A 113,657-nucleotide genomic window follows, 5' to 3' on the forward strand; every position below is an offset into this window, starting at 1 on the left:
GAGATGATCACCTGATCGCCACGGGCCAGCGCGTCCTGTACCGCCACCTCGCGTCGGCGGCGCACATCTGGATGCACGATTGCATTCAGCGCGTCGCGCGCGGCGGGGTCGGCAAACACCTGCTCGCGCAGCGCGGCACGGTCCAGCGTTCCATTGGGCTGGAGCACCGCGGGGCCGAAATGCGCCACCACGGCGGCAAGCCCGGGAGATCCCGGTGCCACGGCCTCGCGTGCGAGCAGGTCGGCATCGATGATCGTGGCGCCGTGGCTGGCGAACAGGGCCGCCACCGTGGACTTCCCGCTGGCGATGTTTCCCGTCAGCGCGAGATGGAGTGCGTGGGCCATGCCCCAAAGTATGCCGCGACACTCCCGGGCGCTGCTCCGACTGGCGGGCGCCAAACGCCGAAAGCCCCCGGCGCTTGCCGGAGGCTTTCGGTGAGTCAGTTGCAATCAGGCCGCAGCCGAATCGGCGAGGTCGTCGTCGAGGTCGGACACTTGACGGCGCTTCTCTCGATTCACGAGCAGTTCCTGAATTACCCAGCTTGCGCCGCCCCGTAACCGAATCTGGTGCGGCGTGCAGCCCAGGTACCGCTGGCAGGTGTTCCGGAAGGCCGATCCGGAGGGGAAATCGAGTGCGCTGGCCACGCCATCTGCACTGCGAGATCCGTCTTCCAGCATGCTGGCCGCGACAATGAGGCGGCCCCACGTGAGCAACTGGTGCGGCGGCGGCAACTGCGCTCCTTCCAGGCGCTTCGACAGCAACCGGCGGGAGACGGCAATCAATCGCGCCAGACTGTCCGGGGTGAGCCGCTCATGCGCCCGCGTTACGGATAGCATCACTGCATCACGTACCACGCTGCGGAGGCCGGCGAGGTGCGGCTTGAGCAAGCTGGACACGCTGCGGGCCTCGGCCTGATCGAGCAGCGTCGCGAGCATCTGCGGCGTATCGGTCTCATCCGCCACGATCAGGACGTCAATCCCGCAGCGCCCGGCGTCGAACATATCCTTGGCACGTTCCCGGGTAACATCCACATACGCCACCAGCGCCGCACGAGGGACACGAATGCGCAGCTGACGAACTCGCTCGAAGTCGGCGCGGCCGTCCACATACAGGTCGAAGACGACCACATTGATTGGCCCGCGCTCACACGCCCGTGTAAGGGAGGTCCAGTCTTCGCAGGGCACAAACCGATATCGATCCCGCGCGGCGCTCTTGAGCCGTGCGAGTCGTGGTTCATGCGCGAGCAACGTCGCGATTACGCCCATGCGACGATTCCGTCCAGGGAAAGTGAAAAAGGGAACTGCGATATCACACACAAGACGCTGAACCGGCAGAAAGCGTCACACGGCGCGTCGTTTCTCCGGTCCCCAGCGGCATTTTTCGCGCGAACGCCACGGTTGCCCCCTGACAAGGGCACCCCGGACCATCACATTTCAGCTGTCACCGCCAACCCCCCCGGTCATTGCCCGCATCTGCTTCCAAACGCTTCGCTGACCTGCTGGCCATGCACGACGCACTGGGCGATGCCCTGCTCGTCCTGGACGCTGGTGGACGGGTCTCGCAGGCCAATGTGCGCGGCGCGTCGCTCTTGGCGGCGTTGGGCGCCGCGCTGGGCGAGGTCTTGCCAGAGGCCGCGGGCGTGTCGCCCACACTGCAGGCGTGGTTGCGGACCGGCTTGCGTGGGGAGCCCACGCGTCCGGTGCGGGTCGATGGCGCGGGCGAAGACGACGGGCCGGTGCATATCTGGGAATGCACGGTTGTGTCACCCCCTGGCCTGCCCGGCGCGACCCTGGTGCGCGGGCACGAGGTCACCGCCCTGGTTACGCGGGTCGAGGACAGTGAGCTCGCGCTGCAGAACTACCGGTTGCTCACCGCCCAGATGCGGGAGATGCTGTTCCTGGTGCGTGTGGAAGGGCCGGGGCGGTTTATTTGCGAAACCGTGAATCAGGCTTACCTCCTGGTGACGGGGCTGCGTGAGGAAGATGTGGTGGGGCGGCGCCCCGATGAGGTGCTGGCCCCTGCCGAGGCGGCGTTTGCCATCGCACGGTACGAGCAGGCCATCCGGTCGCAGGAGCCCATTACCTACCGTGAGGAGGTGTTACTCCCCTCGGGGCCCCTCATTGTGGAGACCCGGCTCTCCGTTCGTCGGGACAGCGACGGACGCCCCACGCATCTGGTGGGGTTGGCGCGCAATGTGACCGACGTGGAGCAGGCAGCGTTGGCGCTTGCCGCCTCGGAAGCCCGCTTGCGCGGCGTGCTCGACGCGGGCTTTGATGCGTTCGTGATCGCCCGCGCCGAGCGCGGCCCCGATGGACGGATCACGGATTTCGTCATCATCGATGTGAACGCACAGGCCTGTGAAATGATTGCCCGCCGACGCGAGCAAATCATTGGCCGTTCACTGCTGGATGTGTTCCCGCGCAGCCGCGAGTGGGGGTTGTGGGAACAGTGCTGCATGGTGGTCATCACGCATCAGCCGTTGGAGACCACGCAGTTCGCGCCCACGGATGACGAGCCCGCGCGTTGGTTGCAGCGCCAGCTCGTGCCGGTGGACACCAACGCCGTGGCCATCAGTTCACGGGATATCACGCAGCGCCAGCTCGAACGGCTGGCGCTGGAATCCAGTGAATCCCGTCACCGGCAGTTGTTTGAGACCAACGGAGCCATCCAATTGCTCGTCGAGTTCGATACGGCGCGCATTGTGGACGTGAATCCGGCGGCGGAGGCCTTTTATGGATGGCCACGGGCCACCATGCGGGAGATGTATCTCACCGACCTCGAAAGCATTGCCATCGATCACTGGCGTGAGCTCACGAGCGGTATTGCCACTGGAACCGGGTTGCAGCTGCAGCGCGATCACCGCATTGCCAGCGGTGAGCTGCGCCAGGTGGAGGCGTTTATTGGCGTCGCGGAAATCTCCGAGCGACGCCTGCTTCACATCATCATTCAGGATATTTCCGATCGCGTGCGCGCCGAGCGCGAGTTGCGCGAGTCCGAGGCACGCTTTCGAGCCGTGATTGCGGGGATGCGCGAAGGCGTGGTGCTGCACGATGCTACCGGCACGATCCGGGTGCACAACCCGAGTGCGGAACGCATTCTGGGACTGACCGGGGATCAGGTGGCTGGTCTTGTTCCTGTTGCAGATGACTGGCAGGCCGTGCGGGAAGATGGGTCTCTCTGGCCGCTGGAAGAACGGCCGGCGATCACGGCGTTGCGTACTGGCAAAGGGCAGCCGCGCCAACTGATGGGGATCCTGCGTGGCGATGCCGAGCCGGTGTGGTTGAGCGTCACCGCCGACCCGCTCATCCGGGCTGGCGAGTCACGCCCGTATGCCTCGGTGGCCGTGTTCACGGATGTCACGGAGACGCGGGCGTCGGAGGAGCGGTTACGGCAGGCCCAGAAGCTTGAGGCGGTGGCGCAGCTGGCCGGTGGCATTGGCCACGACTACAACAATCTGCTCACTGTCATACGCGGGGCCACCGGGTTCCTGCGCGAAGGGGTTGGCCCCACGTCGCCGCATCTCGAGGATATTTCGGCCATCGAGCGGGCCACTGAGCGCGCCGAGGACCTCACACGGCAGCTGCTGGCCGTGGGACGTCGCCAAATGCTGCGCACGGAATCGGTGGAGCTGAATCAGCTGTTGAACGTGCAGCTGCCCATCATTCGCGACGAAGTCCCGTTCTCCGTGATGGTGAAGCTTGAGCTTTCACCAACGCCGGTTGCTGCCACCATCGATCGCTCACGGTTGCTGGATGCCCTGCGGGCACTAGTGGACAATGCCCGCACGGCGATGCCCGCCGGTGGCATGTTGGTGTTGCGATCAGCCGAGGTGATGCGGACGCACCCGCACGAGCCGAGGGATACCCGCCCTCGATTTTTTGCGATGTTGGAAGTGCGGGACACCGGCGCGGGGATGAGTGATGACATCCGGGCTCGCCTATTCGAGCCGTTCTTCTCCACGCAGCCCTTCGGCACCAGTCGCGGGATGGGACTCGCATCGGTGCACGGCATGGTGCATCAAAGCCGCGGGTTTCTGGAATGTGAATCGGCCCCTGGTGAAGGAACCACGTTGCGGCTCTTCTTCCCGCTGGCCGGTGCGCCCAAGACGCCGGCGTTTTCGATGCCAGCCGTGGTGCAGGACGTTCGGGCCGGCGGCGTGCTGCTGGTGGATGATGATCCAATGTTGCGGGACCTTGGCAAGCGCATGCTCGATCGGCTCTCGGAGACCGTGTACGTCGTGGAGTCGGGGGCGGAGGCGCTGGCGTTTCTGGCGAGTCGCGCGTCGGATGTGTCAGTGATCGTTACCGATCTCACCATGCCGGAAATGTCGGGGCTCGAACTGATTGAGCAGTTGGCGCTCCACTATCCGGCATTGCCAGTCGTCGCGGTGAGCGGGTTTGCCGTGAATCCGGGCGCGCGCACGGAGCTGGATGCGCGACATGTGCCCTTCGTGGCGAAGCCGTTCACGATGCAGGATTTACAACAGGCGATGGAGTTGGCCCGGGGGGCACGACGGGGCTGAGGGCCGTACGGCCACCAGCCCCGCTCACCCCGTGTGCACGTCCCAGGCGTGGCGCATCGTCAGAGCAGGCTCTGTTGCGCCTCATCACGACGCGGGACCTGATGACAGGCCCGACAGCGCGCTTCATAGGAATCGGCCGCTCCCACCATGATGGTGGGAGATTCATAAGGCGCCGGCTTCCCTTCAATTAGGCGTTGCGTGCGGCTGGCGGGTGACCCGCACAGCACACAGATGGCGTGCAGCTTGTCCACGACTTCGGCCATCGCCATCAGTTGCGGCATGGGGCCGAAGGGTTCGCCGCGGAAATCGGTGTCGATGCCCGCCATGATGACGCGACGGCCACGATCGGCCAGACTCGCCACCACGTTCACAATCCCGACGTCGAGAAACTGGACTTCGTCCACGGCGATCACCTGCGCCATGGGATCGAGGCGCAGCAGAATCTGCGATGACGAATCAACCGGGGTTGCCTCGAAGGTGCGTCGGTCGTGGCTCGAGACCGCCCAGAGGCCAGCGTAGCGATCGTCGAGATGCGACTTGAACACTTGCACGCGTTTGCGGGCAATCGTGGCGCGCCGGACTCGACGCAGCAGCTCTTCCGTCTTGCCGCTGAACATCGAGCCGGCGATGACCTCCATCCATCCACCGGATGCCTGAAAGCCGCCACTCATGGGTTACGCCTCGTCGTTCCGCTCGGGGGCGGGACCGGCCGGGCGTTCACGCTTGGCGTGCTTCATGCGCTCGGCACGCTCCGACCACTCCGCACGATTTTCCGTGCGTTCGCCAATGGGACGATCGCCGAACGCGCGACGTTCATCGGAGGCGCGCGGCGGACGGTCGTTGCCAAACTCACGACGCGGTCCACGCTCGCCGCCAGACGATGGACGGGCGGGCCGATCGCCACGGTCAAAGCTGCGGGCCGGACGATCGCCGCGATCGAAGCTGCGAGCCGGACGTTCACTGCGGTCGCCACCGAAGTCCCGGCGCGGGCCACGGTCACCACCGTCCCGGCGCGGACCACGGTCACCGCCCCCCGGGCGCGGACCGCGGTCACCGCCTTCGCGGCGCGGACCGCGATCGCCGAAGTCGCGGCGGGGGCCACGATCACCACCGCCGAACTCCCGGCGCGGCCCGCGGTCGCCAAAGCCACCACGCTCCGGACGGTCACTGCGCTCGTCAATGCGCGCGCTCAGACGCCGGCCACGCAATGTTGCGTTGGCCAACGCTTCAACCACCTTGTGCGCGTCGGCGGCATCCAGCTCGACCGTCGAGTGCGACTCGAACATTTCGACAGCGCCGATCTTCTCACCCGGGATACCCCCTTCGTTGGCAATCGCGCCAACAATGTCACCGACACGCACATTGTCGCGCTTGCCGGCGGCGAGGAACACGCGCTGCTTGCCCGCCGGCGCATCCGCGGCGGCATCCTTGGGCGTTTCGCGAATAGTGGACTTGGCGCCCGCCGTGGCGGCCTTGGCGCGGTTGGCCATGGCTTCGCGCTTGGCCCCTTCGTACAGGCGCAGGGCGGCGCAGGCGATTTCGAGCGAGTCGTTCGTTTCCAACAGCGGAGCGAGCAACGCCAACTCACTGGCGGATGCCGCTCCGTTGGCGAGCGTGGTGCGCAGCGCCGTGCGCAGCAGTTGCACCCGATCTTCCGCCGACGCCTTCTTGGGCGCGGGCGTCCAGGCTTCCGCCAGGTTGGCGGACATGCGACGGAACGCAGGCAGCTCATCGGGGAGGAGCAGCGCCACCGCGTCCACCGGGCGCATGGCGAGGGCATCGACCAGTGCGTCGTAGGTGGCCGGGGCCTCCCAGAGTACCGCCATGGCGACGTGCTGTGCGGTAGGCTGCCGAGTGACTTGCACACTCAGGCCATCCACCGGAATGCCGAGGCGGGCCAACGCGGCGGTGGCTTCTTCAATGCCAGCATCGGTTGCGGCGATGAGCACCAGCGACGGCGGATCGGTTTCGTCGAGCACCAGACGCAGGGCGTCAGTGCGTCCGGCGGGTGAGGTAAGCACGAAGCGCGGCGTCACGGCCAACGGCGCGTCGCCCAGCAACAGGGCAGGCATGCGGCGGGCGCGACGGAGCTGGGCCTCAAGGAAGGCCTCCGTTTCCGGCGTTTCGCTATCGAGGGTGGCCACGCGGCTGACTTCAGCCGGGGCATCGCCCAACAGCGCCTGCAGGGTATCCCCGCCGTTGGCGGCCAGCATTTCGTCGAGGCCGACAATGACGACCGTCTGCAACTGCTCGAGGTTGAGCGCGGCGCTGCGACGCAGCGCCAGCAGATCGGCCGGTGTGCCCGTGGCAATGGAGACGGGCGCCGCACCAAGGATTCGGCGCGCCCGCACGGCGCCAGTGACCGGCACGACGCGGATGGATGGATCGGCGAGCAGACGGCGGGCCTGGTCGGCCGCGGCCATGGCCTGCTCGATGGTGGGGGTGATCACGAGGCACGCCGGTGCTCCCGTCTGGCCGCCCTCGCGGCTCCGTTCGACACCGGGGCGCATGGCCGCGGTCATCGTGCGCAAATCGGCGGGGCCTTGCAGCACCACATGCTGGCTCCGCGTCGCCCCTGGCGACGTCTCTTCCCGTTCCTGCTCGCTCACACCCACCCCATCAGTTGTTAGTCAGCCCGGCGGTCCAACCACCGGTATATGCGCCCCCATGGCGCTGCCCGTCCGTCATGGCGCGTGCTCCCGGAGCACGCTTAATTGCCTCGCAGCTATCCTGACGATCCGTCCCGGTTCCCCGACCTACAGGCCAAACCGGTCTGACAAAGCTAGTCGATTCCGGCCCCAATACCACTCCGAGCCACTGCTCGTCATGCCGCTGTCCTTCCAGCCGTCCCCGAACATTACCCGACTCAAGGAATCCGCCACGTTGGCCGTGGCGGCCAAAGCCCGCGCCTTGAAGGCGCAGGGGATTCCCGTGATCGATCTCGGGGCAGGGGAGCCGGATTTTGATACGCCGCCCTTTATCCGGCAGGCGGCCGCCAAGGCCATGGAGGCAGGGGCCACGCGGTACACCAATACCGAAGGCATTCTGCCGCTGCGCGAGGCCATTGCCGCCGACGCCAATCGCATCCAGGTGCAGGGCGCACCGGTCACGGCGTCGGAAGTGGTGGTCTCCAACGGATCCAAGCAGTCGCTCTACAACGCCTGTGTCTGCTGCTTTGGCCCCGGCGATGATGTGCTGATCCCGATTCCGTCGTGGACCAGCTACTTCGAAATGGTGGAACTGTCGCGCGCCAATGCCGTTCCCGTGCTGGGTGATCCAGCCAACTCCCTCAAAGTGACCGCCGCGATGCTCGCGGCGGCCGGGACGCCGCGCACGAAGGGGGTGATGATCAATTCGCCCAGCAACCCCACGGGGGCGGTGTATTCGCGCACTGAGTTGGCGGACATTCTGGCGCTGGCTGCGGAACGGGGATGGTGGGTGATTGCCGACGAGATCTATCTGCGCATCGACTACCATGGCGACGCCGTCTCGGCGCTCGAAGTGGCGACGTCGCGCGACAATCTCATCGTGATCAATGGCGTGGCCAAAGCGTACGCCATGACCGGCTGGCGCATTGGGTGGAGCATTGCGCCCGTCGCTGTGTCCAAGGCTATGACCAACTTCCAGGGGCACACGACATCCAATGCCGCCGCGGTGTCGCAGCATGCCGCACTCGCGGCGCTGGCGGAGCGCGAACAGGCCGATGCGGCCGTGTCGGAGATGGTGGCCGCGTTCCGTCGCCGGCGTGATGCCGTGGTGCAGGCGTTGTCCGCTTTTCCGACGGTGCAGTACGTACAGCCGGCTGGTGCGTTCTACATCTACGTCAATGTGGACGGCTTTCGCGGCGCCGCTGATCCCGGCGCGGCCTTTGCCGCGGCAGTGCTTGAGGAGTATCAGGTGGCCATTGTTCCGGGCAGTGCATTCGGCACGCCCAACTGGATTCGCGCCAGCTACGCCACAACCGATGCCATTGCCGTGGAAGGCGTCACGCGCATTGCCACGTGCCTGACGGCAGCAGCCAAGGAGACGACACGATGATCACGACGATTGTGCTGGTGCAGGCGGATCCCAAGAGTATCCCCGAGTGTGCGACGGCGCTGGCGGGGATTGACGGTGTTGCCGAGGTGTACTCGGTGTCAGGGGCGTGGGATCTGGTCGCCATTGTCCGCGTGCCGGATCTGGAAAAGATCGCCACCGTGGTGACCCAGGAATTCGCCAAGGTGCCCGGCATTCAGCGCACCCAGACCCTCACGGCGTTCCGGACGTACAGCAAGGGCGATCTCGAACAGGCGTGGGATATTGGCGTGGAGTAGGGCGTCTCGCCCGTACCCCGGGCGGTCGCTGCGGCCCGCGTTGACGCGGCCTAGCCCACGCAGCGCGTGCGTTCGTAGGTGAACGCGGCAATCCACGTGTCACCTTCGTAGCGGTAGCTGTACGTCACGAGTTCGGCCCGCGGGATTTTTTCTCCCAGTCCGAAGAACAGCTCGGCCCGTCCATCGCCGTCGCCATCCAATGCGCCAAGAAACCGTTTGCGTGGCGCAATGCGACTGGAACTCACGTCGGCAATGATGAGGGATGGCTTGTAGCCGTAAATGCCCTTGTCGAGCACCACAATGAGCTGACGGGGCCGTTCCGCGAGTCGCGTGGCCCCCTCCGGAAGCTCTTCCGGATCTTCGTACGTAACCACGATGGTGGGACTGCGGGTGGCGCCCGTGCCGACGACCGCCACATCGCGGCGATAGCGCGACATTTTTGACAGCGGTACGCCAGAAGACGGTGCCACCAGGGTCGTGACCACGTTCATCACATCCTGCAATTCCCCCTCACCAATACCGTTGGGTACCGTGCGCAGTGGCGTCCGGCCGCTGGTGAGCAGGTGTACGCCGTCGGGAATGCTCATGGCGGCTCCCGGCAGGAGCAGATTGCATCCGGGCAGTGAGTCGAGCGGGGTCCCTTCCCACATGCCCCGACTGCTACGGATCGGCGACAGCGCTTCGCTCCCCCGATAGGGCACAAACGCGCTTCCCGCTTGCATAGACTGCACATCCAGAGCACGCCATCCCCGACCGGTCAGCGTCAGAGCGCGCAAGCCGTTGGCGCCCACCGTGGCAAAGGGAACGGCGCGCGCGCCATCGGCAGTGCGTACGGCGCGAAACAGGACCATGGGCTGTCGCGCCAACACCGTGCTGTCGTTTTGCCAGGCGTTGTCGACCGGGGGCGGATTCAGGGCGCTCTTGATGCGGTCGCACCCGGTCAGTGAGAACAGGGCGGCCAGCAGCGTGCCGGAGGCGAGGCGGATTCGTGGAGGACAGATCACACAGGCAGTTTCGTTCAGCCGGACCCGGAAGTCCACCGGTCAGCCATTCGCGGGGGCAGCTGAGTTGTGCCCGGCCCGCTGCCGCGCTAGCCTGTCCACGTGACCTCCGTTGTACCAGTTGCCCACCCGACGCCCCCTGAGGCGTCCGTCCATTCGGCGACGCTCACCGCCACCCTGCGGGCGCTGCGTCCGCTGCTGGCGGATCTGAATACCGCCCCGTTCGCCGATGGCGCCCCACTGGAGCGGCTGGTGATGCGGGCCGACACGCCGGTGGTGTCGTCGTGTCTCCCGCTCGAACCGGCGGGCGCAAAGGCGGTCGCCCCACGCGCCACCCCGCTGGTCGCGGCGTTTCTTGACGGCATTCAGCGCAGCCGCGTGGTGGCTTATGCAGATGGCACGCCGCTCATTTTCGCGACCGTGGCAGCGGCGGTCCGGCAACGCACCAACGGCCACCTGGAGTCATGGGCGCTACCCCAGGTCCGTCGTCTCCTGTTGGCCTCCCGGGAAGCATTGGGGACGGCCCGGTGGGAACAGCTGGTGGCGGCCGGTGTGGCGGTGGTGGATGTGGCGGACCACGGAGCTCCCGATGGCGAGCAGCACGAGGGGCTCTGGCACCCGCATGCATTGCGGGCCCGCGCGTTGGAGTTGGTGGCGCTGGAACGCGAACACCTCGAGCGACAGTTGGCGGCACAGTGGTGTGCCGAGGAAACGCGCTGGTTGTGGATTGACGGCGGCATCGCCGGCAACCTTGCACTGAGCGCCTCCAGCCCGGCCTTTGGTGTGGTCAAGTCACACAACACGCTCTACGGCGATGCCGCCGCGATTCGTCAGGTGCTGGCCCTTCGCGAAGGCGAACGCTCACCCGCGTTTCTGGTGGGATATCGTCCTCGGCAGGCGGTCGCCAGCTGGTATCTCCGCCTACGCGCTGCCGCGCACGGCGATCCGTTGTTCGGACTGGTGCGGGTGGAAGTCGCGCCGCCTGCCGAGGTCGCACACGGTAACGGTGGGCACGCGCAGCAGGCGGCGTTTACCGCGCTCTGCGATGAACTGTCGTCTGCCATTGTGTTGGAACGTCATCCGGTGTCGCTGCCCGATGCGCGCTGGGATACACTCGCCTACGGCGTGCACGCCGTGGAAACTTACCTGCAAGCCCTGGTCGGTCCGTGACGCACTCTCTGGTGCCCTCTCCCGTTGCGCCGTCGCGGTTGCCGCTTGGCCGTGTGGTGGCCACGGAACGCAAGCCGAACACACCGCACGAGTTTCACTTCTGGACCGCCATTGATGCCCCGATCGGGATTGGCACCATTGTGCGCGTCGAAGGCACGACACCGGTGGAGTCCACGATCCCGCAGGTGTACGGTGTCGTGATGGAAGGGTTCAGCTATTCCGACCTGCAATCCCCGCTGCATGACGTACTGGGCTACGACGGACAGCCCGCCGGCGGCGTGGTGGTGCCCACAGACCGCACCGAAATCCGCCTGTACACGGCACAGGTGCTGCGGCACCTGCCGGAAGAGCCGTTGCAGCCGGTCCCGCTCGGTCGCGTGTATCTGGCCGAGGATCACGATGTCGCGATGGCCCTCCGAATGGACGGCTACATCGCGGGGAGTGCCGCGACCGGCATTCCCGTGGGGGTCTATCGGGCCGGCGGGATGAAATCGCCCATTTTTCTTGACGCGGATTTTCTCGTCGGGCCCGAAGCCGCCCATCTGAATATTTCCGGCGTGTCCGGTCTCGCGACCAAAACGAGCGCGATCGAGTGGTTGCTGCAGTCGACCTTCGCGCACTTTCCGTCCCATCGCGGAACGGTCGCCGCGGTGTGTTTCAACGTGAAAGGTCCGGATCTGTGTTTCTTGGACCAGCCCGGGACGTTGGAAGAGAGCGACCGCGATATGTACGAACTGCTGGGGGTGCCTCCCACGCCTTTCCAGCAGGTGCGCTACTTCGCGCCGTACACAGCGCGTGGTTATGCGCTCAATACCTTGCGTTCCAATGAGGCACTTGCCGACACGGTGACGCCACTCACGTGGGGCCTCTCGGAAGTCCTGCAGTTTGCCGAGGTGCTGCTGAACAAGGATGATGTGGACGCCAAGGCCGACGCGCTCATCGACTTTATTCGTGAACGGGTGGTGGGCAAGGAGTTCGACGAGGCGGGTTTCTCACGCACCCATCGGGTACATTCCTTCGCCGATCTCGATGCGTGGTTCCGTGAAGTCCTGCGCAAGTTGGAAGACTCCAACGGTGATACCTGGCGTACCCATCACGCGGCCACCATCCGCAAGGTCCGCAACCGTCTGTCCAATCTCTCCACGCGCTGTGCCGGATTGGTCACTGACGACGGATTGGCCTCGGATCTCCCTTTCGGGAGCTTCGAGGACCGCGTGGTGTACGTGGTGGATGTGGCCAACGTGGAAGAAGACGCGCAGAATCTGGTGTTCGCCCGGGTTGTCTCGAAGCTGCGCGAGCATCTCGAACGGCGCGATCTGGGCGTGGACCATGTGATCGTCTTCGTGGACGAACTCAACAAGTATGCACCGCACGACGGTCCCGAGACATATGTGCGGAAGATGCTGCTCGATATCGCCGAACGTGGTCGCTACCTGGGGTTGGTGCTCTTTGGTGCGGAGCAATTCCGCTCGCAGGTCCATCGGCGGGTGGTGGGCAATGCGGGGACGACCCTGTACGGTCGCATGGATGCCGACGAACTGGCCACTCCGGGGTACCAGGTGCTCAGCCCTGCGGTGAAGGCCCGTCTGGCCACGCTAGATAAGGGTCAACTCATGGTGCGTCATCCGCACTTCACGCAACCCGTCTTCATCCGATTCCCGAGGCCGGCGGTGATGACCGGTCGCGAAGGGGTGGAGCGCTTTCCGCAGGCGCCCGAGCCAACGGCGGCCCAGGCCGTGACGCGGGATCTTCGGCGCCTCGACCCGAGTATCGAACTCGGTTGGGTGCAGCAAACCATTCTGCTGTACGATGAACCTGTTGTCCTCGCCGCCCGGAATGCCGTGATGCGTACCCGTCCCGATGCTGTCAAAAGTGCCTTTGTCCGCGAACTCCAGCGCCGGGCCGTCCCCACGGCCCGCGACGCTGAGGCTGTCGTGCATCGGCCGCGGGCCATCCGCCCATTCTCTGCCGACGAATACGGCGGGTGAGCGTCGTGGTGCGTTGGTGTTGGCGGCGACTTGTGGGCGCCCTGGGAGTGGTGGTACTGACGCCACTGCTGTTGCCGGCCGTGGCGCACGCGCAGCGCGGACGGCCGCGCGGCGGGGGCACCGAGGCCGTACGCCTCCTGGTCCGTCCCCGGGTTGGCGACACGCTGTACCTGCAGGTTGAGCAGACCGTGGAAGTGAGTGGCCGGAAGGTGGACGGGGCGCAGTCCAGCGTGCCGCCGGTTCTGCAGGGCAAGCGAGGTGCATCGCCTGCCCCCGAGTACGGTCCCCGGGTCAACCGGGCCAATACCCGGGTCACCAGGGTCCAGCTGTTTGCCCATTCGCTGGTCGAAGCGAGCGATCTGTCGGCCACCACCCTGTTGGCCACGACCGATTCCATCCGCATGTGGGCGGGTAATGCCGGCGATCCTGTGCGCCCCATGGTCGTTCCGGTGGAGGAGGACACGCGGTACGTGCGCGTGAAGGTCACGCCGGATGGGGCCATGCGCGTCAGTGATCCACCCACCGCACTGCCTCTGGGGGCTACGCTGGCTTCGGTCCCCGGCTTGCTCCCCGATGGCCCCATCTCGGTAGGGAGTGAGTGGATGCGCGAAATGGTCCTGCCATCGCTGCCACTGGGGGCGTATCGGGCCGACGGCGTGGTGCAGGCGCGCCTCCGGCTTGATTCGCTCACAGGGGGAGGGCGTCAGGCGTGGATTTCGGTGTCCGGTGTGCTGCGTCGGGATGGGGCGGCCCGGGAACTCCCAACCGGCACGAGAGTGATTACCGCCGGCACCATGCGCGGCACCATGGTGGTGGACCGGACACGGGCATGGATTACCGATGCCCGGACGGTCATGGACGTGCAATCGGAAGTGGCCCCCGGGCCTGCCGGTGCCGGGACGCCCATGTTGCTCGATATCCGCATTGTCCAACGCGTCCGGGTGCGTTGACGACCACCGCCGAACGGCGCCCCGGGGCGCCCGGTTAAGTTGTGGGATGCGTATCGTCCATCTCGCCGACCTGCACCTTGGCTTCCGCCAATACCAGCGGCTGACGCCCGGCGGCATCAACCAGCGTGAAGCCGATGTGGCGGCCACCGTGCAGCGGGCCACCACGCACATCGTGGCGATCGCGCCGGAGCTCATCGTCATTGGCGGCGACATTTTTCACACCGTCCGTCCGTCCAATCCGGCCATTCTGCACGCATTCCGCGTGCTGATGCAGTTACGCGACCAATTGCCCGACACCCCCATCGTGATGGTGGCCGGCAATCATGATGCGCCCCGGACCGCGGAGACCGGCTGCATTCTGCGCCTCTTCCGCGAAATCGGCGTGCATGTGGCCGATGCACAGGCGGAGCTGTTCACCTTTCCGGCCCGATCGCTGGCGGTTCTGGCCGTTCCCGATGTCCCGGGCATTGATCGGCCACCGCTACTGCCGCCGGACGGCTACACGCATCGTGTTCTGCTCTTGCACGGCGAAGTCGCGGGACTGTTGCCGGCCCATGCGGCGTCGGCCGATCGCGCGGCCATTGAAATTCAGCCCGAAGAGTTGCACGCCGACCAGTGGAGTTACGTGGCGTTGGGGCACTATCACGTGTATCGCGAAGTGGCCACTCGCGCCTATTACAGTGGTTCTCTGGACTACACCAGCAGCAATCCGTGGGGAGAGCTGCGCGAAGAGAAAGCGCAGGGGATCCCGGGCAAAGGCTTCATTGAGCACGATCTGGTCAGCGGTGCGCATCGGTTCCATCCGGTAGCCCCCTCGCGGCCGCTGCTTGACCTTGAGCCCATCGATGCCAGCGGCATGAGTGCTCAAGACCTCGATGGTGCCATTCGGGCCCGCGTGAATACCGCACCGGGGGGCATCGATGATCGGGTCGTCCGTGTCACGGTGCGCAATGTGGCACGCCATATCGTGCGCGAGCTCGACCACGCGGCGCTGCGCGAGTATCGCAAGCGCGCGATGCATTTTCATCTGGATACACGCCGTCCGGATCCGTTGCCGCGGCGCAAGGGAGACGGCGGGGGGGCAGGGAAGCGCGCGACACTCTCCGATATTGTGGCGGAGCAACTGCGCGAACGCGCGCTGCCCCCAGGCGTGGATCGCGAGCAGTTCGTGACGGTAGGGCTGCGCTATCTCAAGCAAGCGGAAGACGCCGCCATGGCCGCGCTGCCGGTGGTGGACGGCTGATATGCGACTTCTGTCTTTGCGACTGCAGAATTTTCGGCAACACGCCGACACGCACATCACGTTCGAACGCGGACTGACCGGCATTATTGGCCCCAATGGGTCGGGCAAGTCCACGTTGCTGGAAGCCATTGCGTGGGCGCTGTACGGCAACCCTGCCGCCCGGGGGACGCGCGACAGCATCCGGTTTTCGCGCGCGGCGCCACGTTCTCCGGTGCGTGTGGAGCTGGCGTTTGAATTGGCGGGGCATCGCTATCGCGTGATTCGTGGGCTCACCAATGCCGAGGTGTATCTCGACGCCGGGGAGACCCCCATTGCCAACACGATTACCGGGGCAACGGAGCTGCTGCAGCGTCGGCTGGGGATGACGCGGGCCGAGTTTTTTCACACGTACTTCACGGGTCAGAAAGAGCTGGACATCATGGCGGCCCTTGGCGCCGCCGAACGCGCGCGCTTTTTGTCGCGGGTGCTGGGGTACGATCGCATCAGTGGGGCCCAGGAGTTGGCGCGAGAACGTCGCCGGGCCATTCTGGCGGAGACCAATGGTCTCAAGCAGGGGATGCCGGATCCGGATGCCATCTGGCGCGCGGTCTCCGATGCCGAAGCCCGCGTGGCAGTGGCCCGTACCCGAGCGGCCGAAGCCGACGTGGCGCACCAGAGCGCTGCAGACAAGCTGACTGCACTGGTCCCGCGCTGGCAGGATGCGCAAGCGCAGCGCGACGCCCGGCAGCAGCTGGTGTCGGAGTTGCGCGTCGCCGAAAGCGAGGCGATGAGTTTTGCGCGCGATGTGGAGCGACTGGATCGTGAGCTGGAGGCCATGGCCCAGGCGCACGAGGAGTTGCTGCCGCTGCGTGCGCAGATGACTGCGCTGCTCCCGGTGCGCGAGGCGTTGGTGGGGCAGGAGCAGCTGGCGGCGGCGGATGCCCGTCGGCAGGCCATGATGGAGCGCGTTGCGGCGTACGCTGAAGAAGACGCCAAGCTGTCCGAGCGTGCGGCTCGTCTGGAGAGTGCGCCGGCGCTCGAAGTTGACACCACCGCACAACTGCTGACACTGCGCAATGCTCTTGCCGAGGCCGAGCGGACCCTCAGTCAGGAGCGCGATTTGTGGTCGCGTGACCGGCAGGCGGCCGAGACGCGTCTCGAGACATTGCGGACGCAGTACGCCGAACTCACACGGCAGCGCGAAACGCTCGAAGGACTGGGCGAACAGAGCCCCTGTCCCACCTGCGGGCGGCCGCTGGGCACCAATTTTCACACGGTGCTGGATCAGCTCACGGAGCAGATCGAAACCTTACGGGTGGACGGCAACTACTATCGTCAGCGCACCGAGCAATTGACCGCGCTGCCGGCGGCTATTGAAGCGCTGGAGGAATCGCGGCGTACGGCGCAGGGGGAAGTGGCCGCTGCCGAGCGGCGGTTGCAGCGGATCCAGGATGCCATTGCCGAAGCGGCGCGCCTTTCCGAACAGCGGGCGCAGGTGACGCTGCGGTTGCAGGAGGCCACTGCGCAGCTGGCGCTGCTCCCTTCCGGATATGATGCCGCGCAGCACGCCGCCTTGCGTGCCGACGCAGCACGGTTGCAGGAACTGGAGAACCGGGTGGCGCGGGTGAGTGGTCTCGTGGACCGGGAAGTGGCCGCGCGCTCAGAGCGCACCCGTGTGCTGGTCGCCCGCGACAGTGCACGAGCCCGGATGATGTCACTCGAGACACAGCAGGCGGCGTTGGGGATGGACGATGGGACGTACGCCAGTGTACGGGACGCCTACGACACGGCGGCGGCCGAAGGTCGCCGGGCGGAACTGGAGGCGCTGGCCGCGTCCGGCGAAGCGGAGCGCGCTCGCGCCGCGCTCGACGTGGCGGAACAGGGGCGCCGCGACCTGGCGCGGTTGCAGGGGACGTTGGATACGCTGGATACGGAGAAACGCCTGCATGATGAACTGGATCGCGCGCTCACGGATCTTCGCACCGATCTGAATTTTCAGCTCCGCCCGGAATTGGCCGACATCGCCAGTCGCTTTCTGGATGACCTTACCGACGGCCGGTATACCCATCTCGAATTCGATGAGGAGTACCGACTGCTGGTTCTGGAAGATGGTTTGCCGAAACCCGTGATCTCCGGTGGCGAAGAAGACCTGTGCAACCTGGTGCTCCGTCTCGCGATTTCGCAGATGATTGCCGAGCGGGCGGGGCAGGCATTCTCGCTGCTGATCCTGGACGAAGTGTTCGGGTCGCTGGACGAAACGCGGCGGGCCAACGTGGTGGAGTTGTTGCGCAAGCTCAATGATCGATTTGAGCAGGTCATTGTCATCACGCATATCGAACAGGTGCGTGAGGGGCTGGACCGGGTATTGCTGGTGCACTTTGATGAGACCCGGGGATGCAGTGTCGTCACCGGCGGCGTACGTTTGCCCGTCGAAGATGCGCTGGGAGGAGACGCGCAGGCTGCGCTCCCGTTGTTGGACGATGAGAGCGAGGATCCGCTCTCCCTTGCCGAGGCGTAAGTGATGACCGTAACCTCCCGCCCGTATCGCAGCGCCCGTCCCGTGGAAGGCCCGTTCGTGGCCGCAACGAGCGACATCCCGCAGCTCAATGAGGTGTTCACCGAGGCGTTTACGGAGCGCTACCGCAAGGACGGCATGACCGGGGTGCGGGTGCCGCCGCTCAATCCATCCATTTGGCAGTACGCCATTGAAGATGCCGGTGACGGTGCCCTCTGCTGGCGTGATGAGCGTGGGCGGGTGGTGGCGTTCAACATGGCGCACCATTCCGGTACGGAAGGATGGATGGGGCCGCTGTGTGTCCGGCCTGATCAGCAGGGCGTGGGGCTGGGGAAGATCATTGTGCAGAGCGGCATGCGTTGGTTGCGCCAGCAGCAGGCCCGCGTGATTGGGCTGGAGACGATGCCCCGCACCATGGACAACATCGGGTTCTACTCCAACCTGGGCTTCGTGCCCGGGCACCTCACGGTCACGCTGACGCTGGAGGCTGCCGCCGGCGACCACCGTCCGCGGCTTCTGTCCCAACTGTCGGCGTCAGACAAGAACCTGACCATGCAGGCGTGCCTGGCGCTTACGGCGCGGGTCATGCCGGGCTACGACTTCACCCGGGAGATCGAAATTACGGATCGGCTTGGGCTCGGCGACACGCTGCTCCTGGGGACACCGGAGGCACCGACGGGTTTTGCGGTGTGCCACACGGCGCCGCTGGTGGAGGGGCGTAATCGCGATGAGCTCCGGGTGCTGAAGCTGGTGTTGGCCCGCCGCGCGGAGCTCCCGCTCATGATGGGCGCGCTCACGGAACTGGCCCGCCGGTCCGGAACGCGTCGGCTGGCGGTCAGGCTGCAAGGGGACTATCCGGAGGCGTATCGCACGCTCGTCGCGCTGGGCGCTCGCGTGCGGTGGACCGACCTGCGCATGAGCGCGCATGGCTGGAACGAAGTCCCACCCAGCGACGGAATGGTACTGTCGAACTGGGAGATCTGACCCGCGGTTACTTGCTGGCCGGGCCGCTGGGGGTATCCCGAACGACCATGCGCCAAATGATCAGAAATACTCCTGCGGTGAGCAGCAGGTGTACCCAGCCCGGGGCTTCCGTGGCTACAGTGAGCCCGCCCCAGACCACGAGCATCACGATTCCAGCGAGTAGAGTGAGGTCCATGACACAATCTACTCGATTTTGCGATTGCGCGTTCCGTGACGCCACCCTACACTACGCGTCGTTATCGTAGTTGCGGGGCGGAGAGGATTTACTTCTTGAGCCGATAAGTCCTCAGAGAGGATTCAATAAACGGGTGAACGTCATGCCCCAGTGCGGGGAAGGCGACAGCGCGGTGAGAGTCTCATTTTTTTCTTTGGGCTTCAAGATCACCCTCTTCGTTCCCGTTCCTTCGCAAAAGCCCCGCCCTTGTGGCGGGGCTTTTGTGCGTCGTGGCCTCGGAGTGGCGGGGGGGCTCCCGTCAAGGCGTTTCACCGGTCCCAGAGCCGCCGTGGCGGTGGCCAACGGAACCATTTGACCGGCCGGCGCCTTGACTAAGCATGCCAATCGTCACCGTGACGCGCCGCCTGCGCTTCAACGCGGCGCACCGCGTTCATAATCCGGCCTTGTCCGACACCGAAAACACCCGGCTCTTCGGCAAGTGCAATAATCCCAACTGGCACGGCCACAACTACGAGCTGGAAGTGTCAGTGCGTGGGCCCGTGGATGACCGGACGGGGTACGTCATTGATCTGGGGCAGCTGCGCGACGTCGTGGAACGCGAGGTGATCGACCAGACCGACCACCGCAACTTCAACATCGACGTCCCATATATGCAGGGGATCAACCCCACGACGGAGAATGTGGTGGTGGCCATGTGGCGGGTGCTCGCACCGGCAATTGCCCCGGCGCAACTGATCCGCCTGCGGCTCTGGGAAACCGAAAACAATTATGTCGACTACGATGGGGAGTAAGAACGTGATCCGACCGGTGAGCACCGTAGCATCTGGCCGTGCGGCTGTCAGTGTGGTGGCCCCCGACGACTTTGCCGTGGATGGCAACCTCGTGGAATACGAAACCATGGTCCGCCGGCAGCTCGAGCTGATGGGCGAGGATCCTGAGCGCGACGGCCTGCTGAAGACGCCGAGTCGCGTGGCCAAGGCCATGATGTGGCTGACCCGTGGCTACGACCAGACGGCGGCGGAAGTCATTGGTGATGCGCTGTTCGAGGAGAATCACGAGAACATGGTCATGGTGCGCGACATCGAGATGTATTCGATGTGTGAGCATCACATGTTGCCCTTCTTCGGCAAGGTGCACATTGCGTACATCCCGAATGGCAAGATCGTCGGGTTGTCGAAGCTGCCGCGGGTGGTCGAGGTGTTTGCCCGTCGCCTGCAGGTGCAGGAACGGTTGGGCGAGCAGATCGCCAATGCCCTCGAAGAAACGTTGCAGCCCAAGGGGGTTGGCGTGGTCATCGAGGCCGTGCACTTGTGCATGATGATGCGCGGTGTGGAGAAGCAGAGTTCGCGCACGATCACGTCCAGCATGCGCGGCTTGTTTCGCGACGATTCCAAGACGCGCAGTGAGTTCCTCCGTCTGGCGCATTCTCCCACGTCATACTGATCCCAGCCGCCTGCGGCGCCGGAGCGCTCATGGTGCTGACTGGCCGTTCGGCCCTTGTTACCGGCGCCTCGCGCGGCATTGGCCGTGCCGTCGCCAGCGCCCTCGCCCTGGCGGGGGCGCGAGTGTTTCTGCTGGCACGATCGGCGACGGACTTGCGCGCGCTGGCGGCGCAGTTGGGGGCGCTGGCCAGCGCGCACCCCTGCGATGTGACTGATGCGGCGCACGTGGACGCCGTAATGGCGCAGCTGTTCGAGCAAACCGGTGGCTCGCTCGATATTCTGGTGAACAACGCCGGGACGTTTCCGTTGGCATCCATTGCGGATACCCCGCCAGCACTCTTCGAGCAGACGCTGGCCGCCAATCTGGCGGCGCCGTTCCGGCTGCTCCACGCCGTCTTGCCGGCCATGAGAGCGCATGGTCGTGGACATGTGGTGACCATGGGATCGGCGGCGGACCGTCGCATCTTTGGCGGCAACGGCGCGTATTCCGCCAGCAAGTTCGGCGCGCGTGCGCTGCATGAGGTGCTGCGGGAAGAATGCGCGGGGAGCGGCATCCGCACCACGCTGGTGTCCCCTGCTGCGACCGATACCCCCATCTGGGATCCGGTTGACCCGGACAACACGCCCGGGTTCCCGCCGCGGGCCAGCATGCTGCACCCCGACGATGTGGCTGATGCGGTCATCTGGGCGGTCACACGACCCCCGCACGTCAACGTGGACGAACTCCGCATCAGTCGCGCCTGACCGCCGGCGCGGGCCCGCCGCGGTGCTGGCAAAACGGCCCGCGGCGCTATCTTTGGGCATGCTTCGCGATCTGCTCGACGCACTCCGCTGCCCCATGCCGCACGAAGAATCGTGGCTCGTCGCCATGGTGTATGAGGCCGAGGGGCCACTGCTGCGTCGCGCTGATCTCTCCTGTCCGGTGTGCGCCGCCGAATACATCATCCGTGATGGCATTGCGCGCTTTGCTGAGCCTCTCGCGGGGCGCGACGACCGCGCCCCCGACCCGATGCGACTCGCGGCACTGCTCGGCGTTACCGACGGCCATCTCCCCGTGCTGCTGAGTGGCCGCTATACGCTCGCGGGTGACGCACTGGGCGCCCTGATTCCCGTGCCGCAGGTCTGGGTGAATGCGCAGGCTGTCGCCCGCCCTGGCGCACCGGGCCTCTCAGAAATGCTCGTACGCGACCGCGTCCCGTTGGGAGTGGCGACGCTCGCCGCCGCCGCCGTGGACGCCACCCATGCGACCCCCGCCATGCTGGCCAGTGTGATTCGCGCCGTGCAGCAGGGAGGGCACGTCATCGCGCCAGCCGAGACGCCACTCCCCGATGGGCTCAAGGAACTGGCGCGCGATGGAGAGGAATGGGTCGCGGAAGTGACGGCGCGCGCCAGCGGACTCATTGAGCTCCGCCGACGCGCGCCAGATGCCGTCGGTTAAGGCATCTTCCGCAACGGGTCAGTCGGCTCCGACATACAGCTCATCGATCTGCGCCTTGTAGGTCTTGTCGATCACCCGGCGCTTCACCTTCAGCGTGGGCGTCAGCTCGCCGCGCTCAATGCTGAAGTCCTGCTCGATGAGTTTGACCTTCTTGGGCATCTCGTAGCTGGCCAGCCCCTTGAGCTGTTCCTTTACTTCTTTTTCCATCTTCGCCTGAATCGTCGGCATCGCCATCAGTTCTGCCCGCGACGTCCAGACGATCTGACTGCGCGCCGCCCACTTCTCGAGCTGATCCCAGTCCGGCACGATGAGCACAATCGGAAACTTCCGCTTGTCACCGATCATGACGGCCTGAGAGACATATTTGTTTGTCTTCAGCATGTTCTCGATGGGCTGCGGCGCAATGTTCTTGCCGCCCGCCGTGACGATGATGTCCTTCTTGCGATCGGTGATGCGCAGGTAGCCATCTTCCAGGACACCGATATCCCCCGTGAAGAACCAGCCATCCTCGCTGATGGCTTCACGAGTCGCCTGCTCGTTGTTGTAGTAGCCGCGCATCACGTGGGGACCACGCGTCAGGATCTCCCCGTCCTTCGCAATCTTGACTTCCACGCCTGCGATGGGCTTGCCAACGGAGCCAAGGCGGTAATGCAGGAGATTGTTGGCGGAAATCACCGGTGAGGTCTCGGTGAGTCCGTATCCTTCCAGGATGACCAACCCCGCCGAATAGAAGAACTTGGCAATCTCGGGCGAGAGTGGGGCGCCACCTGAAATGAAATAGCGGATGTTGCCGCCCGTCCGTTCACGAAGCTTGGAGAACACCAGCTTGTTGGCCAATCCGTACTGCAGGCCAAGGAGCCCACCCGGTTCACGACCTGCCAGTTTCTCGCTGGCCCAGCGATCACCAACCGCTTTGGCCCAGAAGAAAATCTGTTTCTTGAGGCCGCCACTCGAGACCGCGTTCTCCAGCACGCGCGCGTAAATCTTTTCGTAGAGGCGCGGCACCGACATCATGAGCGACGGTTTGACTTCGCTCATGTTCACCGGGACGGTGTCGATGCTTTCGGCATACGCAATGCGCACGCCGTTGGCAAACAGGAAGTAGTCTCCCGCCCGCTCGAAAATGTGGCTCAGTGGCAGGAAGCTGAGTGCGGTATCGGTGGTGCTCACCGGCATCGTTTCCTTCGTGGCCACCACGTTGGAATAGATGTTGTCCTGCGTAAGCATCACGCCTTTCGGATTCCCCGTGGTGCCCGACGTGTAGATCAGCGTGATCAGTTGATCGGGGGACACCGCGAGTGCGGTCTCCTTGAACGTCGTCGCCCGTTCAGCATTGTCGTCGGCCGCGCCAAGCGCTTCGACGTCGGCGAGCGTCAGGTCACACCCGTCGTCCTTCGTGGCGCCGAAACCGATGACCCACTGAAGGCCCGGAGCCTGCGCGCGTATCGACGCGATCTTTCGTGCCTGATCCGCCGTGGAGACGAAGGCGGCTCGTGCTCCGCTGTCGTTCAGGATGTACGGGATCTGTTCCGCTGGCAGCGTGGGGTAGATCGGGACATCTGTGACGAGACTGCATAAACAGGCGTAGTCGGCAATGAGCCACTCGGGCCGGTTCTCCGACAGAATGGCCACGCGATCCTGTGGCACGATGCCCAGTTTAGCGAGGCCGAGCGCCGTGCGTCGTACACGTTCCAGAATGGTGCGATGACTGGTTGGCTCCCAGACGCCCTGCACCTTGTACAACAAGGCATCGGCGCGGTCGTAGCGCTCCACGGCGTCGAAAAAGAGCTTGTTGATCGTTCCCGGGGCGGGGCGCGGTCCACCCATTGCCGAGGTCAGTGGCGATGGGATTCCTGCCAACGTGTTGTTCAGGGAGGGAACGGCAGAGGCCGTACGGGAAGTCATCGCCATCTCCAACGAGGCTGATTTGGGGCTCCGGCGCGTCGGAGGACGCGGGCCGGACGGTGCCCCGGGTAGGCTCCGGAAAATTGGCGCCGTGACCGGACAGACGGGAGTCCGTCGCGTGACGGACTTCCGGCGGGCTTACTGGGAGGCCGGTCGGATGACGATCCCCACCAGCCGAACCGGGGATCCTGCCACGGGCCGTCCCTTGTAGCTGAGGGTCGCTCGCACCACCACGGAGTCGGTGACTCGCGCCGATCCCTGGGCGACCGGAAAGAGGGCTGCCCGCACCCGAACCCGCCGGGCAGCCTGACCGGAGGCACTGGTGGTATCAAGCGTGGATGCCCGGAACTGGTCGTCCACCAGATAGGCGGCAGCGGTCGTGTCATTGGTGGGATTGGCCGGCCGGATGACTTCGAAGCGCACCAGCCATCCCTGCACATCCACCGGAGTCGCACCGCTGCGATTGCGCACCCGGAGGGGCAGTTCCGGTGTCGTATTCGACTGTGCCCGGGCCCGGCCGGTATCGGGGAGCGTCACGATCAGGTCGGCCGGCGCCGGACCGGCAAAGGCGGTGTCGGGCCGTACCGTGGCGATCAGGGTGCGAATGACCTGCAATGAGGAGCCGATTCTGGCGGCTATCCGCCCCTCAGGCGCCGTCTTGGCGGCCACAACGACACCGGTGGTGGAGTCCACCAGGAATGCCGAATCCCGCCGGAAATCGGCGTAGAGATACGTGGGCGTGGCATCGGTGATGATTGCGCCGGCCGAATTGCGCACGATGGCCCGGATCGGGGTGGCAATCCCGGCTTCATTGCGCAGCGTGTCTCCCACCACCACGGAGGGGAAGGCAAATGGCGGGAGTTCGATGGCCGCCGGCACATCGGGGGCGGTGCCAACTTCGGCGCATGCAACAATCAGGGCGACCGCCGAGGCGACGCCCAGCAGAGTCCGGAAACGGTTCACGCGAAGCGTTCGGCGAGCAGCGTCGCGATGTTCACGTACGCCTGGCTGGCCGGATCGGCAGGGTTGCGCAGCACCACAGGCTGGCCAGCCGCAAATGCGTCGGCGGTCGCCGGTGTACGCGGCACAGGAACGTCAAAGACGAGATGCTGCGGGAGATGCTCACGGACATAGTGTACAACCCGCTCGGTGGCCGGGTTCCCCGCTTCGTACATCGTGAGGAGAATGCCCTCCAACGTGAGCTCTTCGTTCTCCGCCACCACATCCTGAATGGCGCGCAGAATTTGCGGCGTGGTTTGCAGCGCCAACGGCTCGCACTGCAGCGGCACCACGACGTGCTGACTGGCGGCCAACACCCGACGGGTAATGGCCCCGAGCCCCGGCGGCGTATCGACCACCACCACATGGCACCGTTCACGGGCCATGGCGAGCAGGTCCGCTAGGACGGTGGTTTCTCCCACGTGTTTCTGGAAGGCCGTATGGTCGGCAGCGTCGCTCACACTGCCAGCCAGAATGACGCGCAGCCATGGGAGCGCGGTGGGCAGGATGACCTCGCGCAACGCATGCTCGCCGCGCAGGTAGTCATCGAAGCCAATGGTGGGATGCCCTCGGCGGAGCCCCACACCGTAGCGCACCGCGCCCTGGGGATCCGCATCCACCAGCAGCGTTTTCAGGCCGCGACGCGCAAAGGCGACCGCGAGATTTACCGCCGTGGTGGTCTTGCCAACGCCACCCTTCTGACTGACGATCGACAGCACTCGCCCCACGTCAGCCCTCGGCCGGTTCATCGGCCGCCCCGTCGTTCGCGTCGTCCTGGTACTCCGGAGCCGCCTCCTGTCCGCTGAGTGCAGCGAGGGTGCGTTCCGCATGAGCCCGGAATTTGGCCGACGCGGGATCGTCGGCGCGCGTGGTGCGAAGAAATCCTTCCAGATGCAGACCGGCGTGCGCCGTGTCTCCTCGCTTGAGGAGCAGGAAGGCGAGACCGTAATGCGCCCCCGCCAGATCGGGATCGATCTGCAGGGCGCGGCGATACGTGCGAATGGCCTCTTCGGGTTGGCTCGTCTTGGAGAACGCGATGGCAATGTTCTGCAGCACGTGAGGATCGTCGGGGCGCTCGCGCAAGGCGAGGCGATACGACGTCAACGCGTTCGCGTAATCACCGCGTGATTCGAGATCGAGCGCTTCCCTGAGAAAATCGGGTTGCTTCGAATCCCGTCCGGACGAGCCGCCCACGAGGCGGCGCCACCAAGTCATGCGCTCGCAGTGAATCGTGAGAGAAAGGACTGCTGCGATCGGTTCGCAAGCGTCAGAGCCAACCTCGCAAACCTATCGGTGGAGCGTGTCCGCTACAAGACGCTCGGTGTGAAGTCAGGGGGTCCCTGAAGGGAATTCCCGAATGGCGCCGCGGAGCTCCACGGGCTACACTGCGGGAGACCCTAGAGGAGCCGTGGAATGTCTGTGCCGCAACCGTATACCCCTGATCCATCCAAAGGGGTGCTGATCGTGGATTGGCCGCTCTTCGGTGAACTTTCCCGTGCGCTGGCCGTGCGTGTGGGGCGCGAATGGATGCCCGACCTCATCGTCGGGATCGCCACGGCCGGGGTCGTTCCTGGCGCCGCCGTGGCAGCCATCCTCGACCTGCCATTCCACTCCATCCTCATTTCGCGCCGGTACCATGCCGAACAGGTGCGGGAGACTCCGGCCGTTTTCGGGGCCGCTCCGGCCGATGTGCGTGGAAAACGCGTGCTGCTGGTGGATGTCACCTGCGATTCCGGCGCTACCATGCGACTCGCCGTCGGCTCGGTGGTGAACGCCGGTGCCCGGGAAGTCCGGACGGCCGTGAACGTCAAGACCGGGAGCTACCCGGTGGACTACCACGCAATGGCGACCCAGTCCATGATCGTGCTGCCGTGGGACCGTGAAGTGTTCGTGGACGGCGAGTTGGAGCCGAACGCGAAGTATGTGGGGCTGGTGCCGGAACGAGTCGATTAGGACTCGCGTGGGGCGGCCAGCTTACGCGCTCGCTGCCGCCCGGTCGTACGGAATCCCGCGTTCCATGGCTTCCCAGACGTAGCCCATCACGTCCACTGAGCCCAGCAGAAAACGGGAACGCCCGGGGCCGGCCGTGCCGGTGTCTACTTCCAGCACGCTGATGGGCGCGCTGGCGAGCCGGCCAAAAAACCCGGCAAAGAGGCCGGTGCTTACCAGGCATCCGCCCGCATTGTCCGACGCTTCGCCCCATTCCGATACGTCCAGGGCCATTACGGCATCGCTGAGGGCGTGGAGTTCCACGCGGCCCCACCCGATGCCGTGAAAAAACGCTTCCAGCAACCAGGGAAAACGCTCGTCCGACAGTTTGTCCGGGTGCGACTCCCCCTGCTCGGACAGCCAGGTGGCGAAATGGCCATACAACGCCGTCCCGGCAGCGTAGCCGGCGTCGCGAATGGCGTCCACGGGGAGGACGGTGGCGCCGCCGTGTGCGGCCAGGGCGGACTGGCGCAGCCCGGCGAAGAATTCGACCGGGAGCGCGACCGTGCGGGGCTGGGTGCTGGTGGCGAGGCTCATGCTTCCGTGACGCTCGCCTTCTGCGAGCGTCACGTCAAGGCGTCCGGGGTGTGACGCTCTATGCTGGCAACGTATGGAATGGATCGGCTCGCTTAGCTGTTGCTGGCCCGGGCCATCAGCTCGGCCTCGTCAATTACCTCGATTCCCAGTTCGCGAGCCTTCTCCAGCTTGCTCCCCGCCTCCTCCCCGGCTACCACGAACGTCGTCTTTCTGGACACGCTGCTGGTGATCCGCCCGCCGGCCTTTTCGATCAGCGCCGTCGCTTCGCCCCGACTGAGGGTCGGCAACGTGCCGGTCAGCACCACCGTGGCCCCGGTAAACGGGCCATCGGCCTGCACCGCGTTGGGCTCGTCGAGGCGCAGGCCGTGGGCCTGCAACTTGGCAAGCAGCGCGCGCGCCGTGGGATCGGCAAAGTAGCTGGCCACACTCGCGGCAATGATATCGCCGATGCCACGCACCTCACCCAACTGCTCGGGAGTGGCCGCCATCATCGCCTCCAGTGAGCCGAAGTGGCGCGACAGCAACTGCGCCGCCTGCGCCCCCACGTGCCGGATGCCAAGTCCGAACAACAGGCGGGACAGCGGCTGCTGTTTTGAGGCCGCAATCGCGGCCACCAGATTTTCGGCGCTCTTTTCGCCAAAGCGCTCGAGCGACACGAGCTGCGCCACCGTGACGTCGAAGAGATCCGCAAAGTCGTGCACGAACCCGGCGGCGAGCAGCTGCTGAATACGGGCATAGGACAAGCCGTCAATGTCCAAGGCGTCCTTGCTGGCAAAATGCACCAGCGCTTCGAGCTGACGCCCGGCACAGGCCACGTTGGTGCAGTAGCTGGCGACATCGTCGCCGTACCGCACCACGGGCGCTCCACATTTGGGGCACTCGGCGGGAATGCGCCACGGCACCTCCGTTCCGTCGCGCCGCTCGGGGACCGGACCAAGCACATACGGAATGACGTCACCAGCCCGGACCACCTGCACGTAATCGCCTTCGCGCAAATCCTTGGCCGCAATCTGATCGGCGTTATGCAGCGATGCATACGTCACCGTCGCGCCACCAACGTCTACCGGCTCCAGGACGGCGAATGGCGTGAGCACGCCCGTGCGTCCAACGTTCACATCAATCTGGCGCAACCGGGTCACCGCCATGTCCGGCGCAAACTTGCGCGCTACGGCCCAGCGGGGCGTCCGATCATTGCGAATGCCCAGCTCATCCTGTACCGCCAGCGCGTTCACCTTCACCACACCACCATCAATCGCGAAGCCCAGCACGGCGCGTGTCTCGTGTTCCACCGTGTGCGCCCAGCGGCTCACCTCGTCCATCGTCAGGCAACGCTGACGGTGCGGCGCCACCGGAATACCCCAGGCCACGAGCGTCTCCAGCAGATCCCACTGCGTTGCGGCCGGCACGCTGCCGTCCGGCAACACGGCGGCGTAGCCAAAGAACCGGAGCGGGCGCTGGGCCGTGATGGACGGGTCAAGCTGGCGCATGGAGCCGGCCGCGGCATTGCGCGGGTTGACATATACCGGTTCACCGGCCGCCACACGTGCCTCATTCATCTGCTCGAAGCCCGCGAAGGGCAGGTACACCTCGCCACGAATTTCCATGAGTGGAGGGTGACCGGTGCCGCGCAGCCGCAACGGGATGCCACGAATGGTGCGAATGTTGAGTGTGACATCTTCGCCTTCCGTACCATCGCCCCGCGTGGCGGCGGTGGTGAGCACGCCCTCTCGATATGTCAGGGCAATGGCCGCGCCGTCGATCTTGAGCTCCACGGTATAGCCACTGCGGTGAATGGCATCCCCAACCACCCGCTCGATCGACTGTTCGAAGGCCAGCAACTCGGCGTGGTCGAAGGCATTGTCGAGGGACAACATGCGCACCAAATGCCGATGCGTCCGAAACGCGGATTGCACCGGGGCTCCCACGCGTTGGGTTGGTGAATCTTCTGTGCGTTCACTGGGGTACTGATCTTCGATGGCCTGCAATTCACGGAACAGGCGGTCGTACTCCTGGTCCGCCATGGCAGGCTGGTCGAGGACGTAGTACTCGTATTGCGCGCGGGCGAGCTGATCCCTGAGCTCGGCGGCGCGCTGGGTCGTGGCAAAAGGGACGGCAGGCATGTCGGGAATTTACCTCTGGTGCGCGGAGCATCCGAGTCCGACTGTTCGTCTGTCCGGCCTCACTTCAAGACGCGCCTTTGGCGCGGGAGGATAACATGTACGATCGCACGGATGATCACGACGGGGAACAGGGGCAGCCGGGCACACGTCGGCTGGATGGGCGGGCGCTGGGCATTGGCCTGTTGATTGGGGCGGCCATTGGCGCTGGTGCGGCGCTGCTGATGGCGCCGGCAGCAGGCGAGACCACCCGCCGGCAGCTTCGCCGCGGGGCCCGCCGCCTGTACGAGCGGAGTAGCGAGGCGGTGTCAGACCTGCGGGAGGACACCGATCGCATGGCCCGTCGGCTTGCTCGACGTGGGCTCAAGCGCAGTCGCGAACTGGCGCGCGAAGCCCGTAGCAACGTCGGATTGTAAGCACGTCATCTGATGTCGGCAGCAGCAGGCGGCGCACATGCACGCGGTGCCTCCGCGAGTCAGCGCATCCGGCGAAGTTCGTCGCCTGCCTGCTGCCGATAGCGCGGGTCATTGGCGTCCATGTTGGCGCAATTCAGCGCCGCCCGGTAAGCGGCGCGGGCATCATCGGCGCGTCCAAGGTCGCGATAGATGCGCGCCATGTCGAGGCGGTGCACGAGACGGTCAGGCTCGACTTGCACGGCGAGCTCCATGTATCGCACCGCTTCCGGCCAGCTGGCCGTGTTGAAGATCTGACCGCCCAGAAACGTTTTGGCCACGGCGCGCGTGAATCCGTTGAGGCGCATGATCTCGGCGTTCCACACCCCCATGACATGCAAGGCGCCGGCGTGCCGTGGCGCCACGCGGAGCGCCTGTAAGGCGTGCTCGCGGACTTCAATGCCGTACTTCACGCGATCGCGCGGACCCAGCGACAGCGCCGTCCGCCCGAGCGCGCGCGCGAGGTGAAAGTGCCCTTCGGCATCGCCAGGATTGAGGGCGACCGACCGACGCGCATACGCCGTCGCTTTGGCAAACACCGTCGCGCGAGCGTTCGCGTTTGGCTCGAATTCCCCGTCGTCTACCGCAACCATGGCGGCCCGCCACAGTTCGTCGTAGCTCGTGGGCTCCGAAACGCGGGCTTCTGCCGTTGCCGGGCGCACCGACTGGGCCCCTGCGGAGCAGATGGGCAGGAGCGCGACCGTCAGCCACGCGACAACGGCGGCGGCGAGACACCTCCCCCCAGCTGCTGGTTGTGAGCGGCGTGAGCGGAACCGTGCAGCCGGCGACAGGGAGGTGTAGGTTGGCATCACGTATGGAAGCACGGACTCTGATCGAACGGAAGCGCGATGGCGGGCGAATTCAGCCGGCCGAATGGCGTGCGCTCATGATACAGTACGCGGCGGGCGATGTGCCCGACTATCAAATGGCGGCGCTCGCCATGGCCATCTTTTTTGTCGGCCTCGATCGCGAAGAGCTTGGCGCGCTCACCAATGCCATGCTCGACAGCGGGGCCTCGCTCGATCTGGACCATCTCAAGATGGGGCGGGTGGACAAACACTCCACCGGTGGTGTTGGCGACAAGGTCTCGCTGGTGCTGGCCCCCCTCGTGGCCGCCTGCGGGGTTGCCGTCCCCATGATGTCCGGGCGCGGCCTGGGGCACACCGGTGGCACGCTCGACAAGCTTGAGGCCATCCCGGGGTTCCGCACCGATCTCTCGCTGGCCGTGGCCACCCGGCAGATTGAACAGCTGGGATGCGCCTTGATCGGACAGACGCGCGAAATTGCCCCGGCCGATCGGAAACTGTATGCCCTACGGGACGCCACGGCCACCGTGGAGAGCATTCCGCTCATCGCCGCCAGCATCATGTCCAAAAAACTGGCCGAAGGACTCACCGGGCTGGTGCTCGACGTAAAGCGCGGGTCGGGGGCCTTCCTGCCGGAGCTTGACCGTGGGCTGGAACTGGCGCAGACCATGATCGCCCTCGGCGCTGACCACGGCTGCCCGGTGGTTGCCCTCCTCACCGCCATGGACCGTCCGTTGGGGCGGGCCTGCGGGAACGCCATTGAGGTGGAAGAGTCAATTGCAGCACTGCGCGGCGAAGGACCGGCTGATCTGATGTCGGTGACCTATGCCCTGGGGGCTGAAATGCTGGTCCTGGGCGGCGCTGCCAGTGACCGCAACGAGGCGAGGCGTCGCATGGAGGTGGCCATTTCCAGCGGACGGGCGGCCCGGAAGTTTCAGGAGATCATTGAGGCGCAGGGGGGAAATCCGGCCGTCGTGGATGATCCGGGGCTGTTGCCGCAAGCCGCCGAGTGCGAACTGTTCGTGGCCCCCCGCGATGGGGTCGTGGCCCAGGTGGAGCCGCGGGCCATTGGCCGGGGCATCACGGCCCTGGGCGGCGGGCGCACCAAGGTGGAAGACACCGTTGACCCGGCGGTGGGCTTCGTCATTACCGCGCGACCCGGTGATGTGGTTCGGGCCGGCGAGCCGTTGGCGACGATCTTTGCCCGCAATGAAGCGGGGGTGGCGGCGGGGGTGGCGTCGCTCAAGGAGGCCATTCGTATCGCCGACGAGGCGGACCCGCCCCTGCCGCTCATTTCGCACCGAGTCACCGAAGCCGGCGTGCAGCTCTGGGACGAGGACTGAGACGTAAGACCGGCGAGGTGAGACGGCGAGGTCCGAGCGTTGCGAGTTGAGACGGTGCGATGGATATCGAAGGTGAGAGGGTCGAGATAACCACGACGTTGAGAGGTGCGGGTGCTGGCGTCCGCACGGAACTGCGGAGGGGCTCCCGTCCCGGGGCAGGCACCGAATAGACGCTCGTGGTTTCCACAGGAACCGGCGCCCCCCACTCCCTGTTCGTCACCGGAACGCCTAGTTTTGGCTCGTCGGCGGTCCTCCCGACCGCTTTCCGTTCACCGGTGCCTCGGCGCCCCTGTCCGTCACGCCATGCTTTCTCCGTCCACCAACCGCCTCCTCAGCCTTGTCGCCGCCGGCGCGGCTCTGCCGCTGCTCGGCCTCTACGGCCTGCTGATGTACATCTCCACGCCCAGCCCCACGGGCGGCATGGAGCCGACGATGACGACGGTGTGCTATGTGGCGTTGACGTTCCTCTTCGGGGGCCTCATTACCGTGGCGCTCAACTTCTCCAGCCAGCTCAGTCGGCAGGCGAAGGGACAGATCACCACGCCGTAATCGCCACGTAGGTGTACGCGCACCCGGCTGTCGGCTTTTGCTGACAGCCGGGTTTTTGTTTGTGTGCCATTGAGTGCGCTCCGGCGGCGGCCAATCGCAACGGCCCGGCAAACGTGATGTCCGCGCACCAGGTAGGGTAGAACGTTCACGCGCGTGTCGCACATCACGGATGACGTTATGGCGTACGTTCTCCTGACCATTTCGTGGTGACCATTCTGTTGGAGTTGCGATCATGCCTGCCCTGCTAACACTTCCTTCAGGCGTTCGGATGCCCCGGCGAGTATTGACGCTCGCGGGCATTGCGGTGCTCGCCACGGCCTGTGCCGGCGATTCCCCAACGCAGTCCGTCACGCCAACGCCAACCACTCCCGTCACCACGCCCACCACCAACACCGACGCCATCACGGTGGCCTCGGCCAACGCGCCACAGGCGGCGATGGTCGGTGTGCCGTTCCGTTATGACGCCAGCAAGGGTGGCGCTGTCTTTACCGATCCACGCAAAACCGGGTTGACCTACACCGTCACATTTGCCGGTGCCAGCAACGGACTGTCCGCCACCGGGTGCGAAATCGGAGGCACTCCGGTCGCACCAGGTCTGCAGTCGGTCACCGTGACGGCGCGGGACACTACAGGCCGCACCGCGTCACAACAGTTCACCGTGGTGGTGTTCAGCGCGGATCTCACCGCCCCAACGCTGCCGGTATCGTCCTTTGCCTATAGCGATGCGCGCGTTCCACTCCCGCGCCACTTCACCCAGAACGCTGCCGGTGGTGGTGGCAGTCCGGTGGGTGCCGACAATACGCCCGCGACCAATGCGATCACCGATGCCGGAGCCACGTTGGGGCGCGTGCTGTTCTACGATCGTCGCCTGTCACTGAACGACGGGGTGTCTTGCGCCTCGTGTCATCAGCAGGCATTTGCGTTCAGTGATACGGCGGTGTTGAGCACCGGCTTTCAGGGAGGACGTACGGGACGGCACAGTATGGGGTTGGCCAACGCCCGCTTCTATAACGGTGGCCGCTTCTTCTGGGATGAGCGCGCCGCGTCACTGGAAGCTCAGGTGCTGCAGCCCATTCAGGATGTCACCGAGATGGGGCTCACGCTCGAACAGCTGCAGACCAAACTGTCGCTCACCGCGTACTATCCGGCGCTGTTCGAAGCGGCCTTTGGATCGCGCGAAATCACCACGGACCGCGTCGCCCGGGCGCTGTCCCAGTACGTGCGCGCACTCACCAGTACCGACTCCAAGTTCGATCGCGCGTTTGGCGCCAACGGGGTGCCCAATTTCGAAGGCACATTCACGGCGCAGGAACTGCTGGGACAGCAGTTGTACAGCGGACGCGCCGGGTGCGCACGCTGCCACGGGACCAATGCGCATATCAGCGACGGCGTGCACAATACGGGGCTTGATGCGTCGATCACCGACGCCGGGGCTGGGAACGGCCGCTTCAAGGCCCCGTCGCTACGCAACGTGGAGGTCCGAGCGCCCTACATGCACGACGGACGCTTCCGTACGCTGGAGCAGGTGGTGGATTTCTACGACCGTGGGGTGCAGAACAATCCCGGGCTTGATCCCCGCTTGCGTACACCGGGCGGACAGCCGCTGCGGTTGAACCTTTCGCTGCAGGAGCGTGATGCGCTGGTGGCGTTCATGAAAACGTTCACCGATCGCACGTTTCTCTCGGATCCACGGCTGGCGTCGCCGTTCCGCTGAGCCCCCTCAAACGCAAAAGGCCCCGCCGTTTCGCGGGGCCTTTTGTCGTTTGGTGGTACGTCAGATATCGAGATTGCTCACGAATCGGGCGTTGGTCTCGATGAACAGGCGGCGGGGCTCTACTTCGTCGCCCATCAGCGTCTGGAACGTCTGGTCAGCGAGCACGGCGTCTTCCATGGTGACGCGCAGCATGGTGCGTGTTTCCGGATCCATGGTCGTCTTCCAGAGCTGCTCGGGGTTCATTTCACCCAACCCCTTGTAGCGCTGGATCATGATGTTGCCACGCCCTTCCGGTCCACCAAGGCGTTCCGCATAGCCGTCGCGCTCCTTTTCGGAGTATGCGTAGAACTCTTCCTTGCCCTTGGCCACCCGGTACAGCGGCGGCTGCGCGATGTACATGTACCCCGCGTCAATCAGCTCCGGCATCTGCCGGTAGAAGAACGTGAGCAGCAGGGTCCGGATGTGCGCGCCGTCGACGTCGGCGTCCGTCATGATGATGATCTTGTGGTACCGCGTCTTGGCGAGATCGAACTCTTCCTTGATGCCGGTGCCGATCGCCGTGATGATGGTGCGGATTTCTTCGTTGTTCAGCACCTTGTCGAAGCGCGCCTTTTCCACGTTGATGATCTTGCCGCGCAGCGGCAGGATGGCCTGGAAGTCACGCTTGCGCCCCTGCTTGGCCGAACCGCCGGCCGAGTCACCCTCAACAAGGTAGATCTCGCAGAGCGCCGGGTCGGAGAGGGAGCAGTCGGCCAGCTTGCCGGGGAGTGCCGCCACGTCGAGCGCCGACTTCTTGCGCGTCAGGTCGCGCGCCTTGCGCGCCGCTTCGCGTGCCCGCGCCGCCGACATGGCCTTGTCGATGATGGCGTTGGCCGTCTTGGGGTGCTCATCGAGGTACTGCGTGAGCAGTTCGTTCATGACACTGCGCACGGCCCCTTCGGCTTCGGAGTTGCCGAGCTTCGTCTTGGTTTGCCCTTCGAACTGCGGCTCCAGCACCTTGACCGACAGCACCGCCGTAAGCCCTTCGCGCACGTCGTCACCGGACAGTCGCGTCTCTTTGTCCTTCTTGTTGAGATTCGACTTGTCCTGGATGTACTTGTTGATGACGGACGTGAGCGCGCTCTTGAAGCCGGTGAGGTGCGTACCGCCTTCGTGCGTGTTGATGTTGTTCACGAAGGAGAACACGTTTTCGGCGTAGCTGTCGTTGTACTGCAGCGCCATCTCGATACCGATGTCTTCACGCGTGGTGTCGATGTACACGACATCGGGGTGCAACGGCTTCTTGTTGCCAATGAGATACGTGACAAACTCGCGCAGACCACCGCGGGCAAAGAAGATCTCTTCGCGCGGCTGGCCATCCTTGAGCTCATCTTCGCGCTCGTCGCGCAGCGTGATCTGGATGCCCTTGTTCAGGAACGCCAGTTCGCGCAGACGGCTCGCCAGCGTGGTCCAGTCGTAACGCAGCGTTTCCTGGAAGATTTCGCCGTCCGGCTTGAACCACACGCGGGTACCCGTTTCCTTGGCCCCCACCTGGCGCATCACCTTGAGCTTCGTCTGCGTAATGCCGCGTTCGAAGTCCATGTAATGCTCCTTGCCGTCGCGCTTGATCCACACCTTGAGCTGGGTGGACAGCGCGTTCACCACCGACACGCCAACGCCGTGCAGACCGCCGGACACTTTGTACGTGTCCTTGTCGAACTTGCCGCCGGCGTGCAGCACCGTCATGGCCAGTTCAACACCCGGCATCTTCTCCACCGGGTGCATGTCGACCGGAATGCCGCGACCATTGTCTTCCACGCTGATGGAATCATCGGGATGAATGGTCACGACCACGCGGTCGGCAAAACCGGCCAGCGCTTCGTCGATGGAGTTGTCTACGACTTCGTACACCAGGTGGTGCAGGCCGCGCGCCGACGTGGACCCGATATACATACCGGGGCGCTTGCGGACTGCTTCGAGTCCCTTGAGTACGGTGATTTGTCCTGCGCCGTACTCGTTGTCGGACTCTGCGCTGCTGTTCGCCATTGTTGATGGAGCTGCCGAAGGGTGGGACGGCCAGTTCAGGACCAATCGCTGGCCTGGAAACACAACCCATAAATGTACCCAATCGGGTGTCCACAAGCAACCCGGCGGCCCTGTCGTAAGTTATTGAAATGCAACACCTTACGAATGCCTCATTGCGGCCGGTCAGCGCCGCAGCATCCACCGCAGCTTGAGGATTGGCGGACGCGACGTATCCCGGTTCAGCGACTTCAGCAGTTCCGGCTCCAAAAATGTGAGCTCCTGCATCCACGCATGCGTCTTCACCATCACCACCAGCGTCCCGTCCTGCTGCAGCAGCAAGGGGTCGGTGACGTCCGCAATCTGCGGGCCCACCAGCCCCGGCCACTCCGGAATCACGGAGGCCTGGGCCACGCGATCGGTCAGCCCGGCATTCTTCAGCACGGAGGCCAATACGTCCCCCAATTTGGACGGGGTTCGCTTGTGGTCGCTCATCGCATCCCCCTCACAACAGGGCGCCGTCGCGCATGCTGCGCCGTTCAAGGCGGGTAAATGCCTCGGGAATGTCTTCTTCGCGCGGAACGGCCAACAGCACCTGCGATGCGCCGGCGTCTTCCAGCAGCGCCAGCACGCGCCCGGCGCGCCCCAAATCAAGCTCGGCAAACGGATCGTCCAGCAGCAACAGTGGAGCGTACCCGATGGCGATGCGTAGTGTGGACAGTTCCAGCAGGCGCAGCGCGATCGCGGCGCTGCGCTGCTGTCCCGCCGAACCGAACGTGCGCAGATCGCGCCCGCCGAGGTGCAACTGCAGCTCATCCCGATGGGGCCCACCAGTGTGACGCCTCGGTGCAGTTCGGTGGGGCGCTGCTGCGTCAATGCGCGCTCCAGCGCGTCCCGCTGCGCGGCAGCATTCACGGCGCTGCCGGCGTTGTTGTCTCCGCCAACAGTGGTGTACCGCATGTGCGCGTCCTGCCGTTCGCCGATGGCGGCGCACAGCTGGCGATATCGTTCGGCCTGTTGTTGCACGAACGCATGCCGCGCCGCAGCCACCACTCCCCCGTGCTCGGCCATGGCTGGCTCCCAGATGCTCACGCGGGCCTCGTGCTCTTGCCCACGCCCGCCATCGCGCTGGGCGAGTCGCAACGCGGCGTTGCGCCGCAACAGGGCGGCGCGGTACTGCTGTAACGCCTGCAGATACGACGGCGACGAGAGCGCCAGCATGACATCCAGATAGCGCCGTCGATCCGCCGGGCCGCCGGTCACGAGCGCCACATCGGCCGGCGAAAACTCTACCGAGGGCAACGCTCCCAGGGCGCTCGTCAGTCGTGGTTGTTCCACCCCGTCGAGTGTGGCGCGCTTCTTCTTGGTGGCGCGCTCGTAGCCTACGCTCACGGTGTGCCACGAGGCCGGTGGGGCCAGCGTGGCACGCACATGAAACGCCGGAGCGCCGAAGCGAATCACGTCTACATCACGCGCACCGCGGAACGAACGCAGCAGCGCCAGATACGCCGCCGCCTCAAGCAGATTGGTCTTGCCGTGGCCGTTCTCACCAATGATCACCAACCCATTGGCGGGCACGGCCACGTCGAGGCTGCTGAAATTGCGATACTCGCGTGCGGCGAGATGAACGAGCACGAAGGTGGCGCGGCCGGATCGCGTCAGCGACCCGTGAAGGTGGGCGGGCGCTTATCGAGAAACGCGCGCATCCCTTCCTTCATATCGGCCGTGGCCGAGAGCAGGCCAAAGAAATCGGATTCGATGGTGCACCCCTCTTCGAGCGTGACACCCAGGCCGCGGTCCACCGCCTCAATGCAACCGGCGAGCGCCAACGGCGCGTTCACGATCATGGCGGCGAGCAGTGTGCGTGCGGTGTCCATGAGTGCATCGGGAGCCGCAACCTGATCCACCAACCCCAGGCGCAACGCTTCGGCGGCATCGATCATGTCGCCCGTCAACAGCAGTTTGAGCGCGGCACCTCGACCCACCAGGCGCGGCAGACGCTGCGTGCCCCCGTATCCCGGCACAATGCCCAACTTGACCTCCGGCTGCCCCAGCTTGGCCTTCTCGCTGGCCATGCGGAGGTGACAGGCCATGGCCAACTCACACCCTCCGCCAAGCGCGAAGCCGTTGATCACGGCCATGGTGGGCTTGGGGCTCGTCTCAAACCGCCGAAAGATGGCCTGACCGGCGCGTGCGCGCCGCTGGGCCTCAAGCGGTGACTGACTCTGCAGCTCGGAAATGTCGGCGCCGGCGACAAACGCGCGCCCCGCACCGGTGAGCAGGACACCCGCCACATCGTCGCGACCAATGGCCTCATCAATCGCGCGGCCCAGTTCGGCAATTGTGGCGTCGTTCAGGGCATTGAGTTTGTCGGGCCGGTTCACCGTGATCGTGGCAATCCGATCGGCGACCTCAAAGGTCAGGAACTGGTAGGACATGGAGGGCAAGATGCGGGTTGGTGCGGCAGGGCATGCCAGCATCGGTGAGCAGACGCGCTCACCGAATCACAGAGGGGAAATCTAGCCACCGTAACAAATGAGGCGATGGCCGCCACATGGGCCCGGTCCGACGGCTACTATTGTGGCGTGCTTCCTCTCCCTGCCGTCGGGTGGTCTCCCGACACACGTGCCCTGCGCATTCTCGACCAGCGGTTACTCCCGGCGCAGGAGGTCGTGCGCGATCTCACGGCGCTCGCCGACACCATTGACGCCATTCGCACGTTGGCGGTGCGCGGGGCTCCGGCCATCGGGGTGGCGGCGGCGATCGGACTGGCGGTGGCGCTGGAAACGGAAAGTGGCGGTAACGGTGCGCATGCCCGTGCGCTCTTGCCCGAGTTCAGCGCCCGGCTCATTGCGGCACGTCCAACGGCTGTGAATCTGGCGTGGGCGGTGCAGCGGCTCCTGCGATTGGCCGCTGAGACACCGGACGACCAGTTGGTGGAATCGCTGCGGGTGGAAGCCGAAGTCATTCGGCAGGAAGATCTGGCGATGTGCGCGGCCATCGGTCGCCACGGCCTGACCCTCATTCCCGACGGGGCACGCGTGCTGACGCATTGCAACGCCGGGGCATTGGCCACGGCCGGGATGGGCACCGCCCTCGCGCCGCTCTATGCGGCACACGCCGCCGGCCGTCTGGTCACGGTGTACGCCGACGAAACACGTCCCCTGCGTCAGGGAGCCCGCCTCACGGCATGGGAGCTGTCGCGGGCCGGCATCAACGTGACCGTGCTTCCTGATGGCGCGGCGGCCTCGCTCATTGCGCAGCGCCAGGTGGACCTCGTCATTGTGGGCGCCGACCGGATTACCGCCAACGGAGACGTCGCCAACAAAGTGGGCACCTACGGTGTGGCGCTGGCGGCCAAGGCCCACGGGGTGCCGTTTTACGTCGCGGCACCCTGGAGTACCATCGATGCCGCTACGCCAACCGGGCGGGATATTGTGATCGAGTATCGTGACGCGGAGGAGCTCGGAGAGCTTCCGCCCGGAGTGCCGGCGTGGAATCCGGCCTTCGATGTCACCCCCCGATCGTTCGTCACCGCTTACCTCACCGACCGCGGCATGGTTTCGCCGCCCTTCGCGCTACTCTCGCCAACGGTCTGACTGCCATGTCCGTCCTTGCCATCGATCAGGGTACCACCGGGACCACCTGTCTCGTGATTGCGAAAGACGGTCGCGTCGTCGGGCGCGCCTACCGCGAAATCACCCAGCACTATCCGGCACCAGGGTGGGTAGAGCACGATGCGCACGAAATTCTCGAGCGCACGCTGGATGCGGCGCGGGAAGCCATGGCCAATGCGCAGCAGGCCGGGGCCAACGCGCCGGTCACCATTGGCATCACGAATCAGCGTGAGACCATCGTGCTGTGGGAGCGGGCAACCGGACGCGCGGTGCATCGGGCCATTGTGTGGCAGGACCGACGCACCGCCGAACGATGCGCCGCGCTGGCGCCGAAGGCGGCTCGCATTGGCGAACTGACGGGCCTGGTGACTGACCCGTACTTCAGTGCCACGAAACTGGAGTGGCTGCTGGCGCAGGGAAACAACCAGGCGCGGGCTGACGCGGGCGAGCTGTGTGCCGGCACCATCGACAGCTGGCTGGTGTGGCATCTTACAGGTGGGGCGGTCCACGTCACAGACCATACCAACGCCTCCCGGACCATGCTCTACGACCTTCACGCCAAGGAGTGGAGCGCCGAACTGTGTCTCGAGTTCAACGTGCCGGTACAACTGCTCCCCACGGTCGTCCCCTCCAGCGGTACGGTTGGGCGTTCCACGTTGGCCACGCTGGGCGCAGAGTTGCCCATTATGGGGATTGCCGGGGACCAGCAGGCGGCGCTCTTCGGACAGGGTGGATGGAGTGCCGGTGACGGGAAAAACACCTATGGAACGGGCGCCTTTCTGCTCCTCAATACGGGCGCCCACCGCCCACCGTCCGGATCGGGGTTGCTGACCACGATCGCCTGTGACGAACGCGGGCATCCGGTGTATGCCTTGGAGGCCTCCATCTTCATCGCGGGTGCCGCGGTCCAATGGCTCCGCGACGGACTGGGGATCATCGCGGCCAGTGCCGAGACGGAAGCGCTGGCGGCGGGCCTCAGCTCAAACGACGAGGTGTATTTCGTGCCGGCACTGGTGGGGTTGGGGGCTCCGGACTGGGAGCCGAACGCGCGGGGGACCATCGTGGGACTTACTCGGGGCACCACCCGAGCCCATTTCGCGCGGGCAGCCCTGGAGGCCATGGCGTACGCCACCCGTGATGTGCTGGGGGATATGCGGGAGCAGGGGCAGGTACCCTTTGATCGTTTGCGGGTCGACGGGGGGGCGTCGGGGAACAACTGGCTCATGCAGTTCCAGGCCGATGTGCTCGGGGTCCCGGTCGATCGCCCTGATATGGTAGAGACGACGGCGCTCGGTGCGGCCGGCTTGGCCGGGCTGGCGGCCGGGGTGTGGCAGTCCGGCGAGGAGTTTCTGGCCAGTCGCCAGTTCACCCGGTTCACCCCGACGGAAACCGGATCCGCCTCGGCGGCCTTGGCCTATGGAGGATGGCGTCGTGCGGTTCGGGCGGCCTTGGCCTGGGCGCGCGACCGTGATTGAGCCCGGCGTTTGGGTGCGTTTTCCGATAAATCCTGTCGGAAAGTGTGCTTCCGGCCGGTTCTGCGCTATCTTTTGTATTCCTTCCGTACTCTACAGGACGGCGACCCCGTGAAAGCTCGCAACAAGTTCCTGCTCGGCGGTGTGCTGGTGCTCGGCACTGCCTCGTATCTGATGGCCAGCTCGATCAACGAGACGGCCACCTACTACCTCACGCCCGGTGAGTTGGCCGCGAAAGTGTCGGACAACCCGCGGTTCTCGAAGAACGGCGTGAAAGTCGGCGCGCGCGTCGTGACCGGTACCATCAAGCGCGATCCGGGCGGTCGTGAACTCACCTTCGTCATGACGGACGGCAAGCAGACGTACCCGGTGCATTACCGTGGTGTCACGCCGGATACCTTCACCGATGGTGTCGATATCGTCGTGGAAGGCCGTCTCGACAGCAATGGTGTATTCCAGGCAACCACACTACTGGCCAAGTGCGCGTCGCGTTATGAGAACGCGCCCGGTCAGCCCGGTATGCCCCCTGCCGGCGGGGAACACCCCGCCTCGATTCCCAAGGCGTAACCCACGCGCCGGGCGCGTGTCCGCGCTCGGCCAGCGCGCACTGCGCGAGGCGTCATGATTCTCGTTGGTGAACTGTCGCTCTGGATCGCCCTGCTCATGGCGGCCTGGACGACCACGGTGTCGTTTGCGGGCGGCATGCAGGGCCGCTCCGATCTGATCAAGAGTGGCGAACGGGCGATGTATGCCACGTTCGGCTTCACACTGCTGGCCTCCATAGGCCTCTGGACTGCGCTGTTCACGCACGACTTTTCCATCAAGTTCGTCGCGTCGTTCACCAGCGCCAACCTGCCGAAAGTCTATCTCTTTACGGCGTTCTGGGCAGGACAGGAGGGATCGCTCCTCTTCTGGTCGCTCATCATGACATTCTATGCGGCCGTTGCGGTGTTCACGAACCGCAAAACGAACCGCGAGATGATGCCGTATGTCACCGGCACCCTGGGCGTGGTGGCGCTCTTCTTCCTCATGACGATGGCGTTCGCGGAGAATCCGTTCGAGCGTCTCGATTGGGTGCCGGCCGACGGCCGCGGCATGAATCCGCAGCTGCAGAACCCGGGAATGGCCATCCATCCGCCCATGCTGTATCTCGGGTATGTGGGCACCGCCATTCCGTTTGCGTTTGCCATTGGCGCGCTGGTCACGCGGCAACTCGATGCGCAGTGGTTGGGCGCGGTGCGCCGCTGGGCCCTGGTGTCCTGGTTCTTCCTCACGGTTGGGATTGTGCTGGGCATGTGGTGGGCGTATGTGGAGCTCGGGTGGGCGGGCTACTGGGCGTGGGACGCCGTGGAGAACTCTTCCTTCCTGCCGTGGCTCACGGTCACGGCGTTCCTGCACAGCATCATGATTCAGGAAAAGCGCGGCATGCTGCGCAAGTGGAACGTGACGCTCGTGGTGCTGTCGTTCCTGCTCACCATTCTGGGCACGTTCATTACGCGGTCGGGCGTCATTGAAAGCGTCCATGCGTTTGCGCGCTCGCCGATTGGCAACTGGTTCCTCGGCTTCCTGATCGCCGCGACGGCGCTCACGGTGTATCTGGTGAGCACGCGCCTGAACGATCTGACCGCCAAGGCCGAGCTGGAGAGCATGGTGAGCCGCGAGGCCGCCTTCCTTTACAACAATCTGGTGCTGGTGGGCATCTGCTTCGCCACGCTCTGGGGCACGCTCTTCCCCATTCTTTCGGAGTGGGTAAAGGGCGACAAGATCACGGTTGGTCCGCCGTTCTTCAATGCGGTGAACGGTCCGCTCGGGTTGTTACTGCTGGCACTCACTGGCATTGGACCGCTTATCGCGTGGCGACGCGCGTCGGTGGCCAATTTGCAGCGGCAGTTCGCGTGGCCGGTGGCGGCTGGCGTGGCCGTGTTCGGAACGCTCTTGGTCTTGGGCATGCGCGATGCGTACGCACTCATCTCGTACCTGCTGGCCGGTTTCGTGTTCGGCACGATCATTCAGGAATTCGTGAAGGGCGTCGGGGCCCGTCGGCGCATGTATAGCGAAGGGTTTTTGGGCGCCTTTTTTCGCCTGATTGGCCGCAACCGTCGCCGCTACGGTGGCTACATCGTGCACTTCGGGGTGGTCATTCTGTTCTGCGCCTTTGCGGGGCTGATGTTCAAGAAGGACATTACCGCCACGCTGAAGACCGGCGAATCGGTGAAAGCCACGGACGCGTATGGGCACGTGTGGGAATTCACCAGCCAGGGCATCTCGCAGTTCAATCAGCTCAACCGCCGGGTGCTGGCGGTCACGTTCGACGTGACGCGTGATGGCCAGAGCATGGGGCTGCTGTCGAGTGAGAAGCGGCAGCACATCGACTCCAACGATCAGCCCACATTTGAGCCGTCAACGGAAGTGGGCATTCTGGAATCACCCAAGCAGGATGTGTATCTGGTCTTCACCGGAGCCGTCGATCGCGACACGGCGGCCATTCACATCAACTTCAACCCGCTCGTGTGGTGGGTGTGGTTTGGTGGCATCATCATGGCATTCGGTGGCCTCATTGTCATGTGGCCGCAGGCGCGCAAGGATGATCGGGAGGGTGGTTACGTGGCGCAGATTCCCATGGGACGCGATCTCGAACTCGTGGGAGCTGGCTCGTGAGTAATGTCGAGCAGTCGTACCAATCCGGCCGTATCCATTCCCGTCGTGCATTTCTGATGCACGTCGGGGCGGTGGCGGGAGGGATGCTGGTCGTGACGCGGGGGGCCCGCGCGCAGGATCCATCGGCGCCACCGGTAAACAACCAGACGGTTGGGACCGCTGCGGGCGGCGAAGAGATGACGTCCGATTCGTACAAGCCGGTCGTGCGTCCTCCCAAGCCGGGCGCCAAGCCCACGATGGACGCCAAGCAGGTGGAGGCGTTCGAGCGCGAGCTGGCGTGCCCGTGTCCATGCACGCTCGACATCTATACCTGCCGTACCACCGACTTTACCTGTGGCATTTCGCCGGCCGTGCACGGCGACATTCAGCGGCTGGTTGATGGTGGCTACACGGGCGACGAAATCATGCAGGCGCTGACCGGCACCTACGGGGATTTCATTCTCAACGCACCGCGCAAGGAAGGGTTCAGCCTCGTGGCGTGGTTCGCACCCTTTGCGGCGCTCGCGGTGGGTGGCGTGGGGATTGGTGCGTTGCTGCGTAGCTGGCGGCTCAACGCGAAAGCCGCCGATGCCGGGCGACCTGCCCGTGAGGCCGTGCGTCTGACTGATGTGGCGGGGGATGCCACGCCGGAAGAACTCGCCCGCCTGGAAGCGGCACTGCGGGAGGAACGATAATGGCGCTGCCAGAAGGGGCGCTCCCGCTCGTGCTTGGTACTGGGCTGGCGTTGGGCGCACTCACGCTCGTGCTGGCCCCGCTGCTCAGCGCCATTGAGACGCCGCCCAATACGCCACCGCAAACCGAAGCCGCCAAGGCCACGGCGCGAAAGGCCAAGCGTGCCGGCGAGCAATCGAACATGGCGGTGGATGCGTTGCGGGAAATTGAGTTTGATCGTGAAACCGGCAAGCTCAGCGACACCGACTACGCCGATCTCAAGCAGCGCTATACCCGTGAAGCGTTGGCCGAAATGCGTGCGGCCGATGGCGGAGCCGCGCCAGTCGTGGCGATCGCCGCGGCGGCTGAGGAGAGCGGACTCGACCCGGTCGAAGCGGCCATCGCGAGAGCGGCGGGGCAGGTGAAGAGCTGTGGGGTCTGCGGACCACGGCCAGAGCCTGATGCCACCTATTGTTCCAGCTGTGGCCGGTTCCTGCCTGGCAGCTGTGGTAGTTGTGGCGCGAGTGTCGACCTCGTGGGATCACGCTTCTGCAGCGGGTGCGGCACGCAATTGGCAGCGGCGTAATTCGACGTGGTGTGTGGCGCGTGCCCGGGTGCTGACGGAGCGTTACACGGAGGGCACATGGCGCGATCGGATCCACTGCTGGTTCCTCGCAACATGTTTACGGCAAAGCTGTTGACGCAGAGTCCCGCGGAGAGGGGTAACGCCCCTGTCACGCGGGATTTTTGTTGCTTTCGGAATACTCCCGGTCATGGTAGCATGGAGTTCCGTTTCGACACATGCCCGCGTTCTGGCGGCGATGATGCCTCCTCTTCTGACCATGATACACACTCGATATACCAGCGCCGCGCTCGCCGCGGCGGCCGTGCTTCTGTCCGCGTGTGGTGCCGACCGCGTGACGTCAACTGCTGGCGATATCGCTTCGCCGCGCTACTTCACGACGAACCCGGCGCCATCTGTCCGGTTCAGTGAAATTCACTACGACAACAACGGGACCGATGCGAACGAGCGCATCGAAATCTCGATGCCGGTAGGACAGGATCTGACCGGTTGGCAACTGGTGCTATACAACGGCGCCAACGGGCAAAGCTATTCCACCGGTGCATTGGCGCCGCTGTCTCGTTCGGCATGCGTTGGTGGCGAGCGAGAAGTCGTGGTCGCGTTGTATCCCGTCAATGGCATTCAGAATGGAAGCCCCGACGGCATGGCGCTCGTGAACGGCGCCGGGAGTGTGGTGGAGTTTCTCTCGTACGAAGGCGTGTTTCAGGCCACGAATGGACCCGCGGTCGGCATTACGTCAACGGATATCGGTGCGTCAGAAACCGGAGGTGCCAGCGGCACGAGCGACGGCTCAGTGGCCCGCGGAACCGGCAATACCTGGGTCACCAGCAACACGACCAACACGTTCGGCGCCTGCAACGACGGCACCACCAACGGTGGCGGTCCCACGGTTGGTGCAATTGCGTCCGTCACGGTGGCACCAACCACCGCGACGGTCCAGATCGGCGCTACCAAGCCACTCACGGCCATCGCACAAGATGCCGAGAAGAACACCGTCACCACGGCCACGTTCACGTGGGCATCCAGTGACGAAACGGTGGCGACGGTCAGCGCCGCCGGCGTAGTGACCGCGGTTGCTCCAGGATCGGCGACCATCACCGCTTCGTCCGGCGCATTCAATGGCACGGCCGTCATTACGGTACCGGAACCGGCCACGCTGCCCGCCGTGCGGTTTACGGAACTGCACTACGACAACAGTGGAGAGGACTACGGCGAAGCGATCGAAATTGAAGGGCCGGCCAACACTGATCTGACGGGATGGCAGGTCGTGCTGTACAACGGCAATGGGGGGCGGCAATACGACATCCGCACTCTGAGCGGCAGCTTTGCCAATGAGTGCTCGGGGCGCGGCGTAAAGGTGCTGGAGTATCCCACCGGCCTCCTGCAGAACGGCCCCGATGGCATGGCGCTGGTAAATGCGGCCGGCGCGGTGGTCGAGTTCCTGTCGTACGAAGGGGTCTTTGCGGCAACCGACGGACCGGCGGCCGGCATGACGTCGCGCAACATTGGCGTGTCGCAGAGCGGTGCTGCCGTGACCTCGAGTTTGCAGCGCTCACTCAGTGATGTCTGGTCCTCGTCGCTCGATAGTTTTGGCGTCTGCAACGGGCGTGGTACCCGCGTGCCGCGCACCACTCTCAGCTTTGGTTTCCGCACCCCGTTTGATCCTGCACTCCCAGTGGGATTTGAGGATCTGTTGACGGTAACCCAGCGCCTCGATGGCCAGGTGGTGACATACGACGTCCCCATGGTCTCCGAAACGCCGGCCACGGCCACCGTGCTCCCCAACAACGTGATTCGTGGTGTGGGTGTGGGAACGGCCCGCTTCCGGGCGACGACCGCCAATGGCTTTACCCTCACGTTCGAGCTCCCCATTCGGGAAGCGACGGCCTCGACAACGGCGGTCTACGCCGATCATACGGAGTTCGGGGTTCCCGTCGATGGATCACCGGCCGATGACTATGTGGTGCGTCGCGACCAGATGGCCTTCTCGTACAGCCGCACGCGCAACACGCCGAACTGGGTGTCGTACAATCTGGAAGACACGCATGTCGGTGGCTCCGGGCGTTGCGAGTGTTTCACCTTCGACTCGGCACTACCCGCATCGTTTACCCGCTACAGCACCTTTGACTACGTGGGCTCAGGATATTCTCGTGGCCATCTGGTGAAGTCGCAGGATCGCACCACTGGTGTGCTCGACAACGCCACGACGTTCTATTTCACGAATATCATTCCGCAGACGGAAGCGAACAACGAAGGCCCGTGGTTGCAGCTTGAGAACTACCTCACCAACAAGGCCGACGTGCAGAACAAGGAAGTCTTCATCATCACCGGCGTGGCCGGTAGCCGTGGCACGTTGAACGATCGTGGGGTGGTCACCATTCCCGAGAACCTGTGGAAGGTGGCCATTGTGCTCCCGCGCAACCGCGGCCTGGCGGATGTGAACGCCGGGTTGGTGCCCGATGAAATCATCGCCGTCGTCATGCCAAATGCCGACGCGATGCCGAGCCCCGATTGGACCACGTACCGCACGACCGTTGATTCGGTGGAAGCGCTGAGTGGCTACGATCTGCTGGCGTTGCTCAACGATCAGATCGAAATCGCCGTCGAAAGCAACACGAAGGCGCCGGTGGCTCGGGTGAATGGTCCCTTTGAAATTCTCGCCGGCGAATCCGTCACCCTCTCCGCAGCGGCGTCTACCGATGCCGATGGGGACGCCCTGACCTATCGCTGGACCACGGGAGACGGTCGTACGGTGAATGGCGTGAGCCCCACGGTGCAATACAGCTCGCCCGGGACGTTCACAGCCACGGTGACGGTAACCGACATCCGGACGCTGTTCAGTCAGGCCTCCACCACGGTGCGGGTGCTCTCGTCAGCCGAAGGGCTGGAGAAAGCCGCCGCGCAGGTCACGCAGTTGGGGACTGCCGGTCGACTCAATCGCGGTCAAGCCAACTCTCTGGCCGTGAAGATCCGCAACGCAGGGGCATCCATCAGCCGGACTAACCCGCAGGCGTCAGCCGGGCAGCTTGGTGCCCTGGTCAACGAGCTCCATGCACTGGTGCAGTCAAGACGTCTCAGTGCGGCGGACGCCGCTCCCGCACTGCTTACGCTGGAACGGGTGATCGCCTCACTCCCCTACGGCGTCCTGTAACAGGTCGGGAAGTTCATACAGGTTGTATCCATCCACCCGCTCGGCGGCCGGCGATACCAGCCGGCCGCCAGCGCGTTGGGCAAGGCGCTCACCCGCCTCGGTGGCGGCAGCCATCACAATCGCAAGGTGCAGTCCGCGCGCCCGCCACTCGCCCACGAGCACGCGGCGACATTCGCGCAGAGCCTTCGCGGCCTCATGACCTTGCGGGGTCCCCGGGGCCGTCACGCACATGCCGGCCAGATACAACGTGACGGACGTCCCCGCCGGCAGCGCCAACAGTTCGGCATCGCCCAATACGGCGTGTGCCCCAAAGTCTTCCTCGGCCATCGTGCCGGCGCGGAGCGCGACGTCTACGGCAGGCGCGAGAAACATCTGATCGGCGTAGCCAAGAAACGCACCGGTCTCCCGCTCTTCGGCGACAAAAAGCAGATGCGCGACGCGCGCGGCCCAGTGATCAAAGACTGATTCGTTGAAATTCGGGCCGAACCATTGCTGCCCCAGCGCTTCGGCAGCGGCATGTGCCGCGCGATCAGCCAAGGGGGCCGTGCGCGCGCGTACGGTACCGCAGGTTGCAGCAATCACGTCCGGCAAATCAGTCGCCGCCGACGAAGCGTTCCACACTCGCACACTGGCGCTTTACCGGACAGACCGTGCACTTGGGTGCCCGTGCTGAGCAGACCAGAGCACCCAGTTCCATGAGCGCCTGATTGTGCGTCCAGGTGACTTTCCCGGTGCGCGGCAGCAGTTCGTTGGCCAGCTGCCAGAGACGTCTGAGACCGGGGCCACTCTTGGGGTTCAGTTCCGGGGCAAACACGCGGTGCAGCACCCGCGCCACGTTTGTGTCTACGAGCGCCGCACGCTTTTCATAGGCGAATGACGCCACGGCCCCGGCGGTATAGGCACCAACGCCGGGGAGCGCCTGCAACTCCACCGGCTCGCTGGGAATTATGCCGCTGGGACTGGACGTGACGTGCTTGGCGAGCTTGTGCAGATTGCGCGCGCGCGCATAGTAGCCAAGGCCTTCCCACGCTTCCAGTACGCGCTGCGGGCGTGCCTTGGCGAGCGACTCAAGATCGGGGAAGCGTTCAAGAAAACGCCGATAGAAATCAAGCACCCGCGACACCTGCGTCTGCTGCAGCATCAGCTCCGACACCAGAATGCGGTACGGATCGCGAGTGGTACGCCACGGCAGGTCCCGCGAATGCTGCTTGTACCAGCGGTGCAGCCGACGACGGAACGCCGCGGCCTCTTCGGCCGGGAGCGGGATGTGGATGGGCGCAGGTTTTGAGCGGGCCATGGCCGCGAAACGTAGCGGGTTGGCCGAAGTGGGCCAAACCCTGTCACGCCGGGAGCCGTCAGGCCCGCTCGAGCTGTTCCAGTCGCTGGCGCGCGAGCATCAATGGCACCGCCGTACCGGCGACGCAGACGACCACTGCCACCGTGAAGGGCAGCACCATATCCAGCGGGTCCCGCACGCGCCCAAAGTGCTCCGCCACAATCCAACGCGCGGCCGGACGTCCGGCGAGATAGGCGACCGCGCCAATCAATCCGATGGCCGACATCATGAACATGAGGCCTCCGAACGATGTGGGAATCTGCGCGGCATTTTCGCTGTCGAACTGCGGATAGAATGTGCCGTAGCCCAGGGCCAGCCCAGTGAGCGGGAACACGAGGGCGGCGATGGAGACCAGGGAGACGAGATGCACAAAAGGCTGCACCTTGAGCATCACGTTGGTCGCGCCCACGAGCACCAACGCAAGGAGCAACAAGGGAATGGCCCCCACCCAGAATTTTGCCCAGAGCAACTCGCGCACGGGCAGGGGACTGGAGCGCAACAGCCAGAGTGCACGTCCCTCCAGACTCACACTGGGGAAGACAAACCGGGCCGCAATTGACGCCAGCACGAAGCCCGCCAACGCCAGGTTGAGAAAGGGAATAAGGTTCCGCAGCAACACCGTAACGCCATCACCGGTGAGCGGCAGATAGCGCACATTGGCGACGTACACTACGAGCAGCACGGCCAACAGCACCAGTTGCGACCATTGCGTGCTGTCACGCGCAAACACACGCAGTTCCTTGAGGACCAGTTCGCGCCGCAGGGGACCGAGGACCGCGAGTGCGCGATCCAACCATGGACGCTGCGCGCCGGCTGTCCCTCGCTTGGTGGCCCCTTCCTGCGCCATGCTGTACGCTCGGCGCCAGCCACGGGCGTACAGCACGTGGCCCATCGCAATCAGGGCGCCGGCCACGGCCCAGAGGCGCAGCAGCGGTTGCCAGGCGGCCTTGCCACTCAGGTACTTCACGACCGCTTCGCTGACCCATTCACTGGGCAGCCACGGCGACGACGGCGTATCCAGCGCCGCGACGAATTGCATGAAGTTCGCGAAGCCCTCAGGACGCGCCAGCTGTTCCGGACGGGCTGCCCGAAACAGCAGCACGAGGCCGGCAATGGCCATCGCGGCAATCACGCTCAACAGGTCGCGGGTACGACGGGCCGGGAAGATGTTCACCAGCAGCAGCGTGACCCCGGAACCGAGCGCCGCGGGTATGAGCAAAAAGGGGATAAACACGGCGAGCGCGAACAGTGCGAAGTCCACACCGCCCTGATATGCCACACCGTACGCCCCCACCAGCGGGACGAGGAGCAGCGCCACCATCCAGCTGGAGTGCATGGCCGTCTCAGCGAGTCGGGCGCGATACAACGCCCCACTGCCCACGGGGGCCGCGGCCAGCTGGTCCAGGTCGCGGGCCAGGAAAAAATTGGAAAGGGCCGCGATGGTGTTCGACAGCAACAGAATGGAACCGAACGACAGCAGAATCATGGCCAGCAGCTTGGACGCCAGCAGCGCGCCAATGTCTTCGGCGCCACGGAAATAGCGCAGCAAGCGAAGCGCCAGCCCAAAGGCCACGCTCCAGAATCCCAACGCCACCAGACTCACCACGACGATCCGGCGCAGGTCGCCCTGTTTGTGCCGCCGGGTGCGGTTGCGTGCCATTTGCCACTTGGGACGCAGCAGTGACCAGGCGCCGGTCTCCGGCGCCTCCACCGTGCCATGTCCAAGTCCGCTGTTCGACGCCATTTCAGGCATCGAGGACCTCGATCAGCTCGCGGGCCACCCGGTCGCCCGTCAGGCGCAGGAAGATGTCTTCGAGTGCATCGTCAGCGCCGGTGGAGGCGCGCAGGTCGTCCATCGTGCCGCAGGCCACCAGCTCGCCTTTCTGCATGATGCCAATGCGATCGCACATCCCTTCGGCAATTTCGAGCGTGTGCGTGGACATCATGACGGTATGCCCGCGTCGCGTGTATTCGCGAAACAGATCCTTGAGAATCTTGGAGGATTTGGGGTCCAGTCCCACCATGGGTTCGTCCACGACAATCACCGCCGGCCGATGCACGAAGGCGCTGGCGATGATGAGTTTCTGCCGCATGCCGTGGCTGTAGCTCTCCACCAGCTCGTCTCGCCACGGTTCCAGATCGAAGAGAGCCAGCAACTCATGGCCACGGCGGTCCACGTCCGGACCGGCTTCGCCGTAGAGTCCCGCGCTGAAGCGCAGAAACTCGATCCCCGTGAGCTTTTCGTAAATGAACGGTCGGTCCGGAATGAACCCCAGCGCCCGTTTGGCCCTTAGCGGCTCGGCCACCATATCATGACCGGCGATACGAATGCGCCCAGCCGTGGGCTGCAGAATCCCGGCAATCATGCGCATGGTGGTGGTCTTGCCTGCCCCATTGGGGCCAAGGAAGCCGAACAGCTCGCCGGCCGGCACCACCAGGTCGAGGGAGCGTACGGCCGTGAAATCGCCGAAACGCTTGGAGAGCGAAGTGATCTCGATCATATCCCACGGACGACCGACCCCCTGGGGTTGTTTCCGCCCGCCGCTTTCCGCACCTTCCCAGACTATGCCTGAACCGACGAATCCGTCCGGCGTGCCCTCTTCCGACGCCCTCGTGGTGCGCGGCGCGCGCGAGCACAATCTGCGGAACATCAGCGTCACGATTCCGCGCGACAAACTCACGGTGGTCACCGGTCTGTCCGGATCCGGAAAATCGTCGCTCGCCTTTGATACGATTTATGCTGAAGGGCAGCGGCGCTATGTGGAGTCGCTGTCGGCCTACGCCCGACAGTTCCTCGGGCTCATGGAAAAGCCTGATGTCGATGCCATCGAAGGGCTGTCGCCGGCCATTTCCATTGAGCAGAAATCGGCAGGGCATAACCCGCGATCCACCGTGGGAACCGTCACGGAGATTTACGACTACCTCCGTCTGTTGTACGCGCGCACGGGGACGCCGCATTGTCCCAACTGTGGCCGTGCGGTGCAGCGACAGAGTCCCACGCAGATCGCGGAACAGGTGCTGGCCTGGCCCGAGGGGACCCGGCTCGAAATTCGTGCGCCGCTGGTACAGGAGCGAAAGGGGGAGTTTCGCGAGCTGTTTGAAGGGGCACGCAAGCAGGGCTTCGTGCGCGCGGTGGTCGATGGCGAAATGATCGAGCTGGCGAATCCGCCGAAACTCAATCGTCGCGTCAATCACTCCATCTCCGTGGTGGTCGATCGCCTCGTGGTTCGGCACGAAGACCGTGGGCGCATTACCGATTCCGTGGAGACGGCCTTGCGTCTCGCCGAGGGCTTGGCCGAAGTGGTGCGGTACGATGGGGCCGAGCCCACCACGGAGATGTTCTCCGAACGGTACGGCTGCCCCAACTGCGGCATTTCCATGCCGGAGCTTGAGCCGCGTCACTTTTCCTTCAATTCGCCCTTCGGGGCGTGCGAAATGTGCAGTGGTCTCGGGACCACTCGCAGCGTCAGCGAAGAACTCATCCTTGGCGATCCCAGTATCTCCATTCTTGAGGGCGTCGTGCTGCCGTGGGGTGAGCCCGACGGCTACCTGCGCAAGGTCATCCTCCCCGGGCTCGGCAAGCTGCTCGGTTTTGATTTGAACGCCCCGTGGGGCAAGATCCCGGCAGCGGTGCGTCAGCAGCTGTTGTATGGCATGGGCGACACACCGCCGCGTGCCCGCAAGGCGGTCAAGAAGGCGGTGAAGGGGGCCGCTGCGAAAACGGCCGCCAAGACGGCCGCGAAGGCCCCGGAGACATCGTGGGAAGGCATTGTGACCCACGTGCAGCGCCGCTACGACGAGAGCAGTTCCGACGGCGTGCGCCTGGAACTCGACGCGTACATGGTGGCCGCCCCGTGCCCCGCCTGCGGTGGTCGCCGGTTACGGCCGGAATCGCTCGCGGTCACGCTGCACGGCATGAATATCGGCGATGTGGTGGGGCTGAGCGTGGCCGATTCGCTGGCGTTTTTCGAAACCGTACCGGTGCGCAGTCCAGGACACCCGGGGCTCGATGCCGGCATTGCCGGCCCGATTCTCAAGGAAGTTCGTGAACGGTTGCGCTTTCTGGTCGATGTTGGTCTCGACTACCTCACGCTCAATCGCAGTGCCGAATCGCTCTCGGGTGGCGAAGCGCAGCGCATCAGACTGGCCACGCAAATCGGCTCGCGTCTGGTTGGAGTGTTGTACATCCTCGACGAGCCCAGCATTGGCCTGCATCAGCGCGACAACGGCCGCCTGCTCAATACGCTCAAACAACTGCGGGACCTTGGGAACACGGTCATTGTGGTGGAGCATGACGAAGAAACCATCCGCGACGCGGACTACCTCATCGATCTTGGCCCCGGCGCCGGAAAGCACGGGGGCGACGTCATTGCGGCGGGGTCGGTGGAGGATGTCATGAACACCCCAGCCTCAATTACCGGGGCGTACCTGCGTGGCACCCGCTCCATTGAAGTCCCGGTGCAGCGGCGAACGCCTGACCGGGCCCGAACCCTTACGGTGCACGGGGCGCGTGAGCACAACCTGAAGGACGTGACCGCAGAATTCCCTCTCGGGCTGTTTGTGGCGGTCACCGGTGTCTCCGGATCGGGGAAGTCCACCCTGGTTACCGACATCCTGCAGAAATCGCTCTCCCGGCATTTCTTCCGGGCACGCGTACTGCCGGGACTGCACAGCCGCATTACCGGGCTCGAGCACCTCGACAAGATCATCGACATTGATCAGAGCCCCATTGGCCGCACGCCACGCTCCAATCCTGCCACGTACACGGGCGTGTTCACGCCGGTACGCGAACTGTTTGCCGAGCTGCCGGAATCCAAGATTCGTGGCTACGGGCCCGGGCGGTTCTCATTCAACGTGAAAGGCGGTCGTTGTGAGGCCTGCCAGGGCGATGGTCTGGTCAAGATCGAGATGCATTTCCTTCCTGATGTGTTTGTGCCCTGCGATGTGTGCAAGGGGAAGCGCTTCAACCGGGAAACGCTCGAAGTCCGCTTTCGCGGCTTGAGCATTGCCGACGTGCTTGATCTCACGGTGGAAGATGCGTGCGGGGCCTTCGAGAACCAGCCGCGCATTGTGCAGAAGCTTGAAACCCTGCGTGATGTCGGCCTGGGGTACATCCACCTGGGGCAGAGTGCCACCACGCTCTCCGGTGGTGAAGCGCAACGCGTCAAGCTGGCGACGGAACTCGCCAAGCGCGATACCGGGCGCACACTTTACATCCTCGACGAGCCAACCACCGGGCTGCACTTCGAAGACGTCCGAGTGTTGCTGGGGGTACTGCACAAGCTGGTGGATCGCGGAAACACGGTACTGGTCATTGAACACAACCTCGATGTGATCAAGACCGCCGACTGGATTGTGGATCTCGGCCCCGAAGGGGGCACGCGCGGCGGCACCATTGTGGCGCAGGGCACACCGGAAGAGGTCGCCCGGGTGACGGAGAGCCATACCGGTCGCTATCTCGCGCCCATGCTCACCATATAGCGTCACCCACTTGCCGTGGGCACTCGTCCGTGTGCGCGGCACGTGGATTGCACTTAGGGAGAAACGCGCGACTCGCGCCTGCGTCATCACGTTTCTCCATCGGAGCTGCAATGAAACTCGTTGCTCGTCTGTCCACCGCCGTCGTGCTCGCTGGCTTGATCAGCGCCGCACCGGCATCAGCCCAGAACATCGCGTACTCAGGCAGTACGCTCGGGTGTTTCTATACGACGGGCATGTCATGCACCCCCGTCGTGAATGCCATCCTCGGCAACCTGTCATTCAGCGGCAATACCTTCAGTGGTACCACGCAGAGTGGCTTTGGAGCCATCGGCAATCTGGCCTCTTCGGATAACAACCTTGGCGTCTTTTCACTGCCAGGCAACAACGATCCGCGGAACTTCGACACCGAACCCGCCAACTTCATGCTGTATGTGAAGTGGATCACCCCGGGTGGCGCTGTCCCGTCGGAGCTTCCCTATACCGCCATGCTGAACGGCGTGCTTGGTGCGACGACCGGTGGCGTCACTGTTCAGTTCACCAGTTTGCCGAAGGACTTTACCTTCGATGGTGGCACCGGGGCCCTGCGCCTGAATATCGTCTCGCTCAACAACACGGGCACGGGCACGTTGGTCCCGGTAACGGGTGACTTCCGTGTCTCGGCCACGGTCGTGCCGGAGCCGAGTACGTACGTGCTCCTGGCGAGTGGACTCGCTGGTCTCTTGATGTTCGGGAAGCGTCGCCAGAAGAACGTCTGAGTACGCAGGGCCGGCTCAGCCGCCCTGCAGGCTAGCTGTGCCACCTCCATCCGGTCTGACGCGTGTCTGCGTCAGGCCGGATTGTGCAGGAGGGATGTTCGCCTCCCTAGGCGCACGGGATACATTCCAGCATGGTTTCCCTCCTCGATATCATTGGCCCCGTAATGGTGGGGCCCAGTTCCAGCCATACGGCTGGTGCCTGTCGCCTCGGATTGCTGGCGCGCTGTCTGGTAGGTGGGACCCCGGAAAGAGCCACCGTGGAGCTGCACGGCAGCTTTGCGCGTACGGGCGAAGGCCATGGTACTGACAAGGCCATCGTGGGCGGGCTCATGGGGTTTCGCCCCGACGATGAACGGCTGCGCACGGCCCTCGAAATCATGGAGCGCGAAGGGCTCACCTACCAATTCGAAAAAACGTCGCTCGGTGATGATGCCCATCCCAATACCGTGCGTATCACGCTCGAACGTGGTGATCGCCGCTCGCAGATGGTGGGGGCGTCCCTTGGTGCTGGCCGGGTACTCGTTACCGAGATTGATGGCTATCCGGTCGAGGTCTCCGGCAATCTGCACACCATTGTGCTCGTTGCCCACGATGTGAAAGGGAGCGTGGCACGTATTGCCGGTATTCTGGCCGACGCCAACGTGAACATTGCCACGCTCAAGCTGTCGCGAAAGGAACGCGGCGGTGATGCCTTCATGGTGATCGAAGTGGATGAACAGCCGGACGAAAGCGTGCGCGATGCCATTCGCGAACTCTCATGGGTGGCGTGGGCCTTTCGACTTGACAAGGTGAGCGCATGATCGTGCATCACCTGGGAGCCAACTGATGTATCGCAGTCTTGCCGACGCCATTCGCGACGCTGAGGCGCGAGGCACCACCCTGTCCGCTGTGGCACTTGAGGCAGAGGCGAAAGATCAGGGCCGTCCCATTGCTGAAATTCGTGACGCGCTGCGTCGGGCGCTGGTCGTGATGCGCGGTGCCGTCGAACGTGGTTTGGTGGGGGATTTGCGCAGTGCGTCGGAGTTGGTCGGTGGCGATGCGGCCAAGATGCGAACGGGGCCCGCCGGTCCACTCGCCGGCACGCCGTTTCGCGATGTGCTCGCCCGCGCTCTGGCCGTACAGGAAGTGAATGCGGCAATGGGCGTTATTGTCGCGGCGCCGACTGCCGGCGGTGCCGGTGTACTGCCCGCGGTGCTCACGGGCCTTGCCGCCGCTCAGGGCATCGACGACGACAAGGTCATTGATGCGCTGGCCACCGCCGGCCTCATTGGCGCCGTGGTGGCTGAGCGGGCCTCCCTGTCTGGGGCGGAAGGCGGTTGTCAGGCCGAAACCGGTGCCGCCGCCGGCATGGCCGCCGGTGCCGCCGTGGAAATGCTGGGCGGCTCGCCGCGCCAGGTAGGGCACGCCACCGCGCTCGCACAGCAAGGCACGTTGGGGCTCGTGTGCGATCCCCTCGGGGGGCTGGTTGAGCTGCCCTGCGTCTTCCGCAACGCCACTGGCGCCGCCATTGCCATGGCCGCCATTGAGATGGCCATGGCGGGCATTGAGTTCGCCATCCCCGCCGATGAAGTCATTGATACGATGGGTGAGATCGGCGCCAGCATGGATGTGCGCTATCGAGAGACCGCGGGAGGCGGACTGGCCGCAACGCCGACCGGACGGCGATTGGCGCGCGAGCGTCTGTACGAACTCAAACGTTCCGGCGGATGACGGGCTGGCCCGTTCGGCCTGCTCCCCGGCGCGCTGTCTCGGCTTCCGTATGGCACGCCGCCGGACGCTACGGAGCCGCGAGCCTGTTGCTGCTTGGGGCCTGTGCCGACCGTGACGTCAATCGCGGGCGGTGGGTACGCGACGGCGACACGGCTATGCGCGATGTGCAGCGTACCGGACGGTTTGTGAACAAGGAGTTCAACGAAGCGTCGGGGGTGGTGGCGTCCATTGCAGAACCGGGCGTGTTCTGGGGCAACAATGACAGCGGCAACGATGAGCGACTGTTTGCTTTTGATACCGCCGGTCGGGTCATCGGGACGGTCCGGGTGCGCGATGTCAGGAATCGCGACTGGGAGGCGCTGGCAACCGGACCGTGTCCCGAAGGAACCTGTGTCTATATCGGCGACGTCGGAGACAACAGCGCTCGCCGCGACAATCTGGCCGTGCATAAGCTGGCGGAACCTACGACGGCCATTGGGACCGTATCGCCTCTGGCGACGCTCAAACTGGCCTATGCGGACGGGCCGCACGACGTGGAGGCCATGTACGCCGGCCCGGACGGAAGCCTTTGGCTGATCACCAAGCGCCCCGCCCGTTCGGCCAGCGGGGCGCCTCGCCCTTCCCGCGTGTACCACATCCCTCCGTCGGCCTGGCAACAGCCTGGACGCTTTACCGCCGCGGTAGTGGATTCCGTACCCGTAACCCCGGTGGCTGGCTCGGCCCATGATTTCATAACCGATGCCAGCCTCTCCTCCCTCCAGCCCGATGGCACGCGACGGGTGGTACTGCTGAGCTACGGCGCCGTGCATGTGCTGGAGGCCGACCCGGCCACCGGACGTCCCGGCAAGCTCATGGCCCGCTGCGCCCTCCCCATTCGAGACCGGTCGGCCGAAGGGGTGACCTGGTTGCCCGACGGCCGGATTCTGCTGGTCAACGAAGGGAATGGTGGCGCCCTGTATGCCGGCCGCTGCCCCTGACGCTAACTTGGCGAGGCAGGGAGATCGTGTCGAAACGAAACCGCCCCACCCTCCGTACGGCTCAGTATCCGAACCCACAGGGAAGCGAATTATGGTTACGCGTGAAGACATCGAGGCGTTTCTTGATCGGCTCAGCGCCGAAGGCGCCAGCTTTCAGGAAGTAGAACCCGGACTCTGGGTGGTCCGTCCGGGAGGATCACTCGACTTTGATGTCGTCGTCACGCACAACCCACCGGTGGTGCTGTTGCGGGTGAAGGTCATGCCGCACCCCACCGATCCGGCGGATGCGGCGGCGCTCAACAAGCGTCTGCTCGAACTCAACGCCACCGACTTGCTGCATGGCGCTTACGGGATTGATGGTGATGCCGTAGTGCTTACCGAAGCGCTCGAACTCGCGCACCTGGACTTCGAAGAATTCCTCGCGTCGTTCGAAAGCATGACTCTTTCGCTCACGGGACATTTGCGTGAGCTGGCCGCCTTCCGCGAGGCTCGCTGATCCATGGGCATCTTCGACCGTCTCTCGACTGTCATCAAGTCGAACCTGAATGACCTCATCTCCTCGGCGGAAAACCCCGAGAAGATGCTCAATCAGATCATTGTGGACATGCGTAATCAGTTGGCCAAGGCCAAGCAGCAGGTCGCTGCCGCCATTGCCGATGAGAAGCGCCTCAAGGACCAGGCCGACGCCGAGTTCAAGCTCGCCGACGACTGGGAGAAGCGCGCGATGCTCGCGGTGCAGGAAGGCCGTGACGATCTCGCCAAGCAGGCCCTCATGCGCGGCCAGGAACACCTCGAACACGGGCAGCAGCTCGCGGCGACGTGGGAAGCGCACAAGATGGAGACCGAGAAGCTCAAGCAGTCGCTGCGCGATCTCAACGACAAGATTGAAGAAGCCAAACGCAAGAAGAATTTGCTGTTGGCGCGGCAGCGTCGCGCCGAGGCGCAGGCGCGGATCTCGCAGACGATGTCGGGGCTGTCGGAAAACTCCGCCTTTGAAGCGTTTGCCCGGATGGAAGAGAAGATCACATCCAACGAACGGCAGCTGCAGGCCGCGCAGGAAATCGACGAAGAGTTCAGCGGCGATCGTCTCGCGGGTGAGTTCAAGCAGCTGGAGCGTTCGTCGGGTGGGGCCACGGCCGACGTGCAGCTGTTGCAGCTCAAGCAGCGCATGGGCATGCTGTCGGCTGGCGCGCCTGCGGCGGCACGTCAGCTGGCCGCTGGTGCCACGGAGGCGGCGCCTGCCGCCGCGGCACCGGCCCAGTTGCCGGCGGCAACACCGGACAAGTCCGCCGAGCAGAAAACTGCGGAAGCCGATCTCATCGCGGAGATCGAACAGCTCTCGCAGATCAATCCGCGGTCCTGATTGTCCCGGCGCTTCCTGATTCTGGCCGAAGGACACTTCGGCCCGCAGTCATCCAAAACGGCCAACGCCTGCCTTCGGTACATCCCGAATGAGGTGGTGGCCGTTCTGGATAGCACCCAGACCGGGCGCACCGCGCAGGACATTCTCGGATTGGGCGGGGCCATTCCTGTGGTGGGAAGCTTTGCTGAAGGAATGGCGTTAGCGCCAACGGCGCTGCTGATCGGTATTGCGCCGGCCGGTGGCCAATTCCCCGAAGCATGGCGCGCCATCGTCAATCAATCGTTGCGCGCCGGCCTCGACGTGTGGAGCGGTTTGCACACGCTGCTTGGCGATGATGCGGAGTTCCATGCGTTGGCCACCAAACATGGTGCGGTCATTCGGGACTTGCGGCGTCCGCCGGCGATGCTCGATGTGGGCTCTGGGCGCGTGCGTGAGCTGGACGCGACCATCGTGCTCACCGTGGGGACCGATTGCAACATTGGCAAAATGACGACGCAGTTGCAGGTGCAGCAGGCGGTGCAGGCGCGTGGACCGCGAGTCAATTTTGCCGCGACGGGGCAGACCGGCATCCTCGTGGCCGGTCGTGGCATCGCGGTGGATGCCGTGGTGGCCGACTTCATTGCCGGTGCCGCCGAGGCGCTCACCATGGAGGCGGCCCATGACGCGGAAATTGTGCTGGTGGAAGGACAGGGGTCACTGCTGCATCCGGCGTACTCGGGGGTGACACTCGGGCTCATGCACGGGTCGTTACCGCACGCCATGGTGCTGTGCGCACAACCCACACGCGTCAGTATCAATCGCAACGCCTGGGTGCCCATTCCGCCGCTCACGGATGTCATCACCCTGTACGAGCGCATGATGGCGCCGCTGCGCCCGTCGCCGGTCATTGCGGTGGCGCTCAATACGTTCGATCTCGACGACGAGGCGGCACAGCAGGCCATTGCGCGCGCGCAGGAGGAAACCGGGTTGCCGGTTACCGATCCGGTGCGCTTCGATCCCTCGCCGATCGCCGAGGCCATTGCGGCGTTTCACGCGCGTCGAAAATTGGTAGTGCCGTCGTAGAATTGGTGACGGGGAAATTGCGCGACGCATGCACTGTGCGTCCATGCAATTCTCTCATGATCCTCCGCTGCTCGCCCTCGTGGACGTCACCGCCGAATGGCACGCCGGTATGCCGCCCATGTGCAGTGCCAGCGTGCGGCTCCTTGATCGGGTGCATTTCACCGTGCACCGTGGCGACTGTGTCGTGGTGCACCACGATGATCCCGCCGGTGCCCGGGTATTACTGGCGGCTCTGGCCGGCAGTCCGGCCCTTACCGTCAGTCAACGCTGGCGGGGCGAACGTCGTGTCGCACCTCAAGTCCGCATCAGACGGTGCAGCATCACCGCAAACGCGCTGCCGCATGTTCTCGAGGGGTGGCGCGAGCTGCATTCCGACGCGGTGAGCCGGCGCGCCTTGCCGTCCGACGAGCCGGAGCCGGTGGTGCACTTGCTACGCGCTTCGCGGTTGGGCGCGGTCTCCGCTCAGGAAGCACGTCAATGGCGGGCCTGGGCGCGACGCCTGCGGTTGAGTCAGGGCGCCGTGGTGGCCGTGGCTCGACCGCATCCGGTGCGCACCGAACCCGCCGTCCGCTCCTGTCTCCCCGCTCAGGCCTCGGCCCAGCTGCGGGAGGCTGACGGGGCCACCTACGACGTCTCCAACGATCATTGGGCCACCCGGGGCCTATGGTTGCGCTTTGGGCAACTCCTGGCGCTCCGGCAGTGGCAATAGCGCTCGCCAAAACTAAGGCGCCCGGTGCCATCCGGCACCGGGCGCCTCATCCCCCATGACCGCCGAGCTTACTGACCCAGCTGATTCGCCGGCGTGCTGGCGGGGTAGTACCGCTGACGGGTCGCCGAGCGCTTGCGATCCATGTCCCACAGGGTGCTCTGGATCATGATGCCACGCATGCGGCGCTGGTTCGTGATGGGCGCCTGCTGGTAGCTCGAGCCTACCACCGGGGGAAGCGGGGCCAGGGCTTCGTGAGCCACGACATCCGCCACATTCGGGTACTTCACGGTGCCGTCGGTCTTCCGCATGATGAACACCCGTCCCACCACCGGACGGCCGTTGATGAGCGTCTGCCCAGTGGTCGGATCCACCGGCCAGGCGGTCGGCGCCACCGCGACCGGGGCCGTGGTCACCGTAGCCGCGGCGGCTTCGGCAGCCATGACCATGGACAGGTCCATGAGGGTGTCGGCGACAGCGGTGGAGTCGGCCTTGGTGCTGTCCTGTACGGCTAAATCCGGGGCGGCAGTCGCCGTTGGCGCGGCCGGGGGGGCCACCGGAGGCTGGGTACCCTGAGCATCGCGGCCACGCGCCGCCAGGCCCACGGCGACAAGAGCCACCACGACAGCGGCATTACGGACGCGGGACGAACGCGGCAACGGAGACGGCGAAGCTGGCATGGTCAGTTCCGGGGAGAAAGGTGGGGAGCCAGGGGGGTGACGCACCCCCTAGATTCTACGCGATACTAACATCTTCACGATGCTGGCGGATCCCACACGTTTCAAGGTTTCGGGGAAAACCCCGGTCGCCAGTACCCCTCACCTCGTCCAACCCGTTCCAATGCCCGAGTTCCGCCTGTACAACACGCTCACGCGCCGCGTCGAGCCGTTCGCACCCGTCGATGGCCAAACGGTGCGCATGTACACGTGTGGACCCACCGTCTACAATGCCGCCCACCTCGGCAACTTCCGCACGTTCCTCTTCGAGGATCTGCTGCGTCGCGCGTTCCGCCTGGCCGGATGGCAGGTGGAACAGATCATGAATCTCACTGACGTGGATGACAAGATCATCCGGAAAGCGCAGGCCAATAGCCAGCACATTCTGGAAGTGACGGAGCCCTATACCGAGCTCTTTCACAAAGATCGTCGCTACCTGCGCATTGAAGACGCCGAGCGCTATCCCAAGGCCACCGAGCACATTCCCGAGATGATCGATCTCGTGGAGCGATTGGTGGCCAATGGCGTGGCGTACGTGGCCGAGGATGGTTCGGTGTATTTCGCGATCGACAAGTTTGCCGATTATGGCAAGCTGTCGCAGCTCGACAAGCGCGAAGTGAAGAGCGGTGCGCGCGTGGCGCAGGACGAATACGCGAAGGAAAACGCGCAGGACTTTGCGCTCTGGAAATCTGCCAAGCCCGAAGACGAAGCGACGGGCGCCGCATGGGATTCCCCATGGGGACGCGGACGTCCAGGGTGGCACCTCGAGTGCTCCGCCATGGCCATGAAGTATCTGGGCGAAACGTTCGATCTGCACGCCGGCGGGATCGATCTCATCTTCCCGCACCACGAAGATGAAATTGCGCAGAGCGAAGCGGCCACGGGAAAGCAGTTTGCCCGGTGCTGGTGCCATGGCGAGTTCCTCCTGACCGACGGCGCCAAGATGGCCAAGCGTGTTGGCAACGTGGCGAATGTGGTGGAGCTGCGCGAGCAGGGAATCAGCGGGACGGTGTACCGGCATTTCGTGTTCAACGCGCATTACCGCAAGCAGCTCAATCTGGGTGACGACTCGCTCGAGCAGTCGCGGGCGGCGGTCAACCGTATTGGGGCGTTCGCGCGTCGACTGGCCGAGGTATCGGCCGGTACCCCCGCGCTGGCCGAAGCGGCCACGCGGGCGGAAAAGGTGTTTCTGGACGCGCTGTTTGATGACCTGAACGCGCCGGAAGCGCTGGCCGCGTTGTTCACGTTCATTACCGACGCCAATCGTGAGCTGGATGCGGGCGGTACCGACCAGGCGGCGCTGGAGCGGGCCCGGGCGGCCTTCAAGCTCATGGACTCGGTGCTCGACCTGGTGCCGGAGCAGGAGACCGATGGCGACTTGGCGGCGTGGGTGGAAGAACGTCTGGCGGCCCGGAAGGCGGCGCGGGAACGTCGTGACTTTGCCGCGGCCGATGCGGCGCGCGCCGAGCTGACCGCGCGGGGCGTGATTATCGAAGACGGGCCAGGTGGTACCCGCTGGCGTCGGGGGTAAGTGACCGGGGATCCGGCACCGGCGTCCAATCCAGGGCGTGGGGGAGCTACCGAAAGCCCCCCCTGCCCATTAGCATTGGGGTCTCTGGGAGTTCGGGTCCTTTTCTGCTGACGTAGCTCAGTTGGTAGAGCAGCTGATTTGTAATCAGCAGGTCAGGGGTTCGAGCCCCCTCGTCAGCTCTCGCCGAAGTTCAGCGAAGGTCGGCGAATCTTGGGTGGGGTACTCAAGTGGCCAACGAGATCAGACTGTAAATCTGACGGCGCAAGCCTTCGAAGGTTCGAATCCTTCCCCCACCACTGCAGGACCCGCCGGTTCGCCGGCGGGGTAAGACGGAACGACGCGGGAGTAGCTCAGTTGGTAGAGCGCTAGCCTTCCAAGCTTGATGTCGCGGGTTCGAGTCCCGTCTCCCGCTCTTGTAGCTGTTGCTGTTGGTCACTGTGCAGGACGCTCACATAGCTCAGTTGGCAGAGCACATCCTTGGTAAGGATGAGGTCACCGGTTCGATCCCGGTTGTGAGCTCTTTTCAGCGGTCCCGCTACTCTTCGGAGTAGCGGGACCGCTTTTTTTCGCCGGTGAGGGGCCACGTTATTCCCCACAGCGGCAAATGCCCGTTGATCGTCCCCCTCAGGGGACATCCCGGCGTACCCAGTTTGGGACGGAACGTAACGAGTTGGCACACACTCGCTGAACGCCGGTGCAAAGGTGATAGGCCGCACAGATCCCCCATCGCACCCTGGATAACCTGACGTCGCGCAGCCAATGAGGGCTGCTTCACTTTTCCGTCAGGAGACTAATCATGCTTGCCTTCGGGTCCCGCTCCCGCTTTGCCTCCCTGTCAATGATCACGGCCGCCACGTTTGCCCTCGCCGCGTGCGGCGCGGAGTCGCCAACCGGGGTCGATGAATCCGCCTCGGCCACGGCCGGCCGCAGCGGCAGCAGTGGCACCCTTGGTGGTACCACTGGCAGCACGACCGGCAGTACGGCCGGCGGCGCAACCGGAACCGCGACCACCACCACCACCGCTGCACGTTGCAATGGCACGCTGGCGGCCATCACCGTCGACGATGTCTTCGTGCCGATCGGGGCCACGTGCGCGTTGGCCGGCACCACGGTTCGCGGCAATGTGAAGGTGTCCTTCGATGGCTCGGTGGTGGCCACAGGCGCCCGGATCGCCGGCAGCGTCCAGGCCGAGGATGGACGCAGCGTGACCCTGACCGCCAACACGGCCGTTACGGGGGATGTGGAGGTGAAGCGCCGCGCTGCGGCCCGCGTTGAGAACAGCACCATTGGCGGCAATGTGCTGATCGAAGAAACGGGGGCGTCGCTCACGGCGTTCGATAGCCGCATCCTCGGCAATGTGCAGGTCAGCAAGGCCGAACGGGCGGACGTGGCCCGGGTGACGGTTGAGGGGGACGTCCAGTTTTCCGAGAACATTGGCGCCTTGCGTAGCGACGCGGCGATCGTGCGGGGCAACATGCAGATCGAGAAGAACCGTGGCGGGGTGACCTTGACTGGCAACCGCGTGAGCCAGACGCTCGAGTGCAAGGAAAACGTCCCCGCTCCCACCGGGGCTGGTAACGTCGCGAACGAGAAGAAGGAGCAGTGCCGGGCCCTTTAAGGGCTTCACGATGGAGGGGGAGCAGCCGATGCTCAGGTCATGCCTGGACTGCGCGCGCTGTTCTCCCTCTTCGTGACCTTGGGCGCTGCCGCCCGGCCGCTCACAGCGCAGCGTTTGGTTGAGCCGGCGGACGTGCGCGTGCTCGCGAGCGACGTCTCCGTGCGATCATGGACGGTGGAGTCGGGGCTGCCGCAGTCCTCCGTGATTGAGCTGGCCGTTGATCGGGATGGATATGCCTGGGGCGGGACGTTCGGTGGCCTCTTCCGTTTTGACGGCCGTTCCATCCAGACGTATGCGTCCAGCGAATTACCGGTGCTCAGCGCCAATGCGGTGACCGCCTTGTACGCGCACCCCAATGGGGACCTCTGGATTGGCACCCCATCCGGCACGATTGCCCGACTCCGTAATGGCCGGGTCATGGATACCGTGGCCGCACTGCCGCGCGACCAGGCCACCAGTACCATTGATGAGCTGACGGTGGACCGGGCTGGCACGCTCTGGGTGCGGGAAGGCGGTGAGGTGCACCACTTCGTCCACGGCCACTGGTCTGCGCCCCTTCCGTTCCCCAGCTACTCCTCGTTCGTACAGGATTCCCGGGGCCGGATGTACTACGTGGGCCCTCGGGGGCTCGTCCAGGTGGACGCCAACGGCGTGTCCCGTGTAGGGCGCATTCCGAACACGCCGGAGTTGCGTGACCATGCGGGGCTGTATCTCGACCCCCGCGAGCGCCTCTGGTTCGGACAAGAGGCGGGGCTGTGGGTGCAGGAGGCCGGACAGATTCGTCGTGTACCCGGTATCGCCGGGCGCGTGCAGGTCATTACCGCCGACAATAGCGGGATCATTTGGATTGGCGCGGGCGCACGACTCTACCGCTACCGTCCACCGACCGACGGCGGTGACGACGTACCGCCGCAGGCGATTCTCGACGCGGGCGGAGAGGTGCATGCCCTCGCGTTTACGCGCGATGGCCTGCTGCTCCTGGGGACGTCAGAGCGCATGGTCGTTGTCCGTCCCACCGCGGCGCGCCTCGTCAGTTCCAAGCGGGCGTTTCCCGATGGGGGGACCAACTCACTGGCGTCACCGGGTGACGGCACGGTGTATAGCACCTCCGGATGCAGCGATGTCCGGCGGACAGATTCCGCGTCTGCGGTCAAGGATCTCATTGCACGACCGCTCACCCCGGGGTGCAGCCAGAGCCTGCTGGTGGATCGGCAGCGCCGACTGTGGATTGGGGGCGATGGGGCCATCCGGCGACGGAATGTCGATGGGACCGATCGCGTGTGGCGAATCAACAGCTACCTCCCTTCACCGGCCGCGGTGCGCCCACTGCTCGAACACGGCGATACGGTCCTCTTTGGGCTATCCGACGGTCGCGTGGGGCGTATCGGGGCTGACAATGCGTTGACGTTCCTGCCTGGATGGGAAACCCCGACCGACGTGCCGATCCAGTCCATGGGGCGCAGTGCCGATGGGACCGTGTGGATTGCCCAGGCCGGTATGCTGGCGCGCTGGCGCGACGGCATGCAGCGGACTTTTCATCGGCTGCATGGCATTCCGTTGGCCATTCCTCGTGCGTTACTGCCCGATACGGCTGGCGGTGTGTGGATTGGCACATATGGTAGCGGCCTGTGGTACTTTCGCGAGGGGCGCCAGGCGCGTCGGGTCGCGCTCGCCGATCCCACCATTTCGGCGCTCATTACCGATCCAAACAATCGAGTGTGGATGCCCGGCAATCGCGGACTCACCGTGGTGTCGCTGGCCGCACTGCGCCGATGGGTGGCCGACAGCACTGAGCCCCCCACGTTACGGCTGCTTTCGATTGCCGACGGGATTCCCGAGGCGAATGCCGGTTGGCCGGCGGCGACCCAACGGAGTCCCGGGGTATTGGCCTTCGCCACGGTGCGGGGCATGGTCGAAGTCCACACCGCCGCCCTGAAAACGGCCGGTGAAACGCCAGCGGTGCGGATTGATTCGTTGCGCTCGGGGACCGGACGGTTCTTTGATCCCGGGGCGCCCATCGTGCTGGCGCCGGAGGACCGCGTGCTGAATGTAGGATTCAGCGCGCCCTCGTTCCGCTTTGCCGACGCGATGCAGTACCGCTACCGCCTGGAGGGACGCGACAACGCGTGGTCGAGCCTCGGGCCGTCGCGGACGATGCGCATTTCCGCGCTCAATCCCGGTCGGTACCTGTTACGGCTGGAGGGGCGCGTCCCCGGCGGGAACTGGCGCGACGTGCGGCCACTGGAGATCAACGTGCCGGCCCGTCTGAGCGAGCTCCGCTGGCCACGGGTGCTGCTGGCACTGTTGGTGGCAACGCTGATCGTTCTGGCGTTGCTGCAGCGGGTGCGGAGTGTGAAGGCCACGGCGCGGGCGCGCGAGGTTGAGTTGCGAGCGCGGCGCGATGCCGCGGTGGCGGCGGAGGCGCACCAGCGGGAAATGGCGCAAGTCGGTCGGGTCGCGGTCGCCGGAGAATTGACGGCCTCCTTGTCGCACGAGCTGGGCCAGCCGCTAGCGGCGATCGTCAATAACGCGGAGGTCGCGCGACGACTGGTGGCGCGGCAGGTCGCGCAGGGGGGCGTGCCCAACCCGGCCGTGGAGGAGGCGCTGCTGGACGTCGTGGCGCAGGGGCGTCGTGCCTCGCAGGTGGTGCGGGAATTCCGGCGTTTCCTGCGGCGCGAGCAGGGGGAGCGCGAAGCGCTCACGATCCGCGATCTCCTGGAAAGTACGACGGTGTTGCTGCGTCAGGAGTTTGCCGATCGTGGCGTGCCACTGCATGTGCAGGTGGCGAAGGACGTCCCGGTGGTGCAGGTGGAACGCGTGCTCATTCAGCAGGTGCTGGTGAACCTGCTGCAGAACGCCCTGGAAGCGGCCCGCTGGGTGCCGTCGGGGCAGGTCCTTCTGCGGGCCCGCGCGGTGCGTGATGGCGTCCGGATGACCGTGGTGGACAATGGGTCGGGCTTTGCGGCCGATGTGCGGCGATCGGCTTTTGAGCCGTTCGTCACCACCCGGGCGAACGGGATGGGGATGGGGCTCGCGATTGCGCGCCGCGTGGTGGAGGCGCATGGTGGTACCATTGCCGTGGGTCAGCTTCCAGGTGCAGGAGCGGTGGTGTCGCTGTGGTTGCCGGCACGACACGTTCCGGTCGATGGGTCAGACAGTCTGGTGCCTCAACAGGTGACAATGCATGGGTGATGAACGAACAGGCGAGGTACGACCGCTGGTCGCGGTGGTGGATGACGACGATGCGGCACGCGTGTCGCTGACCCGGCTCCTGGACATCTCCGGCTTTACGGCGAGCGGCTTTGACTCAGGGGCTGCCTTTCTGGACGCACCAGAGGCCGCGGCGGTACGCTGCGTGGTGACCGATTTGCAGATGCCGGGGCTGACCGGCCTCGATCTGCAGCAGGCGCTGACGGCCCGGGGCATTGTGGTGCCCATGGTGTTCGTGACCGGCTTCGGGACAGTGTCCAGCAGCGTGCAGGCGATGCGGGACGGGGCCGTGGACTTTCTGGAAAAGCCGGCGGACCCTGGGGCCCTGCTGGACGCCGTGGAGCGCGCCGTCGCACGGGGAGCGAGCTTGCAGGCCAAGGCCGAGGTGTCGGCCGATGTGCAGCGTCGGCTGGATCTGCTGACGGGGCGGGAGCGCCAGGTGTTCGCGGGGGTGGTGCAGGGGCTCGCCAACAAGCAGATCGCGGCGCAGTTGGGAATCGCGCTCAAGACGGTGAAGGTGCACCGCGGCCGGGTCATGCAGAAAATGGAAGCCCAGTCGGTGGCGGATCTGGTGCGCTTTGCGGAGGCGCTGGGGGTGTAGCTACCCAGAACTCAGAACTCGAACTCACAACCCGAAACTGATCAGTTCCGGGTGCTGGGTATGGGTTTCGGGTCAGGGGTACAATGGTATTGACGGAATCTTCGGCCACGCTTCGGGTGCGGGGGTTGGCCAGTAACCCTGTGATGTGCCGCCACTTGCGGAGGGCGGGGGCGTCGTGTGGATAGGATGGGCGCGTGACTTGCGGGGGGCTCCCGGCGCTGCTACGTTGCAAGGCTCACCCCACTTCGGTGAAAGCCGGAGGTGGGTCCGAACTATTTTGAGCTGTGACGAGGCCGGACGATGGCGCGCGAGAAGATCATCCTCGGTTGCACCGAGTGTAAGAACCGCAACTACTTCACGATGAAGAACAAGCGTCTTCATCCGGAGCGCGTGGAGTGGAAGAAGTACTGCCCGCGCTGCAATAAGCACCAGCTCCATAAGGAAACCAAGTAACCCATGACGGCTCCCGTCGAGGTTTCCCGACCGGGACTTGGCACGCGGCTGGTCACGTTTTATCACGACGTGCTGGCTGAGATGAAGAAGGTGACGTGGCCGGATCGCCCGCAGCTGCAGTCGGCGACCATCCAGATCATCATCTTCGTGCTGATTCTTGGCGCACTCATTGGGCTGATCGACGTGGCGCTGCAGTTTGCGCTCGTGCGATTGCCGGCCATGCTCGTCGGACGCTGAGGTGACCCCCATGTCCGTGTCGATGCTTGAGCACCGGTTTTACGCGGTCCAGACCACGTCTGGCCATGAGAACAAGGTGCAGCGCTTGATCCAGCGAAAGATCGACATGGATCCGGCGCAGCCCGAGGACCGTCTGATCCGTCAGGCGCTCGTGCCCACGCAGGAAGTGGTCGAGATCAAGAACGGCAAGAAGGTCACCGTGGAGCGGAAGATCTTCCCGGGATACGTGCTGGTGGAGATGGTCGCGTCGCAGGATACCCTGCACGAGATCAACGCCATTCAGGGCGTCATCAAGTTTGTCGGGAAGGACAAGGACCCGATGCCGCTGCGCGACGACGAAGTGCGTCGCCTGCTGGGGCAGGCGGATCCGACCGACGACACCCCGGTGCGCGAGGAGATTCCGTTCCTCGTGGGGCAGGCGGTGGCGATCACGGAAGGTCCGTTCGCGGACTTCAACGGGACCGTCGAAGAAATTCTGTCCGACAAGGGCAAGGTGCGCGTGTCGGTGAGCCTGTTCGGGCGGCCGACGAGCGTGGAGCTGGATTACCTGCAGTTACGCGGATATTGACGGTCGAGCTTTGAGTTCTGAGTAAGAGTTTTGAGTCGTGAGTACTCAAAACTCAGCACTCAAAACGCCGAACTGTTGTTGTACGCCGCGACCACTCGGCGCAAAACAATGTGGCAGCTAGACCGCTGTCGGATGGTCCGACGGTGGAACTCGCGATGAGGAAGTAAGATGGCCAAAAAGGTCACTGGATTCGTCAAGCTGCAGATTCCAAGCGGCAAGGCGAACCCGGCGCCCCCGGTGGGTACGGCCCTCGGTCCCCAGGGTATCAACATCATGGGCTTCTGCAAAGAGTTTAATGCTCGGACGCAGGGCGGTGATATGATCATCCCGGTCGAGGTCACGATCTACGCGGACAAGTCGTTCACTTTCATTTTGAAGACGCCGCCGGCGGCGGAACTCATCAAGAAGGAGATCGGCGTGGAACGGGGCTCGGGTCAGCCGAACAAGGTGAAGGTCGGAACCATCACGCGGGCGCAGCTCGAAAAGATTGCGACCGTGAAGATGCCCGATCTCAACTGTGAAAACATGGAGAGCGCGGTGGCGATGATCGCCGGTGCCGCTCGTTCCATGGGCATCACGGTCAAGGATTGAGCCTCATGAAGACGCATGGAAAGAAGTTCCGCGCCGCGAGTGAGCGTCGCGACCATTCGAAGTCGTATGAGGCCAAGCAGGCGATCGCGCTCGTGAAGGACATGGCATTCGCCAAGTTCGACGAGTCGGTGGAAGTCGCGATTCGTCTTGGCGTCGATCCCCGTCATGCCGACCAGGTGGTCCGTGGCACCGTCGTCCTCCCGGCTGGTACGGGTAAGACGATGCGCGTGCTCGTCATCTGCGCCGGTGCCAAGATTCAGGAAGCCCAGGATGCGGGCGCTGATTTCGTGGGCACGGAGTTCCTGGCCAAGATCAAGGAAGGCTGGCTCGATTTCGACGTCATGATTGCGACGCCGGACCAGATGGGACAGATCGGCCAGCTCGGCCGCGTCCTTGGTCCGCGTGGCCTGATGCCGAACCCGAAGGCCGGTACGGTCACGTTTGACGTGGCGAAGGCAGTCAAGGAATCGAAGGGCGGCAAGATCGAGTTCCGCGTTGACAAGGGGGGCAATGTGCACGCCCCGATCGGCAAGGTTTCGTTCACCCCCGACCAGCTCGAGTCCAACTTCACCGCGCTGATGGATACGATCGTTCGTTCGAAGCCGGCAGCGGCCAAGGGCGTGTACATCCGCAACGTCGCGATCTCGAGCTCCATGGGTCCTGGCGTCACCGTCGACACCACGCCGTTCCGGTAAGAGGGTAACGCAACCATGAAAGCCAAGCCGAAGGCCAAGAAGGCCGATAAGCAGATCCTGGTAGACAGCCTCAAGACGACGCTCAGCGGCGCGCAGGCGCTCTACTACACCGACTTCACGGGGCTGAACGTGAAGCGCATGACCGAACTCCGTCGCCGCCTGCGCAAGGCGGGGGTGGACTACGTCGTGATCAAGAACACGCTGGCGCTCCGGGCAGTCAACGAGAGCGGACTGGTTTCCCAGCGTCTGAAGGGCCCGACGGGGGTGGTGGTGGCGAAGGATGCCATCACGGCAGCGAAGGTCCTCTCCGACTTTGCGAAGGAGAACGACCAGAAGCCCGCTGTGAAGGGTGGTCTGTACGAGGGCAACGCGGTGGATGCGGAGATGGTCAAGAAGTTGGCCTCCCTGCCCACGCGTGAAGATGCGCTCTCGATCTTCGCCGGCTACCTCAACAGCATCCCGATGATGTTCGCCCTCGCCCTCGACGCCCGTAAGGCGCAGCTCGAAGGCTCCAACTGAGTTCCCCAGGCGTACGCCTGATTACACGCCCCAGGATCCCTGGGGGACATTCACGGAGAAAGTACCACCATGGCTAACACGATCAGCAAGGACGAGATCCTCGACGCGATCGGCGCGATGAGCGTCATCGAACTCGCCGACCTCATTGAGCAGTTCAAGACGAAGTTCAACGTCACGATCGCCGCGGTTGCGGCGGGCGGCGGCGCTGGGGCCGCTCCGGCGGCGGCAGTGGAAGAGCAGACCGAGTTCACCGTGATCCTCAAGGAAGCGGGCGCCAAGAAGATTCAGGTCATCAAGGTGGTGCGCGAGCTCACCGGCCTGGGCCTCAAGGAAGCCAAGGACCTCGTCGATGGCGCCCCCAAGGCGCTCAAGGAAAACGTGTCGAAGGACGAAGCCGCGCAGATCAAGGCCAAGCTCGAGGCCGAAGGCGCTGGCGTCGAGATCAAGTAAGGCCACGGCTTTCCAGCCACCGGTTTACGTCGACACCCCGTAGTTCCGTCGTTGTAACGCTCCTCCCCGGGGGCTTCGGTCATGTTTTGATGACTGAAGCCGTCGGGGACGGAGCGCTTTGCGCCCCCGGTCACCCCGGGATCGCGCGCCCCGCCAGAGGGTGAGCCCCTTAAGGATATGATGAACCAGATCTCGTTCGCGAAGCTCGAGACGGGCATGGATATGCCCCACCTGCTGGACATCCAGACGCGCGCCTTTGAGTCGCTGCTGCAACTGGATGCCGTGTCGCAGGAGCGCGAGGACGTCGGCCTCGAACGCGTCTTCAAAGACCTGTTCCCGATCACGGATGTCCACGAGAATTTCTCGTTGGAATTCGTACGGTACAGCCTCGGTGAACCGAAATATTCGGTCGCCGAATGCATTGAGCGCGACATGACCTATTCCGCGCCGCTCAAGGCCACCCTCCAACTGGTCATCTTCGAGGATACCGGCGACGGCAAGCGTCCCCGGAACATCATCGAAAAAGAAGTCTATTTGGGCGAACTGCCGCTGCTCACCGAGCTCGGCACCTTCGTCATCAACGGTGCTGAGCGCGTCATCGTGTCGCAGCTCCACCGTTCGCCAGGCGTGGTGTTCGAAGAGAGCACGCACCCCAATGGCCAACGCCTCCTGTCGTCGCGGATCATTCCGTTCCGCGGGTCGTGGGTCGAGTTCACCGTGGACATCCACGATGTGATCTACGTCCACATCGACAAGAAGAAGAAATTCCCGGCCACCGCGCTCCTGCGCGCCTTTGGCTACGGGGAAAACCGCGACATCCTGCGGTTGTTCTTCGCCGAACGCGATCTCGACCTCCTCAAGAAGCGCGAAACCCGCAACGACATCCGTGAAATCCTCGGCGCCATTATCGCCGAAGACATCACGCTGCAGGGCGAAATCACGCCTGAGGATGCGCCCAAGGCCAAGACCAAGAAGGCCAAGGCCGAGCGCGAGCGCTCCGAGTCGGAACTGCTCGTGCGCGAAGGCGATGAGCTGACCGAAGAGGTGCTCAACCGCCTCGTCCGTCAGGGCATCAAGACCATCAAGGTCTTCGCCTCGTACACGCAGATCGACCTGCGCGACGAACAGGACGCCATCGATCGTGGCGAGCGCGAAGTGCGCCGTACGCTCGCCCGCGATGTCATCGATGCCGACACCGGCGAAGTCGTGGCCGAAAAGGACACGACGCTCACCGACGCCGTCATCAAGCGCATCCGCAAGGCCGACATCGTCAAGGTGTTCGTGTTCGTGGCCTCCGGCCGCGCCGAGTCCACGCTCATCAAGAACACGCTCGCCAAGGACCCCACGAAGCACGAAGAGGAAGCGCTCAAGCAGATCTATGCGCTCCTCCGTCCGGGCGATGCCCCCAACCGCGAAACGGCCAAACAGGCGCTCGAGCGGCTGTTCTTCTCGCCCAAGCGCTACGACCTCGGCCGCGTGGGTCGCTACAAGATCAACCAGCGTCTGCGCCTCAACACCTCCATGAGCACCACGGTCCTCACGAAGGAAGACTTCGTGGAGATCATGCGCCAGCTCGTCGAGCTGCACGAAGGCCGCGGCGATGTGGACGACATCGATCAGCTGGGCAATCGCCGTATCCGCTCGGTGGGTGAGCTGATCGCGAACCAGTTCTCCGTCGGTCTGTCGCGTATGGCGCGACTGGTCAAGGAGCGCATGTCCATCAACACCGATCCCGAGAAGATCTCCCTCGATGACCTCGTCAACGCCCGTACGGTGTCGGCGGTCATCCAGGCCTTCTTCGGCTCGTCGCAGCTGTCGCAGTTCATGGACCAGACCAATCCGCTCGCCGAACTGACGCACAAGCGTCGTTTGTCGGCGCTCGGACCGGGCGGCCTCACGCGTGAGCGTGCCGGCTTCGAAGTCCGTGACGTGCACTACTCGCAGTACGGCCGCATGTGCCCCATTGAGACGCCGGAAGGTCCGAACATCGGCCTCATCACGTCGCTCGCCTGCTTCGCCCGCGTGAACGATCTCGGCTTCATCGAGACGCCGTACCGCATCGTGAAGGATGGCCGAGTGTCTGGCGAAATCGTGTGGCTCGACGCGAACCGCGAAGAAGACGCGATCATCGCGCAGGCCAACTCGAAGCTCAACCCGGATGGCACGTTCGTCGACGCGCTGGTCCTCTCGCGTAAGCGTGGCGACCTCCCGCTCGAGCCGCCCGAGAACATCGACTTCATGGACGTGGCGCCGGAGCAGCTGGTCTCCATCGCCGCCGCGCTCATTCCGTTCCTCGAACACGACGACGCCAACCGCGCCCTCATGGGCTCGAACATGCAGCGTCAGGCTGTGCCGCTCCTGCAGCCGCGCACGCCGCTGGTGGGTACGGGACTCGAAGGGACGGTCGCCGTCGACTCGGGTGCCGTGATCATCGCGCGCCGCGCCGGTATCGTCACGAGTGTCACCGCCGATGAGATCATCGTCGACGCCGGGCTCATTCCGGGCGCCGTCGATACCGATCGCCCGCTGGCGCGCCTCGGCCAGCTGGACCGGTACAAGCTCAAGAAGTACTGGCGTACCAATCAGGACACGGCCATCAACCAGCGTCCGCTGGTGAAGATGGGGCAGCAGGTCGCCAAGGGCGAAGTGCTCGCCGATGGCGCCGCCACCGAAATGGGCCAGCTGGCCCTCGGCGCCAACGTCACCGTGGCCTTCATGCCCTGGTACGGCCACAACTTCGAAGACGCCATCGTGCTCTCCGAGCGCCTGGTGAAGTTCGACGTGTTCTCGTCGATTCACATCCAGGAACTCGAACTGCACGTGCGTGACACGAAGCGCGGGCAGGAAGAAATCACGCGCGAAATTCCGAACGTCGCCGAAGAGTCGCTGGTGGACCTCGACGAGCGGGGCATCGTGCGTATCGGTGCGCAGGTGAAGCCGGGCGACATCCTGGTCGGCAAGATCACGCCGAAGGGTGAAACCGAGCTCTCGCCGGAAGAGAAGCTCCTCACGGCCATCTTCGGTGAAAAGGCGAAGGACGTGAAGGATTCGTCGCTGAAGGTGCCGCCCGGAATGGAAGGCACGGTCATCGACGTGAAGATCTTCTCGCGCGTCGAAGATCAGGTGGTCGAAAAGGATCGTGGTGAGCGCATCGGTGAAGTGCGTCGTCTCGAGGGCGAGGAGAAGATCCGCGTCAACGAAGTGCGCGACGCCGAGCTGGCCACGTTGCTGGAAGGCGAAGTGGTGGCGCTGGCGCTCAAGGCGGGCACGGTTGAGGAGTCCATTGCGGCCGGCACGACGCTCACGAAGGAGATCCTCGAAGGACTCCGCTTCGCGACGCTCGACCTGAAGACGTTCCGCGTGGAGAAGAAGGCGGCCAACGATCGCGTGCGTGAGATCATCGACGCCGCGAACGAAGAGAAGAGCCGGATTGAAGAGCGGGCGGAAGAGCGTATCGACCGCATCCTGCAGCCCGATGAGCTCCCGCCGGGCGTGATCCAGCTGGTGAAGGTCTACCTCGCCGAGAAGCGCAAGATCTCGGTCGGTGACAAGATGGCCGGCCGTCACGGTAACAAGGGTATCGTGGCGCGTATCGTCCCCGAAGAAGACATGCCGTTCATGCCGAACGGTCGTCCGGTGGACATCGTGCTCAACCCGCTCGGTGTGCCGTCACGTATGAACGTGGGGCAGATTCTCGAAACCCACCTTGGGTGGGCGGCGAAGATGCTCAACTTCTACGCCAAGACGCCGGTGTTCGAAGGGGCCAACGAGCGCGAAATCGGCCTGCTGCTCAAGCTGGCCGGCCTGCGCTGGGCGCGCGAAACGCTGGTGCTCGGCGATGCCGCGCACGATGGCACGTCCACGGAAGTCCGCGCGCTGCTCTCCGACATCAAGCCGGATCGTCGCCTGCCGGACAAGGTGGAACTGCTCGCCGACTCCACGCTGAACGATCTGAACGCGAAGGGCATGAGCCCGGAAACCAAGGCGCTGTTTGCCAAGGTCAAGGCGTTCGTGATTGGCTCGGCGCGTACGCTGGCCGAGCGCGAGATCGCCGCGGTGGAAGCCGCGATTGCCGTGCACCGCTCCAGCGAGGAACTGCCGGAGCACGCCGAGGAAGCCATCAAGGCGCTCGAGGCGGACGCGGCGCTGTCGCCGTCGGCCACGATGGCCCGCATTGGTCAGCCGGCGCTCGCCGCACTGCTGGCCGGCGAAGGCGATGTGGATTCGGCCGCACAGGAACTCATTCGTCTCGCCGGCCTGACCCCCACGGGCAAGGCGCTGCTGCGCGACGGACGGACGGGCGAGTCGTTCACCTCACCGGTCACGGTGGGTGAGATCTACATGCTCAAGCTGTCGCACTTGGTCGATGACAAGATTCACGCGCGCTCCATTGGACCGTACTCGCTCGTGACGCAGCAGCCGCTGGCGGGCAAGGCGCAGTTCGGTGGACAGCGCTTCGGAGAAATGGAAGTGTGGGCGCTGGAAGCGTATGGCGCAGCGCACACACTCCAGGAAATCCTCACGGTGAAGTCGGACGACGTGAACGGCCGCAGCCGTGTCTACGAGGCCATCGTGAAGGGGCAGAACTTGCCCGAACCGGGTATCCCGGAGTCGTTCAACGTGCTCGTGAAGGAACTGCAGGCGCTCGGCATCAAGGTCACGCTCGGCGCCAGCGATGGCACCGGTGTCGAACTGATCGACGCTGGCGGGAACAACGGTGGTAACGGCGGAGAGGTATAACGCATGATCGATTTCCGCAGCTCGCGCGAAGCCCGCGCGTCGGCGTTCGACTACATGTCGGTCCGCATCGCCTCACCCGAGGAGATTCGCGGCCCGAAGGACCCCAAGGAGCGCGAACGGCTGGAAATGGCCGGTCTGCGCACCTGGTGGTCATGGGGCGAAGTCACGAAGCCCGAAACCATCAACTACCGTTCGTTCAAGCCGGAAAAGGACGGTCTGTTCTGCGAGCGCATCTTCGGTCCCGTCAAGGACTGGGAATGCCATTGCGGCAAGTACAAGCGCATCCGCTATCGCGGCGTGATTTGTGACCGGTGCGGCGTGGAAGTCACGCTCAGCAAGGTCCGTCGCGAGCGCATGGGTCACATCGAACTGGCAGTGCCGGTTGCGCACATCTGGTTCTTCAAGACCCTGCCGTCGCCCATGGGTAACCTCCTCGACGTCACCCTGCGTGATCTCGAGAAGGTCATCTATTACAGCAACTACATCGTCATCGAGCCGGGCTCGCAGGAGGTGCGTGAGCGCCAGCTGCTCGACGAAGACGAGTACCTGACGCTGCGCCAGAAGGCGAAGGCCGAAGGGGATACCGCGTTCCAGTGCGACATCGGCGCACCGGCCGTGCGTGAGCTGCTCAAGCGTCTCGACGTTGACAAGACGGCCGAGGAGCTGCGCGGCTCCGTCGTGGGCGAAACGTCGCAGCATCGCAAGAAGCAGATGCTGAAGCGTCTCAAGATTGTCGATGCGTTCCGCACGTCGGGCGAGGGTGGCGAGATCCGCAACCGTCCGGAGTGGATGATCCTCGACGTCATTCCGGTCATTCCGCCGGACCTGCGTCCGCTCGTGCCCCTCGATGGCGGCCGCTTCGCGACGTCCGACCTGAACGACCTGTACCGCCGCGTCATCAACCGCAACAACCGTCTCCAGAAGCTCATCTCGCACCGGGCGCCGGAAGTCATCCTGCGCAACGAGAAGCGCATGCTGCAGGAAGCGGTGGACGCGTTGTTCGACAACGGCCGTCGCTCCAAGGCCATTCGTGGCCGCGGCAAGCGTCCGCTCAAGTCGCTGTCCGACATGCTCAAGGGCAAGCAGGGCCGGTTCCGTCAGAACCTGCTCGGCAAGCGCGTGGACTACTCGGGCCGTTCGGTCATCGTGGTGGGTCCCGAGCTCAAGCTGCACCAGTGCGGTTTGCCCAAGGCCATGGCGCTCGAACTCTTCAAGCCGTTCATCATCCACAAGCTGGTGGAGAGCGGCGAAGCGGAGACGGTGAAGCGCGCCAAGAAGATCGTGGAGCGCGAGAACGCGATGGTCTACGAGGTGCTGGAAGGCATCATCAAGGACCACCCGGTGCTGCTCAACCGCGCGCCCACGCTCCACCGTCTGGGCATCCAGGCGTTCGAGCCGGTGCTCGTGGAAGGCAAGGCCATTCGTATTCACCCGCTCGTGACGACGGCGTTCAACGCCGACTTCGACGGTGACCAGATGGCCGTGCACGTGCCGCTGTCGTTCGAAGCGCAGATCGAAGCGCGCGTGCTCATGCTGTCGTCCAACAACATCCTCAAGCCGTCGGACGGTCGTCCGGTGGCGGAGCCGTCGCAGGACATCGTGCTCGGGTGCTACGTCGCCACCAAGGCGCCGTACGCCGACTTCGACAAGAAGACGTCCGATCCGGCGTTCGTGAAGACGTTGCCGCCGTACGTCAACTTCTCCGAAGTCGAAATCGCCATCGCGACCGGCCGCGCCACGCTGCAGACGCCGATCCGCTGGATGCTGGAGACGGAGTCGGGCAAGGAATGGATCGCCACCACCGCCGGCCGCGTGATGTTCAGCGGGATCGTGCCCACGGTGCTGCCGTTCCTCAACAAGGACATGAAGAAGAAGGCGCTCGGCGAACTGGTCTTCCAGAGCTACCGCACGGCGGGACTCGCGGAGACGGTGGCCATGCTCGATCGCCTCAAGGAATTCGGCTTCCGCAACGCGACCAAGGGCGGTGTCTCGATTGGTATCGAAGACCTGCACATTCCGAAGGAGAAGCAGGTGCTTCTCACGGAAGCGTCGGAGCGCGTGGAGCGTTTCCAGCGCGCGTACGCCACCGGTAACATCACGAACGGCGAACGCTACAACAAAGTCATCGACACGTGGACGCACGCGAACACGGACATTGCGGACGCCATGGTCAAGACCATGCGCGAATCGCAGGGCGGGTTCAACCCGGTGTTCATGATGTTCGACTCCGGTTCACGTGGTAGCCGCGACCAGATCCGTCAGCTGGCGGGTATGCGTGGCCTCATGGCGAAGCCGCAGAAGAAGCTCACCGGTGGTATCGGCGAAATCATCGAAAATCCGATCAAGTCGAACTTCCGTGAAGGCTTGTCGGTGCTTGAGTACTTCTCGTCCACGCACGGTGCCCGTAAGGGTCTGGCCGACACGGCGCTCAAGACGGCCGACGCCGGTTACCTCACGCGTCGTCTGGTGGACGTCGCGCAGGATATGACGATCGCCGAAGAGGATTGCGGGACGATCCTCGGCATCGACACGGCCGCGCTGAAGGAAGGCGAAGACGTGATCGAGCCGTTGGCCGAGCGTCTCGTTGGCAACGTGGCGGCCGAAGAAGTGTTTGACCCCATGGAGCGTGACGAAGCGGGTCGTCCGCGCCTGCTGGTGGAAGCCGGTTCGCTCATCTCGGAAGAGACGGCGCAGGCCATCGAAGATGCGGGCATCGAAACGGTGAAGATCCGTTCCGTGCTCACCTGCGAAGCCAAGCGCGGCCTCTGCCGCATGTGCTACGGCCGCAACCTGGCCACCATGCAGATGGTGGATCTGGGCGAAGCGGTCGGTATCATCGCGGCGCAGTCCATCGGCGAGCCGGGGACGCAGCTGACGCTCCGTACGTTCCACGTCGGTGGTACGGCGGCGCGTATCGCCGAACAGACGGCGCGCAAGACCAAGAAGGCCGGTGTGATCGAGTTCGGTGATCGTCTCGTGACGGTCATCAACCCGGACGGCCAGAAGGTCGTGACGTCGTACGAAGGCGAACTGATCATCAAGGCATCGGCCGACAAGAACGCGCTCATCGAAGCGCGTCTGCAGGTGCCGCTCGGTGCGTACCTCATGGTGGAAGACGGTCAGTCGGTCAAGAAGGACGACACGGTCTTCACGTGGGATCCGTACTCCAACCCCATCATCGCCGACGTCGAGGGCACGATTCGCTTCGTGGATCTCGTCGAAGACGAGTCGCTGTCGGAAGAGCTCGACGAACTGACCGGTCTGCGTCAGCGTGTCGTGATCGAAGACCGCGAAAAGAAGCTGCACCCGCACATCGAGATCTGGCAGAACAAGGGCGGCAAGGAGAAGCGCGTGCGCGACTTCATCCTCCCGGTGGGCGCCGTGATCACGATTGAAGACGGCCACGAGATCAAGGCTGGTACGATCATGGCCAAGATCAGCCGCGAGGCCTACAAGACGCGCGACATCACCGGCGGTCTGCCGCGTGTGGCCGAGCTCTTCGAAGCCCGTCGTCCGAAGGATCCGGCCACCATTTCCGAAATCGACGGCTTCGTCCGGTTCGGCGAGATCAAGCGCGGCAAGCGCGAAGTCTTCGTCCGTCCGGCCATGGTCGACAAGGGCGTGTGGCAGGTGGACGAGTCGCAGGCCGAGCAGGTGTACGAAGTGCCGTCAGGCAAGCACTTGCGTGTGCACGAGGGCGATCGCGTGCGCGCCGGTGACCGTATCAGCGAAGGCCCCGTCAATCCGCACGACATTCTGCGCATCAAGGGCCCGCGCGCGGTACAGGAGTATCTGCTCAACGAAGTGCAGGAGGTCTATCGCCTGCAGGGCGTGAAGATCAACGACAAGCACATTGGCGTGATCGTCAAGCAGATGCTGCAGAAGGTGCGGATCGTGGAGTCGGGCGACACCGAGATGCTCGAAGGCGAGCATGTCGATCGCGCGGTCTTCCGCGAGACCAACGAGGAGGCCAAGAAGCGGAAGATCACGCCGGCAACGGCGGAGCCGCTGCTCCTTGGTATCACGAAGGCCTCGCTCACCACGCAGTCGTTCGTGTCGGCGGCCTCCTTCCAGGAGACCACGCGCGTCCTCACCGACGCGGCCATTCGTGGCTCGCGCGACGATCTGCTGGGGCTCAAGGAAAACATCATCATCGGTCACCTCATCCCGGCCGGTACAGGCATGTATCGCTACCAGGAAGTGGACGTCGAGAGCGATGCGCTCCCCGAGCCGGAGCCGCTGCCGGAAGCCCTCGAGCCGAACTTTGAAGCCCTGCTTCCGAGCTTTGAGCCGTCGGCATTCACCATGCCCGACGAATAAGACCTCGGGGTATGGTGCGAGAACGCGGGCGGTGCCATTGGCACCGCCCGCGTTCTCTTTCGTCTGGAATGAGATGGGGAGATCGGGAGGTGAGAGCGTTGCGAAGTGAGAAAATGCGATGGATATCGAATGTGAGAATGTCGAGATAACCACGACGATGAGAAGTGCGAGTGCTTCGTCCGCACGTTGAGGTTTGAGACCGCTGCGCGGGGAGAGGTGAGACCGCTGCGCGGGGAGAGGTGAGACCGCTGCGCGGGGAGAGGTGAGACTTCGCGTTGAAATGGTCCGATGCGCGTGCTTCTGGTGAGACTGGGCGCGGCGAGTTTTGCTATCGTCGCGCATGGCACACAATCCGCAAAAACTCGAAGTGGTGCGCCGGGCGTTTGCGCTGGCGGTAACGGTGCACCGGCTTGCTGACGAATACACGGCGGCCATGGCTCGCGTATCGCCGGGCATGCGTGCGCAGCTGCTGCGCGCGGTGGACTCCATGGCGCTCAATCTCACCGAAGGCGCCGGCTGTGAGTCTCCGACCAAGACCGCGACTTTCTGCACAACGGCCATTGGATCCTGCAACGAAGTCGAACTGCAACTGCGTCTGGCGTCTGCCTTGGAGGTCCTTCCCCCCACCAAGGACTACATCACCGATGAAGTCATCGAAGTCCGCCGGTTGATCTACGGATTCCGCAAATACGTGCTGTCACATCCACCCATCACCCCCACGCCCGGCCCCGCCAGCCAATGACCGTCTCCCGCAACGCGGTCTCAATGCCCCCGTAACCCGGTCTCAATTCTCCCGCGAAGCGATCTCAGATCTCAGATCTCAGATCTCAGCGTGCCGACGAAGCACCTGCACCTCTCACCATCGTGGTTATCTCGACCCTCTCACATTCGAAATCCATCCCAATCTCTCACCTCACAACGCTCTCACCTCCAATTCTCACCGCTCAAGATCTCACCGTCTCACCTCTCCCGTCTCCGGTCTCGCTCGTCGCTTGGTTGCGGTTGCCGCGGTGTCCAGCCAGCTCGCGACTTGCTGGCGCGCGAGTTCCATGCTTTTGCCCGGGTTTTCTCCGGCTGCCATCACATGCTCCATGACGCGCACAAACCGGCCCGTCTTTACATCGGTGAGTTTGGTGGCCACCACGAGCGAGTCGCCGCGGGTCGTGAGCCATCCGTTCACCAGAAAGTCGGCACGTAGCGCCCAGCCTGCGGCCATCTGATCCGGAGTCATGCGCACGGCACGTTCGGTGAGGTCCGGCGGCATTACATCGTAGCGCTCTCCCGGAATGGCTGTGCGCATGAGGGTGGCCGCTTCGCGTGCGGTCGCGGCAAACTCCCGGCGACCGGTGGCGTTACTCCAGTTGGTCACCACCACGCGCAGTCGCCCATCACTTGGCGGAGCCACCAAGGGTGCCACGAACGTCATGGTGCGCGTGGAGCCCGGCGGGGATTCGGGGCGCGGCGGTTCCATGCGCAAGACGCGCGGCACGCGGGCCAGCGCAGAGTCCATGTGTTGAATGGCACGGCTCATCGAGTCGGAAAAAATCCGCCCGAGTTCGGACATGAGCAGTTCACGGTCGATCTCCGCCATCATGCCATTGCTCATACGTACCGCTACGCGCACCGCGCTCGTCTCCGCCAGGACTTTCGTGCCCGTAGCGCCTGCGGCGGTTGGGGCGGTCGCTGGGCGGGGAGGCTGCTGCGACTGCCGTTTCCGTATGGCATCGGCAATGGCCAGCGACTCGGCGCGGGTAATCACCAGTGGCACGGCCGTGCTGCGGGCACCGTCGCTAATGTCGCGGAACACGGCTACGGTATCGCCGAGCATTCCCTGTGCGGTACCGGTGGTCCCGCGAACGGGGATACTGTCGGTGACGGAGGCTGGAGGTGCACCCCCACCAGGGCCCGCATCGCGTGCATCGAGTGCCTCCAGTGACGCCGGCGCCTGCGGAACGTGCGGCAGCACCGCCCAAACGACGGCCGCCACCGCGGCGAGTCCTGCGACCAGCAGGGCAGGGCGTGGCCGAGTGCGGCGCGGCGCCAGCGTGGCGCCACTTGTCATGGGCGGCAGGGCGTCGAGCTCGGCCAGCAGCAGCAGCGCGGATTGCGGTCGCCGGGCCGCATCCTTTTCGAGGCAGTGCATGATGAGCGAGGACAGGGGCTCAGGGATGTCACTGAACGAACGGTGCGGCGGCTCCGGCATCTGCGTGAGCTGTGCCGCCAGCGTGGCCTGCGGCGAGGACCCACTGAAGGGCGCCTTGCCCGTCAGCAGCTCATAGGCCAACAGTCCGACGGCATAGAGATCCACCCGGTGGTCGGCGGCGGGGTCGGCGGCCAGCTGTTCGGGGGCCATGTAGGCGGGGGTGCCGATTGCCATGCCGGTCGTCGTGCCCCCCTGCGCCGGACTGGCGGCGCTGAGCGCTTTGGCCACCCCGAAGTCGGTGACCAGGGCATGCATCCCGGACGTGAGGATGTTGTCAGGCTTGATGTCTCGATGGACCACCCCACGGGAGTGGGCATAGGCCAACGCATCAACCACGTCGTGCAGAATGCGCACCACATCGCGGGCGGAGAGCCGTTGCTGGCGCGTCAGGGTCCCCCGGAGTGATTCGCCGTCGATATAGGGCATAGAGAACCACAACAGCCCGGCATCGTCCCCAGCGGCGAGCAGGGGCACAATGTGCGGATGTTGCAGCTGGGCGGCCAGTTGGATTTCCCGCCGGAACCGCTCCACGTTGACGCCAGCCGCCAGATCGGGGGGGAGCACCTTCACGACCACGCGGCGTCCCAGGGCGATTTCCGTAGCCACGAAGACCCGGGACATGCCGGCGCCCCCCAGTTCCCGCTCTAGGCGGAACTCGGACGCGAGGGCAGCCTGCAGACGTTGTTGGAAATCGCTCACGACACGACACTCACGGAAACGGACGGCACACGGGTCCCACTGATGTTACGTCTGAAATGGTACCGATGTTACGACACCGCCGCCCAGGCGAAGGTGTCCCCCCAGCAGACGCCAGCACCCGCACCTCTCACCGTCGTGGTTGTCTCGCCTCCCCCTTTCGATATCCATCGCACCGCCCGCCTCCCACTGTCTCACCTCCCAGTCTCACCTCCCAGTCTCACCTCTCCAAAACCGGTCCGGCCCGCGCGCGATGCCTGCCCCCCGTTGACCCGGCCGCCTGGGCTGGTTAAGCTCAGGGTTCTGTTCCGTGCCGTCCCCTCCCGGGGGCGATCCACGTAGAAGTCGGAGTACGAACTCCCCGTTGGCCGACCAGCCAATGGGCTACCAACATCTGATGCCTACGATCAACCAGCTGGTCCGCCGCGCCCGAAAGGACGTGGTGGAGAAGTCCAAGGCGCCCGCGCTCAAGAGCAATCCGTTCAAGCGTGGCGTGTGCACCCGCGTCTACACCACGACGCCCAAGAAGCCCAACTCGGCGCTGCGCAAAGTTGCGCGTGTTCGTCTCACGAACCAGCTCGAAGTCACGGCGTACATCCCCGGCGAAGGCCACAACCTCCAGGAGCACTCCATCGTGCTCGTGCGCGGCGGCCGTGTGAAGGACTTGCCGGGTGTGCGTTACCACATTGTACGCGGTACGCTCGACGCCTCGGGCGTCAACGGCCGTAACCAGAGCCGGTCCAAGTACGGCACCAAGCGTCCCAAGAAGGGCGCTGCGCCCGCCGCCGGAGGTAAGAAGAAGTGAGCCGTCGCAAGAGTGCCGTAAAGCGTACCGTGCTGCCTGATGCACGCTATGACAGCCAGACCGTCTCCAAGTTCATCAACAACCTGATGATCCAGGGCAAGAAGTCCACCGCCGAAGGCATCTTCTACGGCGCCATGGACATTGTCGAGGCGAAGACCAGCCAGCCCGGCGTGGGTGTGTTCAAGCAGGCCTTGAACAACCTCAAGCCCGTCGTCGAAGTCAAGAGCCGCCGCGTTGGCGGTGCCACGTATCAGGTCCCGGTCGAGGTCCGTCAGGATCGCCGCACCGCGCTGGCCATGCGTTGGCTCATCAACTACTCGCGCGACCGTAACGAGAAGTCCATGCCCGAAAAGCTGGCCGCCGAAGTGCTGGCCGCCGCTCGCGGCGAAGGCAATGCGATCAAGAAAAAGGAAGACACCCATCGCATGGCCGAAGCCAACAAGGCCTTCGCGCACTACCGCTGGTAAATCCGGCGCCGGAGTTTCTCCCCGCCGTCAGCAGCGCCCCGGATGCATGCATCCGGGGCGCTGTTTTTTGTTGTGACAGCGCATGGAAACCCGAAGACAGATCTGTGATCCCGGACACCGCGCCCACGCCCGAATGGCCCTACTTTTCGTCCGTGTGGGACCAAGGTCCATGTCACCCTCCCGGCACAAAAATCACGCCCTGCCGATATGCCCAGAGGGAATCGGCGTTTCGCCACGGGCAATCGTTACGAAGCCGGACGAACTGTTTTGATAGCGGCCTGGAGTGTTGCGCCGCCGTACGCGTTGCGTCACGTTAGTAGAAGTGCGCGGGCCCCGATTCCGGGGTCGCGAAACGGCAAACCTGGTGAAAGCCAGGGACGCAAAGCTACAGGGCTTACTCACACCACACGGTGTGGCTGCCGGCTGAGCTACCGAACGATCACAGAGGGATCAGGTCATGCGTACTGCGAAGATGCAGTCGGTTGTTGGACAGGTACGGAGACTGGGCGGAGTCGCCGTTGGCGGTGCTCTCATGCTGCTCGCATCCTGTCGGCCGGCGGTGTCGAGCGCCACGCTCAGCGCCGATATGGGCGCGGTCACAACGGCCGACGCCATTCTGGCCAACCCGGCCCGCCGCGATGACGCCAACCGCGTCCAGATGCTCCGGACGGCCAATCGCCTTCCGCGGGTGGCCTTCCCCCGAGTACGCCCCGACTGCCTGACCCAGGGCGAAGACTTCGGATTGTGGACGGTCCGCTTTGACGGCTACGGGTGCGTGGTCGTGAGCGGCAAGGGCAATCAGGGGACGCTGGCCATGGGCCCCAAGTCGGCCGAGAAGGGATGGCAGACCCACGCCCCCATGGTGCTTGGCCCCTCGTACGGCGACCACCTCATGCTCCACGCGCGGGTGGAAACCACCGCGCAGCTGCGTGATGGACAGCCGAATCCGTGGGAAGTGGCCTGGGTTATCTGGCAGTATGAAGACGATACGCGCTTCTACTACTTCATCCCCAAGCCCAACGGCTGGGAACTGGGCAAGCGCGATCCGGCCTACCCAGGTGGCCAGCGTTTCCTGGCTTCTGGAAATCGTGAGAAATTCCCCATCGGGAAGGTCTACGATGTCACGATCGTGCAGGACGCCGACCGCATCGCCGTCTTTGTCGATGGCCGAGAGGTTGTGCGCACACGCGACGCCGAACAGCCGTACAAGAAGGGACGGATCGGCATCTATGCCGAAGACGCCGCCATCAAAGTGCACGCGGTGCGGGCGCTCTAGCCTCTTTCACCGGTCGCCGGTTGCCATCCCTCGCCAACGCGCCACACCTCACCGTGTGGCGCGTTCCTGTTGGAGGCGCCCCGCGCCCCGGAAGGTGTCGGTCACTTCACTTGGGCGGCCAATGGCCTAACCCTTAGGTTGTTGCAACTGGCACAGCGGTGACGCGCACCACATTCCCGGCGTCTATCGCGAAAGTCACGCTCCGGGTAACGTTCCAACCGCTACCGGCCCTGCCGACCTCTTCGGCTGGTCCTCGGCAACGGCGTCCCGAGGCCGGCCAGCGTACCCCTCCTCCGTCTCCGTGCTGCTCAATCTTCGTGGTCTCCAGGCGCGCCGCGGCGTCTCATGTGCGGCCGCAATTGTCGTGGCGCTGGCCAGCATGTGGTTGGCGCCAATGGCCGTCGCCCAGGCGCAGGATGCGCCTGCAGATCGGTACGCCACCGCCATGAACGTGGCCTATGCCGCCCGCCAGCGTGGTGATACCGCCAGCGCCCGCGAGTACTTTACCCGCGCCATTGCGGTCGATAGCACCCAGGCGGCGCCCCACATTGAGCTGGGCTACCTCGAGCTCGCTGGCGGCAACAAGCCCTCGGCGGCTCGCTGGTTCTCGCAGGGCGCGGCGCTCGCCCCGCAGAACGCCGATGTACGTCGGCAGTTGGGCTATGTGCTCATTGATCTGCGCCGGACTGACGACGCGATCAAGGCGCTCGAGAGCATCGGGACCACCCCCAGTGGCTACACCGATCGCGACCGGTTGGCGTTGGCGTACTTGTATGACAGCGCCACGCGGAACGCCGAAGCCCTCGAGGCGTTCCGGGCGGCCGCGCTCAGCGCCGATACCGGCGTGGCCAATCCGGCCCGACGTGCGCTGCGCGTGAAGGGGGATGTCGGGACGGTGCTCTTCTCCGAAGGCTACCTCGCCCCGTTTTACCAGTCGCGTTTCGATAACGCCATTGGCTTTGGCTTTCTGCGTCACGGCATTGAAAGCGGCGCGTCCTGGGCGCCGGCGGCCTACACGTCGTTGCGCGTGACGCGGGACAGCAAGTCTACGGGCGGCGGCGGGCAGTCGCGCGTGCTTTCCGATAACGCGGCCATCCTTGCCGGTGGGGTCCGTGTGCGCCCCTGGCACGGACCGTTATGGCTGTATGCAGAAGCGGGCGGGGCGTATTCACTTCTGACCAATGACACCACCAGCTGGCGCCGTGATGTGCGCGCCGGTGGTTATCTCATTGCCCAGGATGAGCGTCGGCTGGTACGCGATGCCAACTGGAAACTGCTCACCGACATTGCGGCCGATGTGAGCTGGTACGAACGCTTCGACAAGAACGTGATTGGCTACGCGCTGTTGCGCGAAGGCGTGCGCTTTGGCACGCCCGGCAAGCTGGCGCTCGATCTGTTTGGGCGCGGCTGGGTGGGATACGACAGCCGCGGTGACTTTTTCAACCGGGCCGCTGAGAGTGGCGGTGGTGCCGCGTTGCGGGTGGGGCCGCATTTCGTGCTGTTTACTGAAGGCATTTACGGACGATTCTTCGAGCAGCCGACGCCCGGGGTCAAGCGTCGGTATCAGGAGTGGCGTGTGACGGCCGTGTGGGGATGGCGGGCGCTCAAGCCCCTTCGTGAGGGGGGCGCACGATGACCGGTTTGGAAATGGCCGTCATTGTCATCGCGGTGTTCTACCTGATCTTTGCGATCGATGACCTGTTGTTCGATGTGACGTTCTGGTTGGGCAAGATCTTCGGCTGGTGGAAGCGCCCAACGGTGACGGTCAAGGAACTGCGTGACGTGAGCGAGTGGCGTATTGCCATCGTGACGCCCGCGTGGAAGGAAGACGACGTCATCGCGCGCATGCTCCTGTATAATCTGCCGCGACTGGACTACCAGCGGTATGACTACTGGATCGGGACGTATCAGAACGATCCGGACACTCGTCGTGAAGTGGACAAGGTGCGCGCGATCTATCCGAACGTGCGCAAGGTGACCACGACCAACGATGGCCCCACCTCCAAGGCGGACTGCGTCAACACGGTACTGCAGGCCATTGTGGAGCATGAACAGCGGGCCGGCCTGCGCTACGACCTCATCGTGTTTCATGATGTGGAGGACCTGGTGCATCCGCAGGAGCTGCGGTTGCTCAACTGGTACTTCCGCAACGATGACGTGGACTTCGTGCAATTGCCCGTGTTGTCCACGCCGCCGTTCTGGTATGACTTCGTGGCCGGTACGTACATCGACGAATTCGCCGAGATGTACACGAAGAACATGTTCGTCCGTGAGAAGGTCTGGGGCTTCGTGCCATCGGCCGGTGTGGCCACGTGTGTGCGCCGGACTGTCATTGATCAGCTCATGGAAGAGCGTAACGGGACGCCGTTCGCGACCAATTCGCTCACCGAAGACTACGATCTGGGACTTGGTCTCACGGTGCAGGGGCGTCCCACGCGGTATCTGCATCAGTACGTGCAGATCGACGAAGATGACAAGAATTCGGAAGAACTGATTGCCACGTGGGCTCCGTTCCCCCAGACGTTCCGTACCGCGGTGCGTCAGCGCACGCGCTGGATGGCCGGCATCGTGTTTCAGGGGTGGGAGCATTGGGGCTGGCCCAAGGGGCTCAGCTGGCTGCTGGCGCACGATCGTCGTGGCCCGCTGGGCTATCTCGTGGTGCTCGCCGGCTATCTGCTGCTGCTGTACTTCGTGGCGTACGAATGGGTCCGGGTGTTTTACGATCGTGGGCTTCCCGAAATGCTTGAAGAGCCATGGTTCGCGTGGCTGTTCTGGATCGGGTTGTTCTTCATGTGCAACCGCCTCATTCAGCGCGCCATCAGTACCGGCAAGCTGTACGGCTTTGGTCAGGCGCTGCTCTCGATCTTCCGGACGCCCTTCTCGAACATCGTGAACATGGTGGCCACCTTCCGGGCGGCCAATCAGTACTTCAAGTCGCGTCGCACCGGTATTCCCATGAGCTGGGACAAAACCGAACACTCATTGCCGCCGCAGGTTGGCGCACAGATGCGTCTCGGCGAGAAGCTCATCGAAGACAAGAAGCTCACCACGCAGCAGCTCGTGCTGGCGCTCAAGGAGCAGCGCGAAAAGGGTGGTCAGCTGGGCGCCATTCTGGTGAAGCAAGGTGCTGTGTCACGTGACGATGTGGAAACCGTTGTGAGGAATACCCGCGCATGAGCAAATCCCGGTGGTTGACTCCCATGCGCGGCGGCGCCCCCGCCGTGCGTGCCACGCCCAATGTGGCGGTGATCGTGGGCACCCGTCCCGAAGTCATCAAGATGGCGCCAGTGGTACGGGCGCTGCGGGCGTCCACCAGCGTGACCTGTACGGTGGTCAGCACGGGGCAGCACCGTGACCTGCTGGTGCGCGCGTTCGAAGACGTGGGGCTGGTGCCCGACATCGAGCTGTCGCTCATGACGGAGAATCAGTCGCCCAGTGCCTTTGTGGCGCGCTGCATCACCGCGCTGGACGACGTGTTTGCGCAGAACAAGCCGCAGGCGGTTCTGGTGCAAGGCGACACCAGCAGCGCCTGCGCCGGGGCCATGGCGGCCACGTGGCGCTCCATCCCCGTGGGGCATGTGGAAGCCGGCCTGCGCTCCTTCAATTTTCAGGAGCCGTTCCCGGAAGAGTTCCACCGTCGCGTGGTGGGTGTGGCAGCGCAGTGGCATTTTGCCCCCACGCCGGAGAGCCGCGACAACCTGCTGCGCGAAGGCGTCCCCATGCACCGCATCTTCATGACCGGCAATACCATTGTGGATGCCGTGAAGCAGATGGATGTGTCGCGCCCGTTCGAAAATCGCCTGCTGGATGCGGTGCCCGAGGGGCGCCTGGCGCTCGTTACGGCGCATCGGCGGGAGAACCAGGGCGAGTCCATGCGGGATATCGCCCGTGCCGTCAAGCGGCTGGTGGCGGCCGTGGCGGACTTGCAGGTGGTGCTGCCGCTGCACCCCAATCCCAATGTGCGCGGGCTTTTTCAGCAGGAGCTGGGGGATACGCCGCGGGTGCACCTGCTGGAGCCGCTCAGCTATCCCGACCTGCTGAAGGTCCTGCACAAGAGCACGATCATCCTGTCCGACTCGGGCGGATTGCAGGAGGAGGCCCCCAGTGTGGGGCGTCCCATTCTCATTTTGCGGGAACGCACCGAGCGCCCGGAAGTGGTGCAGGTGGGGGCAGGCATTCTGGTGGGTACCGATCCCGATCTCATCGTAAAGGAAGCGCTGTCCATTTTGTGCGACCCGGTGGTGTACGAGCGCATGGTCACGGTGCCCAACCCGTTTGGTGACGGCAAGGCGTCGGCCCGCATCACGGAAATCCTGGAGTCCTCGCTGTGCGAGGAAGCGGATTTGCCGGTGATGTCGATGGTGCTGTAACCTTCACGTTATGGTTGGGTCTGCTGGCATGAAACCGCAGACTGTGGGAAGTTCGCAGCAACCTGTCGCACGGTGTGGGCGCCAAGCCACACGCGATGTGGAGATGTGGGGGTGAAAGGGCAAGAAAGCCCTCTCAAAAGGTGGATAAGTCGTTTTATGGTAGAGCTCGGCATGTGGCACGGCTTATGCTTCAGTTAGGTAGCAGGTGGTCCGAACGCTCGGCGCCACAATAAACTCAGCAAGGGTTTTCCAATGCTTCGCACGTCGTCCCGTATCGCCACAACCGTTCGCCTTGCCATTGGTGTGAGCAGCGTTCTGCTTGCGTCCACCGAGGCCGCTGCGCAGACCTATAGCGATTTCGGCTCGGTGACTACCGCTCCTACGAGTGGTGTCTGTAAGAACTGGGGCAATGAGGGGTTCGGCCCGAAATCTGGTGGCCTCACCTGGTACAACGCGTACCTGCTCAACGTGCCCGAATACTTCAATTGCTGGACAAAGGCGCCAGCGGTCACCGGGTATCCGTCCAATTCAAAGCTGGCGATCCTGACGTCGACCCCCCTGCAGGTCCAGATGGATACGTTTAATCCGTTCTTCCTGCACAGCCTCAAGGTGGGATCGGGGTGGACGAACGACGCGATCCTGACGCTGAACGGCTACATGGGTGACGTCAACAACAAGACGCTGCAGTTCAGCCAGACCCTGACCAATCTTGACGCGAACGCCCCGATGGCGGATTCGTGGAAGATCGACAATCAGGGGAAGGCCATTACCTACTTTACCCTCAGCGTCAACTACAATCTTGCCGGCGCTCCAGCGTGGAATCCGGTGGATGCGAACTGTCTGTACGCGACCGCCCCAGCTGACGTGGCGAATTGCGCGGTGCCGGCGTGGGGCCAGGACCCGTACAACTCCCGCCTCTATCAGTGGCAGGTTGATCGCTCCATCGGCATGGGGGCCAATGCCCGTACGACGCTTCCCTACCAGACCATTTGGGTCGCTGGGGTTGAGACGTCTTCGGTCGTCCCCGAGCCGAGCACCTATGCCCTGATGGGCGCGGGTCTGCTGGCGCTGGGTGTGGCCTCGCGCCGCCGCCGGAAGCAGGGCTGAACATATTTTGGAAAGGGGCTGGCCAGACTGGTCGGCCCCCTGGGTAAGAACCGCGCCGTCCGGAGCTGGTCCGGACGGCGCGAAATGTTTGGAGGGGAAGCAGTTGGACGCCGAGTGGCGTATATCGGCGGTTCCCGCGGGTTGACTTCCGGCCCAGGCTCCCTCATGTTAGGTGTCTGCCCGTAAACGCCTCAAAAGGGCGTGGTCTGGCAACCCCAACGTAGTCTCGCAACACAGTCGGCGGATCTGCAGCCGACCCCTTATGGGCCACCGCGGTTTCAGGGTGGGGCGCCACGCCCGGCAGTCTTTGGGTAGGCACGCTGTTCCGGCACGGCATCGTGATGATGACGCGCTCCCGACAAGCAACGCAGCCAATTCAACGTCGCATCTGGAGTCCGCAGTTCTCTGGAAGTGGCGCGCTTGGGTCCCCACTCGTGCAGCAGCGGCGAGCGTACCCGGCGACAGCGGATGGATACCGCTCCCAATCCGGGAGGCCAGGTCCAGCCGTTTTTTTGCTGGTTCACTTTTGTTCTCTTACTGCGCTGCCCTGGCGGCGCATACCGAAAACTATGCCGCGTACCACCCCGCTCCAGCACTACCGCAACATCGGCATCATGGCCCACATCGATGCCGGCAAGACGACCACCACTGAGCGCATCCTGTATTACACAGGCAAGTCGCACAAGATTGGTGAAGTCCACGATGGCGCCGCCACCATGGACTGGATGGAACAGGAACAGGAGCGCGGCATCACGATCACGTCGGCCGCGACGACCTGCTTCTGGATGCGTCATGGCCAGGCCCACGACAAGGGCGCGGGTCCGGAATTCCGCATCAACATCATCGACACCCCGGGCCACGTGGACTTCACCGTCGAAGTGGAGCGTTCGCTCCGCGTGCTCGACGGCGCCGTCACGCTGCTCGACTCGGTGGCCGGTGTAGAGCCGCAGACGGAAACGGTATGGCGTCAGGCCGACCGGTACCGTGTGCCGCGCATGATTTTCTCGAACAAGATGGATCGGGTGGGCGCGAACTTCGATCGCTGCCTGGCCATGATCCGTGATCGCCTGAGCAAGCGCGCGTTCCCGCTGCAGCTGCCGGTGGGTTCGGGCGAAACGTTCACGGGCCACATCGACGTGCTCGAGCGCAAGCAGTACATCTTCCACGACGAGACGATGGGCAAGACGTTCTCGGTGGTCGATGTGCCGGCCGAGTTCAAGGACGCCTGCGAGCTCGCGCGTCACGAGGCCATTGAAGCGGCCGTCGAGCATGACGAAGCGCTGATGGAGAAGTACCTGGCTGGCGAAGAGCTCTCGATGGACGAGATCCGCTCTGCCATCCGTGCGGCGACGATCGCGATGGAGTTCATCCCGGTCCTCTGCGGCGCCTCGTTCAAGAACAAGGGTGTGCAGGCGCTGCTCGACGCGGTGATCGATTATCTCCCCGCGCCGATCGACGTGCCAGCCATTCAGGGCCACCTGCCGCATCACGACGAAACGTTCATCGATGCGCCGATCAACGACGACGCGCCGTTCGCGGCGCTGGCGTTCAAGATCGCGACCGACCCGTTCGTCGGAAAGCTGACCTTCTTCCGCGTCTACTCGGGCGTGATGCAGTCGGGCAGCTACGTCTACAACAGCACGAAGGACAAGCGTGAGCGTGTCGGTCGTCTGCTGCAGATGCACGCCAACAAGCGTGAAGAAATCGAGGAAGTGCGCGCCGGTGACATTGCCGCCGCGATCGGGCTCAAGGACACGCGCACGGGCGACACGCTGTGCACGGAAGACCACCCGCTCATCCTCGAGGCCATGAAGTTCCCGGCCCCCGTCATCGACGTCGCCATCGAGCCGAAGACGAAGGCGGACCAGGACAAGCTGGCCATCGCGCTGCAGAAGCTCGCCGAAGAAGATCCGACGTTCCGCGTGCGTTCCGACGCCGAGACGGGACAGACGATCATCGCCGGTATGGGCGAGTTGCACCTCGAGATCATCGTCGATCGCATGATGCGCGAATTCAAGGTCGATGCGAACGTGGGTCGCCCGCAGGTGGCCTACCGCGAAACGATCAAGAAGCGCGTCGAGAAGATCGAAGGGAAGTTCATCCGCCAGTCCGGCGGTAAGGGGCAGTTCGGCCACGTGGTCATCAACATGGAGCCCTCCGAACAGGGCCAGGGCTTCGTGTTCGAAGACAAGATCGTGGGCGGTGTCATTCCCCGTGAATACATCGGCCCCGTGGAACAGGGCATCAAGGAAGCGCTGGAAAATGGCGTGCTCGCCGGTTACCCGGTGGTGGACGTCAAGGTTCAGCTGACCTTCGGCTCGTACCACGAAGTCGACTCATCGGAAATGGCGTTCAAGATTGCCGGCTCGATGGCGTTCAAGGAGGCGGCCAAGCAGGCCAGCCCCTGTCTGCTGGAGCCGGTCATGAAGGTCGAGGTCGTGAGCCCGGAAGCGTACATGGGTGACGTCCTCGGCGATCTCTCCTCGCGGCGCGGCAAGATTGGCGGCATGACGCAGCGTGGTGAGGCGCAGGTAATCTCGGCGACTGTGCCGCTCGCCGAGATGTTCGGTTACTCGACCAAGCTGCGCAGCATGTCGCAGGGACGAGCGGTCTACTCGATGGAGTTCTCGCATTACGAGGAAGTGCCGAAGTCGAAGGCCGAAGAGATCATCAGCAAGGTGAAGGCGTAAGCCTCACCCACTCATTCACTACCCAAATACCAGAACAAAACCATGGGCAAGGCAAAGTTCGAGCGGAACAAGCCGCACGTGAACGTGGGAACGATCGGCCACGTCGACCACGGCAAGACGACGACGACGGCTGCTCTCACGAAGATCTCGGCGGACAAGGGCTACGGCACGAAGTACATCGCGTACGACGAAGTTGCCAAGGCCTCTGAGTCGCAGGGACGTCGCGACAGCACGAAGATTCTGACGATTGCCACGTCGCACGTGGAGTACGAGACGGAAGCGCGTCACTACGCGCACGTTGACTGCCCGGGTCACGCCGACTACGTGAAGAACATGATCACCGGCGCTGCGCAGATGGACGGCGCGATCCTGGTGGTGTCGGCCGTGGACGGCCCGATGCCGCAGACGCGTGAGCACATCCTCCTGGCTCGCCAGGTGAACGTGCCCTCGGTCGTGGTGTTCCTCAACAAGTGTGACCTGGTGGAAGACGAAGAGCTCCTCGACCTCGTCGAGCTCGAAGTCCGTGAACTGCTGTCGAAGTACAACTACCCGGGTGATGACGCTCCGGTGATCCGTGGCTCGGCGATCAACGCCATCAACGGCGATCCGAAGTGGGTGGCAGAGTTCCAGAAGCTGTACGACGCGCTGGATACGTACATCGCGGAGCCGGTGCGTGAGATCGACAAGCCGTTCCTCCTCCCGGTCGAAGACGTGTTCTCGATCACGGGTCGTGGCACGGTGGCGACGGGCCGTATCGAGCGTGGCATCGTGAAGGTCGGCGAAGAAGTGCAGGTCGTCGGCTACAACAGCGAGAAGAAGACGACCGTCACGGGCGTCGAAATGTTCCGCAAGCTGCTCGACGAAGGACGCGCGGGCGACAACGTCGGTCTGCTCCTCCGCGGCATCGCGAAGGAAGACATCGAGCGCGGCATGGTGTTGGCCAAGCCGAACTCGATCAAGCCGCACACGAAGTTCACGTCGGAAGTGTACGTGCTCACGAAGGAAGAAGGCGGCCGTCACACGCCGTTCTTCAAGGGCTACCGCCCGCAGTTCTACTTCCGCACGACGGACGTGACGGGCAACATCGAGCTCCCCGAAGGGATGGAGATGGTGATGCCGGGCGACAACGTGACGATGACGATTGAGCTCATCATCCCGATCGCCATGGAAGAGCAGCTGCGCTTCGCCATCCGTGAGGGTGGCCGCACGGTCGGCGCCGGCGTCGTTACCAAGATCCTCGCCTAATCACGACTGTCGGCGGGTGGTGAGGCTTTCGGGTCTCACCACCCGCTCAACAGGCTCCCAGGAATAGAGATGGCTGGCCGCATTCGCATTCGCCTCAAGGCATTTGACCACGCTGTGATCGATCAGGCGTCGGCGGACATTGTCCGCACGGCTGAGAAGACCGGCGCGTCGGTCTCTGGTCCGATCCCGCTGCCCACGAAAACGCAGCGTTGGACCGTGTTGCGCTCGCCGCACGTCGACAAGAAGTCGCGCGAGCAGTTCGAACTGAAGACGCACAAGCGCGTGATCGATATTCTCGATTCGCGTGCCGGTACGGTGGACGCGCTCACGAAGCTCGATCTCCCGGCTGGTGTGGACGTCGAAATCAAGGTGGAGTAGGACGTAGTACGCAGGACGTAGTACGCAGCACGTAACACGTAGTACAGAGGGCGTCGCACAGGGCGTCGTCCTCCACAGTCCAACGGATCATCCTTTGCGGATGGCCGCGACTCGTACGGAGTGAGTCCATTCATGATCGGTATCATCGGTAAAAAGCTGGGCATGACCCAGCTGTTCAACGAGCAGGGGCAGCAAGTGCCCTGCACCGTGGTGGAGGCCACGCCCAATCCCGTCGTGAAGGTGATGACGAAGGATCAGGCGGGTTTTGCCTCGGTGGAGCTCGGATATGGTGCGCAGCGCACGGCGCGCGCCAACAAGAAGGGTGAGCGCACGCCCAAGGGCAATCGCGCCACCAAGGCGGAGCTGGGACACGCGCAGAAGGCCGGCCTTGAGGCGGCGCCTGCGGTGCTGAAGAGCTTCCGTCTCGACGACGCGCCCGGCAAGGCCGAGGTGCCGTCGTACAACATCGGCGACACGATTTCCGTGGAAATCTTCACCCCCGGCGAGAAGGTCAAGGTCACCGGTACCAGCAAGGGCCGTGGCTTCCAGGGTGTGGTGAAGCGCCACGGCTTCCATGGCGGTCCGAACACGCACGGTAACACCAAGCACCGCAAGCCTGGCTCCATCGGCGCGGGCACGGATCCGTCGCGCGTGATCAAGGGCAAGAAGATGCCCGGCCAGTATGGCAACGTGCAGCACACGTCTCTCAGCATCCGCGTCGAAAAGGTGGATGCCGAGCGTAACCTCATTTATCTGCGCGGCAGCGTGGCGGGGCCGACGAACGGCATCGTCTTCGTGCGGAAGCAGGGCTGATCATGATGGCGGAAACGAAGACTTTTGAGGCGCCTGTGTTCACGGCGCAGGGCAAGCAGGGCGGTACGCGCCAGCTCCCCGAGATGTTCGACGGCATCGTCAACGTGCCGGTCATGCACCAGGCGGTAAAGGCGTTCCTCGCCAACCGTCGTCAGGGCACGGCCAAGACGAAGACGCGTGGCGAAGTCACCGGCGGTAACCAGAAGCCGTGGAAGCAGAAGGGTACCGGTCGCGCCCGTCAGGGCTCGACGCGTGCGCCCAACTGGCCGGGCGGTGGTACGGTGTTCGGCCCGCAGCCGCGCAGCTACACGCAGATCGTGCCGCGTCAGGTGCGTCAGTTGGCGCGCAAGAGTGCGCTGAACGCCCGGGCTCGTGAAGGCGCGGTGATCCTGGTCGATGCGCTGAACTTCAGCGCGCCGAAGACCAAGACGATGACGGCGTTGATTGCGTCCATTGGCGCCGCGGGCAAGAAGGTGCTCGTGCTGACCGAAGGCGTGAAGCCGAATGTGTACCTGAGCGCGCGCAACATCGAGCGCGCCCATGTGATGCCGTTCAGCGATGCGAGCACCTACCACATCCTCTGGTCGGATGTCGTGGTGATCGAGTCGGCGGCGCTCACCCAGAACTCCGCGGAGGGCTAAGCGATGAGTCTTTATCGCACCATCGTGCGCCCGATCATCACGGAGCGTACCTCAGCCGCGTATCAGGATCGCGGCGAATACACGTTCGAGGTGGCGCCTACCGCTACCAAGTACGCCATCAAGGCCGCCGTCGAGCAGCTGTTCGGCGTAAAGGTTACCGGCGTCTGGACGTCCATCGCGCGCGGAAAGGCGCGCCGCGTGGGCCAGTCCATCGGTCGCCGTCCACATACCAAGAAGGCGATTGTGAAGCTGCGTGACGGCGACACCATCGCGATCTTCGAGGGCTGAGTCGCATGGGCATTCGTCAGTTCAAGCCGGTCACCAAGGGCACGCGTTTCCGCTCGGTCTCAGACTTCGCCGAGATCACGCGCAGCACCCCTGAGAAGTCGCTGCTCGAGCCGCTCAAGAAGTCGGGCGGGCGCGACAACCATGGCCACATCTCGATGCGTCGCATCGGTGGCGGCCACAAGCGCATGTACCGCATCATCGATTTCAAGCGCAACAAGCCTGGCGTGCCGGCGACGGTGGCGCACATCGAGTACGATCCGAACCGTTCGGCGCGCATCGCGCTGGTGGAGTATGCGGACGGCGAGAAGCGGTACATCCTGCATCCGAAGGGCCTCAAGCAGGGCGATACGGTGGTGTCGGGTCCGGGCAGCGATGTCCGCACCGGCAACGCGATGCCGCTCCGCGAAGTGCCGCTCGGCACGTCGGTGCACAACATCGAGCTGAAGATCGGCAAGGGCGGCCAGATGGCGCGCTCGGCCGGTGCCTTCGCCCAGGTGGTGGCGAAGGAAGGCGAGTACGTCACCCTTCGGCTTGGCTCCACCGAAATGCGCCTGGTGCACGGCAACTGCATGGCGACGATCGGAGAAGTGGGTAACTCCGAGCACGAGTTGCAGTCGCACGGCAAGGCGGGCAAGAGCCGTTGGCTCGGCAAGCGCCCCAAGGTGCGTGGTGAAGTCATGAACCCGGTGGATCACCCGCACGGTGGCCGCACGCGCGGCGGTCGTAACGTGGTGAGCCCGTGGGGTAAGAAGGAAGGCGTCAAGACGCGCAACAAGAAGAAGGCGTCAACGCGTCTCATCGTGCGCGGCCGCAAGCGCGGCCGAGCCACGCAGTAACCGCCAGGCGAGACGAGAACCGATATGTCGAGAAGCATTAAGAAGGGTCCGTTCGTCGCTGAACGCCTGGAGGCGAAGGTGGTCGCGATGAACGCCAAGAGCGAGAAGAAGGTCGTGAAGACCTGGTCGCGCGCTAGCACGATTCTGCCCGAGTTCGTCGGGCACACGTTTGCGGTGCACAACGGGAACAAGTTCATCCCGGTGTACGTGACGGAAAACATGGTTGGCCACAAGCTGGGCGAGTTTTCGCCGACGCGTCTGTTCCGCGGTCACGCGGGACAGAAGACGGACGCGAAGAAGTCTGGCGGCAAGGGAGGCAAGTAACCCATGGCCAAAGCAGCGGTGAAGACGGGGATTGAGGCGCGCGCGATTCAGCGCACCACGCGTCAGTCGCCCTACAAGATGCGGCTGGTCATTGACCAGATCCGCGGCCAGCGTGTCAACGACGCGCTCGCGCTCCTGAAGTTCTCCAAGAAGCACGCGGCCGAGCAGATTGCGAAGACGCTCAACAGTGCCGTGGCGAACGCAGAACAGTCGGCCCGTGCGGCCAACACGTCCCTCGATGTGGACATGCTGGTGATCACGAAGGCCATCGTGAACGAAGGTCCGAAACTCAAGCGTTGGACGCCGGCGGCCATGGGCCGTGCGACGCCGATGCTGAAGCGGACCAGCCATGTCGAGATCGTCGTGACGGAGGCGGTGCGCTAATGGGACAAAAGACCAATCCGATCGGCTTCCGCCTCGGCGTCACGAAGAACTGGCGCTCGACGTGGTATGCCAAGAAGGAGATGCCGGCGCTGTTGAAGGAAGACGCGCTGCTGCGGAAGTACCTGAAGGCGCGTTTGGACAACGCCGCCATTTCCGATGTCACGATTGAGCGGAAGCCGGGGAAGGTCGTGGTGACCATCCACACGGGCCGGCCGGGCGTGGTGATCGGCAAGAAGGGTGCGGAAGTGGACAAGTTGCGTGATGAGCTCACGCAGCTGACCGGCAAGGAAGTCGGCATCAACGTGGAAGAGATCAAGCGCCCGGAAGTGGAGGCGCAGCTCGTGGCCGACAACATTGCGGCGCAGCTCTCGCAGCGTATTTCGTTCCGTCGGGCGCTGAAGCGCGCGGTGCAGAGCGCGATGCGGATGGGAGCGCTGGGCATCAAGGTGAAGGCTGGCGGCCGCCTCGGCGGTGCCGAAATCGCGCGCGTGGAAGGGTACATGGAAGGCCGGGTGCCCCTTCATACGCTGCGCGCCGACATCGATTACGCGACGAGCACGGCGAGGACCACGTACGGCGCCATTGGCGTCAAGGTGTGGATCTTCAAGGGTGAAATCGTGGAAGATCGTCGCGGCAAGACCTACTCGACCGGCAACTGAGGAACTGAGAGATGCTGAGTCCGAAGCGGGTCAAATTCCGCAAGATGTTCAAGGGCCGGATGACCGGTCTGGCGCACCGTGGCGCCGAGCTGTCGTTTGGCACGTTTGGTCTCCAGGCACTGGAGCCGGCGTGGGTGACGAGCCGGCAGATCGAAGCGTGCCGTGTTGCGATGACGCGTCACATCAAGCGTGGCGGCAAAGTATGGATCCGGATTTTCCCGGACAAGCCGATCACGAAGAAGCCGGCCGAAACCCGAATGGGTAAGGGTAAGGGTTCGCCGGAGATGTGGGTGGCGGTAGTGAAGCCGGGCCGAGTGATGTTTGAGATCGAGGGTGTGTCCCGGGAACTCGCCGAAACGGCGATGGGCCTGGCCGCCGCGAAGCTCGGCGTAAAGACCAAGTTTGTGGCGCGCGAGGAGGCGGTGACCCATGAAGTCTGAAGAGATCCGCGGACTCGCTGATGACGAGCTCGTGTCGCGTATTGCTGAACTGGAAGAGGAGCGTTTTCGTCTCCGGTTCCGCAGCGGTACCGAAGCGCTGGAAGAGCCGCTGCGGCTGCGCAGCATCCGCAGGGACATTGCGCGCCTCAAGACGGTCCAGCGCGAGCGTCAGCTCGCCGGCCGCGGCCGCTAACCGAGATACGACAGATGGCTGAAACGAATAACGCGAGCGCCGCGCAGAACGGCGCCATGGATCGGACCGCGCGCAAGGTGCGTATCGGGCTGGTCGTGAGCGACAAGATGGAAAAGACGGTGGTCGTTCGCATCGACCGTCGCATGCCGCACCCGCAGTACGGCAAGATGGTGACGCGTACGCGTAAGCTGAAGGCTCACGACGAGGAGAACTCGGCGAAGGTCGGCGATACGGTGCGCATCATGGAGACCCGGCCCTTGTCGAAGGACAAGCGGTGGCGCGTGGTCGAAATCGTCGAACGCGCGCGGTAAGGGGAAATAATCCATGATCCAGCAAGAATCAGTCGTGAAGGTTGCGGACAACAGCGGCGCCAAGCGCGCCCTGGTGATCCGTGTCCTGGGCGGCACGCGCCGTCGGTACGCCGGCCTTGGTGACAAGGTCATCGTGGCGGTCAAGGACGCGCTGCCGAACGGCACCGTGAAGAAGTCCGACGTGGCGAAGGCCGTGGTGGTTCGCACGGTGAAGGAAACGCGCCGCAAGGATGGTTCGTACATCCGCTTCGACGAGAACGCCGTCGTGATCATCAACGACAACGGTGAGCCGAAGGCGACGCGTATCTTCGGACCCGTGGCGCGTGAGCTTCGTGAGAAGCGCTACATGAAGATCGTGTCGCTGGCGCCCGAGGTGATCTGAGATGCGGAAGAACGTTTACTACAAGACGGATCGCGGCCAGCGCCTCGGCGCTGCGCGTCACGCCCTCAAGGCGTCTCGCGAAGTGATCCACGTCACGAAGGGTGATACCGTTCGCGTGATGCGCGGCGACGACAAGGGGAAGGAAGGGAAGGTCCTTCAGGTGTACCCCAAGACGGGCCGCATCAAGGTGGAAGGCATCAACATCGTGAAGAAGCACCGCAAGGCGCGCACGGCGGAAGAGACGAGCGGCATCATCGAGATGGCCGCGCCCTTCCACGCGTCAAACGTCATGTTGCTCGATTCGAAGACCGGCAAGCCGACGCGAGTTCGCAATCGCGTGGACAAGGACGGCACGAAGGAGCGCATCGGCGTGAAGAGCGGTGAAGTCATTTCCCGCGCCCGCTGAACGGAGTAACTGACGATGGCGACCAAGGAAAAGGGCGCCGCCAAGGGCGGCGCGAAGGGTGGAGCAAAGGGTGGAGCGAAGGCTGGTGCCGCCAAGGGTGGCGCTGGCTCGAAGGGTGGCAGCAAGGCCGACAAGAAGGCCGGCCAGCCGCGCCAGGCGATCGACTTCACGAAGCGTGAGCATGCAGGTGCCGGCTTGCCGGTGGCCGGTCCGCGCCTCAAGACGTTCTACGAGAATACGGTCCGTGCCAAGCTGGCGGCCCAGTTCGGGTTCACCAACCCGCACCAGATCCCGACGCTGACGAAGATCGTGATCAACTGCGGCGTGGGCGAAGCGGTGAAGCAGCCGAAGCTGCTCGACGTGGTGGTGGAAGAGCTCGCGCTGATCTCCGGCCAGAAGCCGGTGCGCCGCAAGGCGAAGAAGTCGGTCGCGAACTTCGGTCTCCGTGAGGGACAGGAGATCGGCGCGTCGGTGACGATGCGTGGCGCCCGCATGTGGGAGTTCCTGGATCGGTTCGTGACGGTGGCGTGCCCGCGTATCCGCGATTTCCGCGGCCTCGGCACGAAGTCGTTCGACGGTCGTGGGAACTACACGCTCGGCATCAAGGAACAGATGATCTTTCCGGAGATCAACTATGACATGGTCGAGCAGATCCACGGCATGGACATCACGTTCGTGACGACGGCGGACAAGGATGCGCACGCGTTCGCGCTGCTGCATCAGCTGGGCATGCCGTTCCGTGGCGACGATAAGCCGGTGACGCCGAAAGTGGCGCAGCCGAGCGCCGCGGCCTAAACCAGGACTGAGACGATGGCGAAGACGAGCAAGCTGGCCCGCAACGCCCAGCGCAAGGTGCTGGTGGAGCGGTATGCCACGAAGCGCGCGGCCCTGAAGGCCGCGATCAACAACCCGAAGAGCACGCCGGAAGAAGTGCAGGCCGCGGTGAACGCGCTGCACAAGCTGCCGCGCAACTCCTCGGCGACGCGGGTGCGGAACCGCTGCAACATGAGCGGCCGTCCTCGGGCCTATCTGCGTCAGTTCGGGCTGAGCCGCATCGCCTTGCGCGATATGGCGTTGAACGGCCTGATCCCGGGCGTGCGCAAGGCCAGCTGGTAACACCCTTCGGGGCGTCCAGCAGGATGCAGGACCCAAAACGAGCTGTGGGCTTGGAGTTCGGGGCTGGCGGGGTGAGATTGTAAGGCTCCCCCCGCGGGGCTCGGGCTCCATACCCGGAGTTCGACTTTTCATTCACTTCCTACCGGTCCGCCACGGGCGGATACCCTAGGAGAATTATCAGAGCATGAGCCTGAACGACCCTATTGCCGACATGCTGACGCGGATTCGCAATGCGTGTGCTTCCAAGCACCGCCGCGTCGACATGCCGGTCTCGAAGATCAAGATCGAGATCGCGCGCATCCTGAAGGAGAACTCCTTCATCCAGGACTACCGCACGGTCGATCTCGAGGATGGCAAGGCCGTCCTGCGCGTGATTTTGAAGTACGCGCACGGTGGACAGTCGGTGATCCGCGAAGCGAAGCGCATCTCGACCCCCGGTCTGCGGAAGTACGTCGGCGTGACGGAAATCCCGCGCGTTCGCAATGGCCTCGGTATGGCCATCCTCAGCACGTCGAAGGGCATCATGTCTGATCGTGATGCACGCACCGCCAACACTGGCGGCGAGCTCCTCGCCCTCGTCTGGTAAGGAGACTACGACATGTCGCGTATCGGTAAGCGCCCGATCCCGGTTCCGGCCGGGGTGACGGTGGCGATGAATGGCAACACGGTATCGGTGAAGGGGCCGAAGGGTGAACTCACCCGCACGCTCCCGGCTGAGATCATGGTGTCGCAGGAAGGCAGTGAGCTGCTGGTGAAGCGTCCGTCGGATGAAGAGCGCCACAAGGCGCTGCATGGTCTGACGCGCACTCTGGTGGCGAACATGGTGGAAGGAGTGACGACGGGCTTCAAGAAGGTGCTCGAGATCACGGGTGTCGGCTACAAGGCCGAGATCAAGCCGTACGGCGCGCTGCTGTCGCTCGGCTTCTCGCACCAGATCGAATACAAGGCGCCGGCTGGCGTGTCGATCACGGCGCCGAATCCGACCACGGTCGTGATTGAAGGCGCGAGCAAGGAACACGTGGGCCAGGTCGCGGCTGAAATCCGCAGCTTCCGCAAGCCGGAGCCTTACAAGGGCAAGGGCGTCAAGTACCAGGGCGAAGTCATCCGGCGCAAGGCCGGTAAGGCGGGAGGCAAGTAATGGCCAAGATCGCGATCCCGCGCACGAACGCGGAGAAGCGCAAGCGTCGTCATCTGCGCGTGCGCAAGGCAGTGAACGGGACGGCGGAACGTCCGCGTCTCGTGGTATTCCGCTCGCTCAAGCATATCTATGCGCAGATCGTGGACGACGTGACGCATCGCACGTTGCTCACCGTTGGCGACGAGAAGATGAGCGGGACGAAGTCGGAACGCGCGCTTGCCGTCGGCAAAGCCGCAGCAGAGAAGGCGAAGGCGGCGGGCATTTCGAAGGTGGTCTTCGATCGCGCCGGTTACCAGTACCATGGCCGCGTGAAGGCCGTTGCCGAAGGCGCCCGAGAGGGCGGCCTGGAGTTCTGATCATGGCAGACGCACAAAATTCGGGAGGCGCTCGCGCGCCGGGTGGTGCAGGCCGCGGTGGCCCAGGTGGTGGCCGTGGACGTGGTGGACCGGGAGGCGGCCGTGGCCGTGGCCCCGGCGGACCAGGTGGCGGCCCGGGTGGCCGTGGCCGCGGTCCCGGTGGTGAAGGCGGCCCGGGCGGCGGTGAGAACCGTGGCCGTGGTCGTGGTCCGGATCGTGGTGGCCCGCAGCAGGAGCGCGAGCAGAGCGATCTGGTCGAAAACGTGATTGCGATCAATCGCGTGGCGAAGGTGGTGAAGGGTGGTCGTCGCTTCTCGTTCAACGCGCTGGTCGCGGTGGGCGACGGGCAGGGCAAGGTCGGGTTTGCCACGGGCAAGGCGAACGAAGTGTCGGAAGCGGTCCGCAAGGCCGTGGAAGCCGCTCGTCGCAGCATGGTGAACATTCCGCTGACCGGCTCGACCATTCCGCACGAGATCGTTGGCAAGCATGGCGCCGGCAAGGTGCTCATGAAGCCGGCGGCGCCTGGTGCCGGTGTGATCGCGGGTGGTGCGGTGCGTGCCGTGCTTGAGTGCTGCGGTATTCACGACATTCTCACGAAGTCGTTGGGCTCCACGAACCCGCACAACATGGTGCGCGCGGCCATTGACGGGTTGACGCACTTGGTGACCGTCGAGCAGGCGGCCCGTGAGCGTGGGCTCGAAGTGTCGCAGATCGGGTACAAGTCCCGTGCGAAGTCCAAGACGGAATCGGTTGATACCCGCAAGGCGGCCGTGGTTGGCGCCTCGCCTAACGCAGCGGAGGTGGCATAATGCCGCGGACGTTCGTGTGGCATCCGTCGAAGGGGCCGGCCAAGACGCCGAAGCTCCAGGCTCCGACGGACGGTAAGGTGAAGGTGACGCAGGTGCGGAGCGCGATCGGCCATTCGTGGCGGATGCGGGCAACGCTGGCGGCTCTCGGCCTTCGTCATCATCAGGCCAGCGTTGTGCAGCAGGATTCCGCCTCGCTGCGCGGCCAGCTCAAGAAGGTGCGTCACCTGGTTCAGGTGACGCCGGTGGAGGAGTAAGCGATGGCAGACAACGCACAGTCGGCTGAGAAGATCGGCCTGCACAACCTGTCGCCGGCGCCGGGCTCGCATCGCTCGCGTCGTCGTCTGGGCCGCGGCCCGGGCTCCGGCCTGGGCAAGACGTCCGGTAAGGGTCACAAAGGCTCCATGGCCCGCTCGGGTCATGGTGGTCCTGGTGGTGGCAAGCCGCATTTCGAAGGCGGTCAGATGCCGATCACGCGTCGTATTCCCAAGCGTGGTTTCACCAACCCGTTCCGTGAAGAGGCGCAGATCGTGCGCCTCCCCGACCTCGCGCAGGTGGCCGGGGACGAAGTGACGACCGAGACGCTCATCGCGGCGGGACTGATTCGTGCGGGCCAGGGCCCGGCGAAGCTGCTCGCCAACGGGGAAGTGTCGCGGGCGTTCACGGTGAAGGGCGTGAAGGTTAGCGCCTCCGCCAAGGCGAAGATCGAAGCGGCCGGCGGCCGCGTCGAAGGCTGACGGAGAGCATTCAGCGCATGGCAGAAGACAACAACGCGGCCGCCAACGCGGTCGCCAACATTTACCGGACGCCCGAGCTGTGGGCGAAGATCACCTTCACGTTCCTGTGCATGGTGATCTATCGCGTCGGCTCGCATATCACGGCCCCCGGGATCGATGTCCAGGCGCTGACGGACTATTTCACCCGCCAGCAGGGCGGTGGCCTTCTGGGCCTCTACGACATGTTCGTGGGTGGTGGTCTCTCACGCGCCACAGTATTCGCGCTCGGCATCATGCCCTACATCTCGGCGAGCATCTTCGTCCAGATTGCCGGGGCCGTGCTGCCGAACGTGGACAAGATGCAGAAGGACGAAGAGGGGCGGAAAAAGCTCACGCAGTACACCCGCTACCTCACCGTCGTGCTCGCGCTGATTCAGGCGTACGGTTTTGCGCTCTTCACCGCGTCGCTTCCGGCGGCGGTGTCGCGCCCGGGACCGTGGTTCACGATCCAGATGATGCTCTTCCTCACCGCTGGCGCGATTTTCGTCATGTGGCTGGGTGAGCAGATCACCGAGCGCGGCCTGGGCAATGGCGCGTCGCTGATCATCTTCTTCTCGATCGTCGAGCGCATGTGGCCGTCCATTTTCCAGTCCTTCAACTTCGTCACGACGGGCGCGATCTCGCCGCTGACGCTGGTGGTGCTGGGCTTGGTCATGGTGGCGGTGGTTGCGGGTGTGGTGGCCATTACGGTGGCCGCTCGCCGGGTGCTCATTCAGATTCCGCAGCGCACCATGGCTCGCGGACGTCAGCGTGAGGCCGCGCGCAACTTCATCCCGCTGCGCATCAACACGGCCGGCGTCATGCCGATCATCTTCGCCCAGTCGGTGATCGTCATTCCCGGTGCGCTGGCGCAGTTCAGCGGCAACGCGAAGCTGCAGGAGATTGCGGAGTACTTCAATCCGCAGGGGCCCAACCCGTGGCTCTATTTCATCCTGTCGGCTGTGCTCATCATGCTGTTCACGTACTTCTACACGTCCATCATCTTCAATCCGGTCGATTTGGCTGAGAACCTGAAGAAGCAGGGCGGGTTTGTGCCGGGCATCAAGCCGGGCGCGAAGACGGCGGAGTACATCGAGCAGGTCGTCGAGCGCATCACGTTGCCGGGCGCGATTTTCCTCACCGTTATCGCCTTGATGCCGATCGTCATTGCGCGTCTCGTGAACGTCCCCTTCGCCTTTGGTGGCACCTCGCTGCTGATCGTCGTTGGTGTGGCGCTCGATACGATGGCGCAAATGCAGCAGCACCTGCTGCTCCGCAAGTACGACGGTTTCATGAAGAAGGGTCGTGTGAAGTTCCGCGGCCGTCAGGCGACTCAGGGCGGCTTCTAAACTCTTCCAATGATCATCGTCCTGCTTGGTCCTCCAGGCGCGGGCAAGGGAACTCAAGGCGAGCGGCTAGCCGCTCGCCTTGACGTTCCCAAGGTCGCGACTGGCGATGTACTCCGCGCCGCGGTTCGAGACGGCACGCCGTTGGGCCTCGAGGCCAAGGCTGCCATGGATCGCGGCGATCTCGTGCCTGATGCCGTCATTATGGGCATCATGCGCGAAGCGCTGGCGTCTCCTACGGCCGCCAATGGCGCCATCCTCGATGGCGTCGTGCGCACCACGCCACAGGCACAGGGGCTTACGGATGCCCTGGCCGCCCTGGGGCGCAAAGTGGACGCTGTGCTGCTGTTCGAAATCGATGAAGACGAGCTGGTCCGTCGTCTCAGCGGACGGACGACCTGCGATGTGTGTCAGCGTCCGTTCTTTGGTCGTGAGCCCGGTGAGACGTGCTCAGAAGGCGGCCAGACCGGCACCCTGGTACGCCGCAAGGACGATGAGCCCGACGCGATCCGGAAACGCATGCAGGTGTATCGCGATCAGACGGCGCCGGTCATTGACTGGTACGCGTCGCATGGCGCCAACATGGTGCGCGTGGACGCCCTTGGCTCGCTCGAGGACGTCGAACAGCGCGTGCTGACGGCGCTCGGGATCGCGTGATGGCGATGGGCAATGCCGCACCGGCAACGCTCCTCAAGTCGCCGCGCGAAATTGAGATCATGGCGCGTGGCGGGGCTATTCTGCACGCCACGCTCATGCATGCCAAGGCGCATGTGCGCCCCGGCATCTCCACGATGGAGCTCGATCAGCTCGTAGAGAGCTTCATTCGCTCACATGCTGGTGCCGAACCTGCCTTCAAGGGGTTGTACGGCTTTCCGGGCAGTGCCTGTATCTCCATCAACGAGGAGATCGTGCACGGGATTCCGTCTCGCAAACGCATCTTGGTCGACGGTGATATCGTCACCGTGGATGTGGGCGTGAAGCTGGATGGCATGTTCACCGACGCGGCGATCACCGTGCCCGTTGGCACCATCGATGAGCTGACCCAGCGGTTGCTGGACGTCACCGAACGCTCCCTGGCCGCCGGGATTGCGGCGGCCGTGCCCGACAATCACGTTGGTGACATTGGCGCGGCGGTGCAGGCCGTGGTGGAGGCCGAAGGGTTTGGCGTCGTGCGCGAACTCGTGGGACACGGGGTGGGTTTCTCCCCGCACGAGGAGCTGCAGATCCCCAACTACGGCAAGCCGAAGCGCGGAAAGAAGCTCAGCGTCGGGCTCACCATTGCCATTGAGCCCATGGTGAATGTGGGCACGCCGAAGACGAAAACGCTGAGCGACAAGTGGACCGTGGTCACCGCCGACGGAAAGCGTTCGGCGCATTTTGAACACACGGTAGCCATAACCGAAGACGGCCCGCGTATTCTGACACTTCCCCAGGGTTGACCGCTCGCCGGAGTGGTTCTGTTCTGCCGCGCGCGGTAGAATTAAAGAATCCCACTCCCAAGGAGCTCTCAATGCGTCGTGCTGTCCTGCTCGCGGCCCTCATGTGTTCCGCCGCCCCCGCCGTTCGTCCGCTCACTGCGCAGGCCTCGCCCGTGGTGCTGGATCTGATCAAGGATGTGGAGGGCGTTGAGCAGAAATTCATTGGCCTGGCCAAGGTGACGCCCGCTGAAAAGCTGTCGTGGCGCCCGGCCCCCGGGGTCCGCTCCATTGGCGAAGTGCTGCTGCACGTAGCGTCGGACAATTATTTCATTCCCAGCGGATTCGGACACGCCATCCCGGCGACCACCGGCATCAAGGCGGGGGATTTCAAGTCGCTGACGGCGTACGAAACGCGGGCGCTCACGCGTGAACAGATCGTGGCCGAGCTCGAACAGAGCTTCGCCTATCTCAAGACGCAGATGGCAAAGACTACCGCCGCAAACGTCGGCGAGTCCGTGAGCATGTTCGGCATGAAGACCACGGCTCAAAGCATGTGGATTCTTGCGGCGACCCACCTGCATGAGCATCTCGGCCAGTCCATTGCCTATGCGCGGACCAACGGGATTGTGCCGCCCTGGAGCAAGTAACGCCGGCACGCCGGCGTGCTGTCAGCGCCGGTTTAGCGTCACCGCCACCGTGCTTTCCTTTCCGCATACCACGGAGACCGACCGCTCCACCGCGCGGTAGCCACTCACGGTGATGCGCACTTGGTAGGTGCCTTCCGCGAGTTCAAGCACGGTGCCGGTGGCTACGTCCACCAGCACCGTGCTTTTGTACGCTTCCCCTTCAATGCGCAGGGTGGCCTCGCCGCTGGAGGCTCCGGAAAAGGTCAGAGCCGCGCGACCGAGTCGGGCACCATCTTTGACACTGGCTTCACAGCCAACCATCGCGCTGGTGCCGGACACGGTGCGACCGGCGTCGCGTGCACTCCTCGCGCTCGAGCAGGCGCTCAGGGCGCACGCCAGCAGCAGAGGGAGCACCCGCGTGGGGCGACGGGCGGCGGCCAAACAATGAGACATCGAAAGCAGCATGCGTCGAGTGGGGGCAGGGGGTCAGGCGGGCATCATGGCGCGCTCTGCCGCGGCTTCGGCAATACGCGCGTGCATGGCGGCGGCATCCAGCATCTTGCGGGCTTCCGATGCCAGGGCCGCACCGCGGGCCGTGCCCTCCTCATCGAGTGAGACCACGTTGATGCGCACGTTGAGCACCGCACCTTTGCAGGCGGCTTCGGCCAGCAGTGCGGCCACGCACGCGTCACTGACGGCGTTGCTGTTCCCCCGTTCGGCCAGAGCGGCGGCCAGCGCTGCGACTTCCACCGCCGTGCGTGCCGTTTCGAGGGGCACTTCGGCGGCGCCAATGAGCGCTTCCCGAATGGCGGTGGCCCGTGCCTGTTGCTCTGGCTCGGAATCCTTTGGTAACTGATACGCGGCCCGCACCCCTTCGTAGGACTGAGCGTCCCGCTCCACCAGGGTGTTCAGCGTGCACCGCAAGGCACTGGCCTGCAGCGCGATCTGCTTCATCTCTATTTCTACACCCGCGTATTTCTTTCTTCCTACCGTCAGGCCGCTCACCATCTGGGCCAGCGCGGCCCCCAAGGCGCCGGCGTGGGCGGCCACACTGCCGCCTCCGGGTGTGGGGTCGGGGGAGGCCACGCGTGACATGAAGCCATCGATGGATTCACCGCCCGACATGACGTCGCGCACCTTGGTCTCGAGCAGCATGGCCTTGGAAAAGCCTCGCAACTGGATATGGCGGGCGCCTGCCTCCAGCATCACCCGCTCCGGGACCAACCCCACAATTTCACTCCAGGTGGGGACGACCCCGTAGGCGGCGGCCTCGGTCTTCACGTACTCAAACACGCGATGCAGCGGCGTCTTTTCCGTGTCCACCAGATTCATGGATACCTGCGCCTGTCCGTCCACTTCCATGCCCAGCCCTTTCACATACCGCAGCCCCCCGGAGGAGCCGCGAATGGCTTTGGCCACGTCCTTGGCCACGGGGAGGTTTGCCTTGTCGCCCAGATAGACGTTGTAGGCCACCAAAAACGGCCGCGCGCCAATGGCGGTGGCGCCTGCGGTGGGATGCAACTCCGCCCCTCCGAAATCGGGGTGCCGAGCAGGGTTGGAGCGTACCTCCTCGCGGAGCCCCTCAAATTCTCCTCGACGGACATCGGCGAGATTTTCGCGGGCCGGCGTGGCGGCGGCCCGTTCGTACAGATAGACCGGGATGCCCAGTTCGCGGTGCGCGCGTTCACCCAGTTCACGGGCGAGCGCAATGCAATCGTCCATGGTGGCGCCATCGAGCGGAATGAACGGCACCACGTCGGTGGCGCCGATGCGGGGGTGCTCCCCCTGATGCGCCGTGAGATCGATTCGGTCGCGCGCCACCCGCATGGCCGCCAGCGCCGCCGGCACGGCCGCGACGAGCGAGGCGACGAAGGTGATCACGGTCCGGTGATGCGACGGATCGCTGGACACGTCCAGCACATGGGCGCCGGCGGTGGTGGCGATGGCCTCGCGGATGGCCGCAATGACCACCGGATCTCGACCTTCAGAAAAATTGGGGACGCACTCGACGAGCGGCACGATAGGCGGGGTGGGAGTGTCGGTCAGCGCTGCGCCGGAAAGTTAGCGCGTCCGGTCGTTGAGGACATCAAGAAACCAGTCGTGCAGGACGCCATTTGACGCCACGATGGTCCCCCCAATGAGGCGGGCGTCGTTGCCGTCGAGATCCGTGACCCGGCCACCCGCTTCGCGCACCAGGAGCACACCGGCAGCAAGGTCCCAGGGGTTGAGCCAGAGCTCCCAGAAGGCGTCAAAGCGACCCCGGGCCACATCCGAGAGATCGAGCGCGGCCGAACCCGCGCGCCGCATACCGGAGACCACGGGCATGAGCCGCCGCATCATGCGCAGATATTCATCGGCCCGCGTGACGTCCTTGAAGGGAAATCCGGTGCCGATAAGGGCCCGGGCCGGGTCGGTGATGGTCGACACGTGGAGTGGCGAGTCGTCCACGAATGCGCCGCCCCCGAGGGTCGCATGACAACAGCCACCGCGGGCCACATCGTGCATCACGGCGGCCTGCGGTACGCCATCAAGGGCAATGCAGATGGACACCCCGTAGTTGGGGAAACCATGCAGGAAGTTGGTGGTCCCATCGAGCGGATCCACAATCGCGACCAGCCCGTCCTCCGGATTGGCGTCACTGCTGAGTTCTTCGCCCACGATGCGAATGCCGGGAATGCGGGCGAGCAACATGTCGCGAATGCGCTCTTCGGCGCCGAGATCGACATGGCTCACGAAGTCGGTCGCACTCTTGGCTTCCCATGCGACAGCGCGATGTGTGTGCGCTTCGTGGGTAATGAAGTCGGCGGCGGTCTGCGCGGCGGCTCTGGCAGCGTCGCGCCAGGCGAGGCGGTCGGGGGTTGGCATGGTGTGAAATTTGGTCACAGGGGTATGTGAACTGCAGATGGCCGTCTGCGCTCTGCTGTTTGTGATGCCACCGCACGCCGCTTACGTTACGCACATGGCTCGCATCTTCAGTGGCATCCAGCCTTCGGGCGAACTGCATATCGGCAATTATCTGGGCGCAGTGAAAAACTGGGTCCAGCTCCAGGCAACCTACCCCGGTGCCATCTACTGTGTCGTGGACTACCACGCCATTACCGGCAGCTATGACCCGGCCGTGCTGCGGGCGCGGCGGTGGGGGATGGCCAAGTCGCTGCTGGCGGCGGGTATTGATCCGGCGCAGGCTGTGCTGTTCATGCAGAGCGATGTGCCGGAGCACACCGAACTGTCGTGGATCTTCACGACCATCACGCCGCTCGGCGACCTGGAGCGGCAGAC

Annotated in this window: 108 protein-coding genes, 4 tRNA genes and 1 riboswitch (2 of these 113 cut by a window edge); of the genes, 87 read left to right on the forward strand and 25 right to left on the reverse strand. The window is 64.4% G+C overall.

Annotated elements, in window-relative coordinates; translation table 11 throughout:
- Both coaE and GEMMAAP_RS04745 read right to left on the reverse strand, forming a co-directional pair.
- Positions 1–344, reverse strand: the 5' portion of a protein-coding gene (gene coaE, locus GEMMAAP_RS04740; protein ID WP_026850036.1) for a dephospho-CoA kinase. The gene continues 268 nt to the left of window position 1, outside the view; the window shows 344 of its 612 coding nt (coding positions 1–344); its start codon is at positions 342–344; the stop codon falls past the left edge of the window.
- 105 nt (positions 345–449) lie between these two features.
- Positions 450–1,265 (reverse strand): helix-turn-helix transcriptional regulator, encoded by an 816-nt coding sequence (locus GEMMAAP_RS04745; RefSeq protein ID WP_026850035.1) that lies wholly within the window; start codon positions 1,263–1,265, stop codon positions 450–452.
- A gap of 239 nt (positions 1,266–1,504) precedes the next feature.
- Here GEMMAAP_RS04745 and GEMMAAP_RS04750 point away from each other — a divergent pair, with 239 nt between their 5' ends.
- On the forward strand, positions 1,505–4,522 hold the full coding sequence (locus GEMMAAP_RS04750) for a hybrid sensor histidine kinase/response regulator (RefSeq protein ID WP_158514735.1): 3,018 nt from the start codon (positions 1,505–1,507) through the stop codon (positions 4,520–4,522).
- A 59-nt stretch (positions 4,523–4,581) separates the two neighbouring features.
- On the opposite strand, the gene GEMMAAP_RS04755 is transcribed toward GEMMAAP_RS04750, so the two are convergent.
- The gene (locus GEMMAAP_RS04755) at positions 4,582–5,193 is read right to left on the reverse strand and encodes a thymidine kinase (RefSeq protein WP_026850033.1); all 612 of its coding nucleotides are present in this window, start codon (positions 5,191–5,193) and stop codon (positions 4,582–4,584) included.
- A 3-nt stretch (positions 5,194–5,196) separates the two neighbouring features.
- A complete protein-coding gene (locus GEMMAAP_RS04760; protein ID WP_158514736.1) occupies positions 5,197–7,131 on the reverse strand; it encodes a DbpA RNA binding domain-containing protein in 1,935 nt (644 codons plus the stop codon).
- A gap of 217 nt (positions 7,132–7,348) precedes the next feature.
- On the opposite strand from GEMMAAP_RS04760, the gene GEMMAAP_RS04765 reads away from it, so the two are divergent.
- On the forward strand, positions 7,349–8,560 hold the full coding sequence (locus tag GEMMAAP_RS04765; RefSeq protein ID WP_053334254.1) for a pyridoxal phosphate-dependent aminotransferase: 1,212 nt from the start codon (positions 7,349–7,351) through the stop codon (positions 8,558–8,560).
- Positions 8,557–8,835 (forward strand): Lrp/AsnC family transcriptional regulator, encoded by a 279-nt coding sequence (locus GEMMAAP_RS04770; RefSeq protein ID WP_026850030.1) that lies wholly within the window; start codon positions 8,557–8,559, stop codon positions 8,833–8,835. The genes GEMMAAP_RS04765 and GEMMAAP_RS04770 overlap by 4 nt, the downstream gene beginning before the upstream one ends.
- Before the next feature lie 50 nt (positions 8,836–8,885).
- On the opposite strand, the gene GEMMAAP_RS04775 is transcribed toward GEMMAAP_RS04770, so the two are convergent.
- Positions 8,886–9,839 (reverse strand): hypothetical protein, encoded by a 954-nt coding sequence (locus GEMMAAP_RS04775; RefSeq protein ID WP_145979008.1) that lies wholly within the window; start codon positions 9,837–9,839, stop codon positions 8,886–8,888.
- 99 nt (positions 9,840–9,938) lie between these two features.
- Between GEMMAAP_RS04775 and GEMMAAP_RS04780 the strand changes: the two genes are divergently transcribed.
- The 6 genes from GEMMAAP_RS04780 to GEMMAAP_RS04805 are packed head-to-tail and all read left to right on the forward strand — an operon-like array spanning position 9,939 to position 18,665.
- Positions 9,939–11,006, forward strand: a complete 1,068-nt coding sequence (locus tag GEMMAAP_RS04780) for a hypothetical protein (RefSeq protein ID WP_026850028.1) — start codon at positions 9,939–9,941, stop codon at positions 11,004–11,006.
- Positions 11,003–12,994 carry an ATP-binding protein gene (locus tag GEMMAAP_RS04785; RefSeq protein WP_053334253.1) on the forward strand — a complete coding sequence of 664 codons (1,992 nt, stop codon included), beginning with the start codon at positions 11,003–11,005 and terminating at the stop codon, positions 12,992–12,994. Before GEMMAAP_RS04780 ends, GEMMAAP_RS04785 begins: the two co-directional genes overlap by 4 nt.
- A gap of 32 nt (positions 12,995–13,026) precedes the next feature.
- Entirely contained in the window at positions 13,027–13,944 is a 918-nt protein-coding gene (locus GEMMAAP_RS04790) for a hypothetical protein (RefSeq protein ID WP_145979009.1), read from the forward strand.
- 46 nt (positions 13,945–13,990) lie between these two features.
- Positions 13,991–15,187, forward strand: a complete 1,197-nt coding sequence (locus GEMMAAP_RS04795) for a metallophosphoesterase family protein (protein WP_026850026.1) — start codon at positions 13,991–13,993, stop codon at positions 15,185–15,187.
- Position 15,188: 1 nt separating this feature from the next.
- On the forward strand, positions 15,189–17,684 hold the full coding sequence (locus tag GEMMAAP_RS04800) for an AAA family ATPase (RefSeq protein ID WP_026850025.1): 2,496 nt from the start codon (positions 15,189–15,191) through the stop codon (positions 17,682–17,684).
- 3 nt (positions 17,685–17,687) lie between these two features.
- Positions 17,688–18,665, forward strand: coding sequence for a GNAT family N-acetyltransferase (locus GEMMAAP_RS04805; protein ID WP_026850024.1), 978 nt, complete (start codon positions 17,688–17,690; stop codon positions 18,663–18,665).
- Between the two features lie 7 nt (positions 18,666–18,672).
- On the opposite strand, the gene GEMMAAP_RS20495 is transcribed toward GEMMAAP_RS04805, so the two are convergent.
- Positions 18,673–18,840 (reverse strand): hypothetical protein, encoded by a 168-nt coding sequence (locus tag GEMMAAP_RS20495; protein WP_158514737.1) that lies wholly within the window; start codon positions 18,838–18,840, stop codon positions 18,673–18,675.
- Positions 18,841–19,217: 377 nt separating this feature from the next.
- On the opposite strand from GEMMAAP_RS20495, the gene GEMMAAP_RS04810 reads away from it, so the two are divergent.
- From GEMMAAP_RS04810 to GEMMAAP_RS04825, 4 genes are all read left to right on the forward strand, one after another.
- On the forward strand, positions 19,218–19,631 hold the full coding sequence (locus GEMMAAP_RS04810) for a 6-carboxytetrahydropterin synthase (RefSeq protein WP_026850023.1): 414 nt from the start codon (positions 19,218–19,220) through the stop codon (positions 19,629–19,631).
- A 106-nt stretch (positions 19,632–19,737) separates the two neighbouring features.
- On the forward strand, positions 19,738–20,283 hold the full coding sequence (gene folE / locus GEMMAAP_RS04815; RefSeq protein WP_043581214.1) for a GTP cyclohydrolase I FolE: 546 nt from the start codon (positions 19,738–19,740) through the stop codon (positions 20,281–20,283).
- Between the two features lie 29 nt (positions 20,284–20,312).
- The gene (locus GEMMAAP_RS04820) at positions 20,313–21,026 is read left to right on the forward strand and encodes an SDR family oxidoreductase (RefSeq protein ID WP_026850021.1); all 714 of its coding nucleotides are present in this window, start codon (positions 20,313–20,315) and stop codon (positions 21,024–21,026) included.
- A 58-nt stretch (positions 21,027–21,084) separates the two neighbouring features.
- Positions 21,085–21,720: a hypothetical protein gene (locus GEMMAAP_RS04825; RefSeq protein WP_026850020.1), complete on the forward strand. Its 636-nt coding sequence runs from the start codon at positions 21,085–21,087 to the stop codon at positions 21,718–21,720.
- An 18-nt stretch (positions 21,721–21,738) separates the two neighbouring features.
- Here the strand turns inward: GEMMAAP_RS04825 and GEMMAAP_RS04830 are convergent, their stop codons facing one another.
- The 4 genes from GEMMAAP_RS04830 to GEMMAAP_RS04845 form a co-directional block, all read right to left on the reverse strand.
- Positions 21,739–23,625 carry an AMP-dependent synthetase/ligase gene (locus tag GEMMAAP_RS04830; RefSeq protein WP_158514738.1) on the reverse strand — a complete coding sequence of 629 codons (1,887 nt, stop codon included), beginning with the start codon at positions 23,623–23,625 and terminating at the stop codon, positions 21,739–21,741.
- A gap of 138 nt (positions 23,626–23,763) precedes the next feature.
- Positions 23,764–24,588: a hypothetical protein gene (locus GEMMAAP_RS04835; RefSeq protein WP_026850018.1), complete on the reverse strand. Its 825-nt coding sequence runs from the start codon at positions 24,586–24,588 to the stop codon at positions 23,764–23,766.
- The gene (locus GEMMAAP_RS04840) at positions 24,585–25,343 is read right to left on the reverse strand and encodes a ParA family protein (RefSeq protein WP_026850017.1); all 759 of its coding nucleotides are present in this window, start codon (positions 25,341–25,343) and stop codon (positions 24,585–24,587) included. Before GEMMAAP_RS04840 ends, GEMMAAP_RS04835 begins: the two co-directional genes overlap by 4 nt.
- Before the next feature lie 10 nt (positions 25,344–25,353).
- The gene (locus GEMMAAP_RS04845; RefSeq protein WP_026850016.1) at positions 25,354–25,839 is read right to left on the reverse strand and encodes a tetratricopeptide repeat protein; all 486 of its coding nucleotides are present in this window, start codon (positions 25,837–25,839) and stop codon (positions 25,354–25,356) included.
- Between the two features lie 198 nt (positions 25,840–26,037).
- On the opposite strand from GEMMAAP_RS04845, the gene GEMMAAP_RS04850 reads away from it, so the two are divergent.
- The gene (locus GEMMAAP_RS04850) at positions 26,038–26,577 is read left to right on the forward strand and encodes a phosphoribosyltransferase (RefSeq protein ID WP_075071430.1); all 540 of its coding nucleotides are present in this window, start codon (positions 26,038–26,040) and stop codon (positions 26,575–26,577) included.
- Positions 26,578–26,598: 21 nt separating this feature from the next.
- On the opposite strand, the gene GEMMAAP_RS04855 is transcribed toward GEMMAAP_RS04850, so the two are convergent.
- Positions 26,599–27,150 (reverse strand): hypothetical protein, encoded by a 552-nt coding sequence (locus GEMMAAP_RS04855; RefSeq protein ID WP_158514739.1) that lies wholly within the window; start codon positions 27,148–27,150, stop codon positions 26,599–26,601.
- A 92-nt stretch (positions 27,151–27,242) separates the two neighbouring features.
- On the reverse strand, positions 27,243–29,270 hold the full coding sequence (ligA, locus tag GEMMAAP_RS04860; RefSeq protein WP_026850014.1) for an NAD-dependent DNA ligase LigA: 2,028 nt from the start codon (positions 29,268–29,270) through the stop codon (positions 27,243–27,245).
- Positions 29,271–29,365: 95 nt separating this feature from the next.
- Here ligA and GEMMAAP_RS04865 point away from each other — a divergent pair, with 95 nt between their 5' ends.
- Positions 29,366–29,683 carry a YtxH domain-containing protein gene (locus GEMMAAP_RS04865; RefSeq protein WP_043581059.1) on the forward strand — a complete coding sequence of 106 codons (318 nt, stop codon included), beginning with the start codon at positions 29,366–29,368 and terminating at the stop codon, positions 29,681–29,683.
- Positions 29,684–29,742: 59 nt separating this feature from the next.
- On the opposite strand, the gene GEMMAAP_RS04870 is transcribed toward GEMMAAP_RS04865, so the two are convergent.
- The gene (locus GEMMAAP_RS04870; RefSeq protein WP_145979010.1) at positions 29,743–30,528 is read right to left on the reverse strand and encodes a hypothetical protein; all 786 of its coding nucleotides are present in this window, start codon (positions 30,526–30,528) and stop codon (positions 29,743–29,745) included.
- Between the two features lie 5 nt (positions 30,529–30,533).
- On the opposite strand from GEMMAAP_RS04870, the gene GEMMAAP_RS04875 reads away from it, so the two are divergent.
- From GEMMAAP_RS04875 to GEMMAAP_RS04885, 3 genes are all read left to right on the forward strand, one after another.
- A complete protein-coding gene (locus tag GEMMAAP_RS04875) occupies positions 30,534–31,868 on the forward strand; it encodes a thymidine phosphorylase (RefSeq protein WP_026850012.1) in 1,335 nt (444 codons plus the stop codon).
- Positions 31,869–32,171: 303 nt separating this feature from the next.
- Positions 32,172–32,417, forward strand: a complete 246-nt coding sequence (locus GEMMAAP_RS04880) for a hypothetical protein (protein ID WP_026850011.1) — start codon at positions 32,172–32,174, stop codon at positions 32,415–32,417.
- A gap of 268 nt (positions 32,418–32,685) precedes the next feature.
- Positions 32,686–34,131 (forward strand): cytochrome c peroxidase, encoded by a 1,446-nt coding sequence (locus tag GEMMAAP_RS04885; protein ID WP_202969189.1) that lies wholly within the window; start codon positions 32,686–32,688, stop codon positions 34,129–34,131.
- A 60-nt stretch (positions 34,132–34,191) separates the two neighbouring features.
- Here the strand turns inward: GEMMAAP_RS04885 and gyrB are convergent, their stop codons facing one another.
- From gyrB to GEMMAAP_RS04900, 3 genes are all read right to left on the reverse strand, one after another.
- Positions 34,192–36,156 (reverse strand): DNA topoisomerase (ATP-hydrolyzing) subunit B, encoded by a 1,965-nt coding sequence (gene gyrB, locus GEMMAAP_RS04890; RefSeq protein ID WP_026850010.1) that lies wholly within the window; start codon positions 36,154–36,156, stop codon positions 34,192–34,194.
- Positions 36,157–36,318: 162 nt separating this feature from the next.
- Positions 36,319–37,767, reverse strand: a complete 1,449-nt coding sequence (gene recF / locus GEMMAAP_RS04895) for a DNA replication/repair protein RecF (protein ID WP_075071431.1) — start codon at positions 37,765–37,767, stop codon at positions 36,319–36,321.
- Between the two features lie 23 nt (positions 37,768–37,790).
- Positions 37,791–38,570, reverse strand: a complete 780-nt coding sequence (locus GEMMAAP_RS04900) for an enoyl-CoA hydratase-related protein (RefSeq protein ID WP_026850007.1) — start codon at positions 38,568–38,570, stop codon at positions 37,791–37,793.
- A 147-nt stretch (positions 38,571–38,717) separates the two neighbouring features.
- On the opposite strand from GEMMAAP_RS04900, the gene mtnA reads away from it, so the two are divergent.
- From mtnA to GEMMAAP_RS04935, 7 genes are all read left to right on the forward strand, one after another.
- On the forward strand, positions 38,718–39,731 hold the full coding sequence (mtnA, locus tag GEMMAAP_RS04905; protein WP_026850006.1) for an S-methyl-5-thioribose-1-phosphate isomerase: 1,014 nt from the start codon (positions 38,718–38,720) through the stop codon (positions 39,729–39,731).
- 5 nt (positions 39,732–39,736) lie between these two features.
- Positions 39,737–41,224 carry a glycerol kinase GlpK gene (gene glpK, locus GEMMAAP_RS04910; protein WP_082821075.1) on the forward strand — a complete coding sequence of 496 codons (1,488 nt, stop codon included), beginning with the start codon at positions 39,737–39,739 and terminating at the stop codon, positions 41,222–41,224.
- A 108-nt stretch (positions 41,225–41,332) separates the two neighbouring features.
- Complete coding sequence (locus GEMMAAP_RS04915) at positions 41,333–41,788, forward strand: cytochrome c maturation protein CcmE (RefSeq protein ID WP_026850004.1); 456 nt, start codon at positions 41,333–41,335, stop codon at positions 41,786–41,788.
- A 54-nt stretch (positions 41,789–41,842) separates the two neighbouring features.
- Positions 41,843–43,879 carry a heme lyase CcmF/NrfE family subunit gene (locus GEMMAAP_RS04920; protein ID WP_053334250.1) on the forward strand — a complete coding sequence of 679 codons (2,037 nt, stop codon included), beginning with the start codon at positions 41,843–41,845 and terminating at the stop codon, positions 43,877–43,879.
- 56 nt (positions 43,880–43,935) lie between these two features.
- Complete coding sequence (locus GEMMAAP_RS04925; RefSeq protein ID WP_043581058.1) at positions 43,936–44,553, forward strand: cytochrome c-type biogenesis protein; 618 nt, start codon at positions 43,936–43,938, stop codon at positions 44,551–44,553.
- Positions 44,553–45,116 carry a zinc ribbon domain-containing protein gene (locus GEMMAAP_RS04930; protein ID WP_026850003.1) on the forward strand — a complete coding sequence of 188 codons (564 nt, stop codon included), beginning with the start codon at positions 44,553–44,555 and terminating at the stop codon, positions 45,114–45,116. The genes GEMMAAP_RS04925 and GEMMAAP_RS04930 overlap by 1 nt, the downstream gene beginning before the upstream one ends.
- Positions 45,117–45,372: 256 nt before the next feature.
- On the forward strand, positions 45,373–48,264 hold the full coding sequence (locus tag GEMMAAP_RS04935) for a DNA/RNA non-specific endonuclease (RefSeq protein WP_158514740.1): 2,892 nt from the start codon (positions 45,373–45,375) through the stop codon (positions 48,262–48,264).
- Here GEMMAAP_RS04935 and GEMMAAP_RS04940 read toward each other — a convergent pair.
- From GEMMAAP_RS04940 to GEMMAAP_RS04955, 4 genes are read right to left on the reverse strand one after another with little or no spacing between them, the layout of a single operon-like run.
- Positions 48,241–48,846: a hypothetical protein gene (locus tag GEMMAAP_RS04940; RefSeq protein WP_026850002.1), complete on the reverse strand. Its 606-nt coding sequence runs from the start codon at positions 48,844–48,846 to the stop codon at positions 48,241–48,243. The genes GEMMAAP_RS04935 and GEMMAAP_RS04940 overlap by 24 nt on opposite strands.
- Positions 48,847–48,856: 10 nt before the next feature.
- Positions 48,857–49,561 (reverse strand): A/G-specific adenine glycosylase, encoded by a 705-nt coding sequence (locus tag GEMMAAP_RS04945; RefSeq protein WP_026850001.1) that lies wholly within the window; start codon positions 49,559–49,561, stop codon positions 48,857–48,859.
- Between the two features lie 58 nt (positions 49,562–49,619).
- Positions 49,620–51,353, reverse strand: a complete 1,734-nt coding sequence (locus GEMMAAP_RS04950; RefSeq protein WP_082821078.1) for a putative ABC transporter permease subunit — start codon at positions 51,351–51,353, stop codon at positions 49,620–49,622.
- The gene (locus tag GEMMAAP_RS04955; protein ID WP_026849999.1) at positions 51,346–52,101 is read right to left on the reverse strand and encodes an ABC transporter ATP-binding protein; all 756 of its coding nucleotides are present in this window, start codon (positions 52,099–52,101) and stop codon (positions 51,346–51,348) included. The genes GEMMAAP_RS04950 and GEMMAAP_RS04955 overlap by 8 nt, the downstream gene beginning before the upstream one ends.
- 64 nt (positions 52,102–52,165) lie before the next feature.
- Between GEMMAAP_RS04955 and uvrA the strand changes: the two genes are divergently transcribed.
- The 9 genes from uvrA (at position 52,166) to GEMMAAP_RS05000 (ending at position 61,657) form a co-directional block, all read left to right on the forward strand.
- The gene (gene uvrA / locus GEMMAAP_RS04960; RefSeq protein WP_053334248.1) at positions 52,166–55,081 is read left to right on the forward strand and encodes an excinuclease ABC subunit UvrA; all 2,916 of its coding nucleotides are present in this window, start codon (positions 52,166–52,168) and stop codon (positions 55,079–55,081) included.
- A 110-nt stretch (positions 55,082–55,191) separates the two neighbouring features.
- Positions 55,192–55,836 (forward strand): PEP-CTERM sorting domain-containing protein, encoded by a 645-nt coding sequence (locus GEMMAAP_RS04965; protein WP_026849997.1) that lies wholly within the window; start codon positions 55,192–55,194, stop codon positions 55,834–55,836.
- Between the two features lie 131 nt (positions 55,837–55,967).
- Positions 55,968–56,636 (forward strand): L-serine ammonia-lyase, iron-sulfur-dependent subunit beta, encoded by a 669-nt coding sequence (gene sdaAB / locus GEMMAAP_RS04970; RefSeq protein ID WP_026849996.1) that lies wholly within the window; start codon positions 55,968–55,970, stop codon positions 56,634–56,636.
- Positions 56,637–56,661: 25 nt separating this feature from the next.
- Entirely contained in the window at positions 56,662–57,546 is an 885-nt protein-coding gene (sdaAA, locus tag GEMMAAP_RS04975) for an L-serine ammonia-lyase, iron-sulfur-dependent, subunit alpha (protein ID WP_026849995.1), read from the forward strand.
- Entirely contained in the window at positions 57,543–58,523 is a 981-nt protein-coding gene (locus GEMMAAP_RS04980; RefSeq protein WP_053334247.1) for an SdiA-regulated/phytase-like domain-containing protein, read from the forward strand. Before sdaAA ends, GEMMAAP_RS04980 begins: the two co-directional genes overlap by 4 nt.
- A gap of 91 nt (positions 58,524–58,614) precedes the next feature.
- On the forward strand, positions 58,615–59,019 hold the full coding sequence (locus GEMMAAP_RS04985; protein WP_053334246.1) for a YbjN domain-containing protein: 405 nt from the start codon (positions 58,615–58,617) through the stop codon (positions 59,017–59,019).
- 3 nt (positions 59,020–59,022) lie between these two features.
- A complete protein-coding gene (locus GEMMAAP_RS04990; RefSeq protein WP_026849994.1) occupies positions 59,023–59,886 on the forward strand; it encodes a PspA/IM30 family protein in 864 nt (287 codons plus the stop codon).
- Complete coding sequence (locus GEMMAAP_RS04995; RefSeq protein ID WP_053334245.1) at positions 59,887–60,948, forward strand: N-acetyltransferase DgcN family protein; 1,062 nt, start codon at positions 59,887–59,889, stop codon at positions 60,946–60,948.
- A gap of 43 nt (positions 60,949–60,991) precedes the next feature.
- A complete protein-coding gene (locus GEMMAAP_RS05000) occupies positions 60,992–61,657 on the forward strand; it encodes a hypothetical protein (protein ID WP_043581057.1) in 666 nt (221 codons plus the stop codon).
- A gap of 68 nt (positions 61,658–61,725) precedes the next feature.
- Here GEMMAAP_RS05000 and GEMMAAP_RS05005 read toward each other — a convergent pair whose 3' ends face one another.
- Positions 61,726–62,334, reverse strand: a complete 609-nt coding sequence (locus GEMMAAP_RS05005; protein ID WP_145979013.1) for a hypothetical protein — start codon at positions 62,332–62,334, stop codon at positions 61,726–61,728.
- 160 nt (positions 62,335–62,494) lie between these two features.
- Here GEMMAAP_RS05005 and cysS point away from each other — a divergent pair, with 160 nt between their 5' ends.
- From cysS to GEMMAAP_RS05095, 18 genes are all read left to right on the forward strand, one after another.
- Complete coding sequence (cysS, locus tag GEMMAAP_RS05010; RefSeq protein WP_026849991.1) at positions 62,495–63,901, forward strand: cysteine--tRNA ligase; 1,407 nt, start codon at positions 62,495–62,497, stop codon at positions 63,899–63,901.
- 106 nt (positions 63,902–64,007) lie between these two features.
- Positions 64,008–64,080: transfer RNA gene (locus tag GEMMAAP_RS05015), tRNA-Thr, on the forward strand.
- A 34-nt stretch (positions 64,081–64,114) separates the two neighbouring features.
- Positions 64,115–64,197: transfer RNA gene (locus GEMMAAP_RS05020), tRNA-Tyr, on the forward strand.
- A gap of 43 nt (positions 64,198–64,240) precedes the next feature.
- Positions 64,241–64,313, forward strand: a tRNA-Gly gene (locus tag GEMMAAP_RS05025).
- A 34-nt stretch (positions 64,314–64,347) separates the two neighbouring features.
- Positions 64,348–64,420 (forward strand) — tRNA-Thr (locus tag GEMMAAP_RS05030).
- A gap of 277 nt (positions 64,421–64,697) precedes the next feature.
- Positions 64,698–65,519: a DUF4097 family beta strand repeat-containing protein gene (locus GEMMAAP_RS05035; protein ID WP_026849990.1), complete on the forward strand. Its 822-nt coding sequence runs from the start codon at positions 64,698–64,700 to the stop codon at positions 65,517–65,519.
- A 39-nt stretch (positions 65,520–65,558) separates the two neighbouring features.
- Positions 65,559–68,711, forward strand: coding sequence for a sensor histidine kinase (locus tag GEMMAAP_RS05040; protein WP_026849989.1), 3,153 nt, complete (start codon positions 65,559–65,561; stop codon positions 68,709–68,711).
- Positions 68,704–69,330, forward strand: coding sequence for a response regulator transcription factor (locus GEMMAAP_RS05045; protein ID WP_026849988.1), 627 nt, complete (start codon positions 68,704–68,706; stop codon positions 69,328–69,330). Before GEMMAAP_RS05040 ends, GEMMAAP_RS05045 begins: the two co-directional genes overlap by 8 nt.
- Positions 69,331–69,630: 300 nt before the next feature.
- Positions 69,631–69,783, forward strand: coding sequence for a 50S ribosomal protein L33 (rpmG, locus tag GEMMAAP_RS05050; RefSeq protein WP_026849987.1), 153 nt, complete (start codon positions 69,631–69,633; stop codon positions 69,781–69,783).
- Positions 69,784–69,786: 3 nt separating this feature from the next.
- Positions 69,787–70,020 carry a preprotein translocase subunit SecE gene (gene secE, locus GEMMAAP_RS05055; RefSeq protein ID WP_075071433.1) on the forward strand — a complete coding sequence of 78 codons (234 nt, stop codon included), beginning with the start codon at positions 69,787–69,789 and terminating at the stop codon, positions 70,018–70,020.
- A gap of 10 nt (positions 70,021–70,030) precedes the next feature.
- On the forward strand, positions 70,031–70,588 hold the full coding sequence (gene nusG / locus GEMMAAP_RS05060) for a transcription termination/antitermination protein NusG (protein WP_082821079.1): 558 nt from the start codon (positions 70,031–70,033) through the stop codon (positions 70,586–70,588).
- A gap of 168 nt (positions 70,589–70,756) precedes the next feature.
- A complete protein-coding gene (rplK, locus tag GEMMAAP_RS05065; RefSeq protein ID WP_026849985.1) occupies positions 70,757–71,179 on the forward strand; it encodes a 50S ribosomal protein L11 in 423 nt (140 codons plus the stop codon).
- 5 nt (positions 71,180–71,184) lie between these two features.
- Positions 71,185–71,874 (forward strand): 50S ribosomal protein L1, encoded by a 690-nt coding sequence (rplA, locus tag GEMMAAP_RS05070; RefSeq protein WP_026849984.1) that lies wholly within the window; start codon positions 71,185–71,187, stop codon positions 71,872–71,874.
- Positions 71,875–71,889: 15 nt separating this feature from the next.
- The gene (gene rplJ, locus GEMMAAP_RS05075; protein ID WP_026849983.1) at positions 71,890–72,393 is read left to right on the forward strand and encodes a 50S ribosomal protein L10; all 504 of its coding nucleotides are present in this window, start codon (positions 71,890–71,892) and stop codon (positions 72,391–72,393) included.
- Between the two features lie 69 nt (positions 72,394–72,462).
- Complete coding sequence (rplL, locus tag GEMMAAP_RS05080; protein WP_026849982.1) at positions 72,463–72,843, forward strand: 50S ribosomal protein L7/L12; 381 nt, start codon at positions 72,463–72,465, stop codon at positions 72,841–72,843.
- A 180-nt stretch (positions 72,844–73,023) separates the two neighbouring features.
- Positions 73,024–77,583: a DNA-directed RNA polymerase subunit beta gene (rpoB, locus tag GEMMAAP_RS05085; RefSeq protein ID WP_026849981.1), complete on the forward strand. Its 4,560-nt coding sequence runs from the start codon at positions 73,024–73,026 to the stop codon at positions 77,581–77,583.
- Positions 77,584–77,586: 3 nt separating this feature from the next.
- Positions 77,587–81,903 carry a DNA-directed RNA polymerase subunit beta' gene (gene rpoC / locus GEMMAAP_RS05090; protein WP_026849980.1) on the forward strand — a complete coding sequence of 1,439 codons (4,317 nt, stop codon included), beginning with the start codon at positions 77,587–77,589 and terminating at the stop codon, positions 81,901–81,903.
- Between the two features lie 340 nt (positions 81,904–82,243).
- Positions 82,244–82,645 carry a four helix bundle protein gene (locus GEMMAAP_RS05095; RefSeq protein ID WP_026849979.1) on the forward strand — a complete coding sequence of 134 codons (402 nt, stop codon included), beginning with the start codon at positions 82,244–82,246 and terminating at the stop codon, positions 82,643–82,645.
- A gap of 210 nt (positions 82,646–82,855) precedes the next feature.
- On the opposite strand, the gene GEMMAAP_RS05100 is transcribed toward GEMMAAP_RS05095, so the two are convergent.
- Entirely contained in the window at positions 82,856–84,805 is a 1,950-nt protein-coding gene (locus tag GEMMAAP_RS05100) for a serine/threonine-protein kinase (protein WP_053334243.1), read from the reverse strand.
- 394 nt (positions 84,806–85,199) lie between these two features.
- Here GEMMAAP_RS05100 and rpsL point away from each other — a divergent pair, with 394 nt between their 5' ends.
- From rpsL to GEMMAAP_RS05270, 34 genes are all read left to right on the forward strand, one after another.
- Positions 85,200–85,607 (forward strand): 30S ribosomal protein S12, encoded by a 408-nt coding sequence (gene rpsL, locus GEMMAAP_RS05105; RefSeq protein ID WP_026849978.1) that lies wholly within the window; start codon positions 85,200–85,202, stop codon positions 85,605–85,607.
- The gene (rpsG, locus tag GEMMAAP_RS05110; protein WP_026849977.1) at positions 85,604–86,074 is read left to right on the forward strand and encodes a 30S ribosomal protein S7; all 471 of its coding nucleotides are present in this window, start codon (positions 85,604–85,606) and stop codon (positions 86,072–86,074) included. The genes rpsL and rpsG overlap by 4 nt, the downstream gene beginning before the upstream one ends.
- A gap of 344 nt (positions 86,075–86,418) precedes the next feature.
- A riboswitch (cyclic di-GMP riboswitch) is annotated at positions 86,419–86,510 on the forward strand.
- Positions 86,511–86,531: 21 nt separating this feature from the next.
- Positions 86,532–87,350, forward strand: a complete 819-nt coding sequence (locus GEMMAAP_RS05115; protein ID WP_053334242.1) for a LamG domain-containing protein — start codon at positions 86,532–86,534, stop codon at positions 87,348–87,350.
- Between the two features lie 301 nt (positions 87,351–87,651).
- Positions 87,652–88,986 carry a tetratricopeptide repeat protein gene (locus GEMMAAP_RS05120; RefSeq protein ID WP_026849976.1) on the forward strand — a complete coding sequence of 445 codons (1,335 nt, stop codon included), beginning with the start codon at positions 87,652–87,654 and terminating at the stop codon, positions 88,984–88,986.
- Positions 88,983–90,527, forward strand: coding sequence for a glycosyltransferase (locus GEMMAAP_RS05125; protein WP_026849975.1), 1,545 nt, complete (start codon positions 88,983–88,985; stop codon positions 90,525–90,527). Before GEMMAAP_RS05120 ends, GEMMAAP_RS05125 begins: the two co-directional genes overlap by 4 nt.
- Complete coding sequence (gene wecB / locus GEMMAAP_RS05130; protein ID WP_202969190.1) at positions 90,524–91,720, forward strand: non-hydrolyzing UDP-N-acetylglucosamine 2-epimerase; 1,197 nt, start codon at positions 90,524–90,526, stop codon at positions 91,718–91,720. Before GEMMAAP_RS05125 ends, wecB begins: the two co-directional genes overlap by 4 nt.
- Before the next feature lie 252 nt (positions 91,721–91,972).
- Complete coding sequence (locus GEMMAAP_RS20810; RefSeq protein WP_026849974.1) at positions 91,973–92,827, forward strand: PEP-CTERM sorting domain-containing protein; 855 nt, start codon at positions 91,973–91,975, stop codon at positions 92,825–92,827.
- A 569-nt stretch (positions 92,828–93,396) separates the two neighbouring features.
- Positions 93,397–95,517 (forward strand): elongation factor G, encoded by a 2,121-nt coding sequence (gene fusA, locus GEMMAAP_RS05140; protein WP_026849973.1) that lies wholly within the window; start codon positions 93,397–93,399, stop codon positions 95,515–95,517.
- A 42-nt stretch (positions 95,518–95,559) separates the two neighbouring features.
- A complete protein-coding gene (gene tuf / locus GEMMAAP_RS05145) occupies positions 95,560–96,762 on the forward strand; it encodes an elongation factor Tu (RefSeq protein ID WP_026849972.1) in 1,203 nt (400 codons plus the stop codon).
- A gap of 69 nt (positions 96,763–96,831) precedes the next feature.
- Positions 96,832–97,140 carry a 30S ribosomal protein S10 gene (gene rpsJ, locus GEMMAAP_RS05150; RefSeq protein ID WP_012682361.1) on the forward strand — a complete coding sequence of 103 codons (309 nt, stop codon included), beginning with the start codon at positions 96,832–96,834 and terminating at the stop codon, positions 97,138–97,140.
- Between the two features lie 132 nt (positions 97,141–97,272).
- Positions 97,273–97,953 (forward strand): 50S ribosomal protein L3, encoded by a 681-nt coding sequence (gene rplC, locus GEMMAAP_RS05155; RefSeq protein WP_026849971.1) that lies wholly within the window; start codon positions 97,273–97,275, stop codon positions 97,951–97,953.
- A gap of 2 nt (positions 97,954–97,955) precedes the next feature.
- Positions 97,956–98,594: a 50S ribosomal protein L4 gene (gene rplD / locus GEMMAAP_RS05160; RefSeq protein WP_053334240.1), complete on the forward strand. Its 639-nt coding sequence runs from the start codon at positions 97,956–97,958 to the stop codon at positions 98,592–98,594.
- Positions 98,595–98,597: 3 nt separating this feature from the next.
- The gene (locus GEMMAAP_RS05165) at positions 98,598–98,882 is read left to right on the forward strand and encodes a 50S ribosomal protein L23 (RefSeq protein WP_026849969.1); all 285 of its coding nucleotides are present in this window, start codon (positions 98,598–98,600) and stop codon (positions 98,880–98,882) included.
- A 5-nt stretch (positions 98,883–98,887) separates the two neighbouring features.
- Entirely contained in the window at positions 98,888–99,718 is an 831-nt protein-coding gene (gene rplB / locus GEMMAAP_RS05170) for a 50S ribosomal protein L2 (protein ID WP_026849968.1), read from the forward strand.
- A 24-nt stretch (positions 99,719–99,742) separates the two neighbouring features.
- Positions 99,743–100,042 (forward strand): 30S ribosomal protein S19, encoded by a 300-nt coding sequence (gene rpsS / locus GEMMAAP_RS05175; RefSeq protein ID WP_026849967.1) that lies wholly within the window; start codon positions 99,743–99,745, stop codon positions 100,040–100,042.
- Positions 100,043–100,072: 30 nt separating this feature from the next.
- Complete coding sequence (gene rplV, locus GEMMAAP_RS05180; RefSeq protein ID WP_026849966.1) at positions 100,073–100,426, forward strand: 50S ribosomal protein L22; 354 nt, start codon at positions 100,073–100,075, stop codon at positions 100,424–100,426.
- Positions 100,426–101,085, forward strand: coding sequence for a 30S ribosomal protein S3 (rpsC, locus tag GEMMAAP_RS05185; RefSeq protein ID WP_026849965.1), 660 nt, complete (start codon positions 100,426–100,428; stop codon positions 101,083–101,085). Before rplV ends, rpsC begins: the two co-directional genes overlap by 1 nt.
- Before the next feature lie 11 nt (positions 101,086–101,096).
- The gene (rplP, locus tag GEMMAAP_RS05190; protein ID WP_026849964.1) at positions 101,097–101,525 is read left to right on the forward strand and encodes a 50S ribosomal protein L16; all 429 of its coding nucleotides are present in this window, start codon (positions 101,097–101,099) and stop codon (positions 101,523–101,525) included.
- Entirely contained in the window at positions 101,515–101,718 is a 204-nt protein-coding gene (gene rpmC, locus GEMMAAP_RS05195) for a 50S ribosomal protein L29 (protein ID WP_026849963.1), read from the forward strand. The genes rplP and rpmC overlap by 11 nt, the downstream gene beginning before the upstream one ends.
- Positions 101,719–101,774: 56 nt before the next feature.
- On the forward strand, positions 101,775–102,029 hold the full coding sequence (rpsQ, locus tag GEMMAAP_RS05200) for a 30S ribosomal protein S17 (RefSeq protein WP_026849962.1): 255 nt from the start codon (positions 101,775–101,777) through the stop codon (positions 102,027–102,029).
- Between the two features lie 13 nt (positions 102,030–102,042).
- Positions 102,043–102,411, forward strand: a complete 369-nt coding sequence (rplN, locus tag GEMMAAP_RS05205; RefSeq protein WP_026849961.1) for a 50S ribosomal protein L14 — start codon at positions 102,043–102,045, stop codon at positions 102,409–102,411.
- A gap of 85 nt (positions 102,412–102,496) precedes the next feature.
- Entirely contained in the window at positions 102,497–102,817 is a 321-nt protein-coding gene (gene rplX / locus GEMMAAP_RS05210) for a 50S ribosomal protein L24 (protein ID WP_026849960.1), read from the forward strand.
- 195 nt (positions 102,818–103,012) lie between these two features.
- On the forward strand, positions 103,013–103,612 hold the full coding sequence (gene rplE, locus GEMMAAP_RS05215) for a 50S ribosomal protein L5 (RefSeq protein ID WP_026849959.1): 600 nt from the start codon (positions 103,013–103,015) through the stop codon (positions 103,610–103,612).
- A gap of 15 nt (positions 103,613–103,627) precedes the next feature.
- On the forward strand, positions 103,628–103,933 hold the full coding sequence (gene rpsN / locus GEMMAAP_RS05220; protein ID WP_026849958.1) for a 30S ribosomal protein S14: 306 nt from the start codon (positions 103,628–103,630) through the stop codon (positions 103,931–103,933).
- Between the two features lie 184 nt (positions 103,934–104,117).
- A complete protein-coding gene (gene rpsH, locus GEMMAAP_RS05225) occupies positions 104,118–104,519 on the forward strand; it encodes a 30S ribosomal protein S8 (protein WP_026849957.1) in 402 nt (133 codons plus the stop codon).
- Positions 104,520–104,531: 12 nt separating this feature from the next.
- On the forward strand, positions 104,532–105,071 hold the full coding sequence (rplF, locus tag GEMMAAP_RS05230) for a 50S ribosomal protein L6 (RefSeq protein WP_026849956.1): 540 nt from the start codon (positions 104,532–104,534) through the stop codon (positions 105,069–105,071).
- Complete coding sequence (gene rplR / locus GEMMAAP_RS05235) at positions 105,071–105,427, forward strand: 50S ribosomal protein L18 (protein ID WP_026849955.1); 357 nt, start codon at positions 105,071–105,073, stop codon at positions 105,425–105,427. Before rplF ends, rplR begins: the two co-directional genes overlap by 1 nt.
- A 2-nt stretch (positions 105,428–105,429) precedes the next feature.
- On the forward strand, positions 105,430–106,236 hold the full coding sequence (rpsE, locus tag GEMMAAP_RS21150; protein WP_026849954.1) for a 30S ribosomal protein S5: 807 nt from the start codon (positions 105,430–105,432) through the stop codon (positions 106,234–106,236).
- Positions 106,237–106,313: 77 nt separating this feature from the next.
- Positions 106,314–106,490, forward strand: coding sequence for a 50S ribosomal protein L30 (gene rpmD, locus GEMMAAP_RS05245; RefSeq protein ID WP_026849953.1), 177 nt, complete (start codon positions 106,314–106,316; stop codon positions 106,488–106,490).
- A 33-nt stretch (positions 106,491–106,523) separates the two neighbouring features.
- Positions 106,524–106,970: a 50S ribosomal protein L15 gene (rplO, locus tag GEMMAAP_RS05250; RefSeq protein WP_026849952.1), complete on the forward strand. Its 447-nt coding sequence runs from the start codon at positions 106,524–106,526 to the stop codon at positions 106,968–106,970.
- Positions 106,971–106,987: 17 nt separating this feature from the next.
- A complete protein-coding gene (secY, locus tag GEMMAAP_RS05255; RefSeq protein WP_026849951.1) occupies positions 106,988–108,337 on the forward strand; it encodes a preprotein translocase subunit SecY in 1,350 nt (449 codons plus the stop codon).
- 9 nt (positions 108,338–108,346) lie between these two features.
- On the forward strand, positions 108,347–108,991 hold the full coding sequence (locus GEMMAAP_RS05260) for an adenylate kinase (protein WP_026849950.1): 645 nt from the start codon (positions 108,347–108,349) through the stop codon (positions 108,989–108,991).
- The gene (gene map / locus GEMMAAP_RS05265; RefSeq protein WP_145979014.1) at positions 108,991–109,773 is read left to right on the forward strand and encodes a type I methionyl aminopeptidase; all 783 of its coding nucleotides are present in this window, start codon (positions 108,991–108,993) and stop codon (positions 109,771–109,773) included. The genes GEMMAAP_RS05260 and map overlap by 1 nt, the downstream gene beginning before the upstream one ends.
- A 71-nt stretch (positions 109,774–109,844) precedes the next feature.
- Entirely contained in the window at positions 109,845–110,399 is a 555-nt protein-coding gene (locus GEMMAAP_RS05270) for a DinB family protein (protein ID WP_026849948.1), read from the forward strand.
- Between the two features lie 21 nt (positions 110,400–110,420).
- Here GEMMAAP_RS05270 and GEMMAAP_RS05275 read toward each other — a convergent pair whose 3' ends face one another.
- The 3 genes from GEMMAAP_RS05275 to GEMMAAP_RS05285 are packed head-to-tail and all read right to left on the reverse strand — an operon-like array spanning position 110,421 to position 113,243.
- A complete protein-coding gene (locus tag GEMMAAP_RS05275) occupies positions 110,421–110,831 on the reverse strand; it encodes a PEGA domain-containing protein (protein WP_158514741.1) in 411 nt (136 codons plus the stop codon).
- Positions 110,832–110,864: 33 nt separating this feature from the next.
- Positions 110,865–112,397: a glutamate formimidoyltransferase gene (ftcD, locus tag GEMMAAP_RS05280; RefSeq protein ID WP_075071435.1), complete on the reverse strand. Its 1,533-nt coding sequence runs from the start codon at positions 112,395–112,397 to the stop codon at positions 110,865–110,867.
- 42 nt (positions 112,398–112,439) lie between these two features.
- Entirely contained in the window at positions 112,440–113,243 is an 804-nt protein-coding gene (locus GEMMAAP_RS05285; protein ID WP_026849946.1) for an inositol monophosphatase family protein, read from the reverse strand.
- Positions 113,244–113,337: 94 nt separating this feature from the next.
- Between GEMMAAP_RS05285 and trpS the strand changes: the two genes are divergently transcribed.
- Positions 113,338–113,657, forward strand: the 5' end (the start) of a protein-coding gene (gene trpS / locus GEMMAAP_RS05290) for a tryptophan--tRNA ligase (protein ID WP_026849945.1). 676 nt of this gene lie beyond the right edge of the window; the window shows 320 of its 996 coding nt (coding positions 1–320); it begins with the start codon at positions 113,338–113,340; its stop codon lies off the right edge, out of view.

The sequence above is a fragment of the Gemmatimonas phototrophica genome (assembly GCF_000695095.2).
Classification (GTDB): Bacteria; Gemmatimonadota; Gemmatimonadetes; order Gemmatimonadales; family Gemmatimonadaceae; genus Gemmatimonas; species Gemmatimonas phototrophica.

Coding starts and splice junctions, on each gene's coding strand:
- secY (WP_026849951.1), top strand. CDS start 106,988: ATGGCAGAAGACAACAACGCGGCCGCCAACGCGGTCGCCAACATTTAC.
- rplC (WP_026849971.1), top strand. CDS start 97,273: ATGATCGGTATCATCGGTAAAAAGCTGGGCATGACCCAGCTGTTCAAC.
- GEMMAAP_RS05285 (WP_026849946.1), bottom strand. CDS start 113,243: ATGCCAACCCCCGACCGCCTCGCCTGGCGCGACGCTGCCAGAGCCGCC.
- gyrB (WP_026850010.1), bottom strand. CDS start 36,156: ATGGCGAACAGCAGCGCAGAGTCCGACAACGAGTACGGCGCAGGACAA.
- GEMMAAP_RS20495 (WP_158514737.1), bottom strand. CDS start 18,840: ATGGACCTCACTCTACTCGCTGGAATCGTGATGCTCGTGGTCTGGGGC.
- GEMMAAP_RS05115 (WP_053334242.1), top strand. CDS start 86,532: ATGCGTACTGCGAAGATGCAGTCGGTTGTTGGACAGGTACGGAGACTG.
- sdaAB (WP_026849996.1), top strand. CDS start 55,968: ATGGTTTCCCTCCTCGATATCATTGGCCCCGTAATGGTGGGGCCCAGT.
- GEMMAAP_RS04920 (WP_053334250.1), top strand. CDS start 41,843: ATGATTCTCGTTGGTGAACTGTCGCTCTGGATCGCCCTGCTCATGGCG.
- GEMMAAP_RS04825 (WP_026850020.1), top strand. CDS start 21,085: ATGCTTCGCGATCTGCTCGACGCACTCCGCTGCCCCATGCCGCACGAA.
- GEMMAAP_RS04990 (WP_026849994.1), top strand. CDS start 59,023: ATGGGCATCTTCGACCGTCTCTCGACTGTCATCAAGTCGAACCTGAAT.
- GEMMAAP_RS04980 (WP_053334247.1), top strand. CDS start 57,543: ATGACGGGCTGGCCCGTTCGGCCTGCTCCCCGGCGCGCTGTCTCGGCT.
- GEMMAAP_RS04755 (WP_026850033.1), bottom strand. CDS start 5,193: ATGAGTGGCGGCTTTCAGGCATCCGGTGGATGGATGGAGGTCATCGCC.
- rpsJ (WP_012682361.1), top strand. CDS start 96,832: ATGGCTGGCCGCATTCGCATTCGCCTCAAGGCATTTGACCACGCTGTG.
- GEMMAAP_RS05275 (WP_158514741.1), bottom strand. CDS start 110,831: ATGTCTCATTGTTTGGCCGCCGCCCGTCGCCCCACGCGGGTGCTCCCT.
- GEMMAAP_RS05270 (WP_026849948.1), top strand. CDS start 109,845: ATGCGTCGTGCTGTCCTGCTCGCGGCCCTCATGTGTTCCGCCGCCCCC.
- GEMMAAP_RS04865 (WP_043581059.1), top strand. CDS start 29,366: ATGTACGATCGCACGGATGATCACGACGGGGAACAGGGGCAGCCGGGC.
- GEMMAAP_RS05260 (WP_026849950.1), top strand. CDS start 108,347: ATGATCATCGTCCTGCTTGGTCCTCCAGGCGCGGGCAAGGGAACTCAA.
- ligA (WP_026850014.1), bottom strand. CDS start 29,270: ATGCCTGCCGTCCCTTTTGCCACGACCCAGCGCGCCGCCGAGCTCAGG.
- cysS (WP_026849991.1), top strand. CDS start 62,495: ATGCCCGAGTTCCGCCTGTACAACACGCTCACGCGCCGCGTCGAGCCG.
- GEMMAAP_RS04750 (WP_158514735.1), top strand. CDS start 1,505: ATGCACGACGCACTGGGCGATGCCCTGCTCGTCCTGGACGCTGGTGGA.
- rpsC (WP_026849965.1), top strand. CDS start 100,426: ATGGGACAAAAGACCAATCCGATCGGCTTCCGCCTCGGCGTCACGAAG.
- GEMMAAP_RS04800 (WP_026850025.1), top strand. CDS start 15,189: ATGCGACTTCTGTCTTTGCGACTGCAGAATTTTCGGCAACACGCCGAC.
- GEMMAAP_RS04930 (WP_026850003.1), top strand. CDS start 44,553: ATGGCGCTGCCAGAAGGGGCGCTCCCGCTCGTGCTTGGTACTGGGCTG.
- rplF (WP_026849956.1), top strand. CDS start 104,532: ATGTCGCGTATCGGTAAGCGCCCGATCCCGGTTCCGGCCGGGGTGACG.
- GEMMAAP_RS04950 (WP_082821078.1), bottom strand. CDS start 51,353: ATGCCTGAAATGGCGTCGAACAGCGGACTTGGACATGGCACGGTGGAG.
- GEMMAAP_RS05165 (WP_026849969.1), top strand. CDS start 98,598: ATGAGTCTTTATCGCACCATCGTGCGCCCGATCATCACGGAGCGTACC.
- GEMMAAP_RS04985 (WP_053334246.1), top strand. CDS start 58,615: ATGGTTACGCGTGAAGACATCGAGGCGTTTCTTGATCGGCTCAGCGCC.
- rpsH (WP_026849957.1), top strand. CDS start 104,118: ATGAGCCTGAACGACCCTATTGCCGACATGCTGACGCGGATTCGCAAT.
- GEMMAAP_RS04900 (WP_026850007.1), bottom strand. CDS start 38,570: ATGTCCTACCAGTTCCTGACCTTTGAGGTCGCCGATCGGATTGCCACG.
- GEMMAAP_RS04805 (WP_026850024.1), top strand. CDS start 17,688: ATGACCGTAACCTCCCGCCCGTATCGCAGCGCCCGTCCCGTGGAAGGC.
- GEMMAAP_RS05095 (WP_026849979.1), top strand. CDS start 82,244: ATGGCACACAATCCGCAAAAACTCGAAGTGGTGCGCCGGGCGTTTGCG.
- GEMMAAP_RS04870 (WP_145979010.1), bottom strand. CDS start 30,528: ATGCCAACCTACACCTCCCTGTCGCCGGCTGCACGGTTCCGCTCACGC.
- GEMMAAP_RS05005 (WP_145979013.1), bottom strand. CDS start 62,334: ATGCCAGCTTCGCCGTCTCCGTTGCCGCGTTCGTCCCGCGTCCGTAAT.
- GEMMAAP_RS05125 (WP_026849975.1), top strand. CDS start 88,983: ATGACCGGTTTGGAAATGGCCGTCATTGTCATCGCGGTGTTCTACCTG.
- wecB (WP_202969190.1), top strand. CDS start 90,524: ATGAGCAAATCCCGGTGGTTGACTCCCATGCGCGGCGGCGCCCCCGCC.
- GEMMAAP_RS04875 (WP_026850012.1), top strand. CDS start 30,534: ATGGAAGCACGGACTCTGATCGAACGGAAGCGCGATGGCGGGCGAATT.
- rpoC (WP_026849980.1), top strand. CDS start 77,587: ATGATCGATTTCCGCAGCTCGCGCGAAGCCCGCGCGTCGGCGTTCGAC.
- sdaAA (WP_026849995.1), top strand. CDS start 56,662: ATGTATCGCAGTCTTGCCGACGCCATTCGCGACGCTGAGGCGCGAGGC.
- rplA (WP_026849984.1), top strand. CDS start 71,185: ATGAAGACGCATGGAAAGAAGTTCCGCGCCGCGAGTGAGCGTCGCGAC.
- uvrA (WP_053334248.1), top strand. CDS start 52,166: ATGCCTGAACCGACGAATCCGTCCGGCGTGCCCTCTTCCGACGCCCTC.
- tuf (WP_026849972.1), top strand. CDS start 95,560: ATGGGCAAGGCAAAGTTCGAGCGGAACAAGCCGCACGTGAACGTGGGA.
- GEMMAAP_RS04845 (WP_026850016.1), bottom strand. CDS start 25,839: ATGACTTGGTGGCGCCGCCTCGTGGGCGGCTCGTCCGGACGGGATTCG.
- GEMMAAP_RS04880 (WP_026850011.1), top strand. CDS start 32,172: ATGCTTTCTCCGTCCACCAACCGCCTCCTCAGCCTTGTCGCCGCCGGC.
- folE (WP_043581214.1), top strand. CDS start 19,738: ATGGTCCGCCGGCAGCTCGAGCTGATGGGCGAGGATCCTGAGCGCGAC.
- GEMMAAP_RS04795 (WP_026850026.1), top strand. CDS start 13,991: ATGCGTATCGTCCATCTCGCCGACCTGCACCTTGGCTTCCGCCAATAC.
- secE (WP_075071433.1), top strand. CDS start 69,787: ATGACGGCTCCCGTCGAGGTTTCCCGACCGGGACTTGGCACGCGGCTG.
- GEMMAAP_RS04850 (WP_075071430.1), top strand. CDS start 26,038: ATGTCTGTGCCGCAACCGTATACCCCTGATCCATCCAAAGGGGTGCTG.
- GEMMAAP_RS04955 (WP_026849999.1), bottom strand. CDS start 52,101: ATGATCGAGATCACTTCGCTCTCCAAGCGTTTCGGCGATTTCACGGCC.
- rpsE (WP_026849954.1), top strand. CDS start 105,430: ATGGCAGACGCACAAAATTCGGGAGGCGCTCGCGCGCCGGGTGGTGCA.
- rplK (WP_026849985.1), top strand. CDS start 70,757: ATGGCCAAAAAGGTCACTGGATTCGTCAAGCTGCAGATTCCAAGCGGC.
- glpK (WP_082821075.1), top strand. CDS start 39,737: ATGTCCGTCCTTGCCATCGATCAGGGTACCACCGGGACCACCTGTCTC.
- rplD (WP_053334240.1), top strand. CDS start 97,956: ATGATGGCGGAAACGAAGACTTTTGAGGCGCCTGTGTTCACGGCGCAG.
- GEMMAAP_RS04855 (WP_158514739.1), bottom strand. CDS start 27,150: ATGAGCCTCGCCACCAGCACCCAGCCCCGCACGGTCGCGCTCCCGGTC.
- fusA (WP_026849973.1), top strand. CDS start 93,397: ATGCCGCGTACCACCCCGCTCCAGCACTACCGCAACATCGGCATCATG.
- rplR (WP_026849955.1), top strand. CDS start 105,071: ATGGCCAAGATCGCGATCCCGCGCACGAACGCGGAGAAGCGCAAGCGT.
- GEMMAAP_RS04830 (WP_158514738.1), bottom strand. CDS start 23,625: ATGACTTCCCGTACGGCCTCTGCCGTTCCCTCCCTGAACAACACGTTG.
- rpoB (WP_026849981.1), top strand. CDS start 73,024: ATGAACCAGATCTCGTTCGCGAAGCTCGAGACGGGCATGGATATGCCC.
- GEMMAAP_RS04885 (WP_202969189.1), top strand. CDS start 32,686: ATGCCCCGGCGAGTATTGACGCTCGCGGGCATTGCGGTGCTCGCCACG.
- GEMMAAP_RS04925 (WP_043581058.1), top strand. CDS start 43,936: ATGCACGTCGGGGCGGTGGCGGGAGGGATGCTGGTCGTGACGCGGGGG.
- rpmC (WP_026849963.1), top strand. CDS start 101,515: ATGAAGTCTGAAGAGATCCGCGGACTCGCTGATGACGAGCTCGTGTCG.
- nusG (WP_082821079.1), top strand. CDS start 70,031: ATGTCCGTGTCGATGCTTGAGCACCGGTTTTACGCGGTCCAGACCACG.
- GEMMAAP_RS04935 (WP_158514740.1), top strand. CDS start 45,373: ATGATACACACTCGATATACCAGCGCCGCGCTCGCCGCGGCGGCCGTG.
- GEMMAAP_RS04770 (WP_026850030.1), top strand. CDS start 8,557: ATGATCACGACGATTGTGCTGGTGCAGGCGGATCCCAAGAGTATCCCC.
- rpsQ (WP_026849962.1), top strand. CDS start 101,775: ATGGATCGGACCGCGCGCAAGGTGCGTATCGGGCTGGTCGTGAGCGAC.
- GEMMAAP_RS04820 (WP_026850021.1), top strand. CDS start 20,313: ATGGTGCTGACTGGCCGTTCGGCCCTTGTTACCGGCGCCTCGCGCGGC.
- map (WP_145979014.1), top strand. CDS start 108,991: ATGGCGATGGGCAATGCCGCACCGGCAACGCTCCTCAAGTCGCCGCGC.
- GEMMAAP_RS20810 (WP_026849974.1), top strand. CDS start 91,973: ATGCTTCGCACGTCGTCCCGTATCGCCACAACCGTTCGCCTTGCCATT.
- GEMMAAP_RS04745 (WP_026850035.1), bottom strand. CDS start 1,265: ATGGGCGTAATCGCGACGTTGCTCGCGCATGAACCACGACTCGCACGG.
- GEMMAAP_RS04945 (WP_026850001.1), bottom strand. CDS start 49,561: ATGGCCCGCTCAAAACCTGCGCCCATCCACATCCCGCTCCCGGCCGAA.
- rpsS (WP_026849967.1), top strand. CDS start 99,743: ATGTCGAGAAGCATTAAGAAGGGTCCGTTCGTCGCTGAACGCCTGGAG.
- rpsL (WP_026849978.1), top strand. CDS start 85,200: ATGCCTACGATCAACCAGCTGGTCCGCCGCGCCCGAAAGGACGTGGTG.
- rplB (WP_026849968.1), top strand. CDS start 98,888: ATGGGCATTCGTCAGTTCAAGCCGGTCACCAAGGGCACGCGTTTCCGC.
- GEMMAAP_RS04965 (WP_026849997.1), top strand. CDS start 55,192: ATGAAACTCGTTGCTCGTCTGTCCACCGCCGTCGTGCTCGCTGGCTTG.
- GEMMAAP_RS05035 (WP_026849990.1), top strand. CDS start 64,698: ATGCTTGCCTTCGGGTCCCGCTCCCGCTTTGCCTCCCTGTCAATGATC.
- rplJ (WP_026849983.1), top strand. CDS start 71,890: ATGAAAGCCAAGCCGAAGGCCAAGAAGGCCGATAAGCAGATCCTGGTA.
- rpsN (WP_026849958.1), top strand. CDS start 103,628: ATGGCGAAGACGAGCAAGCTGGCCCGCAACGCCCAGCGCAAGGTGCTG.
- rplN (WP_026849961.1), top strand. CDS start 102,043: ATGATCCAGCAAGAATCAGTCGTGAAGGTTGCGGACAACAGCGGCGCC.
- GEMMAAP_RS05040 (WP_026849989.1), top strand. CDS start 65,559: ATGCCTGGACTGCGCGCGCTGTTCTCCCTCTTCGTGACCTTGGGCGCT.
- rplP (WP_026849964.1), top strand. CDS start 101,097: ATGCTGAGTCCGAAGCGGGTCAAATTCCGCAAGATGTTCAAGGGCCGG.
- GEMMAAP_RS04765 (WP_053334254.1), top strand. CDS start 7,349: ATGCCGCTGTCCTTCCAGCCGTCCCCGAACATTACCCGACTCAAGGAA.
- GEMMAAP_RS05045 (WP_026849988.1), top strand. CDS start 68,704: ATGGGTGATGAACGAACAGGCGAGGTACGACCGCTGGTCGCGGTGGTG.
- GEMMAAP_RS04810 (WP_026850023.1), top strand. CDS start 19,218: ATGCCAATCGTCACCGTGACGCGCCGCCTGCGCTTCAACGCGGCGCAC.
- rpmG (WP_026849987.1), top strand. CDS start 69,631: ATGGCGCGCGAGAAGATCATCCTCGGTTGCACCGAGTGTAAGAACCGC.
- GEMMAAP_RS05000 (WP_043581057.1), top strand. CDS start 60,992: ATGCAATTCTCTCATGATCCTCCGCTGCTCGCCCTCGTGGACGTCACC.
- rplL (WP_026849982.1), top strand. CDS start 72,463: ATGGCTAACACGATCAGCAAGGACGAGATCCTCGACGCGATCGGCGCG.